The sequence below is a fragment of the Blastomonas sp. AAP25 genome (assembly GCF_001295965.1).
In the GTDB taxonomy this organism is placed as follows: domain Bacteria; phylum Pseudomonadota; class Alphaproteobacteria; order Sphingomonadales; family Sphingomonadaceae; genus Blastomonas; species Blastomonas fulva.
On sequence record NZ_LJHP01000011.1, the window covers coordinates 1 to 113,340 of the forward strand.

Genomic DNA, 113,340 nt, shown 5'->3' on the forward strand with positions numbered 1-113,340 from the left:
CGGCGGGGGCAGGGACGGGGGCGGGCGGGGTCGTGGTGGGGCTGGTCATGTGGCTATCCATAGCTGAATTGGGTTTGGACCTCAAACGCCCCATCACACCCAAGCGTTCCGCGCCGATCTAGCGTCCGGTCATATCCTCTGCGCGGACGTGCACATCGAACGTTGCCTCGTCCACCAGGCCGAGCGCGAGCCCCGCCTGTTTGAGCGTCAGCCCGTGTTCGTGCGCGTGCTTGGCGATCTTCGCGGCGCTGTCATATCCGATCACCGGGGCCAGAGCGGTGACCAGCATCAGCGAGCGATCGACCAGTTCGGCGATGCGACCCGTATTGGCCTGCAGCCCTTCGACGCAGCGCTCGGCAAAGCCTTGCATTCCAGTCGCGAGCAGATCGATCGAGCGCAGCACATTGGCGCCGATCAACGGCTTGAATACGTTGAGTTCGAGATGCCCCTGCATCCCGCCGACAGTCACCGCCTGATGGTTGCCGATCACCTGCGCCGCGACCATGGTCAGCATCTCGCACTGGGTCGGGTTGACCTTCCCGGGCATGATCGAGCTACCCGGCTCATTGGCTGGAAGATCGAGCTCGCCAAGCCCCGAGCGCGGGCCCGAGCCCAGCAGCCGGATATCGTTGGCGATCTTGGTCAGCGCTACCGCCAGCGTGTTCAACGTGCCCGAAAGGTGCACCAGCGGATCGTTGGACGCGAGTGCCTCGAAGCTGTTTTCCGCCGGATGGAACGGGTGACCGGTAATCTCGGCAATCGCCTGGCACATATCCAGCGCGAAGCCCTCGGGTGCGTTTAGCCCCGTGCCCACCGCAGTTCCGCCGATCGCCAGCCGATAGGTACCCGCAACAATCCCGGGTTCGATCCGCCGTCCGCAGCGATAGAGCTGGTTGGCATAGCCGGAAAATTCCTGCCCCAGTGTCAGCGGCGTCGCATCCTGCAGATGGGTGCGACCGATCTTGACGATATCGGCCCATTGCTCGGCCTTGTCCTCCAGCGCCACGGTCAGCCGGGCGAGTGCGGGCAGCAGCCGGGAGCGGCATTCCAGGCTGGCAGCGATATGCAGCGCGCTGGGAAAGGCATCGTTGGACGACTGGCCCATGTTGACATGATCGTTGGGGTGCACCGGCGTCTTGCCGCCGCGCGTTCCGGTGAGAAGTTCGTTGGCACGGCCCGCGATCACCTCGTTGACGTTCATGTTGCTCTGAGTGCCGCTGCCTGTCTGCCAGATGGTCAGCGGGAACTGATCGTCATGCCTGCCGGTGATCACCTCGGTCGCGGCCGCACCGATGGCGTCGGCGATCTCGGCGGGCAGGCCGTGGCGGCGGTTGACCCGTGCTGCGGCCTGCTTGACGATCGCCAGCGCGTGCACGATCGCGATCGGCATCCGCTCGTGCGGCGCAAACGGAAAGTTTTCGATGCTGCGCTGGGTCTGCGCGCCCCAATAGCAATCCGCAGGCACCGCGATGGAGCCCAGCGAATCGCTCTCCAGGCGGGTGTCGGGCTTGGTCATGATGGCTGGTCCGTCTGTTGAGCGGCCACGCCGCTATTTGCGCTTGCCGAAATCCACGCTGACAACGTTGGAACCATCGCCATCGCCGCCGGGATGGTCGTTTTCGGCGGCCTCGTGCGGCTCGGGCGGAGGCGTATCGCCGGTCACCTGGAACTGCAGCCCGAAATCGACCGCAGGGTCGACGAACGCGGTGATCGCGCTGTACGGGATGAAAAGGTGCGCAGGCACCCGGTTGAAGCTCAGCCCCACCGCAAAGCCCGTCTTTTCAACCTTCAGGTCCCAGAACTTCTGCTGGAGCACGATGGTCATCTCGTCGGGGAAACGCTCGACCAGATGCCGGGGAATATCGACACCCGGCGATTTGGTCTTGAAGGTGATATAGAAATGGTGGTTTCCGGGGAGGCCGTTGGTCTCCACCTCGCCCAGCACCCGGCCCACGACAGCGCGCAGGGCTTCCTGCACGATCTCGTCGTAGGGAATCAGGCTGTCGGCTGCATCGTCACTCATGCCTTTTTGTTGGACTGACTGCCGCGCAGGGTCAAGGCGCTATTGCCATGTCGGGGCAATGAGCTTCGACAGACGGCAAAGATGTTGCGCGTGCCCGCGAGGTGATTATAGGGCGCACCATGCGCAGCGCCCGGATAGAACGCAAGACCCATGAAACCGACATCTTCGTCGAGGTGAATCTCGACGGGACCGGTCAGTTCGACGTCTCCACCGGTATCGGGTTTCTCGATCATATGGTCGAGCAATTCTCGCGCCATTCGCTGATCGACTTGACCTGCCGGATCAAGGGCGACCTGCATGTCGACCAGCACCACACCACCGAGGATTGCGCGCTGGCCATCGGCCAGGCGATCGTCCAGGCGCTGGGCGACAAGGGCGGAATCGTCCGCTATGGCCATGCCTATTCGCCGATGGACGAGACGCTGAGCCGGGTTGCGGTGGATATATCGGGCCGCCCATTCTTCGTCTGGAAGGCGGGCTTCACGCAGCCCCGTTTGGGCGAGATGGACACCGAGCTTTTCGAACACTGGTTCCATTCGATCGCGCAGACCGCAGGGCTGACGCTGCACATCGAACTGCTCTACGGCGCCAACAACCATCACATCTGCGAAAGCATCTACAAGGGTTTTGCCCGCGCGATGCGGTCCGCAGTCGAGATCGACCCGCGCAAGCAGGGCGCCATTCCCTCGACCAAGGGTGTGCTGGGTGGCTGAGCGCGTTGCGCTGATCGATTACGGCGCGGGCAATCTGCACAGCGTCCACAACGCGCTGAAGGCGGCAGGCGCTCCCGACATCGCGGTGACGGCCGATCCCGGTATTGTGGGCAACGCCGACCGGATCGTTCTGCCCGGTGTGGGCGCCTTCGCCGCCTGCATGGGCGGGCTTGCGGCTATTCCGGGAATGATCGATGCCCTGGAAGCAAGGGTGCTGGGCGACAGGGTGCCGTTCCTTGGCATCTGCGTCGGCATGCAGCTGCTCGCAACGCAGGGTGTGGAGCATGGCGTGCATGCGGGCCTCGGATGGATTCCCGGCGAGGTTCGACTGATCGAGGCCGCACCCGGCATCAAGGTGCCGCATATGGGCTGGAACGATGTCGTGCCCGAAGCAGGTGCGCCGCTGATTGCGCATGGCGAGGCCTACTTTCTGCACAGCTATCACTTTGTCGCCGCCGATGAGGCGCATGTCGCCGCGCGCACCGATCATGGCGGACCTGTCACAGCTGCCGTGGCGCGGGACAACATTATCGGCGTTCAATTTCATCCGGAAAAGAGCCAGGCCTACGGGCTGGACCTGCTCCGGCGCTTTCTCGACTGGAGCTGGCCATGAGCATCATCGTTTTTCCGGCCATCGATCTCAAGGGTGGACAGGTGGTCCGGCTCGCCGAGGGCGATATGGACCGCGCGACCGTGTACGGCGATGATCCCGCAGCACAGGCGATGCTTTTCTCGCAGGCCGGCGCGCAGCATCTGCACGTCGTCGATCTCGACGGCGCGTTTGCCGGCGAGGCCGTCAACCGCAGCGCGGTCGAATCGATCATCGCGAGCTTTCCCGGCTATCTGCAGCTGGGTGGTGGAATCCGCACGCGCGAAGCGGTCGAGGGCTGGTTCGGCCTGGGTGTCGCCCGCGTCGTCATCGGCACCGCTGCGCTGACCGACCCCGAATTCGTCCGCGACATGGCGAAGGCCTATGAAGGCGGCATCGTCGTCGCGGTCGATGCGCGCGACGGCATGGTCGCAACGCACGGCTGGGCGGATGTCTCTGATGTCCCCGTCGCCGATATGGCGCGCCGGTTCGAGGATGCGGGCGTCGCCAGCCTGCTGTTCACCGATGTGGGCCGCGACGGCATGCTCAAGGGCTGCAACATCGAGGCGACCGTGGCGCTCGCACGCACCACGGATATCCCGGTAATCGCCAGCGGCGGGGTGAAGGGCATCGACGATATCCACATGCTCAGCCTGCATGCCGAGGACGGCATCGAGGGCGTGATCACGGGCCGCGCGCTGTATGATGGCCGGCTGGACCTGGCGACCGCGATCGCGATGGCCGCGCGCTGATGAGCGTTCGCGTCCGAGTCATTCCCTGTCTCGACGTCGCCAATGGCCGGGTGGTCAAGGGCGTGAACTTCGTCGATTTGAAGGATGCGGGCGATCCGGTCGAACAGGCGCGCGCTTATGACGCCGCCGGTGCCGACGAGCTGTGTTTCCTCGACATCTCGGCCAGCCACGAGGCGCGCGGCACGATCATCGACGTGGTCCGGCGCACGGCCGAAGTCTGCTTCATGCCGGTGACCGTCGGCGGCGGCGTGCGCAGCCCCGAAGATGCGCGCGCGCTGCTGCTGGCAGGCGCGGACAAGGTCGCGATCAACAGCGCGGCGGTTGCAAGGCCCGAGCTTGTCGGCGATATCGCCGAGCGCTTCGGCAGCCAGTGCGTCGTCGCCTCGATCGATGCGCGGCGCCGCGCGGAAGGTGAGGGCTGGGAAATCTTTACCCATGGCGGACGCAAGGCGACCGGGATCGATGCCATAGCGCACGCGCTCAACCTGACCAGGCTCGGCGCAGGCGAGCTGCTCGTGACTTCGATGGACCGCGACGGCACCCGCGATGGCTATGATCTGGAGCTCATCCGCACGATCGCCGACCAGGTGGATATCCCGGTCGTGGCGAGCGGTGGCGTCGGCCATATTGGCCATCTGGTCGACGGCGTGACCCAGGGCCATGCCAGCGCGGTGCTGGCCGCCTCGATATTCCATTTCGGCGAAGCGAGCATCGCCGATGCGCACGCAGCCTTGCGCGCGGCAGGTCTGCCTGCGCGGGGCGGTTGACTGGGTAAAATCGGCTGACCGGAATGTCGGCCCGCTTGACAAGCGGGAGATATGGGCGTGGGGCTTTAACCATTGTACTCAAGCAATTCCGCCGCTCAGGCCGATTTGGCCAGCAGCTTGCTTAACCTTTGAACATGAAGTGTCTCGGAATGAAACCCGGCAGAATCAACGGCTTTACCGCGCGCGGGATCGTGGGCGCATTGGGCGGCGCGTTGCTTTTAGGCCAGCAGGCGGTGGCCAGTCCGCTGTCGGGTGCGACGCTCGACGGTCTGACCCGCGCCGAAGGCATCCGCAGTTGGATCGAGATCGCAGAACCCGGCAATCTGGGCCTGCTGTTCATGGGAATTGCCGGACTGCTGATCGGCCGCTGGGCCGCGGGCGGCAAGCGCAAGGGCCCGCCCAAACCCTGAACGGTCGAAGCTTCGCCCTCTTGACCTTGGCCATGGCTGCGCGCAGAGCGCTGAACCATGGCAGACCCCATCATCCAGCGGCTTGAAGCCATCATCGCCGAGCGGCGCAGCGCCTCGTCCGACAGCAGCTATGTCGCGAAGCTGAGCGCCAGGGGCCGTGCCCGCATCGCCCAGAAGATCGGCGAGGAGGGAGTCGAGACCGTCATCGCCGCGATCAAGGACGACGGCCCGGGCGTGATCAGCGAAAGCGCCGATCTGATTTTCCACCTGCTGGTGCTGTTTGCCGATATGGGCCTGACCTGGGACCAGCTTCTCGCTGAACTGGATGCCCGCGAAGGCACCTCCGGGATCGCCGAGAAGGCTTCCCGTCCGAAGGCCAGCCCAAAGGAATAGCCGATCATGCCGATTGACCCCACGCTTCCCTATGACGACCAGAACATCTTCGCCAAGATTCTGCGCGGCGAGATTCCGTGCAAGAAGGTCCACGAGGACGATCATGTGCTGGCGTTTCACGACATCAACCCGCAGGCGCCGACGCATGTGCTGGTGATCCCCAAGGCACCGTTCGTCAGCTGGGACGATTTCTCGGCGCGGGGCACCGACGAGCAGATTGCGGCGTTCGTGCGCGGTGTGGGCGAGGTGGCGCGCATGCTGGGGCTGGTCGAGCCCGGCTATCGTCTGCTCGCCAATGTCGGCATGGATGCGCACCAGGAGGTGCCGCACCTCCATGTCCACCTGTTCGCTGGGCGCAAGCTGGGCCCGATGCTGATGAACGGCTGACCTTTTCGGCGGGACGGCAATGCGATAGGCTGGCGGCGCACACGGGGAAGAGTGATCATGATCAGGCTGCTGGCGATCATTTCGATTTTGCTGCTGACGATCACTCCGGCCTGGGCGGACAGCGCGGTTCCCTGCGTTCGCATGCTCGGCGATTTCTGGGGCGGGACACCGGCCCCGTCCGATATCAGAACGATTGACGGTACCGCCTACAAGCGCCCCGAGGACCTGGCGCGCGCTGTCGGCGATGGTGCGGTGATTCAGGGCGGCAATTTCTCCGAATGGGATTTCCGCAAGGTCCGGCTGACCAATGCGTGTTTCGTGGAGGCCGATCTCAAGGGAAGCGTGTGGACCGGGGCCAACGCGCCCGGGGTTGGCTTCATCAAGTCCGACCTGACAGAAGCTTCTTTGAGCTCGATCAGGGCCCCCGGCGTGCTGTTCCGCGATGCGGTGCTGACCAACACCCATGCCGACAAGGCCGACTTCAGTGGCGGGTGGTTCGAGGGGGGCTGGTTCGATGGCGGTGTCGATGGTTGGAAGCTCGATGAAGCGAACCTGACCGGTTTCACTTTCTCCTGCGGCATCACCCTCTCCGATGGCTGCCCGCTTTATGATGGCGACCGGCAGATTTCGGCGCGTGGTGCCGACTTGACCCGCGCGAAGCTCAGCAGCTTCCACCGTTATGGCCTGAGCGACATCGAACTTGACAGTGCGGTGCTCGATCGCACCGAGATCTCTCCCGGCCAGCTCGCCAGCATGAAGGGGCGCAAGATTGTCCACCCCCTGGTGCTGACAGGCGCCGACAGGACGATCGAGCTTTCCGTGGAAGAGGCGCAGGCGATCGCCGACGATGCCGCAATCGCTGCGTCCTTTGCCAGCGGACCCTCGTTCGATTGCGCACGTGCGGCGAGCGCTGTCGAAAAGATGCTGTGCCTGCCCGATGCGCCCGACCTTGGCCAGGCCGACCGTGACATGGCCGCACTGTTCGCCAGGGTCCGCAAGGTCCGCCCGCAGGCGGTTGCAGAACAGCGGCAATGGATCGGACAACGCGACGCGTGCATGCGAGGCGAATACCCGTCCGATTGCCTGCGCGCCGCGCACCGCGACCGGATCGGGGAGCTTCTCGGCCAGCTTGGCGAGCAGGAGTGGCTGGCGCGCGGGCAGGGCGCGGTGTTCATCGAGGATTCCCTTCCACTGACCGATGCGATGCGCGCCAGTGCCGTATTTGCGCGGATCGCTCCGGTGCTGGCAGGTGCATCGGACGCGCTGGTCTATGTCAGCCGCGCTGCCGACGGAAGCTATGCGGTGAGCGGCGAGGCGGTCGGTGCCAATGCGCACACCTGTTCGCTGGGTGCTTCGGGCCTGCGGCTCGATCCGCATACCGGATGGTACTCCGCGCCGATCCCGGGCAAGCGGCTCAATGCCAGGGTCATCCGCGTCCATGGCGACGTGGTGGAGGTTTTCGAGAGCGGACGCCCCTCGGGCGACCTGCCCGAGGCCGAGCTGGATTATGCCAGTTGCGGGATGCGCGCCGCGTTCTCGCCGCTGCGGTGGATCGACCTGCAGCCTGAGGATCTCAAGCGCTATGCCGATCAGGCACGTTTGCAGGAGTAAAGCCCGCGATCCTGCCGCAACTTTATGACAAGCCGGTTGCCAGCGCGTGAAAAGCCGCTAATCCTTGGGGCATAGGGGTGTAGCCCCGGGACGCAACCGGCAGGTCCGAACCTGCCATGGGTGGGAAATCGACAACATCATGAAATTTGCCCGTGTCAAACCGCTGGACGCCATATTGGCGACCGCGAAGAAAAAATCATTGCACCCGACGCTCGGGGCCTTTCAGCTGACCCTGTTCGGGATCGGCTGCGTCATCGGTACCGGCATCTTCGTGCTGACGTCTGCGGGCGCGCAAAAGGCCGGTCCCGGCCTGATGCTGGCGTTTGCGATCGCAGGCCTGATCTGCATCGTGGCCGCTTTGTGCTATGCCGAAATCGCCGCAATGATCCCGGTCGCGGGGTCTGCCTATACCTATACCTATTCGGTAATGGGCGAAATGCTCGCCTGGACCGTCGGCTGGGCGCTGGTGCTCGAATATGCCGTGGCGGCAAGCGCGGTGTCGGTCGGATGGTCCGGCTATTTCACCGGCACGATATTGAACGAATTCTTCGGGATCGTTCTGCCACCATATCTGACAGCAGGCCCTGTCGCGCTGGGAGGCGCACCGGGTGGTCTGATCAACCTGCCTGCCGTGGTCATCGCGCTGCTGGTGACGTGGTTGCTGATGATCGGCACCAACGAATCGGCCAAGGTCAACGCCGTGCTGGTGCTGATCAAGGTGACCGCGCTGACAGCGTTCATCGTGCTGACCCTGCCTGAAACCGAAATGGCCAACTTCAATCCCTTCCTGCCTGCCGGTGTGTTTGGCGGCTTTGGATCGGGCGTGGGCGCCGTGGGTGCTGCCGCGACCATCTTCTTTGCCTATGTCGGCTTCGATGCGGTCTCAACAGCTGCCGAAGAAACCAAGAACCCGCAGCGCAACGTGCCGATCGGCCTGATCGGCAGCCTCGGCATCTGCACCGTGTTCTATATCCTGGTGGCTGCAGGCGCAGTCGGATCGATCGGCGGCCAGCCGATCATGGGCCCGAACGGCGTTCCGTTCCCCGCAGGCTCTGAAGAACTCGCCCGCCAGTGCGCGCTGCCCGAATATTCCGAAATGCTGGTCTGCTCGAACGAGGCGCTGGCGCACGTGCTGCGCAAGATCGGCTTCAGCGGCGTGGGCAACATGCTGGGCATCGCGGCCTTCATCGCGCTGCCTTCGGTGATCCTGATCCTGCTGTTCGGCCAGACCCGCATCTTCTTCGTGATGGCGCGCGATGGCCTGCTGCCCGAAGGCCTGTCGAAGATCCACCCCAAGTGGAAGACGCCCTATGTCGTCACCGCGATCACGGGTGCGATCGTGGCCTTTGCCGCAGCGTTCCTGCCGGTCGGACAGCTTGCCGATATCGCCAATGCCGGAACGCTCTATGCGTTCATGATGGTGGCAATTGCGGTGATGATGCTGCGCAAGACCGATCCCGATCGCGAGCGGCTGTTCCGTACGCCGGCCCTGTGGCTGGTCGGACCGGCGACGATCGCAGGATGCATCTTCCTGTTCCTCAACCTGCCGTTCGAGGCGATGATCGTGCTGCCTGCGTGGGCTGCTGTCGGCCTGGTGATCTATTACCTCTATGGCTACAAGGCGAGCCATCTGGGCAAGGGCATCGTCGAGGTACCCGACGACGACATCCTCAACCCGCACGGTTGATCCAGAAAAACCCCGGCCTCACCCGCCGGGGTTTTTTGTGTCCAACCTACATCGGCGATTTGGGACAGGTGCCCGGGCGCGCGAACAGCTTGCCGCGCTCGGCCCAAAAGATCACCGCAAGCGCCGCGATGCCGCAGACGAGAAAGCCCAGTGCCATCGGAAGCGTGCTTCCATCGAAGGCCTGGCCGACAAAGGCGCCGATCGCAGTGCCCAGCACAGTGCGAAACGCCATCTGGAAGGACGAGGCCGCACCTGCCATCTTGGCGAACGGTTCCATCGCAATCGACCCGAAATTGGCGCCGATAAAGCCGATCATCGCCATGTTGAGAGCGACAATCGCCAGAAACAGCGCCATCGGCTCGCCCGGGATCAACGCTGCGCCGATCTGCATCGCCGACAGCACCAGGAACGCCAGCAACGCCGATTGCGACACGCGGCGTGCGCCGAAGCGCTCGACGATGCGGCTGTTGAACCAGTTGGAAAGCGCCATCGATCCTGCGACTGCGGCGAAGGCATACGGGAAAATCTCGCGCGCGCCGAACACTTCTGAAAAGATCTGCTGCGAGCTGTTGAGGAAGCCGAACATCGCCCCCATCAGCAGGCCGCCGGCGGCGACGTGGCCAAAGCCGGTGCGGTTGAACACCACTTTGAACCAGGTGCTGCCGATCGTGTCGAGCCGGATCGGGATGACGTTTTCGGGCTTCAGCGTTTCGGGAAGCCGCAGGAACACCCACACCCCCACCGCGGTGCCCATCACGGTCAGCAGGATGAAGATGAACTGCCATTCGGCGAAATACAGGATCAGCTGGCCGATGGTCGGCGCGATCACAGGCACCGCCATGAAGACGATGAAGATGATCGACATGAACCGCGCCATCCGGTCGCCGGAAAAGATGTCGCGGATCACAGAGACCACCAGCACGCCCATTGCCGCCGCAGAAAACCCTTGTGCGAAGCGCAGCAACAGCAGCGTGTCGAAATCGGGTGCAAACGCGCAGGCGAGACCGAACACGACATACATCGCAACCGAAAACAGCAGCACCGGCTTGCGACCGAACCTGTCGCCGATCGGACCGTAGAACAGCGACCCCAGACCCATGCCCATCAGGTAGCTGCTGATGATGTACTGCCGGTTGTTAGGATCGGTGACGGAGAACGCTTCGCCCAGCGCGGGGAATGCCGGAAGGATGGCATCGATCGCCAGCGCATTGAGCGCCATCAAGGCGGCCATCATCGCCACGAGCTCGCGCGGGCCCAGCGGAAACTCCGTGGTCGGCGCCAAGGCAGCTCTGGGCGCCGGTTCTGCTAACTGGTTATTGTGCATTGCATCATAATGGGCGTTGCGGCCGCGATTGCCAACCGCCTGTCGCACTTCTATTTCTCTGCCAGCATGCCAGACCCCCATGATCCGCCGCTGCGCAAGATCATCCACATCGACATGGATGCCTTCTTTGCGAGCGTCGAACAGCGCGACAACCCGGCGCTGCGCGGGCGGCCCGTCGCGGTTGGAGGCTCCTCACGGCGGGGTGTGGTGGCCGCGGCCAGCTATGAGGCGCGGACCTTCGGGGTGCGCTCGGCAATGCCATCGGTCACCGCGCTGCGGCGCTGCCCCGACCTGCTGTTCGTCAAGCCGCGTTTCGATGTCTATCAGCAGGTCTCGCGCCAGATCCGCGCCATCTTTGCCCGGCACACCGATCTGATCGAACCGCTGTCGCTCGACGAGGCGTATCTCGACGTCAGCATCAACAAGCACGCCATCGCATCGGCGACGCAGATCGCGCAGATGATCCGCGCCGATATCGCGCGCGAGACCGGACTGACCGCAAGCGCGGGCGTGTCATACAACAAGTTCATCGCCAAGCTGGCGAGTGACCAGAACAAGCCCGATGGCCTGTGCGTGATCCGCCCCGAACAGGGATCTGCCTTTGTCGCCGCACTGCCGATCAAGCGCTTTCATGGCGTCGGCCCGCGCACCGCGGAAAAGATGGCGGGCCTCGGCATCGTCACCGGCGCCGATCTGGCGGACAAGACCGAGCAATGGCTGCTTGCGCATTTCGGCAGCTGGGGAAGCTATCTGCACGGCGCCGCGCGCGGGATCGACCACCGCCCGGTACGCCCCGACCGGATCCGCAAGTCGATCGGCGGCGAACGGACCTATGGCGAGGATATCTGGACCGAATCGGGATTGCGTGACGCGCTGGAGAGCATCGCCGACATCGTGTGGGAACGCGTCGAACGCAACGAGGCGCAGGGGCGCACCGTGACCTTGAAGGCGCGCTATGCCGACTTCCAGACGATTACCCGCGCCCGTTCGCTCGGCCAGCCGGTGCCGGACCGCGCAGCCTTCGGCCAGATCGGCCAGGCGCTGGTCGATCAGATCCTGCCGCTGCAGAACGGCATCAGGCTGCTGGGGCTGACCTTGTCGGGCCTGTCGAGCGCCGAGGAAGAGGAAGAGACCGATCTGCGCCAGCCCGAGCTGCCATTCAGCTGAATGCAGCTGCTATCCTACCACTCAGCTGCTGGCGGCAGGCCGTCGCGCACCTCAATCAGGCGGCGCAGGCTGGCAGGTGCGATGTTGGCGGGCAGGAGGTCAAGCGGAACGAAAGCCGCCTCGATGATCTCGCGCCCATCGACGCAAGGTTCGCCCGAGGCCGTGCCGGTCACAACGGTGATGTGATTGCGCGCGCCCTCGGCAGCGGAGAAGAATTCCCCATGAATCCGCGCATTGCCAAGCCTGCAGCCGGTCTCCTCGCGCAATTCGCGCTCCGCCGCGGCCAGCACGGTCTCGCCGCGATGGATGCCTCCACCGGGTAGCATGAACAGGTCGCGCGACTGATAGCTGTGTCGCACGAGCATGACGGTGCCGCCATCGCCCAGTGCGACGACCTTGACGCCGTAGGTGCGCGGCTTGAACACCCGCCAATAGACCAGCCGGACCTTCTGGGCGACCCGGTAGACCGGATGCAGCGCGCTCATGCGCGCTGTCCGGACCCGCCGCATCGCCCGAAGCGCTCAGACATCCAGATTGGCGACGTTGAGCGCATTCTCCTGGATGAACTCGCGACGCGGCTCGACGATATCGCCCATCAGCTGGGTGAAAACCTCGTCGGTGATGTCGGCGTCGTCGACCTTGACCTGCAGCAGCGAGCGATGGTTGGGATCGAGCGTGGTTTCCCACAGCTGCTCGGCGTTCATCTCGCCCAGCCCCTTGTAGCGGGCGATGGCCAGCCCCTTGCGCCCAGCCGCGAGGATCGTTTCGAGCAGAACCGAAGGCCGATTGATCGTCACGCCGGTGGCCACGGTGACGGCGTCATCCGCTTCATCGCCATCGATTTCGCTCTCGGTCGGCGCAGCGGCGCCCGCTTTGACCAGTCTGCTCGGGTTCAGGTACATCGGGGCGAATTCGCCCGCCACCCTGTGCAGCTTGCGCGCCTCGGCGCTGTTGAGGAAGGGCAGGTCGACGACGTGATGGTCGGTTACCCCGCGCCACCAACGCTCGAGATGATAGCCGCCCTCGACGGACAGTTCACCCGTCCAGCGCGCCTCAGGATCGGCCCCACCCATCCAGGCCGTCGCGGTGTTGACCGCGGCGAGCCTGTCGCTGTCCGGCATATCGGGCGAAAGTGCCCCGGCAAGCGCCAGCCCCTCGATAATCAGAGGATCGTAACGGCGCGGGACGTAGGTCATCAGGCTCTTCATGCGCCGGGCGTGCTCGACCAGTTCGCGAAGATCATCGCCGCCGCGCGCGCCCTCTACCGTCTCGAGAATACGGCCCTGCAGCCCTGCATCGACCAGATACTGATCGAGCGCGTCATTGTCCTTGAGATACACCTCGCTCTTGCCCTTGGCGACCTTGTACAGCGGCGGCTGGGCGATGTACAAATGCCCGGCGCGGATGATCTCGGGCATCTGACGATGGAAGAACGTGAGCAGCAGCGTGCGGATATGCGCGCCGTCGACGTCAGCGTCGGTCATGATCACGATCTTGTGATAGCGCAGTTTCTCGATGTTGAAATCATCGCGAATGCCGGTGCCCATCGCCTGGATCAGCGTGCCGACTTCCTTCGACGAGATGATCCGGTCGAAGCGCGCACGCTCGACGTTGAGGATCTTGCCCTTCAACGGCAAAATCGCCTGATAATGGCGGTCGCGGCCCTGCTTGGCCGATCCGCCTGCCGAGTCACCCTCGACCAGGAACAGTTCGGACTTGGCAGGGTCACGCTCCTGGCAGTCGGCAAGCTTGCCGGGCAACGAAGCGATGTCCATTGCGCCCTTGCGCCGAGTGAGTTCGCGCGCTTTCTTGGCGGCCTCGCGGGCCGCTGCGGCATCGATGATCTTGGCGACGATCGACTTGGCGTGCGCGGGGTTTTCCTCGAGCCACTCGGCCATCTTGTCGGCCATCAGGCTTTCGAGCGGCTGGCGAACCTCGGAGCTGACAAGCTTGTCCTTGGTCTGCGAGCTGAACTTGGGGTCGGGAAGCTTGACCGAGACGATCGCTGTCAGGCCTTCGCGCATGTCATCGCCGGTGAGCGAGACCTTTTCCTTCTTCAGCAGCCCCGACTTTTCCGCGTAGCTGTTGAGCGTGCGGGTCAGCGCGGCACGGAAGGCCGCCAGATGCGTGCCGCCGTCGCGCTGTGGTATGTTGTTGGTGAAGCACAGCACGTTCTCGTAATAGCTGTCGTTCCACTCCAGCGAGACGTCGATGGTGACATCATCGCGCGACCCGGAAATCGCGATCGGATCGGGCATCAGCGGCTGTTTGTTTCGATCGAGCCATTTGACGAACGCGGCAATCCCGCCCTCGTAATACAGGTCGTGCTCCTTGGGCTCGGCGTGGCGCTCATCACGCAGGATGACGCGGACGCCCGAGTTGAGGAACGCGAGCTCACGATAGCGGTGCTCGAGCTTCTCGAAATCATATTCTGTGACGTTCTTGAACGTGTCCTGCGAAAACAGGAAGGTGACCTGCGTGCCCTTCTTTCCCTCGGGCGCAGGTCCCATGACCTTCAGCGGCGCTTCGGAATCGCCGTGACGAAAGCGCATCCAGTGTTCCTGGCCGTCGCGCCAGATGCGCAGCTCGAGCCATTCCGACAGCGCGTTGACGACGCTGACGCCCACGCCGTGCAGGCCGCCGGAAACCTTGTAGGCATTGTCGTCGCTGGTGTTCTCGAACTTTCCGCCCGCGTGCAGCTGTGTCATGATGACCTCGGCCGCCGAGATGCCCTCTTCGGTATGGATTCCCGTGGGGATGCCACGGCCGTTATCCTCGACCGTCACCGAATTGTCGGGGTTGAGCGTGATCAGCACGCGGTCGCAATGGCCGGCGAGCGCCTCGTCGATGGCGTTGTCCGAAACCTCGAACACCATGTGGTGCAAGCCTGATCCATCGTCGGTATCGCCAATGTACATGCCCGGGCGCTTGCGCACCGCATCCAGGCCCTTGAGGACCTTGATCGAATCTGCGCCATAGCTGTTGGTGTTGGCCGGGTTCTGGTTATTCTCGGTGGAAGTGCTGGGAGTGTCTGTCATCGTTGCGTCATAGCCGCGCGAGACCCGAAACCCAAGCGGAACTGGTCGTTTTTGCACATATTTTAGCGTGCCACAGACGCTGCGGAACGACCTGCCACGATCCCTCCGCCGCAGCTTGCTTGTATGACCCGGGCGATCACCTATAACCGGAACCATGAAAGCCAATCCGCTGCCTCTGATCGCCGTGCTGCTGCCCTTTCTGGTGCTGTCCGGATGCGCCGACCCCGAACCGGCGAGCAAGCGCGAGCCGGGCGGTCAGGCCGCTGGCGAGCGGCTGGGCGCGTCCGACGCCAGCCCGACCGCGCGCCCGGTGAGCATCGGCGAGGGCGGAACGCGCTTTGCCGCCTGCCAGGGACGCGGCCGCGTCGGCGGATTGCGCGGGGGCGAACTGCCGGTACGCGATGCTCCGTTCGATGGCGCCAAGCAGGTCGGCGCACTCACCGACGACACCCATGTCTTTGTCTGCACCCGCAGCCTCGACCAGCAATGGCTTGGGGTCGTGGTCGGACCATCGCCCAGCAGCCAGGCCGCTCCCGAAGGCGCAGCTGCGCCGCCAACGGATGAGGCAGCCCCCATCGCAGCGGTCGATTGCGGGGTGACGAGGCCCGTTCGCACCAAGCAGCCTTATGCCGGCCCGTGCCTTAGCGGCTGGGTGGAAAACACCTTTGTCGCCGCGGTGGCCAACTGATCGGCCGTCAGGCTGTCGTCCCTGCGATTGCCGCTTTCCTCGTGATGCCGCTCTGGGCATAACTTGCCTCAAGCAGGTGGCGCTCAAGCCGCCGGGAGAGGATTTGGATGGACATTACAGCAGAGCTCGAACGCGAATTCGGCAACTGGCCGGGGATTGTTGCGGCATGGGGAACGCTTCAGCCCGATGCCATCGCGCTCGATGACGGGTATCACCGCATCAGCTGGGGCGCGCTGTCGGGCCAGGTCGACCGCATCGCAGCGCAGCTGATCGCCGATGGCCTACAGCGTGGACAGGCGGTCGCGATTCTCGGCACCACCGGCATCCCTTATGCGCTAGCTTATCTGGCGGCGATCCGCGCCGGCGGCTGTGCTGCGCCACTCACCACCAGCGCAACGCCGCGCCAGCTCGCCAACATGCTCGCCGATTCCGGCGCGATCCACCTGTTCATCGATGGCGACAAGCGCGCCGAACTGCTCGCCAGCGGAGTGGATCTGGGGACGGCGCGCCATGTCATGCTCGATGCCGCGGCCGGTGAAACGCCTTCGCTGAGCGAATGGATGGCGCCGGAAGGCTCCGTGCCCGACATCGCTCCGCCGCAGCCGGGCGATGCCTTCAACATCATCTATTCCAGCGGCACCACCGGGACCCCGAAGGGCATCGTGCATTCGCACGCCATGCGCTGGCGGCAGTCGGTCGCGGGGTTCCAGGCGATCTATAGCGAACAGGCACGCGCGATCCTTTCCACCCCGCTCTATTCGAACACCACGCTCGCGGTGTTCCTGCCCACTATCGTGCATGGCGGCATGGTGCGGCTGATGGGCAAGTTCGATTCCGGACAATGGCTGAATGCCGCCCAGGCCATGCGCGCCACCCACACCATGCTGGTGCCGGTGCAGTACCAACGGCTGATGTCCGACCCGGCGTTCGATTCGCATGATCTGTCATCGATGCAGGTCAAGTTCTGCACCAGCGCCCCGTTCAGTGCAGAGCTCAAGGCAGAAGCGCTGCGCCGCTTCCCCGGCGGTCTGGTCGAAATCTACGGAATGACCGAGGGCGGGGTGGTGTGCATGCTCCAGGCGCACAACTTCCCCGACAAATTGCACACCGTCGGCCAGCCGGTGAAGGGACACGACCTCAAGGTCATCGACGAAGAGGGCAGGGAACTGCCACCGGGATCCAAAGGCGAGATGGTGGGTCGCTCGCCGACGATGATGAGCGGCTACAAGAACCAGCCCGACAAGACGCGCGACATGGAATGGCGCGATACGGACGGCAATCTGTGGTTCAAGATGGGCGATATTGGCATCGTCGACGAGGACGGCTTCGTCCAGATCGTCGGGCGCGCCAAGGACATGATCATCTCGGGCGGGTTCAACATCTACCCCAAGGACCTCGAGGAAATCCTGATGCAACAGCCTGGTGTCGCGGATGCCGCGGTCGTCGGGATGCCGTCGGAGCGCTGGGGCGAAACCCCGGTGGGCTTCGTGGTCGCGGCGCCGGACCATGCGCTCGACCTCGATCAGCTGCTCGCCACCGTCAACGCCGAACTGGGCAAGACCCAGCGCCTCTCCGCGCTCCACCCGATCGACGAACTTCCGCGCAGCCATATCGGCAAGATATTGAAGACGGACCTGCGGGCGATGCTGGCCGAGACAGCAGGGTAGACTCGCCGCGTTGCCCCAACTATCGGCAGACCATGACCATAGCCCATGACGAATCCGTTCTGATTGTCGATTTCGGCAGCCAGGTGACGCAGCTTATCGCACGCCGGGTGCGCGAGGCGGGGGTGTACAGCGAGATTGCCCCGTTCAGCAGAGCGGAAGCGGCATTTCACCGGATGAAGCCCAAGGGGATTATCCTCTCGGGTGGTCCGGCATCGGTGACCGAAGACGGCAGCCCGCGCGCTCCGGAAGCGATCCTGCAATCGGGCCTGCCGATCCTGGGGATCTGCTATGGCCAGCAGACGATGACCCAGCAATTGGGCGGCATGGTCGAAGGTGGCGGCGAGAAGGGCGGCGAATTCGGTCGCGCGTTCATCGAGATCACCGACCGCTGCCGGTTGTTCGACGGGCTGTGGAAGGAAGGCGAGGCGCATCAGGTGTGGATGAGCCATGGCGACAAGGTCACCGCGCTCGCTCCCGGCTTCCGTGCAGTCGCATCATCCCCCGGCGCGCCGTTCGCGGTGATCGCCGATGACGAGCGCTGCTTCTACGCGATGCAGTTCCACCCCGAGGTCGTGCACACCCCCGATGGCGGCAAGCTGATCGCCAACTTCGTCCGGCATGTCTGCGGCTGCCGGGGGGACTGGTCGATGGCCGAGTTCAAGGCCGCCAAGATCGCCGAGATCCGCGAGCAGGTCGGCACCTCGCGCGTGATCTGCGGTCTTTCGGGCGGAGTCGACAGCGCGGTGGCTGCGGTGCTGATCCACGAGGCGATCGGTGACCAATTGACCTGCGTGTTCGTCGATCACGGGCTGATGCGGCTGGGCGAGGCCGACCAGGTCGTCAGCCTGTTCAAGGGGCATTACAACATCCCGCTGGTGCACGTGCAGGCCGAAGCATTATTCATGGGAGGCCTCGCCGGGGTCACTGATCCTGAACTCAAGCGCAAGTTCATCGGCAAGACCTTTATCGATGTGTTCGAGTCCGAAGCCCGCAAGATCGGCGGCGCGGAGTTCCTGGCGCAGGGCACACTGTACCCCGATGTCATCGAAAGCGTCTCGTTCACCGGCGGGCCGTCTGTGACGATCAAGAGCCACCACAATGTCGGCGGCTTGCCCGAACGCATGAACATGAAGCTGGTCGAACCCTTGCGCGAGCTGTTCAAGGACGAGGTGCGCGCATTGGGCCGCGAGCTTGGCCTGCCCGACGTGTTCGTCGGTCGCCATCCGTTCCCTGGCCCCGGTCTTGCCATCCGCATCCCTGGTGAGGTCACGCGTGAGCGCTGCGACATCCTGCGCAAGGCCGATGCGGTCTATCTCGACGAGATCCGCAACGCCGGCCTGTACGACGCGATCTGGCAGGCGTTTGCCGTGCTGCTGCCGGTCAAGACCGTGGGCGTGATGGGCGATGGCCGCACCTATGACAACGTCTGCGCGCTGCGCGCCGTGACCAGTACCGACGGCATGACCGCAGACATCTATCCGTTCGACTCAAGCTTCCTGCAGCGCACCGCGACGCGGATCATCAACGAGGTCAAGGGCATCAACCGCGTGGTCTACGACTACACGTCAAAGCCGCCCGGCACGATCGAGTGGGAATGAGGCGAGGGCTCGGCCGCATTCCAGCCGGGTAACCTTCACCTTCGGCGGCGGCCGAAGTCGCGCGCGAGGTCGACAAACGCCTTGAACGCCGCAGACGGGTTGCGCCGGTTCGGGTAATAGAGGCTCAAGGGTGCGAGCGGCGGTGTCCAGTCTTCGAGCACACGGTTCACCCGCTGCTCAGCGATATCCTCGCGGACGTCGGATTCCATGAAGAACCCGAGCCCGACATCTTCCAGCACCGCGATCCGCGCAAGGCTCGCCTCGTCCAGCGCGATGCGACCGGTCACGTCGATCTGCACCGCTTCGCCCTGGCTCTCAAAATGCCAGCGATAGAACGAACCATTGGGAAGCCTCACCCGAATGCACGCATGGCCAAGCAGATCGGCAGGGACCAGCGGGGTACCATAAGCGCGCAGATAGCCCGGGGTGGCGACCACGGCGTGGCGCTGGGGCGGGCCCAGCGGGATCGCGATCATGTCGCTGGGGACAAGGTTGGCATTGCGCAGGCCGAAATCGAACCCGTCGGCGACGATGTCGACCATCCGCCCTTCGGTTACCAGATCGACATGCACCTGCGGATGTTCGCGGAGAAAGCGCAGCACAAGCGGCGCGAGGACCTCGCGCGCAGCCGTGGCGAAGGCATTGATCCGCAATGTCCCTGAAGGTGTCACCTGCTGCGAGCTGGCAATGTCCATCGCCTCGCGAATGTCCTGGAGCGCAGGGAATACCTGCTCGACAAAACCGCGGCCTGCCTGGGTGAGCGACACGCTGCGGGTGGTGCGGTTGAACAACCGGACGCCGAGCTGACGTTCGAGCTTGGCGACGGCGTTGCTCAGCGCGGTGGTCGACATGTCCAGATCAAGCGCAGCCCCGCGGAAGGAGCCGCAGCGCGCAACCGCAAGAATGCAATCGAGCTCGACGAGATTGTGCCGGATCATTGTCCTGTTTTCCGCAATGTCATGTCCAGGTTTATCCCGATTATCAGATCAAAGGTCCATCGCTAAATTGCAGACACAGCCCAGCGGCTAGAAGCCGCCTGAACATGGCTGCACGAGATGGAGACCCCATATGGCAATCGACCTGCCCGAGAGCATTTCCAGATATTTTGCCGCCGACCGCGAGCGGGACGCCGAAGCTGTCGTCCAATGCTTTGCACCGCATGCCATCGTCCGCGATGAGGGAAGAACCCATGTCGGCGGTGATGCCATCCGAACCTGGAAGCAGGATACCGCAAGCGCCTTCAGCTACACGGTCGAGCCTTTTTCGATGACCCGGGAAGGTGATCGCATCGTGGTCACCAGCCATCTTGCCGGAAACTTCCCCGGCAGTCCGGTCGATCTGCGCTACCTGTTCGCCATCAGCGGAGAGCAGATCACCGCGCTGGAGATCACGCCATGAGCGCGGGATCGCAGGGTCCGGACGCGGGCGGGGGGCGGTTCATCGACCTCACCGGTAAGCGGGCCTTGATCACCTCGGGCACACGCGGCGCGGGCGCCGCAACGGTCGCGCTGTTTTGCGAGCTTGGCGCCGAGGTGCTGACCACCGCCCGCACCCGGCCAGACTATTGGAACGATGTTCCGTTCTTTGCCAGCGACCTCAAACACGCGGACGGCTGCGCCGCGCTCGCGGCGGAAGTCCACGAACGCATGGGCGGTGCCGACATCATCGTTCACATGCTGGGTGGCTCGTCCGCGCCGACCGGTGGGTTCGAAGCGCTGAGCGATGCTATCTGGGCAAGCGAGATCGATCTCAACCTGATGCCAGCGGTGCGGCTTGATCGCGCTCTGGTCCCGGGGATGGTCAGCCGGGGGCAGGGCGTCGTGGTCCATGTGACCTCGATCCAGAGCCGGTTGCCGTTGCCCGAGGCGACGACCGCCTATGCCGCAGCCAAGGCGGCGCTCTCGACCTACAGCAAGAGCCTCTCCAGACAGGTGTCACCGCATGGGGTGCGCGTGGTGAGGGTGTCGCCGGGCTGGATCGAGACCGAAGCGTCGATCGACCTTGCAACGCGGCTTGCCGAGCAGGCCGGAGGCGACATCGAGCAAGGCCGCAGGATGATCATGGATTCGCTTGGCGGCATTCCCATCGGACGGCCGTCGACCCCAGCGGAAGTGGCAAGCCTGATCGCTTTTCTGGTATCGGACCGCGCGGGCAGCATCACCGGAACCGAACATGTCATCGACGGCGGCACCATACCGACCGTCTGAGCAAGATCAGCGCAGGCGCTTGACGAACAGCCCGCCGTTCTCGCGGCGCTCGGTGGTGAACTGCGGCGAAGCTTCGAACATGTCGAGCAGACGTGGGAAACCATGGTTGCGGACGTCGAAGCTGGACCGGTTGCCCGCGATCTTGCCGACTTCGCTGAGCGACGCAAAGCCGCGCTCGTCGCGCTTGCTGGCCTGATAGGCATCGATCAGCAGCTGGATCACGTCCTCGTCGATGCTTGCGCCGCCTGCAGCGGGCTTGGGGTCCGGCTTGGCGCTGCTCCTGGCGGCAGCGGCGTTGTCGGCTTTCTTCTCAGCCCCCTGCACCTTGATCAGCGCGTTCACATCGATAAACCGGGTGCAGGCCTGCTTGAACGCTTCGGGCGTCTTGTCGCCGCCAAAGCCATAGACGGGCAGGCCGTCCTGGCGGATGCGCTGGGCGAGCGGCATGAAATCGCTGTCCGAACTCATGATACCGAAGCCGTTGACCCGGCCCCGGAACAGCAGGTCCATCGCATCGATCGTCATCTTCATGTCGGTGGCGTTCTTGCCCTTGGTCAGGTCGAACTGCTGCTGGGGCTCGATGCCGAACTTGTGGACGATATCCGCCCAGCCCTTGAGCGCGGGCTTGCGCCAGTTGGCGTAGGCGCGGCGGATGTTCACCGTGCCCAGTTCCGCCAGCACGGTCAGCACCGGATCGATCCCGGACGGGCTGGCATTGTCTGCATCGATCAGCAGGGCGATGTTGGGGGGCGTTTCCTTGGTCATTCCCGAAAATGGCGCTTCGGCGGGTCAAAAGCAATCGTCATGGCACCAGCCACTTGCCCTGCCATTGGCCGTCAGGCGCGCGGTGAAACAGCGCGCGGCGGTGTCCGGTGTGCGCGAGATGCAGGAATTCGATCGTGTCGATTTTCGCCATCAGCAGCGCGAAATTGGCGCGCCCGGGGGCGACCTCTTCGTCATCCTCGGGCTTGCGGCCCTCGATCTCTGCGGGCAGCCCTGAAACCGGCACGTCGGATACCGTGCCCGGAGCCGGATCGGCGAGATAGCAGCGCCTCGCAAACAGCGTCGCTTCACCCCAGGCCTGATCGGCTGCGGCAGTATCGGTTTCTATCCGCGCCACGCCCGACAGGCGGAACTGGCGCTTGGCTGCGGGATCATAGCCCAGGATCGAGACCGGGCTGCCATCGCCGATCTGATCGACCTTGGCCGCGCGGGAATCGGTATGAAAGCGCAACGTCGCCGACGCCCGGTCGAAGGCGCGCAGCACCATCACCCGCTGGCTCGGAACGCCGTCCCCGGTGATCGTCGCGACGACAGGGGTATGCATCGGGGCGCGGCGGTCCTTGGCGGCGCGGCCCAGCCGCTGCCAGACATCGGCCAGCACGGCGTCGAGATCATCGGGCAGGTCGAGAAGGCTTTGAGATGTCATGGATTCCCCGCTTTGGACTGGCCGTCATCGCGCAGCCTCGGGCATAAGTGTGGGCAGGCGGGCGCTTTTACCAGTGGAAGTGCGCGGGGGCCTGCGCTAAAGCGCCAGTCATGAACGAAGTCACGCCCATCGAGAGCCCCGAAGGCCGTCCCGCCCGTGTCCGCAAGCCGGACTGGATCCGCGTTCGCGCACCCACCAGCAAGGGTTTCAACGAAACCCGCAAGCTGATGCGCGATCTCAACCTCAACACCGTGTGTGAAGAGGCGGCGTGCCCCAACATCGGCGAGTGCTGGACCAAGAAACACGCCACGGTGATGATCCTGGGAGATGTGTGCACCCGCGCCTGCGCTTTCTGCAACGTCAAGACCGGCATGCCGCGCATGGTCGACACCAAGGAACCCCAGCACGTCGCAGATGCGGCAGCGCAAATGGGGCTCGAGCATATCGTCATCACCTCGGTCGATCGCGACGACCTTGCCGATGGCGGCGCGAGCCAGTTCGTCAAGGTGATCGAGGCGCTGCGGCGGACCACGCCCAAGACGACGATCGAGATCCTGACCCCCGATTTCCGTAACAAGCACGAAGCCGCGGTCGAGGCGATCGTCACCGCCCGGCCCGATGTGTACAACCACAATCTGGAAACCGTGCCCCGGCTCTATCCCACCATCCGTCCCGGCGCGCGCTATTACGCCTCGCTCCGGCTGCTCGAGATGGTCAAAAGGCTCGATCCGTCGATCTTCACCAAGTCGGGCATCATGCTCGGCCTGGGCGAAGAACGGCTCGAGGTGCACCAGGTGATGGACGACATGCGCTCTGCCGATGTCGATTTCCTGACCATGGGCCAGTATCTGCAGCCCACGCCGCGCCACACCAAGGTCATCGATTTCGTGACCCCCAAGGCATTCGATGCCTATGCGGCGATCGCGCGTGCCAAGGGCTTTTTGCAGGTCGCATCCAGCCCGCTGACCCGGTCGAGCTATCATGCCGGCGAGGACTTTGCCCAGATGCGCGCCGCGCGCGAGGCAAAGCTGGCACGGCAGGCGGCACGGTAAGAGGCCCCGGATGCCATCGCACCGCGAGACCCGGCATCTGCCCTGGAGTCACGAGCAGATGTATCATCTGGTCGCCGACGTCGCGCGCTATGCCGAGTTTCTGCCCTGGGTGATCGCAACCCGGGTCAAATCGGACAGCGACACCGAGATGGTGGCCGACATGGTGGTCGGCTTCAAGCAATTACGCGAGAAGTTCACCTCGCTGGTGCGCAAGGTGCCCGGTGAGCGGATCGAGGTCGAGTATCTCGACGGCCCGCTCAAGAACCTCGAAAACATCTGGCAGTTCGCCAGCGACGGCAAGGGCGGGTGCACCGTCGACTTCTACGTGTCGTTCACCTTCAAGAACCGGCTGTTCGAAACGCTGGCCGGCCAGTATTTTGACCGCGCGTTCCGCAAGATGGTTAGCGCGTTCGAAACCCGCGCCGAAGAGCTTTACGGCAACAGCAGTTCGAGCGCGGCCATCGTCGCTTCCTGACGAATCTCCGCGCGACTGAGCGTGGGATCGAAATTCTTCTGCTCGGCGGTGATGTCGTTCTCGCTCTGGCCGCGCAGCGCGCAGGCGAACACCACCGTGCCCACAGGTTTGCTCTCGGTGCCGCCACCGGGCCCGGCCACGCCGGTAATCGCCACCGCAACATCCGCATCCGAATGCTTCAGCGCGCCGCGCGCCATCGCCCAGGCGACGGCGGGCGAGACCGCGCCGAAGGTGTCGATCAGCTCGGCGCTGACCCCGAGCGATTCGATCTTGGCATCGTTGGAATAGGTCACGAAGCCGCGATCGAGCACATCCGAGCTGCCGGGAATTTCAGTGATCGCCGCGCACACCAGTCCGCCGGTGCAGCTTTCCGCCAGCACGATCCGGCGGCCGGCGGTGATATTCTCGGTCACCACCCGCTCGGCAAGATCCATCAGCAGCGATGGCAGCAGGCCTTTCACTTCGCGGAATCCTTGCACAGGGTGAAGGGGTTCTTGCTGGTCTCGCCAGGCTTTTTCGAGGTCTCGTCCAGCTTCATCAGCGCGATCAACAACTTGCCCATGTTCTCGGGCGGCAGCGGCTCGAGCGCGCTGTAGAATTCCTCCACCGCGTTGCAATTTTCTGGCTTGATCTCCTGCTCGACCAGCGCGGTGATCGCCGCGGTGAGCAGCGGACGGAAGATCTGCGGATCGCTCCCCGGCGGCAAGGGCAGTTCCACCGCCGCCAGGAAGGCGCGTCCGGCCACCGGCCAGGCCCTGTCAGCGGCAGGCTGATAGACCTGGCTGATCTTGGTGGACGAGCGGGTGAGGGCAGACGCTGCTGGCAGATGCGGCAGGCAGGCCCGGCGCGCGCTCGACAGCGCATCGGGCAAAGCCGCCACCGCGAGCGACTGTGCCTGGCTGTTTGAGAGGCACGCGGCAGTTTGCGCAGCAGCGGTCTGGGCGGCCAGCGCCCCGGCCATGGCCAGCACCGCTGCGGATCGGGTCATCAGTGTCGTTCGTGTCATGTCTGTTGTCCTGTCAGGGTTGTCCGGCAACCATCACGCTGGCCGCTGCCTGCGCGGCGATGCCTTCGCCGCGACCGGTGAAGCCCAGGCGTTCGGTCGTTGTCGCCTTGACTCCCACCTGATCCGGTCGGAGCGCAAGAATGGTGGCGATGCGTTGCTGAATGGAAGCTTTGTGCGGGCCGATTTTCGGCTCCTCGCAGATTATGGTGAGGTCGATATTGGCGATCTGCCCGCCCATGGCGCGGACCAGCGATGCCGCATGCGCCAGGAACTGCGCCGAATCCGCACCGCGCCATTGCGGGTCGCTGGGCGGAAAATGCTCGCCGATATCGCCCAGTGCCATGGCACCGAGCAGCGCATCGGTGATCGCATGCAGCGCGACATCGGCATCGCTGTGGCCGGCAAGTCCCCGATCATGCTCGATTTTCAAGCCGCCCAGCCACAGTTCCTCGCCGCTCGCCAGCCGATGCACGTCATAGCCGATGCCGGTGCGGACCATCATCGCGGAAGGCGCTGGAGCAGGCTGGTGTGACACGGCAAAGTCCTCGGCAAAGGTGATCTTGGTCAACGCCTCGTCGCCTTCGACCAGCGCGACGGCAAGGTCGTGAGCTCGGGCGATCTGGCTGTCATCGGTGGCGGCGCGATCGGACGACCAAGCGAGGTGCGCGGCCAGGATCGCGTCAAAGTGGAATGCCTGGGGGGTCTGGATCCGCCACAGATGCGCGCGATCCACCGCCTGCTCCATGACGCCATCGGCGCCGCGCGCGATGCTGTCGACGACGGGCAGCACCGGCACCGCGCCGGGATTGGCGTCCAGCGCGGCATTCAACCGGTCCAGAACATCATGCGAGAGGGAAGGGCGGGCGGCGTCGTGGATGAACACCCGGTCCATCCCACCCTGCGCAGCAAGCGCCAGCAGGCCCAGCCGCACCGAGTCGCTGCGTTCGGCGCCTCCGGTGACCAGCACGATGCCGTCCAGCCCTGCCAGCGCGGCCTTGGCCGACGCAGTCTGGCCTTCACCGATCACGACAACGATGCGAGGCGCAGCGTCCCAGCTGGCAAAAGCCTCAACGCTGTGGCGGAGCAGGGGCTTGCCACGATACTCGGCAAACTGCTTGGGCACATCGCCGCCAGCGCGCAGGCCCTTGCCCGCAGCCACGATCAGCGCGGCGGTGCGGGAGGTGTCGCTCGAAAGGCTCGGTTTTGCATCGGACATCGGGCGCGGGGCATAAACCAAGTGCTGCTTGCCCGCCAGCCGCTTTGCGATTATGGGGCTGCCTAAATATTAGGCACGTATCATCATGACCCACACACCCGCCCTTAAGCCGATACAGATCGGCCCCTTGCAGATCGACGAGCCGGTGCTGCTTGCGCCGATGACCGGCGTCACCGACATGCCGTTCCGCACTTTGGTGCGGCGCTATGGCTCGGGGCTCAACGTCACCGAGATGATCGCCAGCGAGGCGATGATCCGTGAGACGCGCCAGTCGCTGCAGAAAGCGGCCTGGCATGCGGTCGAAGAACCGGTGTCGATGCAGCTCGCCGGGTGCGGTCCGAAGCAGATGGCCGAAGCTGCCAAGCTCAACGAGGACCGTGGCGCTGCGATCATCGACATCAACATGGGCTGCCCGGTGAAGAAGGTGGTCAACGGCGATGCGGGCTCGGCGCTGATGCGCGACCTGCCGCTGGCCGCCGCTCTGATCGAGGCGACGGTAAAGGCGGTCAAGGTGCCGGTGACGGTCAAGATGCGCATGGGCTGGTGCCATGACAGCCTCAACGCGCCGGAGCTTGCGCGGATTGCCGAGGATCTGGGCGCGAAGATGATCACCGTCCACGGCCGCACCCGCAACCAGATGTACAAGGGCTCGGCCGACTGGGCATTCGTTGCGAAGGTAAAGGCAGCGGTGAAGCTTCCGGTTATCGTCAACGGCGACATCTGCAGCATCGAGGATGCGCGCACCGCGCTGGAGCAGAGCGGCGCCGATGGCGTCATGATCGGACGCGGCGCCTATGGCAAGCCATGGCTGCTGGGGCAGGTGATGCATGCGCTGCGCACTGGCGAGACGTTGCCCGACCCGGATCTGGACGAGCAGTACCGCGTGATCATCGAGCATTATCACGCGATGCTTGAGCACTATGGCAGCGACACTGGCGTCAAGATGGCCCGCAAGCATCTGGGCTGGTACACCAAGGGGTTGCCGGGATCTGCCGAGCTGCGCAACAAGATGAACCAGATCGACAATCCCGATGTCGTGACAGCGATGCTGGGTGAGTTCTACCGGCCCTGGCTGCGTCAAGCCGCCGCCTGATGGTGGCCAGCGCTGCCATCGCGCCGGATGCGGCGGCCCAGCTGCAGAGCCTGCCGATGGCTGTGGTCATGCTGCACGCCGACCGCACGATCGCAGCAGCCAATGCGGCGGCGGAAAACCTGCTCGAGCAAAGCGCACGCCGGCTGATCGGTCGGCATCTGTCGGAGTTCCTGCGCTTCGACGATGCGCGGATCGGGCTCGCGCTCGACCAGCCCGACACCAATCTGGCCGCGCACGGCATGCGGGTGCAGATCGGCCGCAACAGCGTGCGCGAGGTCGATATCTCGCTCAGCCCGGTGGCCGAAGGGTGGCAGCTGCTGGTGCTCAACGAATCCGGCGCGGGATCGCCGCTGTTCGACAGCGAGCCCGCCGCCGAGGGCTTTGCGGTGCGCGGACCCGATATTCTGGCGCATGAGATCAAGAACCCGCTTGCTGCGATCAAGGGCGCTGCGCAGCTGATCGAGCGGCAGCTCGACGGGCCGGGGCGCCGCCTGTCGGGGCTGATCACCGCAGAGGTGGACCGCATCGCCCTGCTGATCGACCAGATGCAATCGCTTACCCGGCGCACTGCCGCGCCGGTGCGGCCCTGCAACATCTATGAGCCGCTGAGCCGGGTACGCGAGATCGTGGAGACCGCGCACCCCGACACCGTACGCTTCGTCGAGCAGTTCGACCCCTCGATACCGCCAGTGCTGGCCGATGCCGACAATCTGGTGCAGGTGCTGCTCAACCTCATCACCAACGCCCGCGAGGCGATGGAGGGGCAGGACGATGCCTGCATCACCCTGACCACCAAGTTCGTCAGCGGCGTGCGGCTGCGGCTCTCGCGCGGCGACGATCGCTATATCCGGCTTCCGGTCGAGGTGCGGGTCAGCGACAACGGCCCGGGGATCGATGCGGACATCGCCGAGGACATCTTCTCGCCCTTCGTCACCAGCAAGAAGACCGGGCAAGGGCTGGGCCTCGCTCTGGTTCAGAAGCTGGTGCGCGACATGAACGGGCGCATCGTGCACGAACGCGACGCGCAGCAGGGGCTCACCAATTTCCGGCTGTTCCTGCCGCTTGCCACCCTGGGGAACTGATCATTATGGCCAAATCGGTTTTGCTGGTGGAGGACGATCGCTCGATCAGCCAGGTGATCACCGCCGCGCTGGAGGCCGAAGGCTGCGCCGTCGATCATTGCACCTCGATCGCACGGCGCAACACGCTCATCGCCGACAAGCGCTATGCCGCGATCCTCACCGATGTGATGCTAGAGGACGGCGATGGCATCGCCACGCTGGGCGTGGTGCTCGAACGCCATCCAGATACGCCGGTGATCGTGCTTTCGGCGCAGAACACGCTCGATACCGCGGTACGCGCAAGCGAGGCGGGTGCTTACGAATATTTCCCCAAGCCCTTCGATCTGGATGAACTGATCCGCGCCGTGCTTCAGGCGATCGCGCGCAGCGGCGACTCCGGCGGCATCATGGACGCAGACCCTGCCGATAGCGGGCTGCCGCTCGTCGGGCGCAGCGCGCCGATGCAGACGGTCTACCGCATGATCACCCGGGTGCTGCGCAACGACCTGTCGGTGCTCATCCTTGGCGAATCCGGCACCGGCAAGGAACTGGTGGCAGAGGCGATCCATCAGCTGGGCCACCGCAAGCAGGGCCCGTTCGTTGCGGTCAACATGGCCGCGATTCCTGCCGAACTGATCGAGTCAGAGCTGTTCGGCCATGAAAAGGGCGCGTTCACCGGGGCCGTCACGCAGTCGATCGGCAAGTTCGAGCAGGCCCATGGCGGCACGCTGTTTCTCGACGAGATCGGCGACATGCCGATGCAGGCGCAGACGCGGCTGCTGCGCACGCTGCAGACCGGGAGGATCACCCGCGTCGGCGGGCATCGCGAGATCGAGCTCGACGTGCGGTTTCTGGCGGCGACCAATAAGCCGTTCGGGCCGCTGATCGAGGCCGGGCTGTTCCGCGAGGATCTGTATTACCGCATCAACGTGGTGCCGATCGAGCTTCCGCCGCTGCGTGAGCGGCTGAGCGACATCCCCGCGCTGGTGGAGCATTTCCTGGCGCTTGCGGTGCAGGAGGGCCTGCCTCGGCGGATCTTCGACGATAGCGCAATCGCCGCGATGCAGCGCCGCAACTGGCGCGGCAACGTCCGCGAGCTTCGTAATCTGGTGTTCCGCGCCGTCATCATGAGCCGCGACGACTTGATCACCGCCGAGGCATTGGGGAGCATTTTCGACGAACCGGCGCTCGGCGGCGAACCCCGGCGCGAAGAGAGCGACTTCGACCAGGCGGTCAACCGCTTCCTGCTCACCGAGCGGCCCGAACATGGCGCGGTGTATGATCGCGCGCTCGCGGCGTTCGAAATCCCGCTGCTGCAGTCGATCATGCGCCAGTGCGACGGCAACCAGGTCAAGGCGGCCGCGATGCTGGGGATCAACCGCAACACGCTGCGGAAGAAGCTGGTCGAACACCGCCTGACAAACCTCTGATAGCCCCGGCAGCGGACCCCTGCGTCGAAGCGGGTGCGTTATGCGGTGATATTCTGCAACACTTAAGTAAAATGCCTTGTATTCTGGCAACGCACCTGTTGTAAACTCACCACTATGCTTGCGTCTTCCGCACTGCCCCAGCCCAGGAAAAGCCGGTTTGCGCGCCGCTTTGCCGTCATGATGCGCAAGGGCAGCCTGTTTCCGGTGCTTGAGGTCGGCTGCGTGGTGCTGTTGATCACGATGATCGGCTTCTCGATCTGGCTGGTCGGCAGCTACCAAGGCCGCCAGGCGATGGTGCCTGCTCCGGTGACCGCCACCCTGCTGGTCGGCAATCTGGTGCCCGCCATGGCGCTGCTCGCACTTATCGGCAGGCGCGTTGCGATCAGCCGCGCGGGTGTCAGCGGCGAGCAGGGGACAGGCCGCCTGCACGTGCGGTTCGTCGCGTTGTTCTCGCTGATCTCCTCGATCCCGATGCTGCTGGTCGTGGTGATCACCTCGCTATTGTTCCAATATGGCGTCGAGTTCTGGTTCTCAGACCGCGCGCGCGGAATGCTGGAGAACGCCAATGACCTGGCGCGCGGCTATTACGAGGAGGGACGCCGCGACGTCTCTGCCGAGACTGTCGCGATGGCGAGCGATCTGCGCGAATATCTGCAGCAGACCCGGATCGACAGCCCGGAGTTCGCCGAGGCCTATATCTTCCAGGTTGTCGGCCGCAAGATGAACGAATCCGCCATTGTCGAGATCGGCGATGACGGGGTGATCCGCACCGCCGCGATCGTCGACCCCGACAACCGCACCTCGTCGGACCGGGTCACACCGGATATCGTGCGGCAGCTTGAGGCGGGCGAAACCGCGGTGGTATCCGCCGAAGCCGACCGGATCGAGGTGGTCACTCCACTCGACAAGAAGGCGAGGGTGTATCTGTATGTCGCGCGCGCCTCCAACCAGCTGGCGCTGAGCCAGTGGGAGCGGGCGCAGACGGTGCTGTCCGATTACAAGGCCCTGTTCTCCCGATCGCAGAACCTGCAGGTCCAGTTCAACATCGCGCTGTTCGTGGTTTCTCTGCTGCTGGTCGCGGTCGCCTTGTGGGCTGCGCTCAAGTTCGCCGACCGAATGGTGCGGCCGCTGACCGACATGGCCAGCGCCGCGCGCGACATCAGCACCGGCAATTTCGCAACGAGGGTGGACACCGCCAACCGCACGGACGAAGTCGGGGTGCTGGGCCGGGCATTCAACCGCATGGCGAGCCGCCTCTCCGAGCAGACATCCGCGCTGATACGCGCGAACAGCCAGCTCGACGATCGCCGCGCCTTTACCGAGGCGGTGCTCGAATCCGTCAGCGCCGGCGTGATTTCGGTCGATCCCATGGGCATGGTGCGGCTGATGAACAGCACCGCGCAGCGGCTGTTGCTGATCGACGCCGAGCAGTGCCTGGGCTGCACCCTGTCGAGCATCGCGCCGCCCTTTGCGCGGCTGGTGGGCGACGGCACCGAGAAGGCGGTGATCCAGTATTCGCGCGGAACCGATCTGCTGACATTGGCGGTGCGCACCGTGCGCGAGCCTTATGGCCTGGTGATCACCTTTGAGGATATCACCCAGCAGCTGGTCGACCAGCGACAGGCAGCGTGGTCGGACGTCGCCCGGCGGATCGCGCACGAGATCAAGAACCCGCTGACCCCGATCCAGCTTGCCGCCGAGCGGCTCAAGCGGCGCTATGGCAAGAAGGTCAGCGAGGACGACCCGACCTTCGGCCAGCTCACCGACACGATCGTGCGGCAGGTGGGCGATCTGCGCAACATGGTCGACGAATTCTCGTCCTTTGCGCGGATGCCCAAGCCGGTGTTCCGCGAGGAGAATTTCTTCGACCTCGTGCGGCAGGCAATCTTCCTGCAGGAAGTCGCGCATCCCGCCATTCGCTTTGCGGCCGAAGGCGTGCACGAGGGCAGCGACCTGCATTGCGACCGCCGCCAGATCGGCCAGGCTGTGACAAACATTCTCAAGAATGCCGTGGAAGCCATTGAGGCCAAGACACAGGCGGACGAGGTCTATCAGGGCAGCGTCACCGCCACCGTCTCGCGCCAGGCGCAGTATCTGGTGCTTACGCTGGACGACAACGGCATCGGCCTGCCCGCAGACCGCGACCGCATCGTCGAGCCCTATATGACCACGCGCGAGAAGGGGACCGGGCTTGGCCTCGCGATCGTCAAGAAGATCGTCGAGGAGCATTTCGGCGACCTTGCCTTTGAATCGAACGACGTCGGAGGGACACGCGTAATCATCCGTCTTGATACCGATCTGCTGCTCGCCAGCGCCGGACAGGATGCAGCCAACGCCGCGCCTGTCATCCGGCACAGCAGCCCAGACCGGGCATCGCGCATCGGCGCGACCGCGGACCGCCGCCACAACGAACTGAGCCGCACGGCACAGGATGAGGAAAGCAACTGATCTATGCCTTTGGAAATCCTGATTGTTGATGACGAGCGCGATATACGGGACCTGGTCTCGGGCGTGCTGGAGGACGAAGGCTATAGCTGCCGTTCGGCCGGTGGCAGCGATGCCGCGCTCGCCGCGATCGACGAACGCCGCCCGTCCCTGGTGCTGCTCGACGTCTGGCTCAAGGGCAGCAAGCTCGACGGGCTCGAACTGCTCGACGAGATCAAGTCGCGCGATGCCGATCTGCCGGTGATCATATTTTCGGGTCACGGGAACATTGACACCGCGGTTTCGGCGATCTCGCGCGGCGCGATGGACTTCATCGAAAAGCCGTTCGAGGCTGAGCGACTGATCCATATGGTCGCGCGCGGCACCGAAACCGCGCGGCTGCGGCGCGAGAATGCTCAGCTGCGCGAAAAACTTGGCATTTCCGACGAATTGACCGGCAGCTCCAGCGCGATCAACGCGGTCCGCGCGACGCTCAAGCGCGTCGCCAACAGCGGTAGCCGGCTGCTGATCACCGGACCTGCAGGCGTGGGCAAGGAGGTCGCCGCGCGGCTGCTGCACAGCTGGAGCGGCCGTTCGGGCGGGCCGTTCATCACGGTCAACTCCGCGCGGATGACCCCGGATCGGTTCGAGCAGGAGCTTTTCGGCGAGGAGGACCAGGGCAGGGTGGCGACATCCGGGCTGCTCGAACGCGCGCACGGCGGGACGCTGTTCCTCGACGAGGTCGCCGACATGCCCGAATCCACCCAGGCCAAGATCCTGCGCGTGCTGACCGACCAGAGCTTCTCGCGCGTGGGCGCAACCCGACCGATCAAGGTCGATGTCCGCTTCGTGTCGGCGACATCGCGCAATCTGGAGCACGAGATTGCCGAGGGACGCTTCCGCGAAGACCTGTTCTACCGTTTGAACGTCGTGCCGGTCGAGATCCCGGCGCTCACCGAACGCCGCGACGACATTCCCGCGTTGGTCGAGCATTATGTCGCGCGCTTCGCCAGCGAGCATGGCATCACGCCGCCGGAAACCAGCAGCGAGGCGATGGCGGCGCTGCAGAGCTACAACTGGCCGGGCAATGTCCGCCAGCTGCGCAACGTTATCGAGCGCACGATCATCCTGGCGCCGCGCGGCAGGCTCTCGCAGATCGATGTGGACATGCTCCCGCCCGAACTGGTGCAGGGCGATGGCGGGCGCGCCGCGGGCATTTCCAGCCTGATGGGGGTGCCGCTGCGCGAGGCGCGCGAGAGCTTCGAACGCGAATATCTCAAGATCCAGATCCGGCGCTTTTCGGGCAATATCTCGAAGACAGCCGAGTTCATCGGGATGGAGCGCTCGGCCTTGCACCGCAAACTCAAGCTCTTGGGGTTGCACGACCGTTGATCGGCAAGGAAAAGCGGTAAACTGGCCATTGGCGACAGGGGCTTTCGGCACTATGTATGGGGTGCGGCCTTTGGCGGCAGCCGTGCCGGATGTGACGGACAGGCTTTTCATGAACCGTGGTGCAACGTCACCACCAAGACCGGGGGTCAAAATGACCGAAAAGGCTCAAAACATTCAGGATGTGTTCCTCAACTCGTTGAGGAAATCGAAAATCCCGGTGACCATGTTTCTGGTCAAGGGCGTCAAGCTTCAGGGCATCGTGACCTGGTTCGACAATTTTTCGGTCATGCTGCGCCGCGATGGCCAGTCACAGCTTGTCTACAAGCATGCGATTTCGACAGTCATGCCTGCCCAGCCGATCGATCTCGGGATCTTCTCGGGGCTGATGGGTGCCAAGAACGCCAAGAACCGCAACCTGCAGGAAGTGTTTTTGCGTACCGTGCAGGAAACCGGGGTTCCGGTGACCATGTTCCTGATCAACGGCGTGATGCTGCAGGGCAAGGTCGCGGCTTATGACCTGTTCTGCATGCTGCTCGAACGCGAAGGCATGGCACAGCTGGCCTACAAGCACGCGGTATCCACCGTGCAACCCAATGCCCCGGTCGATCTGACCGGCGACTGGGGTGATACGGACAGCGAAGAAGATTGAACCGGCGGTTCGGGGGCCGGACAAAAGGAAAAAGCAAAGTTTGAACGACCCTCACGCTCTTGATTTCGTTCGCGGTACCCGCGCAGTCATTGCCTATCCCGATCTCGGCCGACGCGGCGCGGTGGATTCCGACGCGCGTCTGGAAGAAGCGCGGGGGCTTGCGCTGGCGATCGGCATTTCGGTGTGCGCATCGCACGCCTTCCGCATCCGCACCGCGCGCCCTGCGACTTTGTTCGGCGGAGGGCAGGTCGATATCATCGCTGCCAGCCTGGAAGACGAAAAGGCCGAGCTGCTGATCGTTGACGGCAGCCTTTCGGCGATCCAGCAGCGCAATCTGGAGGAACGGCTAAAGGTCAAGGTCATCGACCGGACCGGGCTGATCCTTGAAATCTTCGGCGAGCGCGCCGCGACCGCTGAAGGGCGGCTGCAGGTGGAGCTTGCGCATCTCGATTATCAGGCGGGCCGGCTGGTGCGCAGCTGGACCCACCTTGAGCGCCAGCGCGGCGGCTTCGGCTTCCTCGGCGGCCCGGGCGAAACCCAGATCGAGGCCGACCGCCGCATGATCCGCGATCGCATGGCCAAGCTGCGGCGCGAGCTGGAGCAGGTCAAGCGCACCCGCGGGCTGCACCGCGAGCGGCGTCAGAAGGCACCCTGGCCGGTGATCGCGCTGGTGGGCTATACCAATGCGGGCAAGTCGACGCTGTTCAACCGGCTGACCCAGGCCGGGGTGATGGCGGAGGATCTGCTGTTCGCGACGCTCGACCCGACAATGCGCGCCATCCGTCTGGACGGGGTGGAAAAGGTTATCCTCTCTGACACCGTGGGCTTCGTTTCGGATCTTCCGACGGAGCTTGTCGCCGCGTTCCGCGCGACGCTCGAAGAGGTGCTGTCGGCCGATCTTGTCATCCATGTCCGCGACATGGCGCACCCCGATGCGCAAATGCAGGCGGAGTCGGTGGAGACGATCCTAACCGATCTTGGCCTTGTCATCGATCCGGCGCTCGCCGAACAGGGGCTGGCGACGCCCTTGATCGAAGCGTGGAACAAATGGGACATACTGGACGAGGACGCGTGCGCGTTCCTCACCGAAACCATGCCCGACGATCGCACCGTTTGCCCGATCTCGGCGCTGACCGGGGAAGGGGTGTCAGACCTGTTGCGGGCAGCATCGGCTGCGCTGGTGATCAGCCACCGCATTCATGACGTCAATCTGCCCCGGCACGATGGCCAGCGGCTGGCGTGGCTGCACGCGCATGGCGAGGTGCTGACATCGGACGAGAAGGGCGATGAGCTGGCGCTTTCGGTGCGGCTGTCGGACAAGGACTGGGGCAGGTTCCAGGCGCTATAGCCCGCGCGTCGAAGCTTTCGCGCGCTGCCAGAGTTGTTCCTTCTGCTCGAGCGACAGTCCTGCGAAGGCATCGCCGGCATCGGTTTCCATCGCGCGGAAGCGGCGCTCGAACTTGGCATTGGCCGCGCGCAATGCGTCCTCTGCGCTGACGCCCATGTGGCGGACCATGTTGACCGCGGCGAACAGCAGATCGCCCGCTTCGTCGATCCGTTCGACTTCACTCTCGGCATCGAGCAATTCCTCGATTTCCTCGCCGATCTTTTCGACCGCGCCCATGACATCGGGCCAGTCGAACCCGGTGCGCGCTGCGCGCTTCTGGAGCTTCTGCGCGCGCATCAGCGCCGGCAGCGCCGATGCGACGCCATCCATGGCGCTGGATGAGCCGCCATCGCTGCGTTCTTCGGCCTTGATTGCCTCCCAATCCCATTGCTCGACCGACTGGTCCGCGAAGATGTGCGGATGGCGGCGGACCATCTTTTCGCTGATTGCGTCTATCACATCGCCGATGGCGAAATGTCCGGCTTCCTCGGCCATGCGGCTGTGGAACACAACCTGCAGCAGCAGGTCACCAAGCTCATCCTTGAGCGCGGCCATATCGTCACGCTCGATCGCGTCGGCGACCTCATAGGCTTCTTCGATGGTGTACGGCGCGATCGTCGCAAAGGTCTGCTCGATATCCCATGGACATCCGGCCTGAGGATCGCGCAGCCGCGCCATGATCGTGACCAACCGGTCGAGCGGGGTGGTTGCGGCCGGGGAAATGGCGGAAGGGTCAGTCTCGGATGTCATCTGTTTAAGTCCGATAATATATATTATGTTAAATTAATACCATGTCAGCGCAAGGTGGTTCGCGGCACCAGGATCATGCTGTCGCCCTCGACCCGCCAGCTTTCCAGCGCCGAAAGGAAATTCATCCCCAGCACATTGGTCTCGCCAAAGGCAGACGCGATCACCACTGCATGATCCTTCATGCCAAGCGATCCGACGCGAAGATCCGACACGGTAGCCCGGTCGGCCTCGACGATGCCATTGGCGGTTTCGAGCACCACCTTCATGCTGAGCGGATCCGGCTCGACACCGGCGCTGCGTGCCGCATCGACCGACAGCGCGGTAAAGCTTGCGCCGCTGTCGACCATGAACCGCACAGCTGCACCATTGACCTCGGCGTTGACCCAGAAATGTCCATCTTCACCCTTGCGCAGCGTCGTCGGCGCGCCGGTGATCGCAGGCGCGCCGCCAAGGCCGAGTTCGCCGGTGACACGCTCCCAGATCATCTTGAGTTCGGGGCGAAAGCTCACCAGCAGGAAGATCAGCGCGAAGATGCCAAGCCAGCCCAGCGCCATCTTGAGCGTCTGGCCGATCGGCAGGCTGCGCGAGACCAGGGCGCTGCCGACCAGCACCAGCAGTAACAGGCTGTAGATCAGGCTCGCGGTTTCGCTTTCGCCCATTACGCCACCTGCTCGAGGTCGATGGTCAGCCCGTCAAAGCCCGGCTCGATTGCGTCGGGCAATTGCGCGCACAAGGTCGCGTAATCGAGGCTCTTGTCCATATGGGTCAGCACCGTGTGCCGCGCGCCGGTACGGATCGCCAGATCCATCGCCATCTCCAGATTGGCATGCGTGGGATGCTTCTCGTAGCGCAGGCAATCCGTCACCAGCACATCGCAGCCGGAATACAGCGCGACCATGTCGTCGGTGACGCTGGCAAAATCCGTGGCGTAGACGATCGACATGCCATCGGCGTCGAACCTGAGACCGGTCGACAGCACCGGACCGTGCGGCTGATCGACGCAGCGCACCCGCATGCCGCAAATGATCTGGTCATCGGCCAGATCATGCGGGTCCACGATCGAAGGATACCCGTCTCCGCCTGCAAAAACATAGTCGAAACGGCTGATAAGACTTTGTAAACTATAGTCTCTGCCAAAGCCCGGTAACGGCTTGCGGCTGCGATGATATAGCGCGCGCAAATCGTCGATGCCATGGCTGTGATCGGCATGGTCGTGGGTCCAGATCACCGCGTCGAGCGCGCCGATGTCCTGCGCGAGGAGCTGGTTGCGAAGATCCGGCGATGTGTCGATCAGCACCCGCTTGCCGGCATGTTCGACGATCATCGACACCCGCGAACGGCGGTTGCGCGGATTGGTGGGGTCGCACGCGCCCCAATCGTTGCCGATCCGCGGGACCCCGCCTGAGGTGCCCGATCCCAGCAGGATCGCCTTCATGGGCGCGCCCGGTTGAACAGGCGGTAGAAGTTCTGCGACGTCGTTTCGCACAGGTGCTCGTACGGTTCGTCGCGCAAGCCCGCGACAAAGCGCGCGGTATCGGCCACGAACGCAGGCTCACCTTGCTTGCCGCGGTGCGGCACCGGCGCGAGGAACGGCGCGTCGGTTTCGACCATCAGCCGGTCCGCCGGAATATCGCGCGCCACCGCCTGCAGATCCTTGGCGTTCTTGAATGTCACAATGCCCGAGATCGAGATGTACAACCCGAGGTCCAGCACCTTGGCGGCGAAATCGGCGCTGGCGGTGAAGCAGTGGATCAGCGCGGGGAAGCCCCCCTTCCCCATTTCTTCGGCCAGGATCGCCGCAGTGTCGTCCTCGGCATCGCGGGTGTGGACGATCAGCGGCAGGCCGGTGATGCGCGACGCCGCGATGTGCGAAATGAAGCTGCGGCGCTGCTGATCGCGGTCGGAATGGTCGTAGAAGTAATCGAGCCCGGTCTCGCCGATGCCGATGACCCGCTCGTCCGCTTGGGCCCGTGCGACCAGGCGTGCGGTGTCGATATCCGCATGCGCATCGGCCTCATGCGGGTGGATGCCGATGCTTGCCCAGACATCCGCCTCGCGGTGCGCGGTGGCGGTCACAGCGTCCCATTCGCTGGCGCGGGTGGAGATGTTGAGCATCGCGGTGACGCCCGACGAACGCGCACGCTCGAGCAGGTCAGGCTGCTGCTCGGCCATGCCCTTGTAGTTCAGGTGGCAGTGCGAATCGACCAGCATCACTCGGCGTCTTCGGCAGGCAGATCGATGCGCGGGAACAAGGGCTTGGGTACGCCCACCTGATAGTCGCTCTCGGCGAGCGGCGAATACCAGTGACTGCCCATCGCAGCGAGCGAACGGACATCGTCGGGAACGCCCATATGATCGAGCAACGCCTTGGCGCTGCCCGGGATGACGGGAGAGATCGCGATCGAAAGCTGCGCGATGGCGATGTACAATGTCGCCAGTACCGTCTCCATTCGTTCGGGATCGGTCTTCTTGAGCGCCCAGGGCGCCTGTTCGTCGACATAGGCGTTGCAGGCAAACACCGCGCGCATCCACGCCTCGATCCCTTGCGACAGCGAAAGTTCCTCGAAAGCCTTGGGCATCTCGGTCTGCAGCGCATCAGTCAGAACCTCGAACAGCGCGGTATCGGCGGGCTGGTGGCCCCGGATCGCGGGCAGATAGCCATCTAGGTTCTTGGCGATGAAGCTAAGAATGCGCTGGGCGAGGTTTCCGAAGCTGTTCGACAGATCGGCATTCGACCGCATCGCAATGGCTTGCGGCGAATAGCTCCCATCCTGTCCGAAGCTGACCTCGCGCAGCAGGAAGTAACGCAACTGGTCGACGCCAAAGGCATCGGCAAGCGCAAACGGATCGACGACGTTGCCGACCGATTTGGACATCTTCTCGCCCTTGTTGAGCAGGAAGCCATGGCCGAACACCTGCTTGGGCACCGCGATGCCAGCGCTCATCAGGAAGGCGGGCCAATAGACCGCGTGGAAACGCACGATATCCTTGCCAATCAGGTGCAGATCGGCGGGCCAATGCTTGACCATCAATTCGGTTTCGTCGGGATAGCCCAGGCCCGTGAGATAATTGGTCAGCGCATCAACCCAGACGTACATCACATGCCCATCGCTTCCCGGCACCTTGACGCCCCAATCGAAGCTGGTGCGCGACACGGACAACGGACGCAGGCCCGACTTGACGAAACTGACGATCTCGTTGCGCCGTGTGTCGGGCTGCAGGAACTCGGGATGCTCCTCATACAGAGCGAGCAACTTGTCCTGATAGGCATCGAGCCTGAAGAACCAGCTCTCTTCCACCGTCCATTCAACTAGCGTTCCCTGCGGAGACTGCTTGCCCCCCTGCCCGTCGTCTACCAGCTCGTCTTCGGCATAATAGGCTTCGTCGCGGACCGAGTACCAGCCTTCGTAGCGATCAAGATACAGGTCACCATTTGCGTCCATCGCCTTCCAGATTGCCTGGCTCGCGCGATGGTGCTCGTCTTCGGATGTCTGGATGAAGCGATCATAGCTGACGTCAAGTCTGTCGCACATATCCTTGAAATATCGTGACATCTCATCGGCCAACGCGCGCGGCGTCGTGTCCAGTTCGCGCGCCTTTTGCAGCATCTTGAGGCCATGGACATCGGTTCCGGTCTGGAAACGGACATCGCGGCCGCTGAGCCGCTGGAAGCGCGCGATCACGTCGGCGGCAATCGCCTCATAGGCATGGCCGATATGCGGGCGGCCATTGGGATAGCTGATCGCGGTGGTGATGTAATAGGGTTCGCCCATGGCGGTGATGTCTGCCGTTCGTTCGGGTGGTGGCGGTAAACGCCGGTTGCGGCCTATCTAGGCGGGGCCAGCCGCGCCAGCAAGCCGCCAATTTGAAATGCGACCGCTGCAGCATCGAGGTTGAGCAGCACTGCGCGCGAGGCGAGCGCGCCAATCTCCTGCCACGCGGCGATCGCACCGGGCAGCCGGTCGTCGCGCAGATCGCGGATCCGCCGCGCGGCAAAGCGCGGCGCATAATGCAGCAGCGCCTGGAAGCGCTCGCGATTGGCCTTGTTCGCGACCATATTGCCGAGCGCGATGCGGGCCCGGTGATCGCGGTCGCCATGATCGGCGATCTCGCTGAGCAGAGCATCGATGCGGGCCATGTCCAGCCCTGCAAAGCTGAGCGCCTGGCCTGGTGCCCCCTGCCCGAGGCGTACCAACGCTGCGATCTCTGCATCGGGCAGTTCGGGGCGAACCGCACGCAGCGCGTCGGCCATGTCGGGATCGCTGAGCGCCGGAAAATCGAGCACCAGACAGCGCGAGCGGATCGTCGGCAGCAACCGCCCAGGATTGTGCGCGATCAGCATGAATATGGTATCGGCGGGCGGTTCCTCGAGACTCTTGAGCAACGCGTTGGCGGCGTTGCGTTCAAGCTGATCGGCCGCATCGAAGATGATCACCCGCCGGTCCGAAAGGCTGGGTCGCACGGTCAGACGCTTCTGCAGCGCGCGGATCTGATCGACCTTGATGTTGCGCGCAAGATCGAAGGGTTTTCCTTCCTCGGCCTTGCGGGCTTCCTTGTCGTTCTGCGGACCCAGGGTGATATAGTGGCAGTCGGGGTGCTTGCCTTCCAGCAGCAGCCGGCCCTCTGTGCCGTGCATATCGCCGTCGAAATGCCCCGCGGCAAAATCGGGCGAGCGGGTCAGCAGATGGGCCGCGGCAGCAAGCGCGAAGCTGCGCTTGCCTATCCCTTCGGGCCCCGCGAGCAGCCAGCCATGGTGAAGTCTGCGCGCCTGGAATGCCCGCAAAAGCGTGGTTTCAGGCTCGGCATGTCCCAGCCATTGTGCCTGCGACGCCATCATGACGTCATGCCATCAACGGCGCGATGGCCGCGACGATGCGAGCATGGACCACTGCGCTGTCGCCGCTCGCATCGATGGTGCGAAACCGCTGAGGCTCAGCGGCTGCGAAGTCGCGGAATGCCTGGGTTACTGCGGCATGATAGGCCGCATCGCGCCCGCCGATCCGGTCGCTGGACGCGCCATCACGCAACAGCGCACGGCGCGCAGCCTCGTCCGCCGGCAATTCGAGCAGCAAGGTGCAATCGGGAAGAAAGCCTTCGGACCCGAACCGGTGCAGGTCGAGGATCGCTGCATCACCGAGGCCGCCTGCGATCCCCTGATAGGCGCGGCTGCTGTCGAGGAACCGGTCTGACAGCACCCAGCCGCCTGCGTCAACTGCCGGACGGATCAGCCTTGCGACATGATCGGCGCGCGCTGCGGCGAACAGCAAAGCCTCGCTGCGCGCGTTCCAGCGATCGGCGCCGCCCTCGAGCAACAGCGCGCGGATCGCCTCGGCGCTGTCGGTGCCGCCCGGCTCGCGGGTGACGGTGACGGTCCGCCCCTGCGTCCTTAGCCAGTCGGCCAGCAGCCTGATCTGAGTCGATTTGCCGACCGCCTCGCCACCCTCGATCGAGATGAAGCGTCCGCGCACGGGGATGACCTCAGGCGCCGAAGAACGAGAGAATTCCCGCCCACAACCGTCCGAAGAACCCTGCCTCCTCGACCGCCTCGGCGGCCACCAGCGGCATCACCTGGCGGTCCATATCGGGCGCCGAGACAACCAGGGTCGCCACTTGCTGGCCCTTGGCGATCGGCGCCTTGAGCGGGCCCTGATACACCACCTTCAGCGTGACCTTGTCGGTATCGGCAGTACGCGGCAGCGTCAGCGCCAGATCGCGCGGGGCGATCAGCGCGAGTTCGCGCTTGCTGCCCAGCTGAACCGGAGCGGTATCGACAGTCTTGCCCTTGGTAAACAACGGCACCGATTTCCACGACCGGAAGCCCCAGTTCATGAACCGCACCGATTCATTCACGCGTCCGTTATAGCTGTCGAGCCCTGCGACCACCATGACCAGGCGGCGGCCGTTCTGTTCGGCAGAGCCGGTAAAGCCGTATCCGGCCTCTTCGGTGTGCCCGGTTTTCAGCCCATCGGCGCCGTCGACCTTGCCGAGCAGCGGATCGCGGTTGGGTTGGGTGATGCCGTTCCAGGTGAAGCTGCCCTTGGAGTAGAACCGCTTGTAAAGCTTGGGATGGTTGCGAATGGTCGCGGTCGCCAGCTGCGCCAGATCGCGCGCTGTCACCTGGGTCACGCCCTCGTCCGGCCAGCCATTGCTGTTACCGAAGCGGCTGTTGGCAAGGCCGATTTCCTTCGCCTTCTTGTTCATCATGTCGACGAATGCCTCTTCCGAGCCTGCAATGCCCTCGGCGAGCACGACACAGGCATCGTTGCCCGACAGCGTCACGATCCCGTCGAGCAGATCCGCCACGGTGACCTGGCTGCCGACGGCCAGAAACATGCTGGATCCCTGGTTGTTCCACTTGCGCCAGGTGTCGGGAGAGACGCTGATCTTCTGGTCGAGCTTGAGCTCGCCCTTCTTGATGAGGTCGAATGCCACATAGGCCGTCATCATCTTGGCCATCGATGCCGGCGGAATCTGCTTGTCCGCATCGCGCGAGAAGAGCACCGCGCCCGATGACAGGTCGGTCATATAGGCGATCGGGGCTTCCGAGACATAGCTGGGGGCAGCCGCTGCCAGCGGGGTCGCCAGCAACGAGAACATGGCAAGGCCAATAAGCGGGGTTTTCATCTGTTTCCCATGGTTTCGATCAAAGGGGGATGGGCCGTTGGATGGCCCTTGTTATCAGCGACCGGAGTCCTGCTGGATTCGAGACCCCTGATAGCCATTCCGCTTCGCCAGCGTAAGACCCTGTTCTGCCGCCTTGGCATCGGCATAGGGTCCATAGCGGACGCGAAACAGCTTGCCATCCCGGCTAACCTGCGTGATCGCGCCGATCCGCTTGGCCAGTTCATCCGCGCGCGCCCTGGACGAAAATGCGGCGACCTGAACGAAATAGGCTGAAGACGCGCCACTGGAAGCCGCCGCAACAGGCGGTTTGTCGGACCGGGGCTGATCGAGCGTCGCCCGGCTAGCAGCGCTGCTGGTCTCGGCCGCCCGGGCCCGGGCGCCCTCGCCTTCGACAATGAAGCGATCATTGCCTTGGCCAGCGGGCGCAGCCTTGGCGGGCGCAGGCTTCGCGGCGGCCTGCTTGGGCGGTTTGGCCTTTTCAGTTGGCTTGCCCGGTTTGCTGACGGGTTCGGGCGCCGTAGCTGCAACAGCAGCCGGAGCGGTCGACGCGGCAGGGATAGCAGCGGCATTGGCCGGACGCGGTAAGCCGTCCAGCTTGCGGCGCAACGGCACCAGCAGCGATTCGGGCGTATCCATGCGCAAAGCCACCGGCTTGCCCGCGCGCAGCATCGCGCGTTCGGCCTCGGGCGGGTTGACCCGGCGCACTCGCACCGCGAACGCGCCCTTGCCCAGCACCCCTAGCTGCCGGGCAGCGCCCTGCGACAGGTCGATCAACCGGTTGGAGGCAGCAGGACCACGGTCATTGAGCCGCACCAGAATGGTCTTGCCGGTGTCCAGCGAGGTCACCTCGACATAGCTCGGCAGCGGCAGAGTGCGGTGGGCGCCGGAAATGCCTTCGGGAATGAAAAGCTCGCCATTGGCGGTGTTGCGTCCGTTCAGCTCTTCGCCGTACCAACTCGCATACCCTGCTTCGTCATAGTTGAACACATCGACCGGGGTGTAGGTGATGCCATCGAGCACATAAGGCTCGCCCAGCTTGGCGGGATAATCGGATACGGATCCCGCCAGTGTGGCCGGTGCGGTCTCCAGGCTGCGGCTCACATTGCTGCCGCCCCCGCAACCCGACAGCAGTAGCGCCATCCCCAGGCTACCGATCATCGCATTCTTCATCGCCAATCCCCCTTTGCCTGCACCCGTCAGTTGCGCACGCCATCGGCCAGCAGGCCCACCGACATCGCATAATAATTGGAGCAGTTGTAATCCAGTATGGCGCGATAGTTGCGCGTCAGCAGATAGCCCTGCGCATCCAGGCCAGGTGTGATCAGCAGCGATGCCTCTACCCGGTCGTCGGCGGGCCAGACGCCACCGGCAGGATAGACGCCCAAAGCCTTCCATTCGCGCATGGTCTTCCATTCGCTGTGCCGCTCGACCGCACGGGCGCATTTGGCGACACGCTCACGGCTGGCGATGGCATTGGTGTTCAGCGTCGCGGGTACCGATACGGCAAAGCCCCAGGGCTCGCCCCGCCGCCATCCGGCCGCCAGCATGTAATTGGCGATCGAGGCAAAGGCGTCCGCCCTGCTCGACCAGATTTCGGCCTTTCCGTCGCCATCGCCGTCCTTGGCAAGCTTCAGATAGACCGAGGGCAGGAACTGCGGATAGCCGAACGCGCCAGCATAGCTGCCACGCAACACCGACCGGGGCACGCCCTTGTCGATCATCTTCAGCACCGCGATCAGTTCGCCTTCGAACAGCTCACGCCGGCGCCCTTCATACGCCAGCGTCGCCAAGGCCCGCGGCAGATCGGTGCTCCCCATGATCGTGCCATAGCTTGTCTCATGCCCAAAGATGGACACCATGATCGACGCCGGAACCCCGGTCTGCTGTTCGATCGCGACCAGCCGCGCGGCTTCGTCGGAATAGACCTGACGGCCCTGGCGGATCTTCGCAGCGTTGATGCGCTTGGCCATTTCGGGACCGAAGGAGGGGAAGGCCTGGCCCGCGGGCGTCGGCGCAAACCGCCGGTCGAGCGCGGCCACGCTCTCGTCGAACGACAGCGTCGGTAGCACGCTGTCTATGGCGCGCTGCGAAACACCCTCGCGCCGCGCGCGGGCGGCCACCGTATCAAGATAGCTGGCAAAGCCCTGTGTCTGCTGGGCATCGGCCCCGGGCAGCGGCTGGACGATTTCACGCTGTGCGGTGCTGGGCGCCCCGCATGCGAGCAGGACGATTGTCGCCCCCATCGCGGCAGCGCGCGACCCAAGCCTTTGTACAATATTGATAACCATGCGATACTCCCACAGGGCGTTGTGCCACACAAAGCATCGCGGGGGAAAGGGCGAACATCCCCCACCCATCCCGGCCCCGCCACGCTTGAACGGCCCGGGCGGGCAAAGCCTTTTACCCGGACGTCCGCTCCTGCGCCCGGCCCGTCCAAGTTTCGCTTTTCAGATTACCCCGCCTTCGCTAGGAAACCGCCCGCACCGCCGGGGAGACACATGCTCTCCTTTCGGCAAAGGGTGCCGCGGGAAGAGTGTCCGAGTGGTTTAAGGAACCGGTCTTGAAAACCGGCGAGGGTGCAAGCTCTCCGTGGGTTCGAATCCCACCTCTTCCGCCATCCCCCTATATTTTTCAATGCTTTAGATGCCTTTTTGGGGCTTGACATAGCATTTGCCATAACCGGAATATTCCTGGAACCAGGCACGAAAAAGCCGCAAGGATTGGCGTCCCTGCGGCTTTTCGGCAGATAGCGGCAACTGGCTTGTGTCAGGCTGCCGCCTTCAGTCCAATCACCGACGGGTCGGAAGGGCCCATAAGCCTGTCCATGTCGAGCATCATCTGCGCAAGGTATTCTGGCGTGTATGTGGCATCAGACGTGCGATCAAGCTTCCAGCGCAGGGCGGCTAGGTCAGGTGCGGGAGCCGCCATCAGAGCATCCTCTGCATCGCTAAACAGAGCACAGAGGGTTTCCGAGTTGTCGTAAACCTGTTGAGGCACCTCATAGATCGAGTTCGCGGCGAGCAATTCCTGCTCGAGCCGGTAAAGTGGCTTGCCAGGCGCCACCTTTGCTTGGAGATTATGCTTGGCAATGAACGCACGCTGCAGCTCGCACAAAGGATCCATCGCGGCCCAGTATTCCTCATAGGCACGCTTTGTTTCGATCATCTGGGCAAAGGCAGCATCCCATTTGGCGCGCATGGATTCGGTGCTATTGGCTTCAGTAGTCATGGCTGATTTCCTCGTAATCGGTTGTGATGAGAGCCGATGCATGGGGACGAACCTTGCATCGGCTCGCCTTTTCCAATATCGGTAATTCATGAATGACGCAATAAACAATATTGGAAAATCGGTCAGGGGTCGCCCGCGCACCGATAGCACGCCGGTTATGGTGCGCCTGCAGCCGGACCATATCGCGGCCCTCGACCAATGGATTTCCGCGCAGCCTGATGCGCCGTCACGGCCTGAAGCAGTGCGGCGCATTCTGGCAACATACCTCGTCGCCTAGCCCAGCGACCGACCATTGGCCCGGGTGATCTGCCGGATCGCACCCTGCGCGCCCATGGCAGCGATGCCCGGCGCCGCCGACGTCACCACGCGCCCGCTGATCTGCTCCACGATGACGTCGAACATATCGCCCTTCACCACCTTAACCTGCATGCCGCCACCGCCGCCAAGCTGGTCGTTGGGGATGATGCGGCCCGCGCGTTGCGAAGTGAAAAGCTCAGGCCCACGCTCGCCCACCATGTAGGTTTCGGCTGACCGGACAGGCCCGCCTAGCGCGCGAAAGCCTGCCAGCCGGAATTGATCGCCTATGCCCGGTGTGGTCGGCGATGGTGATGGCGTGCGAAATCCGCCCTTGATGCCAGCAATGGCCCCGCTGACGCTGCCGATAATATTCGCGATGCCACCGATGATGCCGACAATATCACCGCGCTTCAGGCTATCGGCAAAGCCCTTCAGGGACGATTCCATTGCGCCCAGGCTGTTCGCCAGGTTGGCAGCCATGTCCTGAAACACCCGCTCGAAAGGCTCGGCCATCTCCTTCTTCGCAACCTCGGGGATCTCGAGAAGCTCACCATAGACGCGCGGGATCGCGTCAGGATCGATCGGCAGAACCTCGATCGTGTCCGGGTCGTTCGCCTGGATCTGCGACATTGTCTGCGCATGCTCTCGCCGCAGCCTGCGCATCGCCTCGGCATAGGCTTCTGCTGATATCTTGCCCTGCCGCGCAGCTTCGGCCAGCGCGTCGCTATCGCGCTGGAAATCCAGCGTCGCGCGGCTTTCGGGAAATAGCCGGTCAAGCACTCCCTGCACCCGACTGGCCATGCTCTCAAAGGCTTGCGCCGCGCGATCGGTGGCGGTCGCCGCAGGCTTGACCATCGCGTTCTCGAGCCGCGCCATGTGGATCGCAATGCCGTCGACCATGTCAGGAATATAGCTGTTGCCGACCACGGCATCATAGAGGCCGTAGAAATAGCCCTTCACCGCGTCGATACGCTTTTTGACACCATCCCAGATGGCATTGAGCTTATCCACCACCCAGGTTTTTACCGCGGTGTAGAGCCCGCGCAGAAACGGCTCGATCTTGTCCCAATGCTGATACGCCGCATAGACCAGCGCAGCGGCGCCAGCCAGCGCGGCCAGGATCGGCAAGAGCGGCAGGATGACAGGCGAGAATGCCACCAGCAGCGCCGGGACAGCCTGCAGGCCCACCGCCAGCTTGGCGAACACCGGAATCAGCGCGCCGACGCCCGACACCATGCCGCCCAGGCCCAGGATGACCGGGCCCAGCGCGACACCGATGCCACCGATCGCGACGCCCCATTTCAGCAAGTCGGGATTCGTCTTGGACAGCGACGATGCGAGTCCGGCGATGTTCTGCGTGATCGACACCACCGCGTCGAGCAAGCCGCTGTTGACGATCGCCACAGTCAGTTGCTGCAGCGCCTGGTCCATCTCGGCACTGGCGCGGGTGTAATCCTTGAAGCCCTTCATGTCGGATTCGGAAAGGACATTGGCCTTCTTGCCCAGCTCGTCGAATGCCGCGCCGTTGCGCTGCAGAAGCGGGACCAGCGCCGTCGCGTCGTTCGCAATGGCCTCGAGGTAGAACGTCATCTCGGCTTGGCTGACACCGGCCTTCTCGAGCGAATTGTAATAGAGCTGCAGCGCCTGCGGTCCCGACAGGTTGCGGAAAGCATCGGCAGTGATCCCGACCTTCGGCGCGATGTTCTCAAAAAAGTCTTTCATCTCGCCGCCGCCGGTCGCCATGAAGTCGCCGACCTTGTCGTTCACGTCCTTGTAGATGTCGCCCAGCTTGCCGGATTCGAACCCGACCGACTTTGCGGCGAACGCCAGGCGCTGGAAATCCTGCGCGCTGACATTGGCCATCTTGGACAGCTTCTCGAGCTCGGGGACAGATGCCGCGATATCCTTGGCAGACGACAGGATTGCACCACCCATGGCTGCGAGCGGCGCGCTGATCCCGATCGTGATGCCCTTGCCGATCTTGGCCATCTTGTCGGCGACGCCCTGCAGGCTTTTCGCCATGCCCGCCATGCGTCGCTCGGCCAGGCCCAGCCCCTTTTCAAAGGCTGCACTGTTCAGCCCCAAATCGATTCTCAGCGCGCCTATCTTTGCACTAGCCAAGGTGAATTCCCTTCAGTTCAGGATTACAACGCTGGCCCACCTTTTCGGGCCAGCGGATAACGGGTTCGCGATCGATGCCATCGGCTGTCACAGTCCACAGTTCGCCCTCGCCGCCGACCATGCACCCGATGCCTTTGACGAATGCCGCGGCGCCGTGCCGCTGCGCCTCGAGGATCTGCGCCGCCATCTGGTCGGCGCTGCCGGACCAGTGGGGCGGGATGACGGCAGCCAGGTCGACAGCCGGGGCAATAAGCCCGTCATGCTCGAGCTGCTGGTATGGCGCCAAGTCGGGCAGCGACGGCACCGGGCAGCTTGAAATGGTGTAGAATCGCGGCCTGCGCTCGGTCTGGCAAAACACGGCGAGCCACAGCTGCGCATCGTTCAAGCCACCGGCCTGTCGCTCGGGTGCGATCACCGCCGCCTTGGTGCGGGCTGCCCGCAGCGCATCCGGCATTGCCTCGAGCAACGTGCGCTGGTTCGCCAGCTTGCCCAGCCTCGCCAGAAACGCCGCAATGTCCGCCTGCAGATCGGTCGAGCCCTGCAGCGCCATCACAACGCGCTGCCGTTGCCAGATCAGCACCTTCCGCCCGAACGAGTGAATCGTCCCGTCCAGATTGAAGCGCGCGGAATCGGTCGCCAGATATGCCGCCGACGCGCTCTTGAAGGTTACGATTGCCGTCATGGAAAACCCCTATGGCTGAAACTTGCGCCGCGATCGGCACGTGCGGGCCGGGGATCAATGTCGCCACGCTGGCGATCGCCCCGACAATTCGTAGAACCTTGCTCAGACAACCCTCCTATGGCTGCATAGGGTGGCCGCGCTGCCGGGGGCGACAGCGCGGCCTGGGCTGGGCGGGCCCCGAAAATGACACCGCCCAGCCTATTCTTATGCTTCGGTCGCTGCGGTCAGGCCGGTCGTGAAATCGCCGGTCACGAGCGCCTGGGGAAGTTTGGCGGCAAAGCCAATGCGTTCTTCACAGAGCACCGCGATAAGGTTACGAGTAAAGAAATCCGCATGCTCGCTGCTGATCTCAACCCTCGCTTCCCAGCGATCATACAGGGTCTGCGCACCGAATCCGCCGACCAGGAAGTTGTCGACCGTCATTGCCTGCGTCGGCACCACAGGGATCCCGAACAGGTTGGGCGGGACATTGGCCGCGGGGTCGCCCAGGATATACCGGCCGTCGGCGTCCTTGGTCGTGCGCATCTTCCACCAATCGGTAGGGTGAACGACGATCCCGGTCGGGGAAACCTCGCTCAGCGCGGCCTGGTGGATTGCAGCGGCGATAACGTCGATGAAAGTCGGCTCGGCGAACAGCAGGACAGGATCGAATTCCGTCGCCTGCGGGACCATGCCCTCGAGGTTCTGGCCAGTGCCGTCGCCGAACAGCAACTGCTGCTCTTCCTTGATCGCCAGCCCGTAGAGCATTTCAACATCGATGATGCCCTGCAGCTGCGGCGCATCGTCCAGCACCTGCCGCGATGCGGGGATGAAATGCGCGATGGTGCGGATCGGCGCGGTCGCCAGTTCCATCACCATCGCCGATTCAGGCTTCAGCGCTCCCTCGGCAACCGGCGCGGCCGCGGTCGGGCGCGCGGTCATCTTGGGATATTCCACGCTGCCGCTGGTGACGCGCACCACGTTCAACAGATCGCGGATGGTCAGCCGGCGCTGGGGCATGCCCACCGCCATGTCGCGCGCGGGGACGATCAGGCTGCCGCCGCTATCGGCTGCGCTGGTGATCGTGGTTTTCATCTGCATCGAAATGCGGCCCCGCTCGCTGGCGATCAGCGCCAGGTCGGCAGCCTTGGTGTCGATGAAGTTGTGACCCCAGCTGCCGCGCTGTTCGTCAGCCCAGCCACCGCCGCCGCGTCCCATGGTCGCCATCTTCTGCTCGAGCTCGTTCAGGCGCGCGATTGCTTCCTGGGCGGTCATATCGGACTTTTCCAGGCGCTGCTCGACAGCGTCGGTGAAGTCTTTGGTCAGCATATTCATATTCAGAGTCCTTTCAAAATGCGTGCGGCAGATTCCCTCAGCAGAGCCGCCGCGTGCGCTTCTGCTTCGTCTTCGTCGTTGCTCTCGTTGATGTTGCGCCATGCCCCGGCGGCGCCTGCCTTGGCCTTGCGACTGGACAGCCCAGCCTCGCGGAAAAGGTGTTCGATATCGCGCGGCCCGACGATCGACTTGATCGCCGACACCCGCGCGTTGTCGTTCATGGGGACAGTGACCAGCGACGCCTCGAACAGTTCGGCTGCGTCGATGACGCGCGCGCCCTTGTCGTATTTGGGTGAGCCGGTAGGTTTCCAGCCGATGCTGATACCGGTCAGCGCGCCGGACTTGGCCAGCGCGTGCGCTTCCTGCGCGTCGCGGGTTTCCAGTGTCAGATTGCCCTTAACCCAGAGCCCCTCGGGCCGCTCCTGCCATTCCTTCCACGCGCCAACGGGCCGCGTAAGATCGTGGTGCAGCAGCATCGGCAACGGACGGCTGCCGCGCTGCGCCAAAGTCTTTGCCAGGCTGCCGAACAGCATCTTGTCGCCGCCGTGGTCGACATTGCCATAGCCCGCCGCAATGCCTTCAATCTGGCCTGCGTCGTTCAACTGTTTGATTTCAAATGGGGAAGCCGCGTATTCCATGGGCGCACCTTAGCTGTTGTGGGAATTGATCCCGTTTCAGCCATCGGCGCGCATCTCACGCGGGGTGATGGGTGTTTCCCGCGCATCGCGCGCGTTCAACGGGACGTTGGTATCAGATATTTCAATGGGTTGCAATCATCCCGCGCCGCCAAACTCGCGATTGACCAGAATTGCCTGCTTGGCGAACCAAGGGGCAGCAGCCTGCTTGCCGAACCTGGTGGCGATCAGGTCGGCAGCCGCTGCGCTTATGCCAGCCAGGATGACGCGGCTGTCCATGCCCTCCATGATCAGCCGGTTCGTCACCTCGACAAACTCGTGATGCGCCAGCGTGGCGTGGGCTTCTTGCTCGGGAGTCGGGTTGTTCATGGTCAGATCCTTTCTTGCGAGCCTCGCGCGCGCGCGCGGGGGAAAAACTTTGAGTTACGGTTTGAACGAAGTCCCACACCGGTCCGCAGGCATGGCAGGCTGTATGGTTTCGATCCCCGCCCGGCCCTGAAGTCTGAAGTGTGGACGCGGCTCGATCAGGTCACACCGGTCCGCCGGACGCGTTGCCAGATGGTTTTGACTGCGCCCCGTCATTCGACCGGCCAACCATCCAGCCCGATCGTCGGCTTGCGCTTGATCGGCTTGCCGCGGTCCTTCGCATCCTTCTCGGCAGCACAGTCTCGGCAAAGCAGCTGGTAATTGCTGCGATCGCCAGTGCCGCCCTTGGCCAATGGCACGATGTGGTCCGCCACCTGCCCAGCTGTGACGCGGGGTGGGCTCTTGCGCCGGCATTCCTCGCATAGGATGACCGTGCGCATCAGGTGCACACGCATCCGATCATGGTCCCGACCATAGCCGCGCTGCTGCCTGGTCTTGCCGCCGTGGTCCCAGCCGCTCACGACTGCACCTCGCGATAATCACCCTGATCTATATCTGCTGTCCCAAGTGTCCCAATGTCCCAAGCGTTAGCGGTGAAGGGGTCATCTGGGACGATGGGACCGATGGGACAGGTATATAGACCACGGCCCGATTTCTCGACTTCGCCCGCGTGTGCCATGCGTGCCAGGGTCTTGCGGATCGCATCATAAGGCTTGCCGATCAGGTCTGAAATATCTCGTGCATTCATGGGGTTGGCTGCGTTCTTAAGGCAATCCAGGATGGTCTGCCGTTCGCAGGTGCGGGCAACCTCGTGCGCCGCGCCGACCACGCGCCATGTCCCATTGTCCCGATTGAACTCGAGGGCTGTCTCAATTTCTTCAATGTCTCGGCCGCGGCCATACAATGTGACACGTCCGCCCGGACCTGTCCCAATGTCCCGTTTGAGCACCAGCACGCTATCTGCGGCGCCGGTGAGCCCGCGCGTTCCTGATACGCTATCGAACGGGTCGTCGGCTTCCATCTTGCGGGTGTGGTGTACGATGACCACTGCCAGGCCGTGACGCCCTGCCAGCCCCTGCAGGCCGGTCAGTGCGCGATAGTCAGCCTCATAGGCGGATTCACCGTTCTTGGCCGCGCCGCGCACCTTGGTCAGAACGTCGACCACGATCAGCATGGGGCGCTCGGCGCTTGCCACCCATGCCTCGAGCTGATCGATCGCGCCTTCGTCCATGGTTGGCCAATCGGTCATGAACGTCAGCCGCTCGGGATTGCCCTGGTTCATGTGCAGCAGGCGCTTTTTCAGGCGCCGCTCGTTATCCTCGAGCGCCAGGTAAAGGACGTCACCGTATTCGCTGGCGATCGAACCAAATGCCGGACGCCCACCAGCGACGGCCAAGGCGATGCCCAGCGCCATCCAGCTCTTGCCGATCTTCGGCGCGCCGGCGAGCAGGCTTGCGCCTTCTGCGATATACCCGGGGACGATGTAGCGGATCGGGTTGAAACGCTTGGCGACCAGTGCCGCCGCGCTCACTCCATTCAGGTACAGCGGGGGCTTTTCCGCCTTTGGTGCGGTGCGACCGGTCATAGCGGCGTCACCGGGTCATTCAGAGCCGCAGCGCGCATCGCTGCCGACACAAGGTTACGGCTCAGGCGGGTTGCTTCCTCGAGCCGGTCGACGCTCTCATCGCGGCGAAAGACGAACATGCTGGCGACGTCGTGCGCAAGCTTCGCACACTCGGCAGCCAGCCAGCTATCGGTGCTGCCGCGCAAGGCTGCCGCGTGGTCGATTGCGCGCAACAGGGTGACACGGTGCGCAAGTTCTGCGCCCTCGGCATCGGGGAAATGGGCGCGGACGCGTTCTGCCAGGCCGTGATCGTTGGGGGTGTGCATGTTCATGCCGCACCGCCAAACGCCAGCGCGGCCAAGGTCATCGCCAATTCGGGGCGGACATTGCGGTTCGCAATCAGGTGCAGGGCGCGAAGCTGGTTCACGCTGGCCGGTTGCGCAGTCGGGGTGGATTTGGTAGATGGGGCGCGTTCATTGCCTGCCAGCAGAACAGCGCCACCCTCGCCCGGGTGGCGTTTCTGCATCAGGCTGCCTCCCGCCCCCGATCGGCAATTCGCGCAGCGATCCAGGCGTTCACTTCATCGCGGACGAAGGCGACCCGCTTTTCGCTCAGCGTGACGGCACGCGGGAATTCGCCACGCGAACGCAGCTTGAAGATCGATGTGCGCGACAGGCTGGTAACCTGCGCGGCTTCGTTCAGGCTCATCAGTTGGGGACTATTGGACATGGGACACTCCGTCTTTGGTGTTGTCCCGGTCCTTGTCGTTTATTGCGGACTCCGTTTCGCAGGGAACATTTGCTTTAGATTTTCCCCCCGTCCTTCTCGATGGTCACGCCATATCGAGCCGCCTTCATCCTGAGGAACATCACCACGTTGTCGGCGATGCCGTCGATGAAATATCGGCGGTATCGCTTGTCAGCTTCGTGCACGATATCTTCTGTGACGCCCGGAAGCTTCATTGCCTCGGCCTTCCCGCGCTGAACAGAACCCTTCTGTTTGGTCATACGATGCTGGTGCACCAAGGCGGCAATCTCCCAATCCCGATCGAAGTCCCGGACCGTCCGCGGCCAATTCTGCCGCGCCGTAGCTGTTGCGGCAAATCGGGCCGATTTGCCCTCGAGCGCGGCTGCCAGTTCCTCAAGGTCGGCGAAGTATGCCGGGCGCGATAATTTTTCGCCTCGCTCCTTCTGATCGCGAAGGTCGCGCGCCTCCCACTTCTTCACAGCTTCAGCAATGTTTCGCAGTCTCGTCGCCCACATGATGCTGATATCGGTCATTTTCCGGTACTCCCCGCCAAATAGCTGCCCCAAGCGGCCATCAACTCGCGGCGCTTGTCGAACGCTGTCCCGCGTCGATATGCCGCCTCGGTTTTGTCGCTGACAGTGTGCGCCAGCGCCGCCTCGGCGACGTCGCGCGGGAATGTTGTCTGGTCGCCGCACCAGTCACGGAACGTCGAGCGCATGCCGTGCAACGTGGCAGCCTTGTCGGGGCTCGCCAATCGCAGCGCCTTGGTCATTGCGGTGTCGGATATCGGCCGGTTGTTCACGGCGCCAGCGAACACCAGCGCGCTGGTCGACCGCTGCCGCATCGCCTGAAGGATATCGATTGCGCGATCGGTCAGCGGGACGACGTGTTCCCGGTCAGCCTTCATGCGATCGGCCGGCACAGTCCATGTGCGCGCCTCAAAGTCGATTTCATCGAACGTCGCAAAGCGCGCTTCGCCGGATCTTGCCGCTGTCAGCATCAGGAATTCCACCGCGCGCGCAGCCGTGCCGACTGATTTGCGCAGCGCCTTGGCCATGGCGGGGGCATCGCGATAAGCCAGCGCCGCGTGATGGCCTCTCGAGGTTTTGCGCCGGGGCGGCATCACCTTATCGAGCAACCCTTGCCAGCGGGCCGGATTATGGGCGGTGCGCCAGCCGTGCGCGATGCCGTAGTCGATCACCGCCTGCACCCTTCCCCGGACCCTGTCAGCCGTGACGGGGCGGTCCTGCCAATGGGGCATCAGGCAAGCTTTCACGTCGCCGATAGCGATCTGGTCGATCGCCAGGTCGTGCAGCGGCTTGGCATAGTCCCGCAGGGTCATCAGCCATTGCGCGCGGTGCTTGTCGTTTTTCCAGCTGCCTTCTTTCGACGCTAGCAATTCGTCCATGCAGTGCTTGAACGTGATGACGCGCGCGGGCTTCTTGTCGCCTTGGGGATCGAACCCACGCGCCAGCTTGTCGCGGATGGCATCAGCCTTTTCGCGCGCCAGTGCCAGCGATACCGGCGCGGTCCCTTGCCCGTATCCGCCCAGCCCGATCTCGGTGCGACGCTTGTCGCGCCGGTAGATGAAAAACCATTGGCGGGAACCACCCTTGCGAACCCGCAGGAAAAGGCCGTCGCCATCGGAGTAAATCCCGGCCTGGTCGAGCCGCTTGATACCCGCCTCAGTTAGCTTGTGACGTGCCATTTCAATCCCCGTTGCCATAACCGCAATACGGGGATTGCTGTTTTTACGGGCAATTGCAAGGGGTTGGTTTCCCGAAAAACCCGCATAACCGGCGGACAGGCGGGCACCTCTTCCGCCAGGCACCGTTTGCCTCATGATAGCCGCCGGGCCGGTAATCCGGCTGGCGTCACCCCGTTCGCAAAATGCAACCATCCGCCTTGCTGCGTTCAAACGTCTGGAGGGCTTTTTCGGGCCTCGATATACTGCTTGCGACGGCACCGATCGCCGTGTTTATGGTTAACGCGGAGGGGCCCATCGTCTTGGCGCTCTGAAATCGGCATCCGCTGTGACAGCAACATGACAAAAGCTGTGTGTTTTCTGTGTCATATCCGGACAGAATGTAAAATCGGAGCCCCAACCGGGGCGGCTGGGCACTCCACTCGTCTGATCCAGAAACTCGGCTCATCGCCCCAGCCGGACAAGAAAATGGGAGAAATGCTGGGGCGGATGCCGGTCGGCTTGTTCGACCGTTGAGGGGGTCGGAGATATTCCCCTCAATTTGAATGATTTATATAGTGCGTTTGCACTATTTTACGTCCCCTTAAACCTCCTTAAGGTTGTCTTAACAAAATCGAGTCGCAAAAAAAAGATGATGCCAGCTGATGGGCGCAAAGCTCACGGGGCAAGCTGCAGGAGATTAATTGTGCACTCGGCTATAAGTGCGACCAGGGCCGCAGCAGCGGCCTTGTTGGGGGTGGTTTGGGCTTTTGTTCCGTTGGGCAGCACCGCGCATGCCCAGGACATTGTCTACCAGCCCATCAATCCAAGTTTCGGCGGCAATCCCTTCAACTCCAATCATCTGCTCGGCATTGCCAACGCACAGAATGATTTCACCAACCCTGCATCGAGCAGCAGCTCGTCGCAGGCGGATATCTTCGCCCGCCAGCTCCAGTCCCGGTTGCTCTCTGCGCTTTCCTCGCAGATCGTCACCGCCATCTTTGGTGACAACCCTCAGGAAAGCGGCACCATCAGCTTCGGTGGACAGACGGTCAATTTCATCCGTTCGCTGACCGAGGTTACGATCACCATCATCAATGACGATACCGGCGAAGAAACTGTCATCGTCGTGCCCACTTTCCTGGATGTTGACTGATCATGATGGGGCACAAGAGCACATGTCTGGCGGCACTGGCGATGACCGCCCTGGTTGCGGGATGCACCACGGTGGGTGGCAGTGGCAAGGCCGCCATCCCTGAAACGACCAGCTATGCTTATCTTCCCAACGCCACCCAGACCCAGCAGCTGCTGCGCGGCATTCCCGCGCCTTCGCGCCAGGTTGCCGTGGCGGTCTACAACTTCACCGACCAGACCGGCCAGTTCAAGCCCAGCGCCACCGGACAGACGCTTTCGCGTGCGGTGAGCCAGGGCGGCGCATCGGTGCTGGTCAAGGCGCTGCAGGACGTGGGCGATCGTTCGTGGTTCACCATCGTCGAGCGTGAGAACCTCAAGAACCTGCTCAACGAACGGCAGATCATCCGCGAAATGCGCGAGCGCTATCTTGGCGAGCGCGCGGTCAACCCCGATGCCCTGCCCGCGCTGCTGTTTGCAGGCGTGCTGCTCGAAGGCGGGGTGATCGGCTACGACACCAACACGCTGACCGGCGGCGCCGGCGCGGCGTTCCTGGGGATCGGCGCTCGCACCGAATATCGGCAGGACACCGTAACGGTTTATCTGCGTGCTGTGTCCGTGCGCACAGGCGAAGTCCTCACGACGGTTACTGCTTCGAAAACCATCGCCTCTCAATCGATGGGCGCAAGTGCCTTCAAATTTGTCGCGTTCCGCGAGTTGCTGGAAGCCGAAGCCGGTTTCACCACCAACGAGCCAGATCAGCTTGCGTTGCAGCAGGCCATCGAAAAGGCGGTCTATGCGCTGGTGATGGAAGGCGTCGAGCTGCGGCTGTGGGACTTTGCTGACCGCAATGCGGGCATGGCCAAGCTGCTGCAATATCAGCAGGAGCGCGACGGAAAGTTTACGCCGGGTCAGGTTCAGCGTGCCGAAGAGAAGGCGCGCAAGCTGACCCCCATGAAGGTAAAGGAAACCAGGAAAAACGGGGAAACGAACAAGGGGAATTCGGAGACGAATTAACGGTTTTTTCCTGATCGGACGGGCCAAAGGGACCGACGGTCGAAATTGCAAGGGTGCAAGGCCGATCTGATCGTTCAGACCGGTTCAAAACCCGAGGATCGCGGAAGAGAGCCGAAGCCGGTCAGGCGGTATTCGGCGATGCAACAAAAGCCTGACAAAACTCACGCACCGGAGGTGCAACTCCGGTGCGTGAGCGTGACAACAATGAGTGCGTGTGAAACAATCATGCTGACCCTGGAAGCAGTCTGCTTCCGGAGCAGCATGGTTATGACCCTTCGAAAGAGGATTATCAACCATGAAGACCTCCATTTACACCTCGGTCTCGGCGCTTGCGCTGATGATCGCAGCTCCCGCGGTAGCGCAGGACAACACCTCCACCGTCGACCAGCTCGGCACCGCGGCGAAGGCCACGGTCGTACAGTCGGGTTCGGGCAACAACTCGGATGTGGACCAGAACGGCAATGGCGCAGCGACCTTCGCTTCGGGCCCCAACGCCGGGCGCACGCTCGTCGCTGATGTCGATCAGACCGGCACCAACGGCGTCTCGACCGTCAACCAGCAGGGCAACCGCAGCAGCGCGACGCTCGACCAGGGCGGCAATGGCATGCGCTCGTCGATCATCCAGGGCAACTCCGCGACCGACAAGGGCAACACCGCCACTGTCATCCAGAACGGCACGGGCGGCGGCGTTGGCACCGGATCGTTCGTCACGCAGACCGGCAACGACGGCCAGGCCTATGTGAACCAGGGCGCAGCCACAAATGGCGCAGTGAGTACTGTCACCCAGATGGGCACCAACCAGCGTGCAAGCGTGTTCCAGCTCAGCGGCGCTGCGGACTCCAATGTCAGCCAGGCTGGCGGCGCAGCCAATGTGTTTGTATCGCAGGACGGCAGCAGCGAATCCGACATCATCCAGTCGGGCGGCAACAGCGAAGCGTCGGTCCGCCAGATTGGCGACGGCAACTCCTCGCTCGTCACGCAGACCGGCAACAATGCCGATGCTGGCGATCCGGACAACAACCTCACCAACTTCGACACCAATATCGGTGTGTCGCAGACCGGTGACGACAACACCTCGACCGTAACCCAGACCGGAAACGATCAGGTTGCTGACGTGATCCAGACCGGCAATCTCAACACCGCGTCGATCACCCAGGACGGCAATTTTGCCGACGCCAGCGTCACGCAGACCGGCAACAACAACATCGGCACTGTTATCCGTCAGGACGGCGATGGAACCGGCGACAACAATCCGCTAACCTCGCCTGTTACCCCGGCGGACAACGCCACGGCCGACATCACCCAGACCGGTGATTTCAACGATGCCTCGATCAGCCAGGCTGCCGTGCCTGTGGATGCGACGATCGTCCAGACCGGCGATGACAACGTGTCGACGATCACCCAGACTTCGACGTCGGCTGGCGCTCTTGCCACCAGCACTCAGACCAGCGACGACAACCTGTCGACGATCGTCCAGGCTTCGGATGCAACTGCTCTGGTTAGCCAGGGCGGCAACCAGTCGAACCCGGGACCGTTTGCCGGCCGTGCCAACAACGTGTCGGACGTGCAGCAGCAGGCCCTTGCCGGCGGTTCGTCGGCAACGGTTGACCAGGATGGCGTTCTGAACAAGTCCACGGTTACGCAGAACGCTGTGGACAGCACTGCGATCGTCGAACAGGACAACATCTTCAACACCTCGACGATCACCCAGACGGGTACCGGCGGCGCAGTTGCAGATGTCAGCCAGGGCGGCGGCTACGGGGACAACGTGTCCACCGTGACGCAGACCGTGGGTGCAACGGCAACCGTGATCCAGACCGGCCAGCCTTCGGTTGGCCCGGCATTCACCAACGTTTCCGACATCACGCAGTCGGGCGAAGGCGGTGAGGCTTCGGTCACGCAGAACGGTTCGAACAACGAATCCACCGTCGATCAGGCCGCTATCGATGGCCAGGCGACCGTCAATCAGGACGGCACGTTCCTGACGTCCTCGATCACGCAGGGAACGCCTGCAGCTGACGCCCGCGCCAACGTGACGCAGACCGGAACCGACAACGACTCGATCGTCTCGCAGCTGGCAGGTGCTTCGGGCGCCGAAGCTGACGTCACCCAGGGTGGTTCGGGCAACGACTCGACTGTCACCCAGTCGGCATCGACCAGCGCGTTTGTCGAGCAGATCGGCGATGGCAATGACTCGACTGTCACGCAGATGGGTGCGTCGGCAGCAGGCCTTCGGGCAGCTGCGGATGTCCAGCAGCTGGGCGATCTTGGCATCTCGCTGGTCGAACAGAATGGCGCAGGCAACTCTGCCACGTTGATCCAGACGTCTGCGTCTTCGGGCGAAGAGTCGGAAATCCTGCAGAGCGGCGATGCCAACACGGCGCTCGTCACCCAGGCAGGCACCGGCAACTTCTCGCTGGTCGACCAGACCGGCGACAACAACGCCGCAACCGTCAGCCAGTCGTCGAGCGACAACATCTCGAACGTGTTCCAGTCGGGCAACGGCAACTCTGCGGTCGTCACGCAGGGCGGTGGCGTGAACTGATTGTCTAACACGACCGGCGCCCCCGATCGTGGGGGCGCCGGTTTTTCCGGAAAAAAGGAATTTGTCATGAAGAAGTTACTGATGATCGGCGTTTCGTCGATCGCACTCTTCGCCGCACCGGCGATCGCGCAGAATAACACCTCTACCATCGATCAGGCTGGCAACAGCAACAGCGCGACGGTAGACCAGTCAGCGTCGAGCACGAGCTCTTCGTTGATCGAGCAGAATCTGCTCGATGGCGGCGCAGGCGGCACCAACGAGGCCACTGTCACTCAGACGGCTGCAGGCAACGAGTCGGAAGTGGCGCAGGACGGTGAAGACAACACCGCAACTGTGACGCAGGCCAATGGCGCAACCTCATCTGTCGGTCAGGACAGCTCCGGCGGTAGCAATCCGATCGTCGGAAATACTGCAACTGTCACGCAGGACGGCGAGAGCGAATCGACGGTCGCCCAGCTGGGTGAAAACAATGAGATGCTGGTCAACCAGACCGGTGACGGCAACACGTCTTACGCCGACCAGGGTGGTCCCCCTCCCGCAGCTGCCAACAAGACTGGCGACAGCGACGGCTTTGTGAGCGTGACCCAGACGGGTGAAGGAAACATTTCTGACCTTCGTCAGCGCGCCGACAATGCCAGCGCGACTGTTCTTCAGGACGGCAACGGCAACGACTCCGTGGTTTTCCAGGGCGCCACGACGAACAACCAGTTCGATGAAAACGGCGACAATGCCATTCTCGACGTCTCGCAGACCGGTGATTCCAACCAGTCCAACGTGCTGCAGGCAAATGACGATGTCACCGCAACTGTCACTCAAGACAGCTCGGGCGAATCCTCGGTTCTCGGCGTGTTCTCGAACACGTCCGATGTCCAGCAGCGGGCTCGCTTCGGCAACGCCGATGTCAGCCAGACCGGCCAGAGCAACGATTCGATCGTCCGTCAGTCCACCTCGGCGCGCAGCTCCGATGCCAATGTTGACCAGACCAACACCACCGGTTCGGGCTTGGTCAACAATTCCACAGTGCTGCAGAACGGCCTGCGTGGAGATGCTGACCTTACCCAGAATGGCGCAGGCAACACCTCGCTGATTACTCAGAACGGGGATGATGCGACGGCAGACGTCACCCAACTCGGCACGTCGAACTCCTCGACCGTGCTGCAGAATGCCGGTGGTGAAGCAACCGTTTTCCAGGACGGCAGCAACAACCAGTCATTTGTCACCCAAAATGCTGGTGCCACCGGTGCGGAAGCCGACGTTACCCAGACCGGAGCCGAGAACCTTTCGACGATTACCCAGTCAGCAGCTGCCAAGGCAACCGTGACTCAGGACGGAACCGAAGTTGGCTACAACCTGGCACCGCCGAACAACAATTCGACGGTTACTCAGACTGCCAATGGCGCCGAAGCCATTGTCGGCCAGACCGGCGAGCTTAATCTGTCGACGGTAACCCAGAATGCTGACGCACTCGCCGATGTTGAGCAGACTGGCGTTTACAACCGATCGACTGTGACTCAGAACGCAGGTGCCAATGGCGCTTCTGCAACTGTCATGCAGACCGGCGTACCCGCATTCGGAGGTCCCGGCCAGGGCCAGGGCGACAACCTTTCGACGATCGTGCAGAGTGGCGCGTCGTCTTCGGTCGCAGTGAACCAGACGGCCAACGTGCCCACCAACGGGTTCCCGTCGAATGACTCGTTCGTGTCGCAGAGCGGCGCGGACGCCTCTACGGAAGTGACGCAGACCGGCGACGGCAACGTTTCCGACGTTGTGCAGTCGGCAAACAATGCATCGGTGGACGTCACTCAGAGTGGACTGAACAACGTCTCGGACGTGACGCAGACCGGCTTCGGCGGCGGCTCTGTAGGCACGTTCGTGAATGTGACGCAGACCGGAACGGGCAACAATGCTCTGGTGGAGCAGGACAGCTCTGACCCGAGCCCGATTGCCAACACCGGCCAGCGCACCACGATCGTGCAGAATGGTACCGGCAACGACTCTGACGTTTTCCAGACTGGTGCAAACAGCATCGCTGTGAACAACCAGACTGGAACCGGCAACAACTCGGTGATCGACCAGAATGCCCGTACCAACCGTGCTGAAGTCGACCAGATCGGCAACAGCAATACCTCGAGCATCACGCAGAACGCCCTGGGCAACAACGCATTTGTCGATCAGCTGGGTACCTCCGGGACCTCGACGATCGTGCAGAATGGCACCAGCAACGTTGTGAATGATCAGGCTCAGGCTCCGACCGATCAGGGCGGTGCAGGCGTGCGGCAGCGCGTCGGCAGCCTGCGTGCTGCATCGACGATCACTCAGGACGGTCGCCAGGGCTTTGCCGAGGTGGATCAGGGAGGAACGGACAACACCTCGTTCATCACCCAGGGATCGAGCGGACTGAACGGTCAGTTCTTTGCCAACATCACTCAGATCGGCGACGAGAACACCTCCACGGTCAATCAGGGCATCACTGACGCCGACAATACCAACGACACGCTGACTGCAGTCGTTGATCAGACCGGCGACAACAATGACTCGCTGATCAACCAGTCCGGTGATCTCAACACTGCCAACGTCTTGCAGGCTGGGAACTTCAATGAGTCGACTGTGACCCAGGGTGGCTCCGGCAACACTGCGTCGGTGTTCCAGTACTCCGACTCGAACATCTCGACGGTCACGCAGAGCGGCACCAACAATGCTGCGACCGTGACCCAGGGTTCCGCACTGCCGCTGCCCAACTAAAACAATAGCAAAGACTGGCGTCCACCGCGTGGACGCCAGTCCAGCGACTACTCAATCAAGGATCAAGTCCATGAAAAAGCTTCTTCTCCTCAGCGCATCGTCGCTGGCACTCCTCACCGCGGTTCCCGCGATGGCCCAGAACAACACCTCGACCGTCACCCAGACCGGCCAGGACGGCGGCGCAACCGTCGGCCAGAGCGGCAGCAACGGCAAGTCGACCATCACCCAGGGTGGTGACACCAACAACGCCACGCTGACCCAGTCAGGCGATTTCAATGAATCGGAAATCGTTCAGGACAACGGTACCGGCAGCAGCGATGACAACAACACCGCCGAAGTCACCCAGTCGGGCGTCGACAACTTCTCGCGCGTCGTCCAGACCAACGACTTCTCGACCGCGACCGTTACGCAGTCGACCGGTGGCAACGACTCGCTGGTCACCCAGAGCGGCGATCTTGACGATGCCGACGTGAACCAGAGCGGCCTGGACAATGAGTCCACCGTCACCCAGTCGGGCAACCTGAACACCGCCGATGTCGACCAGAGCGGCGACAACAACGAATCGATCCTGACGCAGAGCAGCGGCCTGAACCAGGCCGTCGTCACGCAGACCGGCGAATTCAATGACTCGACGCTGGTCCAGACCGGTCTTGGCGCCAACGTCGCCAATGTCCTGCAGGAAGGCGACGACAACGATTCCGACATCATCCAGGGTGGTGCAGGCAATGGCGTGGGCAGCAGCACTGCAGCTGGCGTAGTCCAGCTGAGCACCGGCAACGATGCCACCGTGCGTCAGGCTGGCGGTCTGCATGAAGCGTTCATCGAGCAGAAGGGCGGCAACAACAACATCGCCTCGATCGATCAAGGCGCCAATGCCAGCTCCGACCACACCGCCGATGTTCGTCAGGACGGCTTCCAGAACACCGGAACCATCGTGCAGCGCGGCTTCAACGAAAACGCCGACATCATCCAGACCGGCGACGTGAACACCGCGACCGTCGATCAGGGTGGCGGCGTTGGTCGCAACCACAACGCTCTCGTCACTCAGGCAGGCAGCGACAACTCGGCCGTCATCGCACAGCGCGGTGAAGACCAGACTGCAACGATCACCCAGCCCGGCAGCGGCAACTCCGCCGAAGTCGATCAGGGTCGTGACCGCGGCGGCTTCCTCGGTGGACTGTTCGATACCGGCTTCGGTGAAAACCAGGTGGCAAGCATCACGCAGGGCGGCAACGACAACACCGCTCAGACCCTGCAGCGCGGTGAAAACCAGAGCGCGACGATCTCTCAGGTCGGATCGCTCAACGTTGGTGGCGGCGCCTTCGCTTTCGGCGCCCAGATCATCCAGGGTGGCGACACCGGCAGCGATAACGCCGCGTCGATCACTCAGATCTCCAACGCCAACCGCGCGCTGACCAACCAGCAGGGCACCAGCCTCTCGGCCAATGTCTCGCAGGGCGGCAATGGCTTCAACACCAGCACCGTGACGCAGACCGGCAATGGCGGCGCAGTGCTGCTCAACGCCAACGTCATCCAGAACGGTTCGGAAAACACTTCCAGCATCAACCAGGGTGGCAGCGACCAGACGGCCAACGTGACCCAGCTGGGCGAAGACAACCTGTCGCAGATCATCCAGACCGGATCGGGTCATGCGGCAAGCGTCACGCAGAACTCCAACTCGAACGAATCGTTTATCAACCAGGGCGGTACCAACCACATCGCCGTGGTTACCCAGGGTCTTTAAGACCTGACTAGCGGTCGTGATCCTGCTTCCGGTCTCCCGGGAGCAGGATCGCACCGACACTTTTCAAGGACAGGTTTCATGCGGACATCCATTTCAAAGCTGACACTGACCGCAGTGGCCTTTGTCATGTGCTCGCAAGTCGCATGGGCACAGGATCCCGCCGCCAACCCTTGCGCCGGCATCGTGACCGGCACCTGCAGCGCCAGCGCAGACCTGCAGCCTATCGAAATTGCCCGTCCCAATCCCGTCCGCACCAGCGCGTTCGTTACGCAGGTGGGCGATGAAAACCAGGCCAGCATCAGCCAGAGCTCGAGCAACCAGCTTGCCGATATCGCGCAGGACGGCGAGGCCAACATGGCCCGCGTCAATCAGACCGGCTCTGGCCTTGCCTATCTTGAACTCGACCAGACCGGCCTCCTCAACAGCGCTGTTATCGTGCAGGACGCCGAAGTCGGTGGCAGTAATATTGCGCTGATCGAACAGAACGGCGAAAACAATGCCATCCTTCTCGACCAATCTGCTACTTCAAGTGGCATGAACGGAACAATTCTTGCCCAGCACGGTTCGGGTAACCAGATGCAGCTACAGCAGACAGGGTCTGAAAACCGCGCCGAGTTGATCCAGACGGGTGACAACAACGCCATGACCGCAACCCAGAACGGAGCAGCCAACCAGTTGCGCTGGGTTCAGGACGGCACCGGCCTTTCCGATCTGCAGATCGTGCAGAGTGGCAACCAGGCAATCTCCATCGTGCAATCCAACGGGGGCAGTTGATGGCACAGCAGCTTTCAACCCGGATCGTGGATCGGTATGTTCCGAGCTTGCGGCAGTTGAAGCGCTTTACACTCTTGGTGCTGCTGGTGCTGTTTGCGGTCTGGTCGACTCAGTGGCTGCCTGGTGCTTCGGCGCAGGAGTCCGACGCGCCAGCATCTGCGCCCAAAGAAGACAAGGATCGCCGCATGGCGGTATCCAGTGATCAGGCGATGCCGTCCGATCGATCGCTTCAGGTCCCCGCGATTGGGGGCGTGCGCCCCGACAATGACGGCCTGACCGGAGCCATTCAGGTTCCCAGCCGCTCCACCCGCCCCTCCCCGCCCCCGCAGCTGAGCGCTCCAGGGCAGGATGCTGGCCAGCTTTCGCTGCAGAGGCTCGAGGGATCGGATGCGTGCGACGAAGAGCAAGGTTTGCAGAGCCCCGATATCTGCTCCAAGACGCTCGAAAGCCGCGCAGGAGAGTTTCCGGGAAGGACCCGGCCGCAGCTTTCGGCCGAACAGCGCCTGCTCGCGCAGCAATACACGGTGCCGACCTCGGTCGATGCCACCGATGGCGCGGCGCGGCGGCTAGCCGCAGGACGCAATGCAGAGCTGACCAATGACGATCTCGCGATCGCGGCGGTGGCGAGCGCGGGGCAAGGCGCAAGCCTGCCGCCGCAGGACGATGCCGAATCCCAGATTCCTGCCGAGGCGACCGACGCCATCGATGCTATCCTTGGAGTGGTCAATGCCCAGCCTCCCCGATAACTGGCCCTGGCTTGCTGCCATGACCGCTGCAGCGATGCACCCCGGCGCTGCCGGGGCCTCCCCCTCGATCGATGAGAGTGCCCCAGCCATGAGCAGCCTGCCGGATCAGCCGATCTCCCTCATCGTGGAAAAGGATGGACCGCTGGTCAGTGCCAGGGTGGTCGCCGCCGGGGCTTGCGCCTGTTCGGGGCACTTCCGGATCGAGTCTGAATCAGGCACATCTAACCGCACTGCGAACACAAGCTCGTTCAGCAATCTGAGCGATGCCGGCAGGGTGCTCAGCAACATCCGCTTTGGCGGATCCGACGATTGGCGCGTCAAGCTCATCGTCTCGATCGAGGGCCGCGACGAATACACAGTGGTTCGATCCTCGACGGACGGATGACGACGACCCGATGATTGTCATTTCCAACCAGTTCGACAAGCTGGACGAATATATTGCCGAAGCGGCCCTGGGGAATATCAGCTGGTCACAGTCGCTCAAGTCGATGAGCGAGATCGTCGGCGCCGAAGCCATGACCATGGATCTGATCCTGGGGGACGGCCAGTCGATCACATCCCTTGGAGCCTATGGCTTCGACCAGACGGTCGTCGATGCCTATGCCGAACACTATGCCCAGGTCGATCCGCGACTGGAATATGTCCAGGCCTATGGCAAGAACGGCGTCATCTTCGACGACGAAATCCAGCAATCGAGCCTGCAGGGTCACAACAGCGAATTCTGGTCGTGGCTGGAAACCGCCAATGCGCCACGCAATGCCGCGGTGCTGGTCCTGCCCTGTGTCGACAATGCCCGGATCGTCATGGCTGTGCACCGTGACAAGTCGAGCAGCAGCCAGAATGGACTGATGGGATTTTTCACGGAATTCTACCACAAGTTCAACATGGTGAACTCCATGCTGCGCATGGACATCCGCAACGGTGGCGCGACCGACCGGCCGTTTACGCCTTTGCGCAACATTGACTCGTTCCAGCTGTGCGTGGACGAAAACCTGATGGTGGTCGATGCCGGTGGCATGACGCGGTACCTGTTGGCGATGACGGGGCTGGCCAGGCTGGGCGACGAGGGCCAGTTGGGCGCACTGCCGGCCGACTTCCAGGCGGCGCTGATGAATGTCCTGCACAATCTGCCGCCGCACGATTCGACGCCCTTGGCACACAAGGGGGATCTGACCGATTCCGTTGTGCACATTTCGGCGGTGGTGGGAGAGGACTCGACCCGTTTGGCGAGCATCACCGTCACCTATGTCCGGCACCCTGCAGAACCCGAAAAGGTGTTCATGGGGGCATTCGGGCTGACCCGGCGCCAGGCCGAACTGCTCAAGTTCCTGCGGCACGTCTATTCGCTCGATGACGCAGCCAACCTGATGTCCATCAGCAAGAACACCGCGCGTGTGTTTCTGGCGCAGATCTTCGACCGAACCAAGATCCGCAACCGGATAGACCTGCTGCGGCTGGCCGACAGGTTCTCCTGACCCCAAGCCCGCAAGCGTGCAACCGCGGGAATGTGGTCGCCCGTCCTCCACGTTCAATGCAAGCCCCCGCGCAGACCCATTGTCCGCCCGCCAATCATATGTCATATGATATGCCATAACTTGGCGCGAATGCGGGAGATGACATGCGCGTTTTGAGAACGCCCGACAGCAGGTTTGCGGGGATCACCGATTTTCCGTTCGCGCCGCATTACGCGGAGATCGCCGACGCCGCCGATGGCACGCGCCTGCGAATCCACTATGTCGACGAAGGCCCGCGCGATGCGCCGGTGGTGCTGATGATGCATGGCGAGCCGAGCTGGAGCTATCTCTACCGCTTCATGATCGGCCCGGTGGCAGAAGCGGGGTTGCGCGTAGTTGCGCCCGACCTCATCGGTTTTGGCAAATCGGACAAGCCCGCGCTCAAGAGTGACTACAGCTATGCGCGGCATGTCGCCTGGATGCGGCGGTGGATCGAGAAGCTCGATCTCACCAACATCACTCTGGCATGCCAGGACTGGGGATCGCTGATCGGTCTTCGTCTGGTCGCCGAAATGCCCGGACGCTTCAACGGCGTGGTGCTGTCCAATGGCGGCCTGCCCGCAGGCCAGGATGCGCCGCGTGCCTTTGCGATCTGGCGCGCGTTTTCCAAATGGAGCCCGGTGTTTCCGATCGGCAAGATCATCGCCAAGGGCACCGCACGCACGCTGTCAGACGCCGAGATCGCAGCCTACGACGCCCCCTTCCCCGATGGCAGCTTCAAGGCAGGCGCGCGCATCTTCCCCAGCTTCGTGCCGCTGGGCCCCAATGTCGCAGTACCCGACCAGCTCAAGGCCTGGGAGATTCTCGACCGGTGGGAAAAGCCGTTCCTGTGCTGTTTCAGCGATCGCGATCCCATCACCCGTGGCGGCGACGCGCTGTTCGTCGGGCGCGTGCCGGGGACCGCCGGACAGAAGCATCGCCCGCTGAGCGGCGGTCACTTCATCCAGGAGGATGATCCGCAAGGGTTTGCCGACTGCATTCTCGAGGTCGCGCGCCAGGCCTGACCGGGCGCCGCTTACTCCTCGATCAGGTCGAGATAGGCGACGACGTCGTTATCTGTGGCGATGTACAGGCCTTCCTGAACCTCAGCGCTTTGCTGCGCGGCGATGTGCAGCGCCTCTGCAAGCGGGCCGTAAAACAGGCTGCTGGTTGCCCCGCCCTCGACGTCACCATCGAGCAGGTACAGCCGCACGCTGACGGAATCGGAGGTCGAGCGCATCAGTCCTTCTCCAGCCGCGCGCCGTCGAGTAGCCGTGCCGCGCGGTCGCTCTCGGCCGCGTTCGTGGTGCGCTCCGCCTTGGTCTGGCCAAACCTCGCGCGGTTTGCTGCGGCGGTGGTTTCGGCCTGCTTGCGCTTGTGCGCCTTGCGCGCCTGGCGTAGGTTGATAATCTCGGCCATGTTCAGGGTTTCTCCCCTGCCCGTTCCGACATTTGGATGAAGTCCCGCGCGAGATCGCGCTCCGAGCGGTCGGCAAAGGTCGCGTCGATGTCCGGGGCCTGGCTGAACATGAACAGCATGCACCAGATGGCGAAGCGCTCGCCCGGAACTGTCGACAGGCCCAGGTCGACCTGCATCCGCTCGATCGCCGCATCCACCGCCTGCGGGGCGATGGCGGCAGGATCGCGCGTCCCGAAATAGCGTTCCAGTTGATCTTCAAAGGTCATGACGCAGACCCTTAGGCCGCATCGGGATCCTTGTGCAACCAGTCGGCATGCCGCGGAGCCTTTTTGGTGCGGCTCCACTCGTCGAGCATCAACGGGGCCACGCGCTTGAGCTCGGCATAATGCTCGGGCTTGCCGATATTACAGGCGAGCTCGACGCGGTGGCCATTGGGATCGAAGAAATAGATCGAGCGGAAAATGCCGTGGAAGGTCGGCCCCAGCACGTCGATGCCCAACCCCTCGATATGCGCCTTGGCGGCGTTCAGCGCGGCGAGATCGGCGACCTCGAACGCGATATGCTGTACCCATTCGGGGGTGTTCGCGTCGCGGCCCATTTCGGGCTGCTCGGGCAGTTCGAAGAACGCCAGCACGTTGCCGCCGCCGCAATCGAGGAAGACGTGCATGTACGGATCATAGGCACCGGTGGACGGCACATGATCTTCCGAGAACGCGCTGGTGTAGGTCATGCCCAGCACCTTCTCGTACCATTCCACCGTCTGCTTGGCGTCCTTGCAGCGATAAGCGACGTGGTGGATGCGCGAGAGTGAGAACGGTGCGGTCATTCCGCCGGTTCCTGAACCTTGAGCACGCCGCGGCGCAGTTGGTCCTCTTCCATCGACTTGAACAGAGCGGTGAAGTTGCCGTTGCCGAAGCCTTCGTCCTTCTTGCGCTGGATGAACTCGAAGAACACCGGGCCGATCACCGGCTGGCCGAATATCTGCAGCAGCAGCCGCGGATCGTTGTTCTCGGTCGATCCATCAAGCAGGATGCCGCGCATCTGCAGTTCTTCCACAGGCTCGCCATGGCCCGGCAAGCGCTCTTCAAGCGCTTCGTAATAGGTGCCCGGCGGCGGCGTCATCAGCGGCGCGCCCATCGCCTTGATGCGGTCGAGGCAGCCTATCAGGTCGTCGCAGATGAACGCTATGTGCTGGATGCCCTCCCCATTGTAGGCGCGCAGGAACTCGTCGATCTGGCCGCCGCCTTTCGCGCCTTCCTCGTTCAGCGGAATGCGGATCTTGCCATCGGGCGCGGTCATCGCGCGGCTGGTGAGCCCGGTATATTCGCCCTTGATGTCGAAGAAGCGGATTTCACGGAAGTTGAAGACGCGCTCGTAGAATTTCGCCCAATGGTCCATGCGGCCGCCATAGACATTGTGCGTGAGGTGATCGATCATCTTGAAGCCCGCGCCCACCGGATGGCGATCGACGCCGGGCAGATATTCGAAATCGATGTCGTAGATCGATAGCGCTTCGGGGTTTTCGAGGCTGGCATAGCGATCGACCAGATAGATCATCGCGCCACCGATGCCGCGGATCGCGGGCAGCCGCAGTTCCATCGGCCCCGTCCGGGTCTCGACCGGCTCTGCACCGCGATCCAGCGCCTCGCGATAGGCGATGCGCGCGTTCTGTACGCGAAAGCCCATGCCGCAGGCCGACGGGCCGTGTTCGGCAGCGAAATACGCAGCCGGGCTTGCCGGCTCATAGTTGGCAATCAGGTTGATATCACCCTGGCGCCACAAATGGACGTCCTTGGAGCGATGCTGCGCGATGCGGGTGAAGCCCATGGCGGTGAACACCGGCTCGAGCAGACCTTTTTGCGGTGCGCAGAACTCGATGAACTCGAACCCGTCCAGGCCCAGGGGGTTTTCGAAAAGGTCGGCCATGAGATCATCCTCCATGCGCGGTTGCTGTGCGCACAGGAATACCCTGCAGACAAAATGGTGTCAAATGAAACTATATTGACCCATCAGGACGACCATGTGCCCAAACAGAAAAAGGCGGGCAAGCTGCCCGCCTTTTCAGTCCACTTTCCCCTTCTTGGGGGGAATGGTGCGCCCGGAACGATTCGAACGTCCGACCCTCAGATTCGTAGTCTGATGCTCTATCCAGCTGAGCTACGGGCGCGTTGGAGTTGGCGACATAGTCAGCGGCCTGCGGGATGGCAACACCTTTTTGGGCCGCAGGTCGCTTTATTGCTCGCCACCCCGATGGCGCAGGGATTGTTCGATCGCGCCGAGCAGCGGAAGATCGGCCGGCGGCATATCCAGCGCCCGCAAATCGTCGGCGGTGACCCAGCGAATCGCGCTGGCATGCAGCGGCTCCGGCTCGCCTATCCAGCTATCGCAACGGTACAGCAGCAGGATAAGATGGCGCGTGCCCAGCGCATCGCTCGCAAAGGTCAGCGGTGTCAGGTCGACTACTGCTACCTGGATGCCCAGCTCCTCGCCCAGTTCGCGCGCCAACGCCGCCTCTGGCGTCTCTCCCGGCTCGATCTTGCCACCGGGAAACTCCCACAGCCCTGCCATCATCTTGCCGGGCGGGCGCTGCTGCACCAGCAGCCTGCCAGCTCCATCCACCAGCAATGCCGCCACCACGGGGAAGAGTGTCGGATTAATTTCCATCTCGCATGCCTGTTTTAACCTTTTGGAAACGGGATTTTGCAAATCTGCGGTTGGGGCAAGCGGGTCCCCGGCTAGTTTCGGAACCACCATGCGCCATTTCTTTGCTCAATTGGCCAAATCAAAACGCGGTGCAACCGCCATTGAATACGGCTTGATCGTGGCTCTGGTGGCTATCGCCTGCATGACCGCCATCAACTCCGTAGCCGGCAACACCATCAGCATGTGGGGCTACGTCAAAACCAATATCGTCCCCAAGGAAGAGTAAGGTGTCGGAATTTCAGACACCCCGATCAATCTTAGGAATATCGTAAGCATTTAGTTTTACTCCCGGTCTTGTCCAATCGGCATGCGTGAAGATGGGACGGGGAAGTGAAGACCTCGAACAGGAGACCTGACATGAAGACCATTCGCAACATTCTCGGCAACAAGAAGGGCGCCACCGCCATCGAATACGGCCTGATCGCCGCCCTGATCGCCGTTGCAGCCATCACCGCGATGAGCTCGCTGGGCACCAACCTTTCCAGCACCTTCAACACCGTCAGCACCAAGCTGACCACCGGCTAAGCCTTACGGCCACAGCCAAACGGAAAAGGGCGGCAGTGATGCCGCCCTTTTTTGTATGTTCGCCGCGCTCAATAGCTGACGATCTTGACCTTCTGCCCGGGGGTAAGGGTGGCGCCGGATGCCAGCCCGTTGAGCGCGATGAAGCGCTCAGCCCGCAGATCGTCATAGGCCATGCGCGCAGCCACGGACTGCACGGTGTCGCCACGCTGGACGGTCACCACCCGCAGCCGCCGCGGCCTGATGGCCGAGGCTTCGGCGCCGGAAAGCCGCTTCACCGACTGATACATCGGCGTGAACAGGTTGCTCTGCCCGGCAGGCGTGATCGCAACGAAATGATAGGCCCGGTTGTTGCTGAAGCTGTACGCGAAGATGGTCACATCGAGCGTCTGGCGATTGGCGGCGACGCGCGCGGTGGCATAGGCCGCGGGCAGGCCGTTGACCGAGGTCCGCTGGATCTGCCCGTAATTCAGCTGCTGTTCGCCACCCACTGCACGAAATGCCTGATCGACATAGCGCGTGAGGTCGCCCGAGAACTGGCCCATGGTGAACTGTGCCTGCGCCGACTGGCCGCTGATCGACACGGCGCTGGTGCCGTTCTGCATGGCGTAGCCTTGCGGGACAGAGAATTTCAGCCCCAGCTCGGGATGCAGGAACTCCCTGCCCTGCACCATGCCCTGCTTGGGATCATCACCATAGAGCAGCCCATCGAGCCGCGAGAGGAACACGTCGCGGTTGCGCTGGGTTCCGCTGAACCGGCTGGCGACAGTCGCTGCGCGCGTCACGCGGCGGGCGGGATCGGGGTGGGTGCTCGCCCATTCGGGCACAGAGCGGGCGTTGCCGCCCTGTGCGCGGGCATCGATCGCCTGCTGCGCCGCAAGCGAGCCCAGCATCGAGGAGAGCGCCCTGGGGTCATAGCCTGCGCTGCTGAGATAGCGCACGCCCAGATCGTCGGCCTCTTCTTCCTGCTTGCGCGAGTATTTCAGCGTCAGCAGCTGTGTCCCGGTGCCGAACACCTGCTGGCCAAGCTGGCCTGCCGCGCCATCGCCCAGCAGCACGGCCGCGCCGATCTGGCCGAGCAGGCCGATGATGCTGTTGCGCTGCGCCGCCTTTTGCCGCTTTTCGGAATGACGTGCGGCGACATGGCCGACTTCATGCCCCAGAACGCCGGCCAGCTCGGCCTCGTCGTTCATCAGCGCCAGCAGCTGCCGGGTGACATAGACATAGCCGCCGGGAATCGCGAAAGCGTTGTTGACCGGCGAGTTGAGCAGCGTGACGGTAAAGTCGTCGCGCGCGTTGCCAAGGCCCGATTGCACCGCGATGCCCTTGCCGACCTGAACGACATAGGAGGTCTGCGCCACCTGGTACGCACCGCCAAATTCTTCGAGCAGCTTGGGATGCACCTCTTCGCCCTGACGCTTTTCCGAAGCGGTGATCGACTGGGCCTGCGCAACCAGCGCCTCTGCCTTGGGCGCCAGTACGCCCGGTAGCAGCGCGGTCGTCCCCATAGCCACTGCAACCGTGAACGCAAAAACCTTCATCCGCCGTGCCATCGCACCCTCCTTGTCGGTCGTTTTGTCTGTGCCGATCGATCGCATGATGCCCTGTGCGGGCACCATGATCAAACGGGCTTGTCGCCACAACGACGCAGACCGCGTGCGGTTGCGCGAATTTACATCGAGATCAAAGTGCGCCGATTGCCAGGAAGCGGGCTTCGCGCGCCGCGCGCAGCTCGAGCGGGCTCAGCTTCTTGAGCGTTTCCAGTTCCTCGCGGACTGCCTTGGCCAGTTCCTGGATCGCCTGCGCCGAATCACGATGCGCGCCACCCACGGGTTCCTTGACGATCCGGTCGATGACGTTGAGCCGCTTGAGATCGGCTGCGGTGACCTGCATCGCTTCGGCAGCATCTGCCGCACGGTCTGCGGTCCGCCACAGGATAGAGGCGCAGCCTTCGGGCGAGATCACCGAATAGACCGCATGTTCGAACATCAGCACGCGCTCGGCCGAAGCAAGCGCCACCGCGCCGCCCGATCCGCCCTCGCCGACGATCGCAGAGACCATCGGCACGCCCAGCGAAAGGCAGCGCTCGGTCGAGCGGGCAATCGCCTCGGCCTGACCGCGCTCCTCGGCCTGCACGCCGGGAAACGCGCCCGAGGTGTCGACCAAGGTAACCACGGGAAGCCCGAACCGGTCTGCCAGGTCCATCAGGCGGATCGCCTTGCGATAGCCTTCGGGTTTGCCCATGCCGAAATTGTGGCGGATGCGGCTTTCGGTGGTGTCGCCCTTTTCGTGCCCGATGACCACCAGGCGTTGTTCGCCCATGCGCGCAAAGCCGCCCATGATTGCCTTGTCGTCGCCAAAGGCTCGGTCGCCTGCCAGCGGCAGGAACTCGTCGAACATCCCTGCGACATAATGCTTGAAATGCGGGCGCGCGGGATGCCGGGCAACGAGCGTCTTCTGCCAGGGGGTAAGCCCGGCATAAGTCGAGGCCAGCAGCTTGCGCGACTTGGCCGCGAGCCGCTCGATCTCGCTGTCGATATCGATCTCGCCGGTGTCGGCGGTTTCGCGCAATTCGGCGATGCGCGCATCAAGCGCGGCGATCGGCTTTTCGAATTCCAGATAGCTTGTCATGGTCATAGTCCTGCCCTGCTAGCCACGCCGCTGCCTGTCGGCAAGGTTCATCTGCGCAAGCGGGTGGCGACGATTGACCAGCTCGACCAGCCTTTTGCTGTCGACATGGGTGTAAATCTGGGTGGTCGCGATATCGGCATGGCCCAGAAAGGTCTGCAAGGTGCGCAGATCCGCGCCGCCTTCGAGCAGATGCGTGGCAAAGGCGTGGCGCAGCACATGCGGGCTCACCCGTGCCGGATCGATCCCCGCGCTGGCGGCGAAGTCCTTGATCAGCTGGAACAAGCGGATGCGGCTGATATGCCCGGTGCGCGAGGGGAACAGCCAGCGCGTCTCGACCGTGCTCACTGCCAGCCAGCACGCAAGCGCATCGCGCGCGCGGCCCGAGATCGGCACCAGCCGCTGCTTGTCGCCCTTGCCGGTGATTGCCAGCAACGGTCGCCCGATGCTGGCCGCCGCACGCGGCAGGCTGACCAACTCGCTGGCGCGCAAACCCGATCCATAGAGCAGCTCGATCAGCGCGAGCAGCCGCAGGTCCGATGGCCTTGCCTCTGGCGCCGCCGCGCGCTCTTCTGCCAGCGTGAACAGCCGGGCAATATCGTCGTGACTCAGGATCTTGGGCAGCGGTCTTTGCACTTTCGGGCGAGCAATCGCCGTGGATGCGTTGCCCGCACTGGCCTCCGCCAGCCCCTCATCCTGCAGAAAGGCGAAAAAGCCACGCAGCGCAGAGGATTTGCGCGCGACGGTGCTCGAGGCAAGATCGCGCCAGTGATGGTCCAGACGGGCCAACCCCGCCTCCCCCGCCTCCCCCGCCTGCACCAGCGCACCTGCCAGCACATCGGACGCCTGTTCGAGGTCGCGGCGATACGCGGCGAGCGTATTCGCGGCCGCGCCGCGCTCTGCGGCCATCATTTCCAGAAAGCGGTCGATCAGACGGGCGTCGTCGCCTGCCATCGGTCAGGCGCGGCTGACAGCTTCTGCAGCGATCATCCGGGCCTCTGCCTGACGCCCGGCGATGCGGAGCGCCGAAACGACGTGGAACAGCTGGCGCGGGGTCATCGCCGACCAGTCGTCGCCCTGCATGCCCATCGCGACCAGCAGCGTCACCAGCCCGTCATTGCCTTGCGATGCGGCGGCGCGGATCGCCCGGGTCCAGCGGGTTTCGCCGCCCAGCCGGATGCCCAGGTCCTCGGCCAGCGAATCGCGATCGGTGGTGCTGATCCGGTTGAGCCCAGCCAGGCCCGCAACCAGAAACGCGCTCTTGCGCGCGTTCGCGCTCTCGTCATTGTCGAAGAAGCTGCTGACTTCCGATGATCCCAGCGGCGAGCGCCCCGGCGAGGCGAGCGCGAGCACGGCCCAGCCCAGACTGCCTTCGGACACGATACCGGTCCAGCGCGCCGCACTGGTATCGAAGCCCGCCGACACCATCGAGACGATAAGGTCATCGGCAGCATCACCGACGTCTTCCGACGGAGCGACGCGCGCTGCCGCGTGGGCGGTCAGGACATGCGCAGAATAGCGTACGAACGCGTTTTCGGACCGGTTCCACAGCGCCTGCATCGCGCGCACCCGGTCATCGGGATCGGCAGCGACATAGGCGGTGCGCAGCAGCGCCATGCGATCGCGCAGCGCATCATCGGTGCCCGGATCATCAAATGTCGCGCCGTACAGATCGATCATGTCGCGGCTGGAAAGCACGCCCATCGCAGCGGCCATGTCTGCCGCCTGCACGCGAGAGGCCAGCGGCGCCATCGGCGCGCGCGCGCGCCACGCCTGATAGTTGCGGTCGGCACTGGCATACAGCGCCTCGGGAGGCTCGATCCCAGCGGTCAGCGCCAGCCCGAAACGCCAGCGGGTGAGCTGGTTCACGTCATCCCACTGCACCGTCACTGCGCGCCTGCCGTTGAGGCTTGCTCCGACGATCTTTTCTGCCAGCACCACATCGATCCGGTCCATGCCGCTCTGGCGGCGGGCGCGATCGATCTGTTCGCGCGCCGAGCTGCCCTCTCCGGAGAAGCCCGAGCAGATCGCGCGGATCAGCTGCCATTCCTTGCCCTTTGCGGTGTCACGGGCGAAGGGCAGCAGCGGGCACATGCCCAGCGGATCGGCGGCGGAAACATAGCTGGTCAGCGCCACATCGAGCAGGCGCGGGGTCGCGGCGGGCGGATCGATCGCCTGCACCATGCGCACCGCGCCATCGGCCGATCCGATGCGCAGCAGCAATGCCGCCCGTTCAGCAGCCCAGTTTGCGCCGTTGATCCCCTGCGGAGTGTTGAGTTCGCTCAGCAGCAGCTTCTGCAGGCCCAGCGAGGCCCAGCGCGACACGATACGCCCACCGGTGCGGCGCACCAGCGTCTGGGCATAGCGTCCGCCGATATTGCCGAGCGAGGACGCGGCAAAACCGCCATTGGCCTGGCTCAAGGGGCCGATGAGGTCCAGCGAACGGCGCGCGCTGGGTGGCAGCGCCTGGGTGAGCGCGAGCTGTTCTGCAAGCTGCTCCTGCAACGCAGCGAGTTCCTCGCTCAGCGCCTCGTCGCTTTCTTCCTGACCTGCCAGCGAAGGCAGGGGGACCAGCGGGGGCGGCGTGCCGGGGACGACGGGAGCTTGGGGTCCGGTGCGGCCGGGCTCGGGCAAGGGCGGCGGTTCGGACTGCGACGGCGCAGGCGCGGGATCGTTGAACCCGGGGGGCAGCAGCGACTCCGGTGCTTCGTTCTGTCCGATCACGGGAGCAGATACAAACGCCACCGCCATCAGGCTGGCACAGGCCAGCAGCATTCCCCGGCGCATCGCGATCAGCCCTCGGGCTGCGCCGTGGCGGCGTTGGACGCCGCTGCCGTTGGCAAGGCGATCTGCTTTTCGACGCGTGCGGTGGGAACCTCGCCACCGCGCGAATAGGCGAACGCCAGGAACGCGACAACCAGAACAGCCAGTGCAACCAGGATGAGCGGTCCCTTGGGCCGCCTGCGCTGCCGGTAATTCTGTCCCAAAATGGCCATGGCCGACATATGCTCCGTGAAGTGTCTAGAAAACTTGCGCCACCGCCTAGCCTATTTATAGGCTGCGCGGCAATGCTGCAGAACCGAAAATCAGACCCCGCGAAGCTTGCAGGCGCCATCATGCAATGGCTGGACCGGCCGTTGGTGCTGGTCGGGCTGATGGGTGTCGGCAAGTCCACCGTCGGCAAGAGGCTAGCCACCGATCTGGGTATCGACTTCGTCGATGCCGATGAGGAGATCGAAACCGCGGCGCAGATGACGATATCGGAAATCTTCGAGCGTTTCGGTGAGCCCTATTTCCGTGACGGCGAGCGCCGGGTGATCTCGCGGCTGATCGATGGCGTGCCGCGCGTTATCGCCACCGGGGGCGGCGCGTTCATGAACGACCAGACCCGCGCGCTGATCCTGCAGGGCGCGATCGCGATCTGGCTGGATGCCGACCTTGCTACGCTGGTCGAGCGCGTCAGCCGCCGCAACACCCGTCCGCTGCTCAAGAACGGCAATCCGGGCGAAGTCCTGGCCAAGCTCGCCGAGGTCCGCAACCCGGTCTATGCGCAGGCGCAGATCCATGTGCGGAGCAAGGATGGCCCGCACCACCGCACCGTTCTCACTATTCTGGAGGCACTTGCCCGATGGCACGGCTGAATATCGCGCTGGGCCAGCGCAGCTACGATATCGCCGTTGAGGCAGGGGCGCTGGACGACGTGGCAACGCATATCGCTCCCTGGGCAAAGCGCGGCCGCAGCCTGTGGGTCACCGACAGCACGGTGGCCCGGCACCACTGGCCCCGCATCGCCGCGCAGCTCGAGGCCGCAGGCATCGGAGCGGAACTGCATGTCGTACCCGCTGGCGAGGCAAGCAAGAGCTGGGCCGAGCTGGCGCGGCTGACCGACTGGCTGCTCGGCGCAGGGATCGAGCGAAGCGATACCATCTTCGCGCTGGGCGGCGGGATGATCGGCGATCTCACCGGCTTTGCCGCATCGATCGCCAAGCGCGGCTGCGACTTCGTGCAGGTGCCGACCACCCTGCTGGCACAGGTCGACAGCTCGGTCGGCGGCAAGACCGCGATCAACACCGCAGCGGGCAAGAACCTCGTCGGCGCGTTCCACCAGCCGCGATTCGTGCTGATCGATCCGCAGGTGCTCGCCACGCTGCCCCCGCGCGAAATGCGCGCAGGCTATGCCGAAGTAGTCAAATACGGCCTGATCGACGATGCGCCCTTCTTCGACTGGTGCGAGGCGCACGGCGCCGATGTGCTGGCAGGTGAACCGCAGGCGCTCGATCACGCCATCGTCACCAGCGTCGCCGCCAAGGCGCGGATCGTGGGCGAGGACGAGCGCGAGACGAAGGACCGCCGCGCGCTGCTCAATCTCGGGCACACCTTCGGCCATGCGCTGGAAGCCGATACCGGCTTTGGCGAGAGGCTGTTGCACGGCGAGGCGGTGGGTGTCGGAATGGTGCTGGCGCTGCGCTATTCGGCACGGCGCGGGCTGTGCGACCTTGCGGACGCAGAACGCGTCGCCGCGCATTTCGGCGCCTGCGCGATGCCCGTCACGCTGCACGATGCCGGCGTCACCGCCGATGGCGCGGCGCTGGTCGATCATATGCGGCATGACAAGAAGATGGCGGGCGGCACACTGCCCTTCCTGCTCGCGCGCGGGATCGGGCAGACGTTCGTGTGCCATGATGTCGATCTGGCCGATGTCGCGCAGTTTCTCGACGAACAGCATCGCCAGGCGCGATAAACCTGCGCCTGCGTAAACTTTCTCTTTAGGACGATACGCTAGGGTGCCGGTGTGGAGGCAGGTGCGACCCGCTTGCCTGCCACACCAATTGTGTCGCCGGACCTTCGGGCGGGGCAGATTGGGCCAAGCACTTTAGGGAAGCCGCCACGTGTCGTTTGTTCAGCCCGGAGCCTTTGACCGCGCCCAACCGGATGCCGCGCCACCGCGCTCGCTGGATGCGGCGCTGGCGCAGGGCACCAGCGCTGCGCACGGCTTTGTCGGCGTTTTGCTCGACAAGGCCAGCCCGGTGCGCGCAATCGACCTTGCCGATGCTGCGCATTATCTATGCCTGCTGCATGGCCGCTATCCCGGTCTGATCGACTATGCCGCGACCCGCACCGCAGACCCGCATATCGGCAAATGGCTGGCCCATGCATGCGAGGCATTCGTCGGCGAGCGCGCGCTGCTCACCCGGCTGACTGTTGCCGCAGGGCCGATCACAAGCACTCCCGGCCAGGACCGGTGCACCCCAGCGATCATCAACCTGCGCGGGGCGCTCAACGCGCTGTCGCAGTCCGACCGCCAGGGCTGTGCGATCGGCGCCGCCTTTGCGCTGGTGCTGGACTGGATCACTGTGCGCGAGGTGCTCGATCTCATCGGCGCGCGCACCGGGCTCGATGTCCGCCCCTCCTCGCTCCCTTCATCTGCCGACACACGCCAGCTCGCGGCCGAACTGAGCACCGACAGAATGATTGGACGCGCGATCGGCTTCGGCGCGTCGCAGATGCTCCAGCAGCACCGCCAGTTCTGGGATATGCTGGGCGAACGCGCAGAGCTTCGCCGCGCGCAGGACGGCATCTAGGCTTCCAAAACGCATGGCCTTACGGAAACGTAAAGCAGCAGCGCTCTGACCGCTTGCCAAGCTGGCTTCAGCCCCCTATCGCTTAACCAACCAGTTAACAGCGGCAGGAAGGCCATCCCATGCGCTTTGAAGGCACCAGCGAATATGTTGCAACCGACGATTTGAAGGTGGCGGTCAATGCCGCCGTCGCACTGCGTCGGCCCCTGCTGGTGAAGGGCGAGCCGGGCACCGGCAAGACCGTGCTGGCGCACCAGATCGCGCAGGCCGCCAAGGCGCCGCTGATCGAATGGAACATCAAGTCGACCACGAAGGCGCAGCAGGGCCTGTACGAATATGACGCCGTGGCGCGTCTGCGCGACGGCCAACTCGGCGACGAGCGCGTCCACGACATCGGCAACTACATCAAGAAGGGCAAGTTGTGGGAAGCGTTCACCGCACCCGAACTGCCCGTGCTGCTGATCGACGAGATCGACAAGGCCGATATCGAATTCCCCAACGATCTGTTGCAGGAACTCGATCGCATGGAATTCTACGTCTACGAAACCAAGGAGCTGGTGAAGGCCAAGGATCGCCCGATCGTGGTCATCACCTCGAACAACGAGAAGGAACTGCCCGACGCTTTCCTGCGCCGCTGCTTCTTCCACTATATCAAGTTCCCCGATCGCGAGACGATGCAGGCGATCATCGACGTCCACTTCCCCGGCATCCAGAAGATCCTGGTCCAGAAGGCGCTCGAAATCTTCTACGACGTGCGCGAAGTCCCCGGGCTCAAGAAGAAGCCTTCGACCAGCGAACTGCTCGACTGGCTGAAGCTGCTGCTGCACGAGGACATGCCGCTCGAAGTGCTTCAGTCGCGCGACCCCAGCAAGGCAATCCCGCCGCTGCACGGTGCGCTGCTCAAGAACGAGCAGGACGTGATGCTGTTCGAACGCCTCGCCTTCATGTCGCGCCGCAACAGCTGAGGGGGTGCGCCAGGCGGGTGATCCCGGCCTGGCCAGCAACGTACGCGTCAGGATCAGAGGCAGGCGGGCCCGCCCGCCAATAGGCTATTTCTTCAGTTGCATGCGGCAGCTGTCCTGCTGGTCCTCGCACTGCTGCGCAAAGCCCGCCAGCACCGCGCCGGGTACCCGCGATCGCAGGGCCCCGGCTTCCAGCGTGTATATGCCCTTAAGATACGCCTTGTCGAATTGGGTGAGTTCTGCAGGGGCGGCCTCGGGCCCCTGCGTGAACAGGCTGAGCACCGATGGAACTGCGACGCTGGCGAAGTCGATGTGCCGCCTGGGTGAGCCAAGCAGATGAACCGCTGCATAATCGGCCAACTGGCCGAGCGTCACGTTCTTGATCTGGGTGGAGTCATACAGCACGATCGACAAAGATTTGGGTCGGTAGAAATTTGAATCAATGCGGCTAGCCTTGATCGATGTCGCGATCACATAGCCTTCACCGTCGAGCGTGGCGCCATTGTTGTTGGACAGGGTGGAGAGGTTCCAGGCCACCGCAGGCTTGCGGGCGCGCAACTCGTCGCGCAAGTTCCGGGTCTGCACATCGCGCATTTCAGCTATTCCGACGATACCGCGCCTGCGCGTCAGCATCTTTTCGAACAGGCCGCGAGGATCGTCGACCACCACGACCAGCGCGTTGGCCCTGCAGTTCGGCTTGGCCGGGTCGAGCCCGACATCCAGAGCGGTTCGATTGATGCGGTCCGTTATAGTCACGCTGGCATCCGGAGCCATTCCGACCACCTTGACGCACAGCGGCTCGAAGAAGCGCGGGATCACATCGAACATCGGAATGGGCGCTATCAACTCGCGCAGATTTTCCTTGAGGACTTTCTTCGCGACCTCGCGCTGGCCGATCACCTCGATGCCGTCCCGGAAGAGATCGGGCGTCTCTTCCCCAGTCTGCTGCGCTGCGCCTGCTGCAGGCAAGCTTAAAAGGCTAAAAGCTGCAATAGCAGACCGGAATGTTCGACCACGCATGACTGTCTCTCGCCATCTTCGCCGTGTTGCTGAAGTATAGTGGCTCAAGAGGCAGGCATCACGCAAGTTGAATCGAGTGTGGCTGCTGTCGCCCTGACTGCTGGCAGCGCACTGCTGCAGCTCCCGCTTTTGCGCCCCCCCGGGCAGCTACCCAGCAACGTCAGCGAATATAGGCGAGCTCGAAATTGCCCCAGTAGCGGCCCCGGATCCACAACGGCACGAAGATGTTGCGCAGGATCCTGACCTCGCCCGGATGCGGCTCGAAGCGATAGACGGCGGCATAATAGGCATCGTTCTTGTGCTCGATCGCCTCGCTCGTGGTGCGGTCGAGCACGATCATCCGGTTGCGGCAGTGCGCGGCATCGTGCGTCCTGTCGCCGGTGGGCGCGTGCGAGCGCTCAGAAATGTGCGTCGGCAGATAGCCGTCCACATTCGACATCACCGCCCCGAAGGTGGTCTTGCCCGCGCCCCAGAAGCGATCGAGGATCGGGCGGATGTGCCTGTCGGCGAAGTCGTTGAAGTCGTTGTCATAGCGCACCAGCCCCAGCTCGCCGCGTGGTCGGTAGGTCCGGTCGAACAGCTGGGCTTCGGTCAACGTTCCGCTCACAAGCGCGGATTCGATGATGCTGCATATCTCGATTCCGGTGTCGGTTGCGGTCTCGACATAAGGATTGTCGCGATGCGACAGCCCGGTGTGGACGAGCTGGTTGAACATGACGTTGGAAATCGTCTCGAGCTCGGTGGTCTGGTGCAGCGCGTCTTCCAGCTGGTCGCCGCAGCCGGCAACATCGCCCATGAACACGAACAGGTTGTCGCAAAGCTCGCCGGTGTCCGAGCGGACGCCATTGCTCGATTCGGCGATGGCATCGGCCTTGCTCGCGACATCACGCACCATCTCGCCCGCCTGCTGGATGGCGGCATCGATCGTTTCGAAATGGCGTTGCGCGCTGCGGCTCTGCGCGACCCCGCGCTCGACCTGCGCCATGAAATGTCCCGCCTCGATGCCCAGGGAATGCATCGTGCCGGAAATCTTGTCGGTGGCCTGGCGCGTATCCTGTGCCAGCTTCTTCACCTCGGCAGCCACTACCGCAAAGGTCGCCCCGGCAGCGCCGGCGCGCTCGGCCTCGATCGCGGCATTGAGCGCGAGCATGTTGGTGGACCGGGCAATGGAATCGATGGTCTGGCTGGCGGTCACGACATCCGCCATCGCATTGGCGAAGCGCTTGACGTCCTCGCCCAGTCCCTGGATCAGCGCGATCAGATCGTGCAACTCCATCGCAGAGACCTGCATGGTCTGCGAGCTTTCCGCCAGATTGCTGTAGGCGGCCTGGCTTGTCCGGCGCGCGCTGGCTGTGGCGAGCACAACCTGCTCCTGCTCCTGCGCAAGGTTGCGCGCGATCTGCTCGAGATACGACCGCTTCTCGCCCAGCAGCGCCATGCGCTGGCGCACGGTTTCAACAATTCCGCCGACCTGGCTCGAGCAGATCACGGAATCGCCGCAGCTTTCGGCCATCTGCTGAATGGCATCGCTTTCAGGCTCGATGATGCGATGCTCCTGCATGACTGCCCCTTTGTCACGACAATCCGCAAACCCTAGCTGGCCGTGGTTAACGCCGGGTAAATCGCACGGCCCTGCCCTGTTGCCACTTGCCAGATTAAGCGGGTGTCGCCATCGTGAAGGGTGACGCAAACGGAAAGCGCCGGATAAGGGTTGAGGATCGATGTTCTTCTCGTTCATGGATGAATTGCGCAGCGCCGGGATATCGGTGTCGCTGAAGGAACATCTGGTCCTGCTCGAGGCGCTGCACAGCGAGGTGATCGGTCGCACCCCCGAGGAGTTCTATTACCTCTCGCGCGCCACGCTGGTGAAGGACGAAGGGCTGCTCGACCGGTTCGATCAGGTGTTCACCAAGGTGTTCAAGGGCCTGGAAATGACCTTCCAGGGCAACGACACCGCCGAGATTCCCGAAGACTGGCTGAAGGCGGTCGCCGAGAAGTTCCTCTCCGAAGAGGAGATGGAGAAGATCAAGGCGCTGGGGTCGTGGGAAGAGATCATGGAGACGCTCAAGAAGCGGCTCGAGGAACAGGAAAAGCGCCACCAGGGCGGCAACAAGTGGATCGGCACTGGCGGCACCAGCCCGTTCGGCAACTCCGGCTTCAACCCTGAAGGCGTGCGCATCGGCGGCGAGAGCAAGCACAAGCGCGCGATCAAGGTGTGGGAAAAGCGCGAGTTCCAGAATCTCGACGACACCCGGCAGCTGGGCACGCGCAACATCAAGGTCGCGCTGCGCCGCCTGCGCCGGTTCGCGCGTGAAGGCAACGCCGACGAGCTCGACATCGACGGCACCATCGATGGCACCGCGCGGCAGGGCTGGCTCGATATCCGCATGCGGCCCGAGCGGCACAATGCGGTCAAGCTGCTGCTGTTCCTCGATGTCGGCGGATCGATGGACCCGTTCATCAAGCTGTGCGAGGAACTGTTCTCGGCGGCCAAGACCGAATTCAAGAACCTCGAATTCTTCTATTTCCACAACTGCCTGTACGAAGGCGTGTGGAAGGACAACCGCCGTCGCTTCACCGAGCGCACCAACACCTGGGACATCCTGCACAAGTTTGGGCACGACTATAAGGTGATCTTCGTCGGCGATGCCTCGATGAGCCCTTACGAGATCAGCCATCCCGGCGGCTCAGTCGAGCACTTCAACGACGAGGCGGGCGCGGTGTGGATGAACCGTGTGGTCAACACCTATCCTGCTGCGGCCTGGCTCAATCCGATGCCCGAGAACCAGTGGGGCTATTCGCAATCGGTGCGGATGATCAAGGATTTGATGAAGGATCGGATGTATTCGCTGACGCTCGAGGGTCTGGACGATGCGATGCGCGAACTGGTGCGCAAGCACGGGAACTGATCGGCGGCGCGATCGGCCTCAGGCCTTGCCCGCGTAACGATCGGTCGCCTCGACCAGCCGGCTCAGGATGCCGGGCTCCGAATAGGCATGCCCTGCCCCTTCCACCAGATGGAAGTCCATGTGCGGCAGCTTTTTGTGCAGCGCCCACGCATAATGCGCGGGGCACGGCATGTCGTACCGGCCATGTACGATGGTGCCGGGAACGGCGGCCAGCCTGGACGCGTTGCGCAGCAATTGCTCGGGCTCCAGCCAGCAGGCGTTGACGAAATAGTGCGTCTCGATCCGCGCGAAAGCGAGCGCGTAATGACCGTCGTCGTGCTGCTCTGTCAGCCTGGGGTCGGGCAGCAACGTCACCGTCTCGCCCTCGTACAGGCTCCAGGCACGAGCCGCGGCAACCTGCAGTTCCGGATCATCCCCGGTCAGCCGACGATGATAAGCGCCCAGCATGTCGCCGCGCTCGTCCTCGGGGATCATGGCGACGAACCGCTCCCATTTGTCCGGAAACATCTGCGACACGCCGAACTGGTAGAACCAGTCGAGTTCGGGCTTGGTGCACATGTAGATGCCGCGCAGCACCAGCTCGGAGACACGCGCAGGGTGCGTCTGCGCATAGGCCAGCGCCAGCGTCGATCCCCAGGAACCGCCGAACACCAGCCATTGATCGACACCCACGATCGTCCGCAGCCGCTCGATATCGGCGACCAGATGCCAGGTGGTGTTGGCGTTCAACGCCGCATGCGGAGCAGAGCGCCCGCAGCCGCGCTGATCGAACAGCATCACGTCATACAGCGCAGGATCGAACAGCCGCCGATGATCGGGCGAGCAGCCGCCACCGGGACCGCCGTGCAGGAACACCGCGGGCTTGGCCCCCGGTGTCCCCACGCGTTCGTAATAGACCTGATGCCCGTCGCCGGTATCCAGCGTGCCCGTGGCGTAGGGCTCTATCGGCGGATACAGCCCGCGCACAGCCCCGCCCCGCGGCTCAGTTTCCGTGGCGGATGTTGCTCGACAGATAGTCGCCATAGCTGCCGACATAGCTGTCGATGATCATCTGGGTTTCCTCGGTCGCATAGCTTTCCGCGTCCGCCTTCTTCCCGCCATACTGCATTTCGGACTTGATCATCGCGTCCATCAGCGTGGTCTTTTCGGCCGCGCAGGCGCTGCTCGCCTCCTTGGTGAAATCGGCCGGCGTCTTCTTGGCCTCGAGCGCCGCGTTGGTGAACGTGGTCAGGCAGGCGTTGAAGCTTTTGCGCGCAGAATCAACAGGATCGCCCTGCGCCATGGACATGGCAAGCGCCACCATCAAAGTGAGACTCATCTTACTCTCCCCAAAGTAGATCGGATGCGCCGATTAGCACAATCTGCCGCGCCACGGGAAGCGGATTCCCGCCGATGTTGCGGCAGTTTACCGCGCAGCATTTCAGCGGACTCGCACGCCCCCCTGCACCACCGCATCCACGCTCTCCAGCTCGCGCACATCGGCCAGCGGATCGCCGTCGACCGCGATGATGTCGGCATAGCGTCCCACCGCGATGGCGCCTACATCCTGCGTCTTGCCCAGCGCCTCGGCGGCGTTCATCGTCGCCGCGCGGATCGCCTCGATCGGGGTCATGCCGTATTCGACCATCACCTTGAACTGTCCGCCGGCAGTGGCATGCGGCATCACGCCAGCATCGCTGCCGAACACCATCCGCACCCCTGCCTTGTGCGCCTTGCGGAAGTTGTCGCGCTGGATCTGCGCGACTTCGCGGTCCTTGCGCAGATTGTCCTCCATCACGCCGTTCTTGGCGCCTTCGGCCTGGGTGTAATCGGTGTTGAAGATGTCCATCGAGAACCACACCGGCTGCTTGCGCTCGGCCGCGAGGCGGATCCCCTCGTCATCGACCAGGCTGGCATGCTCGATGGTGTCGATCCCGGCGCGGATCGCGGCCTTGATGCCAGCGCCGCCATGCGCGTGTGCCGCGACCTTGAGGCCCCATTGATGCGCCTCATCGGCAATCGCGCGCAGTTCCTCTTCGGAGAGCTGCTGCTGGCCCGGCTCGGTGTTGCGCGAGAACACCCCGCCGGTGGCGCAGACCTTGATCACCTCTGCGCCGTACTTGCGCTGCTCGCGCACCTTCTGGCGCAGCTCGACCGGGCCATCGCCGACCGCAGGCGATTTCGCCGCGAACGAGGGCGGAAGATAGGTCTGGTCGCAATGGCCACCGGTCGCGCCAATCGAATAGGCGGCGGGAACAATGCGCGGACCTGTCGCCCAGCCCTCGGCTATCGCCTGCTTCAGCGCGACATCGTTATAGCCTTCCGAGCCGACATTGCGCACCGTGGTGAACCCGGCATCGAGCATTGCGCGCGCGTTCGAGGCGGCAACGAAGCTCCAGAAGCGGTCGGTGAACTGCAGGCTGTTGTACCCGCCATAAGTGGGTGAACTATCGAGATGGACGTGCATGTCGATCAGCCCGGGGAGCAATGTCTTGCCCGACAGGTCGATATGCGTGACGTCCGAGCCCCAGCGTACCGTGCGCGCATCGGCGATCGACGTGATGCGGCCGTTCTCGGTGAAGATCGCGGGAAACTCGGTCGTCCTGCCGGTGGCCACGTCGATCATCCTTGCAGCGGTGATCACCGTGCGGTTGGGTGCCTGCTCAGGTGTCTCTTGGGCCGAGGCGGTTACCGTGAGCGCGGACGCGGCGAGCGCCGCCGAGATCAAACGTGCAAGACTTTTCATGATGTTCCCCTGACCGGCTACCCCGGATGATTGTCGCCCAACGATTACAGCGACTTGGGGTTCAGGCAAGCAAAACCGCCAGCCAGCCCGAACGTATGCGCACAGATACAAAATATTGGGGGTGGCTGCCGCGCCGGGGGCGGCCTAGCATCGGCGCATCATGGCAACGCAGATCACCGACAACCCCTGGTCGCTGACCGAGAAGGAAAAGCAGACGCTGCGCCTGATCGTGTGCGGGCACGACGCCAAGTCGATCGCGCGCACGCTCGACCTTTCGGTGCACACGATCAACGAGCGGCTGCGCGATGCGCGGCGCAAGATGGCGGTCTCGAGCAGCCGCGAGGCGGCGCGGATGCTGCTCGAGGCGGAAGGCGGAAGTGTTACCCCCCAATCTCTCGGGGACAGCCCAATCGGGGATGATCTGCGCGCGCCAACCGCCGATCAGGTGGGGGCGCCGACCCCCGGCGCGGAGCGAAACCGCTCCCTGATCCTGACAGGAGTTCTTATGACCCTCGCCCTCGGCCTGCTGGCCCTCACCACTCTGCCGTTCACCAATACGGCCCCAACCACGGTCACCCCTGCCCCGACGCAGGTCGCGATGCAAGGAGACGCGACCGACGCGGTGAACCCCGAAGTCGTCACCGCCGCCCGCGCCTTCCTGACGCTGATCGAACAGAAACGCTGGGAAGACAGCTACGCCGCCACCGGCACCGCCTTCCGCAAGCTCAACACGCTGCAGATCTGGGCGCAAGTCTCCGAAGAGGTCCACGCCCGCTACGGCAGCGCCGTCTCGCGCACCCTGCTCAGCCAGCAGAACCTCCCCGCCCCGCCCGCAGGCTACGAAGTCGTCAAGTTCCGCACGGTCTATGCGAACAAGCAGCAAGCGGTGGAAACGGTGACGCTCGACCGCGAGGATGGCAAGTGGGTCGTGGTGGGGGTTACGGTGGGGTGAACCATCAGAATGCGAGCACAGCGATTGAACATTCAGTCAAAGTTTGGCATTTATGTATTCCGCGACGCCAGATGAGTAACGTACGTTTGGACTATTTAAAAAGAAGATTCGGCAGCCCGATTTGCAGTTTGCAGCAAAGGGTTATTTGCAAATTGCAATCACTCGGAAGCACCTTCCAAACATCGATCTTCATCGGATTGAACTGGGTTACGCAGAGCAGCTTTTGGATGCTGGATGTTCTGCGGAACAAGCATTTTCGACTCGCTGGGGCGGCGTAAGGGCCATTCAGGATGAGCCCGAAAGTTTCGAGGATGCAATAGAAGCAATGAGACAGGCTCGTCGGGAATGCGGAATGCCAGCTGAGTTTGAAGACAAAGCAGAGGCCGAAATTATGTATCTTGCGGCTGCCCTGAGCATCGTGACACTAGCGAATTTTATTGATCCCAAAGACTATGAAACGTTTTGCAATTACGTTGGTGTTTGAATTATTTACTTGCTGAATCGAATATCAGATTACCTGATAGCAATATTTTCATTGCTGGAAAATTCATCTACACCTGGAGGTAACCTAGTGATAATTGCATGTAATATTGAATGTTTATTGCAAGTCGTGCACCCAAATCCCTCTTGGAGCAAACCGAAATTGTCACTGCATGACTGTCGTTAGAATAATTCTAGTGGCACTTATTTTAAGCCCACTTGTACTATGTCCGCTGATTTATTTTATTGCTCCAGAAATTTTTACTGGAGGTGAGCCAGTATCAATCTCTATGATATGGTCTTTTATTGGCCTGTCCATGAGCTATTATGGGCTGATATTTTCTCTTTTTGCTGCACTTGAAGTGGAGCGTATTTCAAGAAAATATATATTTAAAATACTTTCACCTGAACTCAGTCGATCTGTCACATCTATCGCAAAGCACATCAGCAAATTTGCTAACGAGCCGCCACATGAAATTAGCGCGCAAACCTTCATGCATGAAGCACCTGTAGCATTGCGAGCAGCAAGCCGCATTCAAAATATCGAAGTTCGTCGTGTAGCGAAAGAAGCTCAGGTTGAATTACTTAAATTCAAATCACAAATAACGAAATCTAGTCCAAACTGTACAACGTCAGGGCAGATTCCAGGATATTGGGAAATGTATCAAAAAATTAGTGAACTAGCGGATGAATTAAAAACACAAATCGAAGAATTGAGGAGCATGTAGTGGCTTACTCGATTGAACAGTGGCGTAAGGCCATAACAAAGCTTCTGGAGCTAACTTCGGAAGACAAACTGATTTGGCAATCAAGTGACGATTATGAGCCCGAAGCTTCCGAGGCAATTGACGGGTCATTTTCAGCAAAACTAAAGGATAAAATGTATGTGGTATCAAAAGTAAGACGGCGACACTATTTGGATGAAAACGATTTTGTTTGGGTATACAGGTTCAACCTGGCTATATTCGAACGTAATCTATTTAGTGGATTTGAAGCTATCGCCAATTCCCCGGATATCAGTTCTATAGCTGCGCTTTACGAAGCGGCAGAAAGCAACTTTGCTTATAACAAAAATGCCTTGGGCGACCTGCTTGATTGAGTTCCCGCTTACGACTTTACAGAACCTTCATCTCAAAAATGCACCGCCCGCCCATACGCTGACAACACACCCTCGTGCATCATCTCGCTCAGCGTCGGGTGTGCGAAAACCGTGTGCATCAGCTCCTCCTCGGTGGTCTCGAGCTGGCGGGCGATGACATAGCCCTGGATGAGTTCGGTCACTTCCGCGCCGATCATGTGCGCGCCGAGCAGCTCGCCGGTCTTGGCGTCGAACACGGTCTTGATGAAGCCTTCGGCCTCGCCCAGCGCGATCGCCTTGCCGTTGCCTATGAAGGGGAAGTTGCCGACCTTGACCTCGTGCCCGGCCTCTTTCGCCTTGGCCTCGGTGAGCCCGACGCTGGCGACCTGGGGGCGCGAATAGGTGCAGCCGGGGATGTTCCAGGTTTCGAACGGGTGCGGGTTCTTGCCTGCGATATGTTCGACCGCGATGATGCCCTCGTGGCTCGCCTTGTGCGCCAACCAGGGCGGGCCGGTGACATCGCCGATCGCGCGGATGCCGGGAACGTTGGTCTGGCCGAAGCCGTCGACGACGATATGGCCGCGGTCGGTCTTCACGCCCAGCGCCTCGAGCCCGATATCCTCGGTATTGGGCACGATGCCGATCGCGACGATGGCGTGGCTGAACTGGTGCTCCTCGCTCTTGCCGTCCCTGGTCTTGATCTTGGCGGTCACGCCCTTGCCGGTGTCGGTCAGCGCCTCGACGCCCGCGCCGGTGAGGATCGTCATCTTCTGCTTCTTGAGCGCCTTTTCCATGAACGCGCTGACATCGGCGTCTTCCACCGGCAGCACGCGGTCGAGCATCTCGACGATGGTCACGTCCGCCCCCATGTCGCTGTAGAAGCTGGCGAACTCGACGCCGATCGCGCCCGATCCGATGACCAGCAGCTTGCTCGGCATTTCGGTGGGGGTCATCGCGTGGCGATAGGTCCAGATGTGCTTGCCATCGGCCTTGGCGAACGGCAGGTCGCGCGCGCGCGCGCCGGTGGCGACGATGATCTCCTTCGCCTCGAGCTCGCGGGTCTGGTCGCCCTGGGTGACGACAAGCTTGCCCTTGCCGGTGAGCTTGCCGGTGCCTTCGACCACCGCGACCTTGTTCTTCTTCATCAGCCCCTTGACGCCGGCGTTGAGCTGGCCCGAGACCTGACGGCTGCGCGCGACGATCTTGTCGAGCTCATAGCCCACCTTGTCGGCGGTGAGGCCGTAATTGCCCGCATGGGTCATGTAATGGAAGATTTCCGAGGTGCGCAGCAGCGCCTTGGTGGGGATGCAGCCCCAGTTGAGGCAGATGCCGCCCAGCTTTTCCCGCTCGACGATCGCGACCTTGAGGCCCAACTGCGCGGCCCGGATCGCCGAGACATAGCCGCCGGGGCCGGAACCCAGCACGATCAGGTCAAATGTTTCAGCCATGGTTCTCAGCCCTTCTTAGCGCGTTTCATCAGATCAAGATTGCAGAGCATCCACACGATGCAGCATGCCACCGCAGGGGCATAGACAAGCTCTGCATAAGCGACAACTTCGGTCAGATACAGCACCAGCGCAAACCCGCTGCCCGCTGCGGTGGCGAGCAGGACGGGGATGCGGATCAGCGGGTGCGCGTTCAGCCTTGCGAGCCCCAGCGCGACAAGCGCGGTCGCGAGCAGGATCACGAACACCATCACCACGGTGTAGAACGCGTCGGCGGTATCGACGAACGTCTCGGAAATGTTGAGCGCCCCGGTCTGCGCGAGGTTGAACGCGAAACGCCCGACGAGCGTCGCGATCGCGGTGGGGAGCAAAAGGCGGCGGAGGATGAAGAGGAGGATGGTCATGCGTTTAGCCCCTCTCCCCTTGCGGGAGAGGGGTTGGGGAGAGGGGGCGCGACGCACAGGCCTCGATGGCCTGTTCATCGCCGTGCAACACCCTCAGGATCATTTCGCCCACCCCTTCGTCGTTCGTCAAAATATCGTAATTCGAAAACCGCAGCACAGTGAAACCCTCTCGGCGCAGATAGGCATCGCGCGCCGCGTCATAAGCGTTCTCGACATGTTGCGCCCCATCCGCCTCGACGATCACCCGCTGCGCGAAACATACGAAGTCGGCGATGTAGCGATCGATCGGCACCTGCCGTTTGAACTTGAAACCTTCGAGGCGCTTGCCGCGCAGGATTTGCCAGAGCTTGAGTTCGGCTTCGGTAGGCTCGCTGCGCATTGCCCTGGCGCGGGTCCGTAAGGTGGCAGGTGATGGAGCGGTCGGCGCAGAAGCGTCGCTGTCGCGCCGCCCCCCTCTCCCCAACCCCTCTCCCGCGAGGGGAGAGGGGCTTTGAAGATCGCGGGACATCAGCCTGAACGCCTCAGGCCAGCATCCCCAGCGGGTTTTCGCACAGTTCCTTGAACGCCTGCATCAGCTGCGCGCCATCGGCGCCGTCGATGGCGCGGTGGTCGAAGCTGCCGGTGGCGCTCATCACCGTCGCGATGCCGAGCGCGTCGTCGACGATGTACGGGCGCTTCTCGCCTGCGCCGATCGCCATGATCATCGCCTGGGGCGGGTTGATCACCGCTTCGAAGTGCTTGATGCCAAACATGCCCATGTTCGAAAGGCTCGCGGTGCCGCCCTGGTATTCGTGCGGCTGCAGCTTGCCTTCCTTGGCGCGTCCGGCGAGCTCCTTCATCTCGGTCGAGATCGCGCCGACGGCCTTGGTTTCGGCACCGACGATGATCGGGGTGATCAGGCCTGCAGGCGTGCTCACCGCGACCGAAATATCCGCGCGGCTGTAGCTGATCAGCGTGTTGCCGGCGAAGCTGACGTTGCACTTGGGCACCTGGATCAGCGCCTTGGCGAGCGCCTTGATCAGCAGATCGTTGACCGAGAGCTTGACGCCCTGCGCCTCGAGCGCCTTGTTGAGCTCGCCGCGCAGCTTGAGCAGTTTGTCGAGCTGGATATCGAGGGTCAGGTAGATGTGCGGGATCGTCTGCTTGGCCTCGGTCAGGCGGCGCGCGATCGTCTTGCGCATGTTGGAGAGCTTGGCCTCTTCGTGCGGGATATCGGTGGTGAACGGTGCAGGCGCGGCGGCGGCAGGTGCAGCGGCTGCTTGCGGCGCGGCTGCGGGCGCAGGTGCAGGGGCTGCAGCCTTGGATTCGCCGGGCTGCGCATCCTCGACATCGGCCTTGACGATACGGCCGCCGGGGCCGGTACCCTTGATCATCGCCAGATCGATGCCCTTGGCGGCGGCAATGCGCTTGGCGAGCGGGCTCGCCTTGATCCTGTCGTCGTCGGACGAGGCTGTGGGCGCCGGTGCAGGAGCGGATGCAGGCGTAGGTTCCGGAGCAGCCCTGGCCTCTTCCTTCGGAGCAGGCGCAGGCGCCGGTGCGGGCGCTGCAGCGGCGGGCGCGTCGCTCGCATCCTCGCCCTCTGCGGTGATGATCGCGATGATCTCACCCACCTTCACATTGTCGGTCCCTGCCGGAATGACAATCTTTGCGATCACGCCCTCGTCGACCGCCTCGAATTCCATCGTCGCCTTGTCGGTTTCGATCTCGGCGAGCAGGTCCCCGGAGGCGACGGTGTCGCCTTCCTTGACCAGCCACTTGGCGAGCGTGCCCTCCTCCATAGTGGGCGAGAGGGCCGGCATTTTCAGATTGATAGGCATTGGGTGTTTTCCCCCGATTCAGGTGCGCCAATTCGATAACGGGGGCCGTTCTCGACGCTTAGGTCCGTAGGGTCAAGGGGGCATACCCTTGCCACACCTATCATTTTGGCGCAGTCTTAAGGCCAGCAAACGGGGCAGCGATTTTATGCGGGTATATCTGGTCATCATGGATGAAACCAGCGAGGCGCTGACCGCGCTGCGCTTCGCCTCGCGGAGGGCGCAGCACACCGGTGGTCAGGTACATATCCTGGCGCTGGTGCCCAAGCAGGACTTCGTTGCCTGGGGTGGGGTGCAGGCGACGATCGAGGACGAGGCGCGGAGCCGGGCCGAGGCGCTGGTCGCCAATGCCGCAGGGACCCTGTTCGATGAAATGGGCCAGCGTCCGGTGATCACCGTGCGGATGGGCGATGCGACCAAGGAAATCCGCCGCTACATGCTCGAATGTCCCGATCTTGCCATGCTGGTGCTGGGCGCGGCGGCAAGCGGAGCGCCCGGGCCGCTGATCACGCATTTTGCCGGCCCCGATGCAGGCGCGCTGCCCTGCCCGCTCACCATCGTGCCGGGCGGGCTGACCGATGCCGACATCGACCGGATGTCGTGACCGCCGCTAGCGGTCAGCGGCTCTGGTGGCGGATGTTGCCGGGGCGACCGCGGCGCTTGATCGGCGGACGCTTGGTCTTGCCATCGTTGCGCCCGCGATAAGGCTCGCGCATGAAGTTGCCGCCTTCGGGCAGCTCGAACTTTATCGCCCCGGTGATGGGATCTGCCTCGACCAGCCTGAGCTCTAGCTGCTGGCCCACGGCATATTGCTCGCCGGTGGTCTCGCCGGTCAGCGTCTGCGCCTTTTCGTCGTACCAAAAGCGCTCTGCGCCCAGCGTCGAGACCGGCACCAGACCGTCGCCGCCGAATTCCTCGATCGTCGCGAAAAAGCCGAAATTCTGCACCCCGGTGATCCGCACCTTGTGCACCTCGCCGATGCGGGTGGCGAGGAAGGCTGCGACATAGCGATCGACGGTCTCGCGCTCGGCCTCCATCGCGCGCCGCTCGTAGCTGCTGATCAGCTGGCAGATGCGGTCGAGCGAGGCGGCGTCCTGCTCGCTGAGCCCGGTAGCAGGCGGCAGATCGCTTTTGGGCGCGGGCTGCTCGAGCTTGTAGGCATCGACCAGCGCGCGGTGCAGCAGCAGATCGGCATAGCGGCGGATCGGGCTGGTGAAATGGCCATAGGATCCAAGCGAAAGCCCGAAATGGCCCATGTTGCGCGGGCCATAATAGGCCTGGGTCTGGCTGCGCAGCACCTGCTCCATCACCATCGGCTTGACCGTCTCGTCGGTCACCCGCGCAAGGATGGAATTGAAGGTGCTGGGCCGCACCACCTGCCCCAGCGCGAACGAGATCTCGAAGGTTTCGAGATAGTCCTTGAGCGCGACCAATTTCTCGCGCGAGGGCGGCTCGTGGACGCGATAGACCACGGGCGCCTTCTTGCCCTCGAGCGCCTTGGCGGCAGCGACATTGGCGGCGATCATGAAATCCTCGACCAGCCGGTGCGCATCGAGCCGCTCGCGGGTTGCGACGCTGACGATGCGGCCCGCCTCGTCGAGAACGATCCGCCGCTCTAGCAGATCGAGGTCGAGCGGCTCACGGGCACCGCGCGCCTTGTAGAGCAACTTCCAGCACGCCCAGAGCGGGCGAAGCGCGGTTTCGGTCAGCTCGTGCGGCTTGGTGCCGTCGATCGCCGCCTGTGCATCCTCATAGGCGATGTTCGCCGCCAGCCGCACCAGCGCGCGGGTGAAGCGCCAGTCCTTGAGCTTACCGTGCGCATCGATCACCAGATGGCACGCCATCGCCGCGCGGTCCTGCCCGGCCTTCAGCGAACACATGTCCGCAGACAGCACCTCGGGGAGCATCGGAACGACGCGGTCGGGGAAATACACGCTGTTGCCACGCTTGCGCGCCGACCGGTCGATCGCGCCGCCGGGGCGGACATAATAGGAAACATCGGCAATCGCGACGATCGCCGTGAACCCGCCGGGATTCGCGGGATCGTCATCGGGCGTCGCCCAGATCGCGTCATCATGATCGCGCGCATCGACTGGATCGATCGCGACGATCGGCAGGTGGCGCAGGTCCTCGCGTGCCTCGGTGGTCAGCGGCAGCTTGGATGCGAGCTCAGCTTCGGTGATCGCCTCGGCAGCGAATTCCATCGGGATGCCGAATTTGTGGATCGCGATCATGCTGAACGAGCGCGGCGCAAAGGGTTCGCCCAGCACTTCGGTGACCTTGGCAGACACGCGGTCGCGCAATCCGCTCTGTTCGGCCATCACCAACTGGCCGACCTCGGCCTTGCCGGGATCGGAGATCGGGACCAGACGCCGGATGCGCTTGTCGACCGGCTTGAGCCAGAGTTTGCCGCCGCCTTCGTCACGCTGCACTACGCCGAGCAATTGCTCGCCCGCGCGCTGCAGCTTCTTCATCACGAACGCGCGATGACCGCCACCCGCCTCTTCGGTGCGCGCGAGCACGCGGTCGCCCACCGCCAGCGCGCCCGAGCGACCGCGTTCGGAAATCCGCACCTTGGGCGCCGGAACGCCTTCGGCCTGCCAGTTGTCGGGAACCCCGATCAGCTCGCGGCCATCGACCTCGATGATCTTGAGTACGGTGACCTTGGGCAACCCTCCCATCTTGTGGAACGCGCGGCCCGGGGCACTGTCGATCAGGCCTTCATCGGCCATGTCCTTGAGGAGCGCCTTGAGCGCGATCTTCTCTGCGCCGCGCAGCTTGAAGTGCTTGGCGATCTCGCGCTTGCCCGCAGGCTCGTAGGATTCGGTGATGAACTTCAGGATCGCCGCACGATTGGGCATCCCGCCATCGTATGAGCGAGGTGCCTTGGCCTTGCCGGGACGATCCTGCGCCACCTTCTGTTCAATAAGCCCGGGCGAGCAGCACGCGCTCGACCGCGGGCCCGCCGGTGAAGAAGCAGCTTGCACCTGCAGGCGCCGAATTTTCCGGCGTGTTGCGGATGGTGAGCTTGAGCGCCTTCAGTTGCTCGACGACCTTGTCCAGCGCCTCGCCGCTCGGGCGGCACCAATCCACCGCGACCCAGCCTGGATATTTGCTGCCATCGAAATGCGCCTTGAGGCCAGCCATGTCGGTGACATCGGTGCGCACCTGTCCATCGAGCCGTGCCTTGGCCGAGCAGAACATCAGCGTCTGGATCTGGTCGAGCAGCGCAGGCGCCTGGCCGACGAACGACTCCCAGTGCATCGCCTGATTGTCGAGCTTGCCATCCTCGGAATAGAGTGCGTCGCGGCGCAGCATCGTCACCTGTTCGCCAGCGGCATCGCGCCCGCCGATTTCCAGGATGATCGGCGCACCCTTCTTGACCCAGCCCCAGCGCTTGGGACCGGGCTTGCCCGCCTTCTTGTCGATCAGCACGCGCAGCGGTTCGCCGAACGCGCTGGAATCGATCAACGCGGTGCGGATCTTCGCACAATAGGCAAGCAGCGCTTCGTCCTCTGGGCTTTCGCGCAGCATCGGCACGATGACGATCTGGTGCGGCGCGATCTGCGGCGGCACCTTGAGGCCATCATCGTCGCCATGGGTCATGATGACGCCGCCGACCAAACGCGTCGAAACGCCCCAGCTGGTGGTGTGCGCGAACTGGAACTGGCCCTCGCGGTCCTGGAAGCGGATGTTCTGCGCGTGCGCGAAATTCTGCCCCAGATAATGCGACGTCCCGGCCTGCAACGCCTTGCCGTCCTGCATCATCGCCTCGATCGAATAGGTCGCGACCGCCCCCGGGAAGCGCTCGTTCTCGGGCTTTTCACCCGCAATCACCGGCATGGCGAGCGGGCCCTGCGCGAAGTCACGATACATCGCCAGGATCGTCAGCGTCTCCGTCATCGCATCGGCTTCGTTCTCGTGCGCCGTATGACCTTCCTGCCAGAGGAATTCGGATGTGCGCAGGAACATGCGGGTGCGCATTTCCCAGCGTACGACGTTGGCCCATTGGTTGACCATGATCGGCAGGTCACGCCAGCTCTGCAGCCAGCGCGAGAACGCGGTGCCGATCACCGTTTCGGATGTCGGACGGACAACCAGAGGCTCTTCAAGCTTGGCTTCGGGATCGACGACCAACTGGCCGTCCTCCATCTTCAGCCGGTGATGCGTGACCACAGCCATTTCCTTGGCGAAGCCCTCGACGTGCTCGGCTTCCTTCGCGAAATAGCTCAGGGGAATGAACAGCGGGAAATAGCAGTTCTCGTGCCCGGTTTCCTTGATCTGCCGGTCGAGCAGCATCTGGATGCGCTCCCAGATGCCATAGCCCCAGGGGCGCATGATCATGCAGCCGCGCACGCCCGATTCCTCGGCAAGGTCCGCTTCCTGGATGACCGCCTGGTACCATGCGGCAAAATCTTCCTGCCGTGTGACGGGCAGCGCGTTCTTCTTGGTCACTGTAAGCTCGATCCTGATGCACTCAAACAAGGCCCGCGTGCCTAGGCGAGCGCGCACGTTCGCGCAATCACCCGTTTGGCACCGGCGCTGTCGTGCCTATTTCTTGTCGACCAGATCGTCGATCTTGCGCTGCATGGCCGAAAGCTGGGCCTTGAGCGCGGCGATTTCATCGTCCGAGGACGAGGATGGCGCAGGCGCCGTTTGCGGCACGCCGGGAGCGCCGGCCTTGTCCTTGCGCGGGTTGAAGGCGCTCGATGCCGCTTCGAACATCGCCAGATTCTGGCGTGCCAGCTGCGCAAACGGGCTGTTCTTGATGCTGCCTTCCATCGCGCTCTGGAATTTTTCCTGGTTCTTGCGGAAGGCATCCATCGAGGCTTCGAGATATTGCGGTATCATCGATTGCATCGAATTGCCGTACATCGAGATCAGCTCGCGCAGGAAACCGACGGGCAGCATCTGCTGGCCGCTCGATTCCTCTTCCATGATGATCTGGGTCAGGATGTTGTGGGTGATATCATCGCCGGTCTTGGCATCGACAACCTGGAAATCCTTGCCTTCGCGCGTCAGCTTGGCCAAGAAGTCGAGCGTGATATAGCTCGACGACCGGGTGTTATACAGACGGCGGTTGGCGTATTTTTTGATGATGATGACATCATCCGAATCCGAGGTGCCAGTCTTGGCCATGCGCGCATCTCCCGATAAAAGCTGCGACACTGTAGCACCGCATCATAGTGCACTGCAACATGCGCCCCGCCCCTTGCCGCTTTTCCTTGCGCTTGCCCGCCAGCAGCTTGCGGACAACCCGGCCCGTCTGCTTCAGCTTTTGCAGGCGCTTGACCGTTATGCACGCGCCGATCGCGGCTTCATGCGACCACCCGGGAAGGTTTTGCTGCAGCACGGAAAGACGATGCTGCGCAGCGCCGCAGGATCTCCAACGGCCGCGTCCGCCTCGAATGAGCATCCGCGAATCATCTTCGTCCCTTCGCCGATCAACGCGCCGCATGTGCTCGACATGGACGCCGAATGTTCGCTGATGGGCTGGCTGGGGGATCAGGGGTTGAGCTCAGCTTTGGTCGATTGGGGGGTGACCACGCCATGCGATCGGGGCGACACGCTCGATACCCTAGCCATGGATCGGTTGCTGCCGCTGCTGTCCCAGCTGCCTGGCCCTGTTCATCTTGTGGGCTATTGCCTTGGCGGGCTGATCGCGCTGGCGTCGGCATGCCATGCCGATGTCCGCAGCCTGACGCTGATCGCCACGCCCTGGCACTTCAGCGGCTATGATCCGCAGCGCCGCACCGAGCTTGGCCGGATGTGGGCGCATCACCGGCCCGCCTGCGAGGCTATGGGCCTGGTGCCGATGGAGGTGATGCAGCATGGCTTCTGGACGCTTTCGCCCGACAAGCTGATCGAGAAATATATGAACTTCGGCGCGATGGAGCCCGACAGCGGGCCGGCTCGGCGTTTCGTGGCGGTGGAGGACTGGGCCAATGGCGGCGAGCCCCTGCCCTTCGCGCTGGGCGAGCAACTGTTCGAGCAGCTTTATGGCGCCGACATCACGGGGCAAGGCGCATGGACGGTGAGCGGCGTGCCCATCAATGCGACGAACGTGCGCGGTCCGGTGCTCGAGCTGGCCTCGGCCAGCGATGCCATCGTCCCGCTTGCCTGTTCGCCCGATCTGCCCGGGCGGCAGGTGCTGGCATCGGGGCATGTCGGCATGGTGGTGGGCAGCAGCGCGCCGCACAGGCTGTGGCCGATGCTGAAAGATTGGATTCTGTCACACGAAGCGCCTAACTAGGGGGCAAAGCCTTCCTCCCCAAACAATCCCGCCAGATGGAGACCATCACCATGTCCAGCATCGTCATCACCGCCGCCAAGCGGACCCCCGTGGGCAGCTTTCTGGGCGCCTATGCCGCAACCCCCGCGCACGAACTCGGCCGCATCGCGATCGAGGCGGCGCTTGCGCAGTCGGGAATCACCGGCGAGGACGTGTCAGAGGTGATCCTCGGCCAGGTGCTCACCGCAGGCCAGGGCCAGAACCCTGCGCGCCAGGCCTCGATCAACGCTGGCATCCCCAAGGAGGTGCCGGCCTATGGCGTCAACCAGGTCTGCGGATCGGGTCTGCGCGCGGTTGCGCTGGGCTTCCAGTCGATCGCCAATGGCGATGCCGATATCATCGTCGCGGGTGGCCAGGAAAACATGTCGATGTCGCCGCACGCCCAGATGCTGCGCGCCGGACAGAAGATGGGCGACATGAAGCTCGTCGACACGATGGTTTATGACGGCCTGACCGATGTGTTCAACCAGTATCACATGGGCATCACCGCCGAGAACCTGGCCGAGAAGTATCAGATCACCCGCGAGGCGCAGGATCGATTTGCCGTGCGCTCGCAGAACCTTGCCGAAAAGGCGCGCGCCGATGGCCGCTTCATGGACGAGATCGCACCCGTCACGATCAAGGGCCGCAAGGGCGATGTCACGGTCACCGACGACGAGTATATCCGCGCCGGCGCGACCTATGAAAGCGTCGCAGGCCTCAGGCCCGCGTTCAAGAAGGACGGGACCGTCACCGCCGCCAATGCCAGCGGCCTCAACGATGGCGCTGCAGCTCTGGTGCTGATGCGCGAGGAAGACGCCGCCAAGCGCGGACTTGCCCCACTGGGCCGCATCGCCAGCTGGGCCTCGATGGGCGTCGATCCTTCGATCATGGGGATCGGCCCAGTATCGGCCAGCCGGCGCGCACTCGCCAAAGCGGGCTGGAGCGTCGAGGATCTCGACCTGATCGAATCGAACGAGGCCTTCGCCGCGCAGGCGCTGTCGGTGACGCAGGAAATGGGCTGGGACCCCGAGAAGGTGAACGTCAATGGCGGCGCGATCGCCATCGGCCATCCGATCGGCGCCAGCGGCGCGCGCGTGCTCACCACCCTGCTCTACGAAATGGCGCGCCGCGACGCGACAAAGGGCCTAGCAACTTTGTGCATCGGCGGCGGCATGGGCATCGCGGTCTGCATCGAGCGCTGAACAACCACCTCGCCCGATAGTCCTCGTCATTCCCGCGAAGGCGGAAATCCCGATGCCTTCGCTGACCGCAGCACTGAAGCGGGACCCCTGCTTTCGCGGGGGTGACGATCAAGGTCGGGATTGGGTTCGAATTCAGTCCACCCACACCCGGTCAAACCGCCGTCCGATCTGGGTCAGCCATTCATACTGGCTGATCCCGGTCGCGGCTTCGGCCTGAGGCAACACCAGATCGGCGGCGATCCAGTCGCCTTCGCCCAGATCGGGCGCGGCGCTGATATCGATGCAGGTGAGATCCATCGACACGCGCCCGAGCAGCGGTAACCTCGTGGCACCATGCATGAAGCTACCGATCGCCGACAGCGCGCGCTTGAAGCCGTCGGCATAGCCCAGGGACAGCGTGGCAGTCCGCATCTCGTCCGACGCGGTGAAGGTCGCGCCATAGCCAACGCTGTCGCCTGCCTGCACCTTGCGCACCTGAAGAACCCGGGTCTCTATCCGCATCACCGGCTGGATCACATCGGCAAGCGCCGCAACCGGCACTCCGCCATACAGCGCCAGCCCGGGCCGGGTGCAGTCGAAGTGATAGCCGTGGCCCAGAGATATCCCAGCGCTGTTCGCAAGGCTGTAGCGGCGGGCGGTCACTCCGGTGCGCACCTGATCGAACCGCAGCCGCTGCGCCCCGTTCTGCGCGCTGTCCTCATCGGCAGAGGCGAGGTGGCTGAGACACAGATCGATATCCAGCCCTGCGCAATGCCCTGCGACATCGTCGCGCCAATCGAGCCCCAGCCGCGACATCCCGGAGTCGATCATGACGTGGCAGGTGCCGCCGCCCATCGCCCGCCAGCGCGCGATCTGCTGGGCGCTGTTGAGCACCGGGACCGCGCCGGCTGCCAGCGCAACCGCCTCTTCCCCCGGCGCGATGCCATGCAGCACTGCGATGCGCGCCGGGTCGACCAGCCCCGTCAGAGCCTGTGCCTCGGACCAGTGCGCGACAAAAAAGTCGCGGCAGCCGGCAGACGCAAGCCGCGCAACGACCTCACGCGCGCCAAGGCCATAGCCGTCGGCCTTGACCGCAGCGCCTGCCGCAGCCCGTCCGCTCAGCGCATCGAGCGCGCGCCAGTTGGCTGCCAGCGCGCCGCCGTCCAGCACCAGCCGCATGTTCGCACCGATATCTGCGATGTCAGAGATGTTCCGGCTCCACTCCCGGCCTGTGCGTTTCCTGCAGCCAGATCATGCTGACCACGAACGCCATCAGCACCACGCCCCAGGTGTACCACAGCCCCGAATAGGGATTGCCCGTCTTGGCGATGATGAAACTGGCGATGAACGGCAGGAAGCCGCCGAAATAGCCGGTACCGAAATGATAGGGGATCGACATCGAACTGTAGCGGATGCGCGGCGGAAACATTTCGGACAGCAACGCTGCCACCGGACCATAAGTCGCAGCCGACAGCGCGCCCAGCCCCGCCAGCGCCATCACGATCACGAGAATGCTGAGCGCAGGCGGCACCCGCGGGGTGAAGTCATAGCCCGCCGCTGCCAGCGCGGCATCGACGCCCGCGCTGCTGGTATCGCTCACCACCGTATCGCCGATCTTGACCGCGACGCGCGGGCCCTGCGTCAGCGTATAGCCGACACCCTTGGCGGTGAACTGCGCGAGCAGCTTGCCGCAATCGGTCTCCTGCTCCTTGGCGAACGGCGAATAGCTGCATTCGGGGCCCGAGATCACCACCGGCGCGCGTTCCATCGCGGCGTTGAGCGCAGGGTTGGCGACGCTGCCGATCAGCCAGAACAGCGGAAAGACCAGCACCAGAGTCAGCGCATAGCCCCAGACGATCGGCTTCTTGCGCCCGAGCTTGTCCGAGAGCGACCCGAAATAGATGTAGAACAGCATCGAGATGCAGGCCGCGCCGCCGACGATGATCTCGGCCGCGGTATCATCGACCCGCATCGGACCCTTGAGGAACGACAAAGCGGAGAACATCGCGGTATACCAGATCACGGTGAGGCCCGCGGCGATGCCGAACAGCGCGACGAACAGCCGCTTCTTGTTGCCGGGATAGGTAAAGCTTTCGACGAACGGATTGCCGGCAAGCTCGCCACCCGCCTTCATCGCCTTGAATACCGGGCTTTCCGACAGCTTGAGCCGCATCCAGAGCGATACCGCGAGCAGCAACAGGGACAGCAGGAACGGCACGCGCCAGCCCCAGTCGTTCCACAGTTCCTCGCTCATGATCGCCTTGCAGCCCAGCACCACGATGAGGCTCAGCACGAAGCCGCCGACAACGCTCGCCTGGATGAAGCTCGTGTAGAACCCGCGCTTTTCAGGTGGGGCATGTTCGGAGACATAGATAGCCGCGCCACCATATTCGCCGCCCAGCGCCAGCCCCTGCAAAATGCGCAGCAGGATGATGATGATCGGCGCGGCAATGCCGATGGTGTCGGCCGACGGGATCAGGCCGACGCCTGCGGTGGCGATCCCCATCAGCGTCACCGTCACCAGAAAGGTGTATTTGCGCCCCAGCCGGTCGCCCAGGAAGCCGAACAGGATCGCGCCCAGTGGACGGAATCCGAAGCCCACCGCAAAGCCCGCCCAGACCAGCAGCGTCTCGAGTGTCACGTTTCCGCTGGGGAAGAACGTGCGCCCGATGATCGCGGCCAGCGTGCCGTAGATGAAAAAGTCATACCATTCGAAAATGGTGCCAAGCGATGATGCGCCGATCACCAGCCGGATTTCCGACTTGCTCGGCGTCATGATGTCCCCGTCCGCTGCGACCGTTGCGGTCATCCAGCATCTCCCCAAATGCGTCCCTTATTCGAGTTCGAGTATCACCGCATCGACGGCAAGGCTATCCCCTTCGGCAGCGCTGATCGTCTTGACCGTGGCCGCCTTTTCGGCGCGCAGGATGTTCTCCATCTTCATCGCCTCGACAATCGCCAGCGGCTGGCCCGGCTGCACCTTGTCGCCCTCGGCAACGTGCAGCTTCACCAGCAGGCCGGGCATCGGGCACAGCAGGAAGCGCGACAGATCGGGCGGGACCTTCTCGATCATGTGGCGGGCATGCTGCGCAACATGCGCGGGCAGCACCTCGAAGCGGTGCGTCGCGCCGCGCGCGGTCAGCGCCAAACCGGTGCGGGTGCGCTGCACCTTGACCGCGAGCTCGTCAGACACATCCTCGTCACCGAAATCGGCAATCGCCATCCGGTCACCGGGGGTATAGCCCATCGCCATGTCGACGACCTCGCCATCGACCACGATCGCATCCTCGCTGACCGAAACCTCCATCGCGACATCGCCCTGGCGCACGCGCCATTCGGACGGCGGGGTCAGCCGGTTGCCCAGCTGGCCGCTGACCCGCAGCGCGCGATCGGCTTCGGCGGTGGCGATGAATGCGGCGATCGCGGCGAGCCGCTGCAGCAGCTCGGGCGACGCAGGGGCACCCATAAAGCCGTCAGGATATTCCTCGGCGATGAAGCCGGTGGTGATGTTGCCCGAGCGGAAGCGCGGATGCTGCATCAGCGCCGAGACGAAATCGAGATTGTGCCCGGGGCCTTCGAGCTCGAACCGGTCGATCGCCTTGATCTGACGGTCGATCGCCTCGATGCGCGTATCGCCATAAGTGATCAGCTTGGCGATCATCGGATCGTAGTGGATCGAGACCTCCCCGCCCTCCTCCACGCCGTCATCGACGCGCACGCCCTTCTTCTGCTTGGGCGGATTGTAGCGCACCAGACGCCCGATCGAAGGCAGGAAGCCGCGATAGGGGTCCTCGGCATACACCCGGTTTTCGACCGCCCAGCCGGTCAGCGTCACCTCTTCCTGCGTGAAAGCCAGCGGCTCGCCATTGGCGACGCGGATCATCTGCTCGACCAGATCGAGCCCGGTGACCAGCTCGGTCACGGGGTGCTCGACCTGAAGCCGGGTGTTCATTTCGAGGAAGTAGAAGCCGTCGCCGGTGGTGTCCGCGCCCGATACGATCAGCTCGACCGTGCCTGCGCTGTAATACCCCACCGCGCGTGCCAGCGCGACCGCCTGCTCGCCCATCTTCTTGCGCATTTCCGGCGTGACGAAGGGCGATGGTGCTTCTTCGACCACCTTCTGGTGGCGGCGCTGGATCGAGCATTCGCGTTCGCCCAGATAGACGATGTTGCCGTGCTGGTCGCCCAGCACCTGAATCTCGATATGCCGCGGCTGGAGGATGAACTTCTCGATGAACACTCGGTCGTCGCCGAAGCTGGCAAGGCCCTCGCGCTTCGTCGCCTCGAAGCCCTCGCGCACGTCCTGCTCGTTATAGGCGAGCCGCATGCCCTTGCCGCCACCACCCGCCGAAGCCTTCATCATCACCGGATAGCCGATCTCGCCTGCGATCCGCACAGCATGCTCGGTATCGTCGATCTCGCCGACAAAGCCGGGGACGACGTTCACGCCAGCCTGCAATGCCAGCTTCTTCGATTCGATTTTGTCACCCATTGCGGCAATCGCGCCGGGAGGGGGGCCGATGAAGGTGATGCCCGCGGCCTTCAGCGCCTCGGCAAAGCTGGTGCGTTCGGACAAGAATCCGTAGCCCGGATGCACCGCATCGGCGCCGGTCTGCTTGCACACCTCGATGATCTTGTCCGCGAGCAGGTAAGACTGCGCGGCAGGCGAAGGGCCGATGTGCACGGCTTCATCCGCCATCTCGACATGCGGCGAGCGCGCATCGGCATCCGAATAGACGGCCACGGTCTTGATGCCCATCTTCTTGGCGGTGCGGATAACCCGGCAGGCGATCTCGCCGCGGTTGGCAATCAGGATTTTGGTGATTGGCATGATAGATCGAATCCACTTTTTGGGTCTTGCTCGACCGCGGTTGGGAAGAGGTATTGAAGCGCCTCAGGCGAGACGGTGTGGTAAATGGTGGCGTGGGTCAGATCGGGACGCGGCGCATAGCACCAGCTCTGGCCGCTGCGGCTGCTGGCACCCAGCGCCGCGGTGAGCCGGTCGAGACCCGTCTGCATCTCGCGGCCTTCGTTGGCGATTGTCAGATACAGCCGGTGCGGCTTGGCCGAGGGTTTGACCAACAGCGCGGCAGAAGCCTTGGCGAGCCGCTCGTCATCCCACCACAGGCTGGGGCTGATCGCGGCGTAATGATCGAACAAGTCGGGTTCGTTGAGATAGGTTTCGACGATGAACAGCCCGGCGAGCGATTCCCCGATGACGCCGGTTTCGCCCGATGTGCGATAGCTTTTGGCCACCATCGGCATGACCTCGTCGCGGATGAACGCGCGGAAGGCTGCCGAGCCGCCAGCGGTCGGAAATTCCTTGATCAGCGCAGCATCCTGCGTCGGCCCGGTCAGCTCGCGCCTGCGGTCCTTGGTGGCGATGCCGACCACGATCACATCCTGCGACCGTGCCCAGAGTGCACCCAGCGCGCTGGTTCCGGCGATATGCAGGAAGTCCTGATCCAGCCCGCCGTCGATCAGATACAGCACCGGGTAGGTCTTGGCCGATGTTGCGTAATCGGCGGGCAGATAGACGTTGACCACCCGCTCCTGCGCCAGCGGCTTCGACGCGAGCGTGTGCGTCTCGCCAACGGTGATCGGCACCGGCTGCGCGGCGGCGGATGCAGCGCAGGTGAGTGCCATCAGAAGCAGGCATAGCAGGCGAGAAATCACTCCGCCGCCTCCAGAGCCCCAAGCGGCTGCGCGGCCATCGCCTTCATGCCCAGCTTGGAGAGCAGCGCGCCGTCCTTGTCGTCGCCGGCATTGGGCGCGGTGAGCAATTTGTCGCCGGTGAAGATGCTGTTTGCGCCTGCCATGAAGCACAGGGCCTGGCAGCTTTCGGACATGCTCTCGCGCCCTGCGCTCAGCCGCACCATCGATTGCGGCATGGTGATGCGCGCGACGGCGACCGTGCGTACGAACTCGATCTCGTCGATCTTCGCGAGCGGCGTATCGGCGAGCATGTCGCCCAGCACCGTCCCCTTGACCGGCACCAGCGCGTTGATCGGCACGCTTTCGGGGTGCGGCATGGTGGCGAGCGCGTGGATGAAGCCGATGCGGTCCGACCGTGTCTCGCCCATCCCGACGATGCCGCCGCAGCACACGTTGATGCCCGCCGAGCGGACGTTGTCCAGCGTTTCCATCCGGTCCTCGAAGGTGCGGGTGGTGATGACGTTGGCGTAGTTTTCCGGCGCGGTGTCGATGTTGTGGTTGTAGTAGTCGAGACCCGCATCGGCGAGCTGCTTGGCCTGGCTCGCGGTGAGCATGCCCAGGGTCATGCAGGTTTCCATGCCCATTTCGCGCACTCCCTTGACCATCGCGGCGAGCTTGGGGATGTCCTTGTCCTTGGGGTTGCGCCACGCAGCGCCCATGCAGAACCGGCCCGAGCCGTGATCCTTGGCCTGCGCCGCAGCCTGCAGCACCGCCTGCACGTCCATCAACTTGGTCGCCTTGACGCCGCTGTCGGCATCCTTGGACTGGCTGCAATAGCCGCAATCCTCCGGGCAGCCGCCGGTCTTGATCGACAACAGGGTCGAGAGCTGCACCTCGTTACGCGGGAAGCCCGCACGGTGAACGGTCTGCGCCTCGAACATCAGGTCGTTGAACGGCAGGTCGAACAGCGCGGTGATCTCTTCGCGGGTCCAGTTACACCGGCTCTGGCCGGTGTACCCCTGCGCAGGCAGGGGCCCATCTCCAGAGCGTCCGACAGGTGCTGCACTAAGGGGTGAGTTCAGGTGATGGGCCCCTGCCTTCGCAGGGGACCGGGTTGTAAGATCATTCATTCTGCAGCTTCCTGAAGGGGTGGCATGTTGTGCCCCAGCAGACGCAGCACGTCCGCTGCGCATTCGACGACGTTCGATCCGGGACCGTAGATGCCCTGCACGCCCGCATCGCGCAGGAAATCGTAGTCCTGCGGCGGGATCACGCCGCCAACGATCACCTTGATGTCGTTGCGCCCGGCCTCTTTGAGGCCAGCGATCAGTGACGGGATCAGGGTCTTGTGCCCGGCAGCAAGCGAGGAGGCTCCGACGACATCGACATTGCTTTCGAGCGCCAGCACGACGGTCTCTTCGGGGGTCTGGAACAGTGGCCCCGAGACAATCTCGAAGCCGAGGTCGCCGAACGCTGAGGCGATCACGTTCGCACCGCGATCGTGCCCATCCTGCCCCATTTTGGCGACGAGCAGCTTGGGCTTGCGGCCCAGTCGGCGTTCGACCGCTTTCACGCCCTCGACCACCTGCGCCCAGCGGCCGTCATCGACATAGGGCGCGCTGTAGACGCCCTTTACCGGGGTCGGCACGGTGGCATAGCGGCCGAACACGTCCTCCATCGCCTGGCTGATCTCGCCCAAAGTCGCGCGCGCACGCGCCGCATCCACCGCAAGCGCCAGCAGGTTGCCATCGCCCTTGGCGCCTTCGCGCAGGGCATCGAGCGCCGCCTGGCACGCCGCCGCATCACGCGATGCCTTGACCGACACAATCCGTGCGACCTGGCCTTCGCGGACCTTGGCGTTATCAACGTCCAGCGTATCCAACTGGTCCTCGCTCGGCAGCCGGTACTTGTTCACGCCGACCACAACATCCTCGGCGCGATCGACCCGCGCCTGGCGTCCGGCGGCGGCTTCCTCGATCATCGCCTTGGGCCAGCCCGCCGCCACGGCCTTGGCCATGCCGCCTTCGCTCTCGACGCGTTCGATGATCTCCCACGCCTTGTCGACCAGTTCCTGCGTGAGGCTTTCGATATAGTAACTGCCGCCCAGCGGATCGACCACGTTGGTCATCCCGGTTTCTTCCTGGATGACGATCTGCGTGTTGCGGGCGATGCGCGCGGAGAAATCGGTGGGCAGCGCGATGGCTTCATCGAGCGCATTGGTGTGCAGCGACTGCGTGCCGCCCAGCATCGCGGCCATCGCCTCGATCGTGGTGCGGATGACGTTGTTGTAAGGGTCCTGCTCGGTCAGCGACACGCCCGATGTCTGGCAATGGGTGCGCAGCATCTTGGAACGCTCGTCCTGCGCGCCCAGCCTGGTCATCACCCGGTGCCACAGTACACGCGCGGCACGCAGCTTGGCTATCTCCATGAAGAAGTTCATGCCGATGGCGAAGAAGAAGCTCAGCCGTCCGGCGAACTTGTCTATGTCGAGGCCAGAGGCAACGCCGTATTTCACATATTCCATGCCATCGGCGATGGTGAAAGCGAGCTCCTGCACCTGCGTCGCGCCGGCTTCCTGCATGTGATAGCCCGAGATCGAGATGCTATTGAACTTGGGCATCTCGCGGCTGGTATAGCCGAAAATGTCAGAGATGATCCGCATCGAAGGCTCGGGCGGGTAGATATACGTGTTGCGGACCATGAACTCCTTGAGGATGTCGTTCTGGATGGTGCCGTCGAGCAATTTGCGGTCCACGCCCTGCTCTTCGCCCGCAACGATGAAGAACGCGAGGATCGGGATCACCGCGCCGTTCATCGTCATCGAGACAGACATCTTGTCGAGCGGGATGCCGTCGAACAGGATCTTCATGTCCTCGACGCTGTCGATCGCAACGCCCGCCTTGCCGACATCGCCGGTGACGCGCGGATGATCGCTGTCATAGCCGCGGTGCGTCGCCAGATCGAACGCGACCGAAAGCCCCTTCTGTCCGGCGGCGAGGTTGCGGCGATAGAAGGCGTTCGATTCCTCGGCGGTGGAGAACCCGGCGTACTGCCGGATCGTCCAGGGGCGGCCGGCATACATGCTTGCGCGCACCCCCCGGGTGAAGGGGGCAAAGCCAGGCAGGCCGGGATCGACCGATACATCGTCCGCCGTGTAGAGCGGCTTGACCGCGATCCCCTCGGGCGTGTGCCAGGTGAGATCGCGTCCCTTGACCTCCTTTTCGGCCAGAGCCTGCCAGTCGGCGATGTTGGGTGTGTCGGTCATTCTATCGGTCCCGTGTGTCTGATCAGCTGCCGGTGAAATTGGGCTTGCGCTTCTGCAGGAAGGATATCGCGCCTTCGCGTGCATCGTTGGTGTCGCCTGCAATCTTCTGTCCTTCGGCCTCGCGGGTCAGCGCGGTGGCAAAGTCGCATTCGAGCGCCTCGACAAGGTTCTTGCGCATGATGCCGAGCGCGACGGTAGGCAGCGACGCCAGACGTTTGGCCAGCGCCATCGCCTCGTCCATCAGGCTGTCATGCTCGACCACCTTGTAGACCATCCCCCAGTCATGCGCCTTGGCGGCGGGGATCTTCTCGCCCAGCATCATCATCTCGGTGGCGCGCGCCTTGCCGATCAGCCGGGTGAGCATCCAGCTCGCGCCGCCATCGGGCACCAGGCCAATGTTGACGAACGCCTGCAGGAAATACGCCTTTTCGCTCGCCACGACAAAATCGGGCGCGAGGCCGATCGAGCAGCCGACGCCTGCGGCCGGTCCGTTGACCGCGCTGATCGTCGGGATGTGCAGCCGGTGCAGCTTGAGCAGCATCGGGTTGTAATGCTGGGTCAGCGCCTTGTAGCTGCCCTGCCCGCCCGAGATCGAGCTGTCGCGCCCGCCCGACAAATCAGCGCCCGAGCAGAAACCCTTGCCTGCTCCGGTGATCACCAAGGCGCGCGCATCGCCGAGGTGATCGAGCGCATCGTTGATCTCGCCCGCCATCGGCAGCGAACAGGCATTGAGGCGCTCGGGCACGTTCAGCGTGATTGTGGCGATCTGGTCGGCGATATCGAGCTTTATGGTTTCGTAGGTCATGGTCGCAACTCTCTCCTGTAATTCCCCCCTCTCCCTTGACGGGAGAGGGTTGCGCAGACTTGGCGCTGAAAGCGCCTAGTCGAAGCTGGGAGAGGGTGTAGCAACCGCAAGGCGCTCACCGCCCCTCTCTCCAAGGTCGGTTCGCCGACACATCGGCAACCTTCCCTATCCTCCCCCTCAAGGGAGGAGGAGCAAGTATTAATGCCCCTCGCCCGGCTTCGGCGTCTCCATAATCTCGGTCAGCACCCCGCCCATATCCTTGGGGTGCACGAAGAAGATCAAAGTGCCATGCGCGCCGATCCGTGGCTCGCCCAGCACGCGCTTGCCCAGCGCCTCAAACTCCACTTTCGCCGCGTGGATATCGGGCACCTCATAGCAGACATGATGCTGCCCGCCGTTCGGGTTCTTCTCCAGAAACGCCGCGATCGAAGCATTGCCCGGCAGCGGCTCGATCAGCTCGATCTGCGTGCCGTTCATCGCGCCATCCGCGCCCGGCGTATCGACAAAGCACACCTTCACCCCCTGTTCGGGCAGGTCGAACGGCTCGTGAATCTTGGTCGCGCCCATGACATCGCGGTAGAACACGATGCTGTCCGCGATCGAGGGCGTAGCGACGCCGATATGGTTGAGACGGCCTAGTTTCATGCAATGATCCTCACGAATATCTGGCCCAAAACGATAAGCCCGAAAACCACCAATATGCAGGCTAGCCCCGTCCAAATTCCAATGGCGATCTGCTCAACCTTAAATGCTATCGGACGCTCAGCTTCTCGTACAATGTACATCCCGAAAAACTTCTCAAACTCCCGAGTTCGAAAACCTCGCTGAAGACGCCTTACTCCCCAGAACGCGAACGATGCGGCGATAGCCGTCCAAACGGCGGCAGATAACAATTGCCCAACGGCAGACTCAAGAAATTCACCGATCACAGCGGAATGTTGTCATGCTTCTTCCACGGGTTCTCCAGCTGCTTGTTCCGCAGCTTCCGCAAGCCGAGCGCGATCCTCCGCCGGGTCGAATGCGGCATGATCACCTCGTCGATGAAGCCCTTGGATGCGGCCACGAACGGGTTGGCGAAACGTGCTTCATATTCCTTGGTGCGCTCGGCAATTTCCTCGGGCGTCTTGCCCCGGAAGATGATCTCGACCGCGCCCTTAGCCCCCATCACAGCGATTTCGGCGGTGGGCCAGGCGTAGTTGAGGTCGCCGCGCAGGTGCTTTGAGGCCATCACGTCATACGCGCCGCCATAGGCCTTGCGGGTGATGACGGTGATCTTAGGGACGGTCGCCTCGGCATAAGCGAACAGCAGTTTCGCGCCGTGCTTGATGATGCCGCTGTGTTCCTGCGCCACGCCGGGTAGGAAACCGGGGACATCGACGAAGGTGATGATCGGGATCTCGAAACAATCGCAGAAGCGCACGAAGCGCGCGGCTTTCTTCGACGAGTTGATGTCGAGGCAGCCTGCCAGCACCATCGGCTGGTTGGCGACGACACCCACAGTGCGGCCTTCGATGCGGCCAAAGCCGGTGATGATGTTGCCCGCATGCGCTGGCTGGATCTCGAAGAACTCGCCCTCGTCGAGCGTCTTTTTGATCAGCTCGTGCATGTCATAGGGCATGTTCGGATTGGCTGGGATCAGCGTGTCGAGGCTGTTCTCGATCCGGTCGAACGGGTCAGCGGT

114 protein-coding genes and 2 tRNA genes (1 of these 116 only partly in view) are annotated in these 113,340 nt (G+C 63.3%); 49 read left to right on the forward strand and 67 right to left on the reverse strand.

From position 1 onward, the window contains the following. Positions 1-118: 118 nt before the first annotated feature. Both fumC and IP68_RS10170 read right to left on the reverse strand, forming a co-directional pair. Positions 119-1,516 carry a class II fumarate hydratase gene (fumC, locus tag IP68_RS10165; protein ID WP_054134880.1) on the reverse strand — a complete coding sequence of 466 codons (1,398 nt, stop codon included), beginning with the start codon at positions 1,514-1,516 and terminating at the stop codon, positions 119-121. 33 nt (positions 1,517-1,549) lie between these two features. Then, positions 1,550-2,023 (reverse strand): SspB family protein, encoded by a 474-nt coding sequence (locus tag IP68_RS10170; RefSeq protein ID WP_054134881.1) that lies wholly within the window; start codon positions 2,021-2,023, stop codon positions 1,550-1,552. Between the two features lie 119 nt (positions 2,024-2,142). Between IP68_RS10170 and hisB the strand changes: the two genes are divergently transcribed. The 9 genes from hisB to IP68_RS10215 all read left to right on the forward strand — a co-directional run bounded on the left by hisB (position 2,143) and on the right by IP68_RS10215 (position 9,332). Beyond that, complete coding sequence (gene hisB, locus IP68_RS10175) at positions 2,143-2,736, forward strand: imidazoleglycerol-phosphate dehydratase HisB (RefSeq protein WP_054134882.1); 594 nt, start codon at positions 2,143-2,145, stop codon at positions 2,734-2,736. Then, entirely contained in the window at positions 2,729-3,349 is a 621-nt protein-coding gene (hisH, locus tag IP68_RS10180; RefSeq protein WP_054134883.1) for an imidazole glycerol phosphate synthase subunit HisH, read from the forward strand. The genes hisB and hisH overlap by 8 nt, the downstream gene beginning before the upstream one ends. 2 nt (positions 3,350-3,351) lie before the next feature. After that, positions 3,352-4,077 (forward strand): 1-(5-phosphoribosyl)-5-[(5-phosphoribosylamino)methylideneamino]imidazole-4-carboxamide isomerase, encoded by a 726-nt coding sequence (hisA, locus tag IP68_RS10185; protein WP_054134992.1) that lies wholly within the window; start codon positions 3,352-3,354, stop codon positions 4,075-4,077. Next, positions 4,077-4,844 (forward strand): imidazole glycerol phosphate synthase subunit HisF, encoded by a 768-nt coding sequence (gene hisF, locus IP68_RS10190; protein WP_054134884.1) that lies wholly within the window; start codon positions 4,077-4,079, stop codon positions 4,842-4,844. The genes hisA and hisF overlap by 1 nt, the downstream gene beginning before the upstream one ends. 149 nt (positions 4,845-4,993) lie before the next feature. Then, a complete protein-coding gene (locus IP68_RS10195; protein WP_054134885.1) occupies positions 4,994-5,254 on the forward strand; it encodes a hypothetical protein in 261 nt (86 codons plus the stop codon). 57 nt (positions 5,255-5,311) lie between these two features. Further along, positions 5,312-5,647, forward strand: coding sequence for a phosphoribosyl-ATP diphosphatase (locus IP68_RS10200; RefSeq protein WP_054134886.1), 336 nt, complete (start codon positions 5,312-5,314; stop codon positions 5,645-5,647). A gap of 6 nt (positions 5,648-5,653) precedes the next feature. Further along, positions 5,654-6,034, forward strand: coding sequence for a histidine triad nucleotide-binding protein (locus IP68_RS10205; protein ID WP_054134887.1), 381 nt, complete (start codon positions 5,654-5,656; stop codon positions 6,032-6,034). Between the two features lie 57 nt (positions 6,035-6,091). Then, positions 6,092-7,645 (forward strand): pentapeptide repeat-containing protein, encoded by a 1,554-nt coding sequence (locus IP68_RS10210; protein ID WP_054134888.1) that lies wholly within the window; start codon positions 6,092-6,094, stop codon positions 7,643-7,645. Between the two features lie 139 nt (positions 7,646-7,784). Beyond that, entirely contained in the window at positions 7,785-9,332 is a 1,548-nt protein-coding gene (locus tag IP68_RS10215; protein ID WP_054134889.1) for an amino acid permease, read from the forward strand. A gap of 46 nt (positions 9,333-9,378) precedes the next feature. Here the strand turns inward: IP68_RS10215 and IP68_RS10220 are convergent, their stop codons facing one another. Then, the gene (locus tag IP68_RS10220; RefSeq protein ID WP_082382277.1) at positions 9,379-10,614 is read right to left on the reverse strand and encodes a multidrug effflux MFS transporter; all 1,236 of its coding nucleotides are present in this window, start codon (positions 10,612-10,614) and stop codon (positions 9,379-9,381) included. Between the two features lie 108 nt (positions 10,615-10,722). On the opposite strand from IP68_RS10220, the gene dinB reads away from it, so the two are divergent. Next, complete coding sequence (gene dinB, locus IP68_RS10225) at positions 10,723-11,823, forward strand: DNA polymerase IV (protein WP_054134993.1); 1,101 nt, start codon at positions 10,723-10,725, stop codon at positions 11,821-11,823. 14 nt (positions 11,824-11,837) lie between these two features. Here dinB and IP68_RS10230 read toward each other — a convergent pair whose 3' ends face one another. Next, the gene (locus IP68_RS10230; RefSeq protein WP_054134891.1) at positions 11,838-12,308 is read right to left on the reverse strand and encodes an NUDIX domain-containing protein; all 471 of its coding nucleotides are present in this window, start codon (positions 12,306-12,308) and stop codon (positions 11,838-11,840) included. Positions 12,309-12,344: 36 nt separating this feature from the next. Continuing rightward, the gene (gyrB, locus tag IP68_RS10235; RefSeq protein WP_054134892.1) at positions 12,345-14,861 is read right to left on the reverse strand and encodes a DNA topoisomerase (ATP-hydrolyzing) subunit B; all 2,517 of its coding nucleotides are present in this window, start codon (positions 14,859-14,861) and stop codon (positions 12,345-12,347) included. 154 nt (positions 14,862-15,015) lie between these two features. On the opposite strand from gyrB, the gene IP68_RS10240 reads away from it, so the two are divergent. From IP68_RS10240 to guaA, 3 genes are all read left to right on the forward strand, one after another. Beyond that, positions 15,016-15,549 carry a hypothetical protein gene (locus IP68_RS10240; RefSeq protein WP_054134893.1) on the forward strand — a complete coding sequence of 178 codons (534 nt, stop codon included), beginning with the start codon at positions 15,016-15,018 and terminating at the stop codon, positions 15,547-15,549. Between the two features lie 107 nt (positions 15,550-15,656). Beyond that, positions 15,657-17,216, forward strand: coding sequence for a class I adenylate-forming enzyme family protein (locus IP68_RS10245; protein ID WP_054134894.1), 1,560 nt, complete (start codon positions 15,657-15,659; stop codon positions 17,214-17,216). A 32-nt stretch (positions 17,217-17,248) separates the two neighbouring features. Then, the gene (guaA, locus tag IP68_RS10250) at positions 17,249-18,814 is read left to right on the forward strand and encodes a glutamine-hydrolyzing GMP synthase (RefSeq protein ID WP_054134895.1); all 1,566 of its coding nucleotides are present in this window, start codon (positions 17,249-17,251) and stop codon (positions 18,812-18,814) included. A gap of 35 nt (positions 18,815-18,849) precedes the next feature. Here guaA and IP68_RS10255 read toward each other — a convergent pair whose 3' ends face one another. Beyond that, positions 18,850-19,752 carry a LysR family transcriptional regulator gene (locus IP68_RS10255; RefSeq protein WP_054134896.1) on the reverse strand — a complete coding sequence of 301 codons (903 nt, stop codon included), beginning with the start codon at positions 19,750-19,752 and terminating at the stop codon, positions 18,850-18,852. Positions 19,753-19,882: 130 nt separating this feature from the next. Here IP68_RS10255 and IP68_RS10260 point away from each other — a divergent pair, with 130 nt between their 5' ends. Together IP68_RS10260 and IP68_RS10265 are read left to right on the forward strand one after the other, a co-directional pair. Further along, positions 19,883-20,212, forward strand: coding sequence for a nuclear transport factor 2 family protein (locus tag IP68_RS10260; protein ID WP_054134897.1), 330 nt, complete (start codon positions 19,883-19,885; stop codon positions 20,210-20,212). Continuing rightward, positions 20,209-21,021, forward strand: a complete 813-nt coding sequence (locus IP68_RS10265; protein WP_054134898.1) for an SDR family oxidoreductase — start codon at positions 20,209-20,211, stop codon at positions 21,019-21,021. The genes IP68_RS10260 and IP68_RS10265 overlap by 4 nt, the downstream gene beginning before the upstream one ends. A gap of 6 nt (positions 21,022-21,027) precedes the next feature. Here IP68_RS10265 and IP68_RS10270 read toward each other — a convergent pair whose 3' ends face one another. Continuing rightward, positions 21,028-21,786 (reverse strand): NYN domain-containing protein, encoded by a 759-nt coding sequence (locus IP68_RS10270; protein ID WP_054134899.1) that lies wholly within the window; start codon positions 21,784-21,786, stop codon positions 21,028-21,030. A gap of 37 nt (positions 21,787-21,823) precedes the next feature. After that, positions 21,824-22,450 (reverse strand): pyridoxamine 5'-phosphate oxidase family protein, encoded by a 627-nt coding sequence (locus IP68_RS10275; protein ID WP_054134900.1) that lies wholly within the window; start codon positions 22,448-22,450, stop codon positions 21,824-21,826. Between the two features lie 110 nt (positions 22,451-22,560). Between IP68_RS10275 and lipA the strand changes: the two genes are divergently transcribed. After that, a complete protein-coding gene (gene lipA / locus IP68_RS10280; RefSeq protein ID WP_054134901.1) occupies positions 22,561-23,502 on the forward strand; it encodes a lipoyl synthase in 942 nt (313 codons plus the stop codon). Positions 23,503-23,512: 10 nt separating this feature from the next. Then, positions 23,513-23,977, forward strand: a complete 465-nt coding sequence (locus IP68_RS10285; protein ID WP_054134902.1) for a type II toxin-antitoxin system RatA family toxin — start codon at positions 23,513-23,515, stop codon at positions 23,975-23,977. On the opposite strand, the gene IP68_RS10290 is transcribed toward IP68_RS10285, so the two are convergent. From IP68_RS10290 to IP68_RS10300, 3 genes are read right to left on the reverse strand one after another with little or no spacing between them, the layout of a single operon-like run. Further along, positions 23,935-24,438 carry a CinA family protein gene (locus tag IP68_RS10290; RefSeq protein WP_231683905.1) on the reverse strand — a complete coding sequence of 168 codons (504 nt, stop codon included), beginning with the start codon at positions 24,436-24,438 and terminating at the stop codon, positions 23,935-23,937. The genes IP68_RS10285 and IP68_RS10290 overlap by 43 nt on opposite strands. Next, positions 24,435-24,983, reverse strand: a complete 549-nt coding sequence (locus tag IP68_RS10295; protein WP_150126221.1) for a hypothetical protein — start codon at positions 24,981-24,983, stop codon at positions 24,435-24,437. Before IP68_RS10295 ends, IP68_RS10290 begins: the two co-directional genes overlap by 4 nt. 13 nt (positions 24,984-24,996) lie before the next feature. Beyond that, on the reverse strand, positions 24,997-26,199 hold the full coding sequence (locus IP68_RS10300) for a bifunctional 2-C-methyl-D-erythritol 4-phosphate cytidylyltransferase/2-C-methyl-D-erythritol 2,4-cyclodiphosphate synthase (RefSeq protein WP_054134904.1): 1,203 nt from the start codon (positions 26,197-26,199) through the stop codon (positions 24,997-24,999). Positions 26,200-26,284: 85 nt separating this feature from the next. Here IP68_RS10300 and dusB point away from each other — a divergent pair, with 85 nt between their 5' ends. From dusB to hflX, 7 genes are all read left to right on the forward strand, one after another. Continuing rightward, on the forward strand, positions 26,285-27,292 hold the full coding sequence (gene dusB / locus IP68_RS10305; protein WP_054134905.1) for a tRNA dihydrouridine synthase DusB: 1,008 nt from the start codon (positions 26,285-26,287) through the stop codon (positions 27,290-27,292). Beyond that, entirely contained in the window at positions 27,292-28,374 is a 1,083-nt protein-coding gene (locus IP68_RS10310) for a nitrogen regulation protein NR(II) (RefSeq protein ID WP_054134906.1), read from the forward strand. The genes dusB and IP68_RS10310 overlap by 1 nt, the downstream gene beginning before the upstream one ends. A 5-nt stretch (positions 28,375-28,379) precedes the next feature. Further along, on the forward strand, positions 28,380-29,783 hold the full coding sequence (locus IP68_RS10315; protein WP_054134907.1) for a sigma-54 dependent transcriptional regulator: 1,404 nt from the start codon (positions 28,380-28,382) through the stop codon (positions 29,781-29,783). A gap of 114 nt (positions 29,784-29,897) precedes the next feature. After that, on the forward strand, positions 29,898-32,231 hold the full coding sequence (locus tag IP68_RS10320) for an ATP-binding protein (RefSeq protein WP_054134908.1): 2,334 nt from the start codon (positions 29,898-29,900) through the stop codon (positions 32,229-32,231). Positions 32,232-32,234: 3 nt separating this feature from the next. Then, a complete protein-coding gene (locus tag IP68_RS10325) occupies positions 32,235-33,599 on the forward strand; it encodes a sigma-54 dependent transcriptional regulator (protein ID WP_054134909.1) in 1,365 nt (454 codons plus the stop codon). A 151-nt stretch (positions 33,600-33,750) separates the two neighbouring features. Then, a complete protein-coding gene (gene hfq, locus IP68_RS10330) occupies positions 33,751-34,248 on the forward strand; it encodes an RNA chaperone Hfq (RefSeq protein ID WP_082382278.1) in 498 nt (165 codons plus the stop codon). A 40-nt stretch (positions 34,249-34,288) separates the two neighbouring features. Then, positions 34,289-35,596, forward strand: coding sequence for a GTPase HflX (hflX, locus tag IP68_RS10335; protein WP_054134911.1), 1,308 nt, complete (start codon positions 34,289-34,291; stop codon positions 35,594-35,596). Here hflX and mazG read toward each other — a convergent pair. Genes mazG through IP68_RS10385 form a run of 10 tightly spaced genes read right to left on the reverse strand, consistent with a single transcriptional unit; the run spans position 35,591 to position 45,297 of the window. Further along, complete coding sequence (gene mazG, locus IP68_RS10340) at positions 35,591-36,385, reverse strand: nucleoside triphosphate pyrophosphohydrolase (protein WP_082382279.1); 795 nt, start codon at positions 36,383-36,385, stop codon at positions 35,591-35,593. The genes hflX and mazG overlap by 6 nt on opposite strands. A 44-nt stretch (positions 36,386-36,429) precedes the next feature. Beyond that, positions 36,430-37,044 (reverse strand): TIGR02281 family clan AA aspartic protease, encoded by a 615-nt coding sequence (locus tag IP68_RS10345; RefSeq protein ID WP_054134912.1) that lies wholly within the window; start codon positions 37,042-37,044, stop codon positions 36,430-36,432. Continuing rightward, the gene (locus IP68_RS10350; RefSeq protein ID WP_054134913.1) at positions 37,044-37,820 is read right to left on the reverse strand and encodes an MBL fold metallo-hydrolase; all 777 of its coding nucleotides are present in this window, start codon (positions 37,818-37,820) and stop codon (positions 37,044-37,046) included. The genes IP68_RS10345 and IP68_RS10350 overlap by 1 nt, the downstream gene beginning before the upstream one ends. Further along, positions 37,817-38,596, reverse strand: a complete 780-nt coding sequence (locus tag IP68_RS10355) for a TatD family hydrolase (protein ID WP_054134914.1) — start codon at positions 38,594-38,596, stop codon at positions 37,817-37,819. Before IP68_RS10355 ends, IP68_RS10350 begins: the two co-directional genes overlap by 4 nt. Then, complete coding sequence (metG, locus tag IP68_RS10360) at positions 38,596-40,158, reverse strand: methionine--tRNA ligase (protein WP_054134915.1); 1,563 nt, start codon at positions 40,156-40,158, stop codon at positions 38,596-38,598. Before metG ends, IP68_RS10355 begins: the two co-directional genes overlap by 1 nt. Before the next feature lie 53 nt (positions 40,159-40,211). After that, positions 40,212-41,222 carry a hypothetical protein gene (locus IP68_RS10365; RefSeq protein ID WP_082382280.1) on the reverse strand — a complete coding sequence of 337 codons (1,011 nt, stop codon included), beginning with the start codon at positions 41,220-41,222 and terminating at the stop codon, positions 40,212-40,214. A 4-nt stretch (positions 41,223-41,226) separates the two neighbouring features. Then, positions 41,227-41,853, reverse strand: coding sequence for a dTMP kinase (gene tmk, locus IP68_RS10370; protein ID WP_054134916.1), 627 nt, complete (start codon positions 41,851-41,853; stop codon positions 41,227-41,229). A 10-nt stretch (positions 41,854-41,863) separates the two neighbouring features. Then, positions 41,864-43,009 carry a D-alanyl-D-alanine carboxypeptidase family protein gene (locus tag IP68_RS10375; protein ID WP_054134917.1) on the reverse strand — a complete coding sequence of 382 codons (1,146 nt, stop codon included), beginning with the start codon at positions 43,007-43,009 and terminating at the stop codon, positions 41,864-41,866. 54 nt (positions 43,010-43,063) lie between these two features. Next, the gene (locus IP68_RS10380; RefSeq protein WP_054134918.1) at positions 43,064-44,179 is read right to left on the reverse strand and encodes a septal ring lytic transglycosylase RlpA family protein; all 1,116 of its coding nucleotides are present in this window, start codon (positions 44,177-44,179) and stop codon (positions 43,064-43,066) included. Positions 44,180-44,205: 26 nt separating this feature from the next. After that, positions 44,206-45,297 (reverse strand): lytic transglycosylase domain-containing protein, encoded by a 1,092-nt coding sequence (locus tag IP68_RS10385; protein WP_082382281.1) that lies wholly within the window; start codon positions 45,295-45,297, stop codon positions 44,206-44,208. Between the two features lie 239 nt (positions 45,298-45,536). Between IP68_RS10385 and IP68_RS10390 the strand changes: the two genes are divergently transcribed. Then, positions 45,537-45,626, forward strand: a tRNA-Ser gene (locus IP68_RS10390). A gap of 149 nt (positions 45,627-45,775) precedes the next feature. Here IP68_RS10390 and IP68_RS10395 read toward each other — a convergent pair. The 13 genes from IP68_RS10395 to IP68_RS10455 form a co-directional block, all read right to left on the reverse strand. Beyond that, on the reverse strand, positions 45,776-46,237 hold the full coding sequence (locus IP68_RS10395) for a hypothetical protein (protein ID WP_054134920.1): 462 nt from the start codon (positions 46,235-46,237) through the stop codon (positions 45,776-45,778). Between the two features lie 273 nt (positions 46,238-46,510). Next, positions 46,511-48,655: a hypothetical protein gene (locus IP68_RS10400; RefSeq protein ID WP_156318038.1), complete on the reverse strand. Its 2,145-nt coding sequence runs from the start codon at positions 48,653-48,655 to the stop codon at positions 46,511-46,513. Then, a complete protein-coding gene (locus IP68_RS10405) occupies positions 48,648-49,337 on the reverse strand; it encodes a hypothetical protein (RefSeq protein WP_054134922.1) in 690 nt (229 codons plus the stop codon). Before IP68_RS10405 ends, IP68_RS10400 begins: the two co-directional genes overlap by 8 nt. A 204-nt stretch (positions 49,338-49,541) precedes the next feature. Next, on the reverse strand, positions 49,542-50,651 hold the full coding sequence (locus IP68_RS10410) for a phage major capsid protein (RefSeq protein ID WP_054134923.1): 1,110 nt from the start codon (positions 50,649-50,651) through the stop codon (positions 49,542-49,544). 2 nt (positions 50,652-50,653) lie between these two features. Next, positions 50,654-51,253, reverse strand: a complete 600-nt coding sequence (locus IP68_RS10415; protein WP_197275776.1) for an HK97 family phage prohead protease — start codon at positions 51,251-51,253, stop codon at positions 50,654-50,656. A gap of 171 nt (positions 51,254-51,424) precedes the next feature. Then, positions 51,425-51,655: a hypothetical protein gene (locus IP68_RS10420; protein WP_054134925.1), complete on the reverse strand. Its 231-nt coding sequence runs from the start codon at positions 51,653-51,655 to the stop codon at positions 51,425-51,427. Positions 51,656-51,864: 209 nt separating this feature from the next. Beyond that, on the reverse strand, positions 51,865-52,173 hold the full coding sequence (locus IP68_RS10425) for an HNH endonuclease (RefSeq protein ID WP_054134926.1): 309 nt from the start codon (positions 52,171-52,173) through the stop codon (positions 51,865-51,867). Beyond that, positions 52,170-53,237, reverse strand: a complete 1,068-nt coding sequence (locus IP68_RS10430) for an AAA family ATPase (protein ID WP_054134927.1) — start codon at positions 53,235-53,237, stop codon at positions 52,170-52,172. The genes IP68_RS10425 and IP68_RS10430 overlap by 4 nt, the downstream gene beginning before the upstream one ends. Continuing rightward, positions 53,234-53,548 (reverse strand): hypothetical protein, encoded by a 315-nt coding sequence (locus IP68_RS10435; RefSeq protein ID WP_054134928.1) that lies wholly within the window; start codon positions 53,546-53,548, stop codon positions 53,234-53,236. The genes IP68_RS10430 and IP68_RS10435 overlap by 4 nt, the downstream gene beginning before the upstream one ends. Beyond that, positions 53,545-53,742: a hypothetical protein gene (locus IP68_RS10440; RefSeq protein WP_054134929.1), complete on the reverse strand. Its 198-nt coding sequence runs from the start codon at positions 53,740-53,742 to the stop codon at positions 53,545-53,547. Before IP68_RS10440 ends, IP68_RS10435 begins: the two co-directional genes overlap by 4 nt. Beyond that, positions 53,742-53,945 carry an AlpA family transcriptional regulator gene (locus IP68_RS10445; RefSeq protein WP_054134930.1) on the reverse strand — a complete coding sequence of 68 codons (204 nt, stop codon included), beginning with the start codon at positions 53,943-53,945 and terminating at the stop codon, positions 53,742-53,744. The genes IP68_RS10440 and IP68_RS10445 overlap by 1 nt, the downstream gene beginning before the upstream one ends. A gap of 74 nt (positions 53,946-54,019) precedes the next feature. Then, on the reverse strand, positions 54,020-54,496 hold the full coding sequence (locus IP68_RS10450; RefSeq protein WP_054134931.1) for a hypothetical protein: 477 nt from the start codon (positions 54,494-54,496) through the stop codon (positions 54,020-54,022). Next, positions 54,493-55,671: a site-specific integrase gene (locus IP68_RS10455; RefSeq protein ID WP_054134932.1), complete on the reverse strand. Its 1,179-nt coding sequence runs from the start codon at positions 55,669-55,671 to the stop codon at positions 54,493-54,495. Before IP68_RS10455 ends, IP68_RS10450 begins: the two co-directional genes overlap by 4 nt. Before the next feature lie 733 nt (positions 55,672-56,404). Here IP68_RS10455 and IP68_RS10460 point away from each other — a divergent pair. The 10 genes from IP68_RS10460 (at position 56,405) to IP68_RS10505 (ending at position 68,864) form a co-directional block, all read left to right on the forward strand. Beyond that, on the forward strand, positions 56,405-56,803 hold the full coding sequence (locus tag IP68_RS10460) for a curli assembly protein CsgF (RefSeq protein ID WP_231683915.1): 399 nt from the start codon (positions 56,405-56,407) through the stop codon (positions 56,801-56,803). A 41-nt stretch (positions 56,804-56,844) separates the two neighbouring features. After that, on the forward strand, positions 56,845-57,795 hold the full coding sequence (locus IP68_RS10465; protein ID WP_054134997.1) for a CsgG/HfaB family protein: 951 nt from the start codon (positions 56,845-56,847) through the stop codon (positions 57,793-57,795). Positions 57,796-58,090: 295 nt separating this feature from the next. Further along, the gene (locus IP68_RS10470; RefSeq protein WP_054134934.1) at positions 58,091-60,340 is read left to right on the forward strand and encodes a hypothetical protein; all 2,250 of its coding nucleotides are present in this window, start codon (positions 58,091-58,093) and stop codon (positions 60,338-60,340) included. 66 nt (positions 60,341-60,406) lie between these two features. Beyond that, the gene (locus IP68_RS10475) at positions 60,407-63,082 is read left to right on the forward strand and encodes a hypothetical protein (protein ID WP_054134935.1); all 2,676 of its coding nucleotides are present in this window, start codon (positions 60,407-60,409) and stop codon (positions 63,080-63,082) included. Between the two features lie 70 nt (positions 63,083-63,152). Beyond that, on the forward strand, positions 63,153-64,826 hold the full coding sequence (locus IP68_RS10480) for a hypothetical protein (protein WP_054134936.1): 1,674 nt from the start codon (positions 63,153-63,155) through the stop codon (positions 64,824-64,826). Positions 64,827-64,904: 78 nt separating this feature from the next. Next, the gene (locus IP68_RS10485) at positions 64,905-65,600 is read left to right on the forward strand and encodes a hypothetical protein (protein ID WP_082382285.1); all 696 of its coding nucleotides are present in this window, start codon (positions 64,905-64,907) and stop codon (positions 65,598-65,600) included. Between the two features lie 185 nt (positions 65,601-65,785). Beyond that, positions 65,786-66,346 (forward strand): hypothetical protein, encoded by a 561-nt coding sequence (locus IP68_RS10490; RefSeq protein ID WP_156318040.1) that lies wholly within the window; start codon positions 65,786-65,788, stop codon positions 66,344-66,346. Positions 66,347-66,365: 19 nt separating this feature from the next. Beyond that, the gene (locus IP68_RS10495; RefSeq protein ID WP_156318042.1) at positions 66,366-66,731 is read left to right on the forward strand and encodes a hypothetical protein; all 366 of its coding nucleotides are present in this window, start codon (positions 66,366-66,368) and stop codon (positions 66,729-66,731) included. Between the two features lie 10 nt (positions 66,732-66,741). After that, entirely contained in the window at positions 66,742-67,821 is a 1,080-nt protein-coding gene (locus tag IP68_RS10500) for a hypothetical protein (protein ID WP_054134940.1), read from the forward strand. 143 nt (positions 67,822-67,964) lie between these two features. Next, positions 67,965-68,864: a haloalkane dehalogenase gene (locus IP68_RS10505; RefSeq protein ID WP_054134941.1), complete on the forward strand. Its 900-nt coding sequence runs from the start codon at positions 67,965-67,967 to the stop codon at positions 68,862-68,864. 11 nt (positions 68,865-68,875) lie between these two features. Here IP68_RS10505 and IP68_RS10510 read toward each other — a convergent pair whose 3' ends face one another. From IP68_RS10510 to IP68_RS10540, 7 genes are all read right to left on the reverse strand, one after another. Beyond that, positions 68,876-69,079 (reverse strand): hypothetical protein, encoded by a 204-nt coding sequence (locus IP68_RS10510; protein WP_054134942.1) that lies wholly within the window; start codon positions 69,077-69,079, stop codon positions 68,876-68,878. Further along, positions 69,079-69,258 carry a DUF4169 family protein gene (locus IP68_RS10515; protein WP_054134943.1) on the reverse strand — a complete coding sequence of 60 codons (180 nt, stop codon included), beginning with the start codon at positions 69,256-69,258 and terminating at the stop codon, positions 69,079-69,081. Before IP68_RS10515 ends, IP68_RS10510 begins: the two co-directional genes overlap by 1 nt. A 2-nt stretch (positions 69,259-69,260) precedes the next feature. Further along, positions 69,261-69,524, reverse strand: coding sequence for a hypothetical protein (locus IP68_RS10520; protein WP_054134944.1), 264 nt, complete (start codon positions 69,522-69,524; stop codon positions 69,261-69,263). Positions 69,525-69,535: 11 nt separating this feature from the next. Continuing rightward, positions 69,536-70,084: a VOC family protein gene (locus tag IP68_RS10525; protein WP_054134945.1), complete on the reverse strand. Its 549-nt coding sequence runs from the start codon at positions 70,082-70,084 to the stop codon at positions 69,536-69,538. After that, complete coding sequence (gene hppD / locus IP68_RS10530) at positions 70,081-71,184, reverse strand: 4-hydroxyphenylpyruvate dioxygenase (RefSeq protein WP_054134998.1); 1,104 nt, start codon at positions 71,182-71,184, stop codon at positions 70,081-70,083. The genes IP68_RS10525 and hppD overlap by 4 nt, the downstream gene beginning before the upstream one ends. Before the next feature lie 164 nt (positions 71,185-71,348). Beyond that, a tRNA-Arg gene (locus IP68_RS10535) sits at positions 71,349-71,425 on the reverse strand. 65 nt (positions 71,426-71,490) lie between these two features. Then, positions 71,491-71,922 (reverse strand): (deoxy)nucleoside triphosphate pyrophosphohydrolase, encoded by a 432-nt coding sequence (locus IP68_RS10540; protein ID WP_054134946.1) that lies wholly within the window; start codon positions 71,920-71,922, stop codon positions 71,491-71,493. Positions 71,923-72,010: 88 nt separating this feature from the next. Here IP68_RS10540 and IP68_RS19750 point away from each other — a divergent pair, with 88 nt between their 5' ends. Next, complete coding sequence (locus tag IP68_RS19750) at positions 72,011-72,187, forward strand: Flp family type IVb pilin (RefSeq protein ID WP_082382286.1); 177 nt, start codon at positions 72,011-72,013, stop codon at positions 72,185-72,187. Between the two features lie 131 nt (positions 72,188-72,318). Then, entirely contained in the window at positions 72,319-72,486 is a 168-nt protein-coding gene (locus tag IP68_RS10545) for a Flp family type IVb pilin (RefSeq protein WP_054134947.1), read from the forward strand. Positions 72,487-72,554: 68 nt separating this feature from the next. Here the strand turns inward: IP68_RS10545 and IP68_RS10550 are convergent, their stop codons facing one another. From IP68_RS10550 to IP68_RS10570, 5 genes are all read right to left on the reverse strand, one after another. Further along, the gene (locus IP68_RS10550; protein WP_231683907.1) at positions 72,555-74,036 is read right to left on the reverse strand and encodes a M48 family metalloprotease; all 1,482 of its coding nucleotides are present in this window, start codon (positions 74,034-74,036) and stop codon (positions 72,555-72,557) included. A 130-nt stretch (positions 74,037-74,166) separates the two neighbouring features. Further along, the gene (locus IP68_RS10555; protein ID WP_054135000.1) at positions 74,167-75,114 is read right to left on the reverse strand and encodes an acetyl-CoA carboxylase carboxyltransferase subunit alpha; all 948 of its coding nucleotides are present in this window, start codon (positions 75,112-75,114) and stop codon (positions 74,167-74,169) included. An 18-nt stretch (positions 75,115-75,132) separates the two neighbouring features. Next, positions 75,133-76,065 carry a tyrosine recombinase gene (locus IP68_RS10560; RefSeq protein WP_054134948.1) on the reverse strand — a complete coding sequence of 311 codons (933 nt, stop codon included), beginning with the start codon at positions 76,063-76,065 and terminating at the stop codon, positions 75,133-75,135. A 3-nt stretch (positions 76,066-76,068) separates the two neighbouring features. Then, positions 76,069-77,898, reverse strand: coding sequence for a hypothetical protein (locus IP68_RS10565; protein WP_156318044.1), 1,830 nt, complete (start codon positions 77,896-77,898; stop codon positions 76,069-76,071). A gap of 5 nt (positions 77,899-77,903) precedes the next feature. Then, positions 77,904-78,107 carry a hypothetical protein gene (locus IP68_RS10570; protein WP_231683908.1) on the reverse strand — a complete coding sequence of 68 codons (204 nt, stop codon included), beginning with the start codon at positions 78,105-78,107 and terminating at the stop codon, positions 77,904-77,906. Between the two features lie 120 nt (positions 78,108-78,227). Between IP68_RS10570 and IP68_RS10575 the strand changes: the two genes are divergently transcribed. The 4 genes from IP68_RS10575 (at position 78,228) to IP68_RS10590 (ending at position 81,655) form a co-directional block, all read left to right on the forward strand. Next, entirely contained in the window at positions 78,228-78,752 is a 525-nt protein-coding gene (locus IP68_RS10575; protein WP_054135001.1) for a shikimate kinase, read from the forward strand. Continuing rightward, complete coding sequence (aroB, locus tag IP68_RS10580) at positions 78,740-79,852, forward strand: 3-dehydroquinate synthase (protein ID WP_054134951.1); 1,113 nt, start codon at positions 78,740-78,742, stop codon at positions 79,850-79,852. Before IP68_RS10575 ends, aroB begins: the two co-directional genes overlap by 13 nt. Before the next feature lie 148 nt (positions 79,853-80,000). Further along, the gene (locus IP68_RS10585) at positions 80,001-80,693 is read left to right on the forward strand and encodes a hypothetical protein (RefSeq protein ID WP_054134952.1); all 693 of its coding nucleotides are present in this window, start codon (positions 80,001-80,003) and stop codon (positions 80,691-80,693) included. Between the two features lie 119 nt (positions 80,694-80,812). Beyond that, positions 80,813-81,655, forward strand: coding sequence for a MoxR family ATPase (locus IP68_RS10590; protein WP_054134953.1), 843 nt, complete (start codon positions 80,813-80,815; stop codon positions 81,653-81,655). Between the two features lie 84 nt (positions 81,656-81,739). Here IP68_RS10590 and IP68_RS10595 read toward each other — a convergent pair whose 3' ends face one another. Continuing rightward, complete coding sequence (locus IP68_RS10595) at positions 81,740-82,720, reverse strand: hypothetical protein (RefSeq protein WP_156318046.1); 981 nt, start codon at positions 82,718-82,720, stop codon at positions 81,740-81,742. Between the two features lie 112 nt (positions 82,721-82,832). Further along, entirely contained in the window at positions 82,833-84,233 is a 1,401-nt protein-coding gene (locus tag IP68_RS10600) for a methyl-accepting chemotaxis protein (protein WP_054134955.1), read from the reverse strand. 160 nt (positions 84,234-84,393) lie between these two features. Between IP68_RS10600 and IP68_RS10605 the strand changes: the two genes are divergently transcribed. Further along, complete coding sequence (locus tag IP68_RS10605; protein ID WP_054134956.1) at positions 84,394-85,581, forward strand: VWA domain-containing protein; 1,188 nt, start codon at positions 84,394-84,396, stop codon at positions 85,579-85,581. A gap of 18 nt (positions 85,582-85,599) precedes the next feature. On the opposite strand, the gene pip is transcribed toward IP68_RS10605, so the two are convergent. The 3 genes from pip to IP68_RS10620 all read right to left on the reverse strand — a co-directional run bounded on the left by pip (position 85,600) and on the right by IP68_RS10620 (position 88,306). Then, positions 85,600-86,547, reverse strand: coding sequence for a prolyl aminopeptidase (gene pip / locus IP68_RS10610; RefSeq protein WP_054134957.1), 948 nt, complete (start codon positions 86,545-86,547; stop codon positions 85,600-85,602). Positions 86,548-86,563: 16 nt separating this feature from the next. Then, positions 86,564-86,899, reverse strand: coding sequence for a hypothetical protein (locus IP68_RS10615; RefSeq protein WP_150126218.1), 336 nt, complete (start codon positions 86,897-86,899; stop codon positions 86,564-86,566). A 102-nt stretch (positions 86,900-87,001) separates the two neighbouring features. Beyond that, positions 87,002-88,306, reverse strand: a complete 1,305-nt coding sequence (locus tag IP68_RS10620) for an amidohydrolase family protein (protein WP_054134959.1) — start codon at positions 88,304-88,306, stop codon at positions 87,002-87,004. Positions 88,307-88,466: 160 nt separating this feature from the next. Here IP68_RS10620 and IP68_RS10625 point away from each other — a divergent pair, with 160 nt between their 5' ends. From IP68_RS10625 to IP68_RS20210, 4 genes are all read left to right on the forward strand, one after another. Beyond that, positions 88,467-89,258: a DUF4019 domain-containing protein gene (locus tag IP68_RS10625; protein WP_054134960.1), complete on the forward strand. Its 792-nt coding sequence runs from the start codon at positions 88,467-88,469 to the stop codon at positions 89,256-89,258. Between the two features lie 121 nt (positions 89,259-89,379). Then, positions 89,380-89,742 (forward strand): hypothetical protein, encoded by a 363-nt coding sequence (locus tag IP68_RS20200; protein WP_156318050.1) that lies wholly within the window; start codon positions 89,380-89,382, stop codon positions 89,740-89,742. A gap of 193 nt (positions 89,743-89,935) precedes the next feature. Continuing rightward, positions 89,936-90,466 (forward strand): hypothetical protein, encoded by a 531-nt coding sequence (locus tag IP68_RS20205; RefSeq protein ID WP_197275777.1) that lies wholly within the window; start codon positions 89,936-89,938, stop codon positions 90,464-90,466. Then, the gene (locus IP68_RS20210) at positions 90,466-90,837 is read left to right on the forward strand and encodes a hypothetical protein (protein ID WP_156318054.1); all 372 of its coding nucleotides are present in this window, start codon (positions 90,466-90,468) and stop codon (positions 90,835-90,837) included. Before IP68_RS20205 ends, IP68_RS20210 begins: the two co-directional genes overlap by 1 nt. A gap of 32 nt (positions 90,838-90,869) precedes the next feature. Here IP68_RS20210 and lpdA read toward each other — a convergent pair whose 3' ends face one another. The 4 genes from lpdA to IP68_RS10645 form a co-directional block, all read right to left on the reverse strand. Continuing rightward, on the reverse strand, positions 90,870-92,264 hold the full coding sequence (gene lpdA / locus IP68_RS10630) for a dihydrolipoyl dehydrogenase (RefSeq protein ID WP_054134961.1): 1,395 nt from the start codon (positions 92,262-92,264) through the stop codon (positions 90,870-90,872). A gap of 5 nt (positions 92,265-92,269) precedes the next feature. Then, a complete protein-coding gene (locus IP68_RS10635) occupies positions 92,270-92,665 on the reverse strand; it encodes a hypothetical protein (protein ID WP_054134962.1) in 396 nt (131 codons plus the stop codon). A gap of 4 nt (positions 92,666-92,669) precedes the next feature. Beyond that, positions 92,670-93,044 carry an endonuclease domain-containing protein gene (locus IP68_RS10640; protein WP_054134963.1) on the reverse strand — a complete coding sequence of 125 codons (375 nt, stop codon included), beginning with the start codon at positions 93,042-93,044 and terminating at the stop codon, positions 92,670-92,672. Between the two features lie 142 nt (positions 93,045-93,186). Beyond that, positions 93,187-94,482, reverse strand: a complete 1,296-nt coding sequence (locus IP68_RS10645) for a pyruvate dehydrogenase complex dihydrolipoamide acetyltransferase (protein WP_054134964.1) — start codon at positions 94,480-94,482, stop codon at positions 93,187-93,189. Between the two features lie 145 nt (positions 94,483-94,627). On the opposite strand from IP68_RS10645, the gene IP68_RS10650 reads away from it, so the two are divergent. Further along, positions 94,628-95,083 carry a universal stress protein gene (locus tag IP68_RS10650; protein ID WP_054134965.1) on the forward strand — a complete coding sequence of 152 codons (456 nt, stop codon included), beginning with the start codon at positions 94,628-94,630 and terminating at the stop codon, positions 95,081-95,083. A gap of 13 nt (positions 95,084-95,096) precedes the next feature. On the opposite strand, the gene rnr is transcribed toward IP68_RS10650, so the two are convergent. The 3 genes from rnr to phaR form a co-directional block, all read right to left on the reverse strand. After that, positions 95,097-97,340, reverse strand: coding sequence for a ribonuclease R (gene rnr, locus IP68_RS10655; RefSeq protein WP_197275779.1), 2,244 nt, complete (start codon positions 97,338-97,340; stop codon positions 95,097-95,099). Positions 97,341-97,401: 61 nt separating this feature from the next. Beyond that, complete coding sequence (proS, locus tag IP68_RS10660) at positions 97,402-98,934, reverse strand: proline--tRNA ligase (RefSeq protein ID WP_082382293.1); 1,533 nt, start codon at positions 98,932-98,934, stop codon at positions 97,402-97,404. A 96-nt stretch (positions 98,935-99,030) separates the two neighbouring features. Then, positions 99,031-99,618 (reverse strand): polyhydroxyalkanoate synthesis repressor PhaR, encoded by a 588-nt coding sequence (phaR, locus tag IP68_RS10665; protein WP_054134966.1) that lies wholly within the window; start codon positions 99,616-99,618, stop codon positions 99,031-99,033. 223 nt (positions 99,619-99,841) lie between these two features. Here phaR and IP68_RS10670 point away from each other — a divergent pair, with 223 nt between their 5' ends. Both IP68_RS10670 and IP68_RS10675 read left to right on the forward strand, forming a co-directional pair. Further along, on the forward strand, positions 99,842-100,732 hold the full coding sequence (locus tag IP68_RS10670) for an alpha/beta fold hydrolase (RefSeq protein ID WP_197275778.1): 891 nt from the start codon (positions 99,842-99,844) through the stop codon (positions 100,730-100,732). A 50-nt stretch (positions 100,733-100,782) separates the two neighbouring features. Further along, entirely contained in the window at positions 100,783-101,955 is a 1,173-nt protein-coding gene (locus IP68_RS10675) for an acetyl-CoA C-acetyltransferase (RefSeq protein ID WP_054135004.1), read from the forward strand. Positions 101,956-102,087: 132 nt separating this feature from the next. Here the strand turns inward: IP68_RS10675 and alr are convergent, their stop codons facing one another. The 9 genes from alr to IP68_RS10725 all read right to left on the reverse strand — a co-directional run. Then, complete coding sequence (gene alr, locus IP68_RS10680) at positions 102,088-103,113, reverse strand: alanine racemase (RefSeq protein WP_054134968.1); 1,026 nt, start codon at positions 103,111-103,113, stop codon at positions 102,088-102,090. A gap of 22 nt (positions 103,114-103,135) precedes the next feature. After that, on the reverse strand, positions 103,136-104,743 hold the full coding sequence (locus tag IP68_RS10685) for an MFS transporter (protein ID WP_054134969.1): 1,608 nt from the start codon (positions 104,741-104,743) through the stop codon (positions 103,136-103,138). Positions 104,744-104,767: 24 nt separating this feature from the next. Further along, complete coding sequence (locus IP68_RS10690; protein ID WP_054134970.1) at positions 104,768-106,765, reverse strand: acetyl/propionyl/methylcrotonyl-CoA carboxylase subunit alpha; 1,998 nt, start codon at positions 106,763-106,765, stop codon at positions 104,768-104,770. Next, the gene (locus IP68_RS10695) at positions 106,744-107,580 is read right to left on the reverse strand and encodes an alpha/beta hydrolase (RefSeq protein ID WP_054134971.1); all 837 of its coding nucleotides are present in this window, start codon (positions 107,578-107,580) and stop codon (positions 106,744-106,746) included. Before IP68_RS10695 ends, IP68_RS10690 begins: the two co-directional genes overlap by 22 nt. A 26-nt stretch (positions 107,581-107,606) precedes the next feature. After that, positions 107,607-108,719, reverse strand: coding sequence for a biotin synthase BioB (bioB, locus tag IP68_RS10700; protein WP_231683909.1), 1,113 nt, complete (start codon positions 108,717-108,719; stop codon positions 107,607-107,609). Beyond that, on the reverse strand, positions 108,716-110,854 hold the full coding sequence (gene scpA, locus IP68_RS10705; RefSeq protein ID WP_054134972.1) for a methylmalonyl-CoA mutase: 2,139 nt from the start codon (positions 110,852-110,854) through the stop codon (positions 108,716-108,718). Before scpA ends, bioB begins: the two co-directional genes overlap by 4 nt. Before the next feature lie 22 nt (positions 110,855-110,876). Next, on the reverse strand, positions 110,877-111,659 hold the full coding sequence (locus IP68_RS10710; RefSeq protein WP_054134973.1) for an enoyl-CoA hydratase-related protein: 783 nt from the start codon (positions 111,657-111,659) through the stop codon (positions 110,877-110,879). Between the two features lie 198 nt (positions 111,660-111,857). Further along, the gene (gene mce, locus IP68_RS10715; protein ID WP_054134974.1) at positions 111,858-112,304 is read right to left on the reverse strand and encodes a methylmalonyl-CoA epimerase; all 447 of its coding nucleotides are present in this window, start codon (positions 112,302-112,304) and stop codon (positions 111,858-111,860) included. Between the two features lie 280 nt (positions 112,305-112,584). After that, a protein-coding gene (locus tag IP68_RS10725; protein WP_054134976.1) for an acyl-CoA carboxylase subunit beta crosses the window boundary here: on the reverse strand, positions 112,585-113,340 show its final stretch. Its footprint extends 771 nt past the window's final position; only the last 756 of its 1,527 coding nucleotides appear in the window; its start codon lies beyond the right edge, outside the window; it ends in the stop codon at positions 112,585-112,587.

Coding starts and splice junctions, on each gene's coding strand:
- IP68_RS10565 (WP_156318044.1), bottom strand. CDS start 77,898: ATGCGCCGGGGAATGCTGCTGGCCTGTGCCAGCCTGATGGCGGTGGCG.
- IP68_RS10320 (WP_054134908.1), top strand. CDS start 29,898: ATGCTTGCGTCTTCCGCACTGCCCCAGCCCAGGAAAAGCCGGTTTGCG.
- IP68_RS10540 (WP_054134946.1), bottom strand. CDS start 71,922: ATGGAAATTAATCCGACACTCTTCCCCGTGGTGGCGGCATTGCTGGTG.
- gyrB (WP_054134892.1), bottom strand. CDS start 14,861: ATGACAGACACTCCCAGCACTTCCACCGAGAATAACCAGAACCCGGCC.
- IP68_RS10690 (WP_054134970.1), bottom strand. CDS start 106,765: ATGCCAATCACCAAAATCCTGATTGCCAACCGCGGCGAGATCGCCTGC.
- IP68_RS10670 (WP_197275778.1), top strand. CDS start 99,842: ATGCTGCGCAGCGCCGCAGGATCTCCAACGGCCGCGTCCGCCTCGAAT.
- IP68_RS10325 (WP_054134909.1), top strand. CDS start 32,235: ATGCCTTTGGAAATCCTGATTGTTGATGACGAGCGCGATATACGGGAC.
- IP68_RS10450 (WP_054134931.1), bottom strand. CDS start 54,496: ATGACCGATATCAGCATCATGTGGGCGACGAGACTGCGAAACATTGCT.
- IP68_RS10590 (WP_054134953.1), top strand. CDS start 80,813: ATGCGCTTTGAAGGCACCAGCGAATATGTTGCAACCGACGATTTGAAG.
- IP68_RS10440 (WP_054134929.1), bottom strand. CDS start 53,742: ATGCAGAAACGCCACCCGGGCGAGGGTGGCGCTGTTCTGCTGGCAGGC.
- IP68_RS10345 (WP_054134912.1), bottom strand. CDS start 37,044: ATGGGCGAAAGCGAAACCGCGAGCCTGATCTACAGCCTGTTACTGCTG.
- IP68_RS10260 (WP_054134897.1), top strand. CDS start 19,883: ATGGCAATCGACCTGCCCGAGAGCATTTCCAGATATTTTGCCGCCGAC.
- rnr (WP_197275779.1), bottom strand. CDS start 97,340: ATGCCCAATCGTGCGGCGATCCTGAAGTTCATCACCGAATCCTACGAG.
- phaR (WP_054134966.1), bottom strand. CDS start 99,618: ATGGCCAAGACTGGCACCTCGGATTCGGATGATGTCATCATCATCAAA.
- IP68_RS10685 (WP_054134969.1), bottom strand. CDS start 104,743: ATGACCGCAACGGTCGCAGCGGACGGGGACATCATGACGCCGAGCAAG.
- IP68_RS10435 (WP_054134928.1), bottom strand. CDS start 53,548: ATGAACATGCACACCCCCAACGATCACGGCCTGGCAGAACGCGTCCGC.
- lipA (WP_054134901.1), top strand. CDS start 22,561: ATGAACGAAGTCACGCCCATCGAGAGCCCCGAAGGCCGTCCCGCCCGT.
- IP68_RS10570 (WP_231683908.1), bottom strand. CDS start 78,107: ATGGCCATTTTGGGACAGAATTACCGGCAGCGCAGGCGGCCCAAGGGA.
- IP68_RS10515 (WP_054134943.1), bottom strand. CDS start 69,258: ATGGCCGAGATTATCAACCTACGCCAGGCGCGCAAGGCGCACAAGCGC.
- IP68_RS10650 (WP_054134965.1), top strand. CDS start 94,628: ATGCGGGTATATCTGGTCATCATGGATGAAACCAGCGAGGCGCTGACC.
- IP68_RS10385 (WP_082382281.1), bottom strand. CDS start 45,297: ATGGTTATCAATATTGTACAAAGGCTTGGGTCGCGCGCTGCCGCGATG.
- IP68_RS10430 (WP_054134927.1), bottom strand. CDS start 53,237: ATGACCGGTCGCACCGCACCAAAGGCGGAAAAGCCCCCGCTGTACCTG.
- IP68_RS10285 (WP_054134902.1), top strand. CDS start 23,513: ATGCCATCGCACCGCGAGACCCGGCATCTGCCCTGGAGTCACGAGCAG.
- IP68_RS10605 (WP_054134956.1), top strand. CDS start 84,394: ATGTTCTTCTCGTTCATGGATGAATTGCGCAGCGCCGGGATATCGGTG.
- IP68_RS10410 (WP_054134923.1), bottom strand. CDS start 50,651: ATGAATATGCTGACCAAAGACTTCACCGACGCTGTCGAGCAGCGCCTG.
- IP68_RS10485 (WP_082382285.1), top strand. CDS start 64,905: ATGCGGACATCCATTTCAAAGCTGACACTGACCGCAGTGGCCTTTGTC.
- IP68_RS10405 (WP_054134922.1), bottom strand. CDS start 49,337: ATGACGGCAATCGTAACCTTCAAGAGCGCGTCGGCGGCATATCTGGCG.
- aroB (WP_054134951.1), top strand. CDS start 78,740: ATGGCACGGCTGAATATCGCGCTGGGCCAGCGCAGCTACGATATCGCC.
- IP68_RS10560 (WP_054134948.1), bottom strand. CDS start 76,065: ATGGCAGGCGACGACGCCCGTCTGATCGACCGCTTTCTGGAAATGATG.
- IP68_RS10550 (WP_231683907.1), bottom strand. CDS start 74,036: ATGGCACGGCGGATGAAGGTTTTTGCGTTCACGGTTGCAGTGGCTATG.
- IP68_RS10480 (WP_054134936.1), top strand. CDS start 63,153: ATGAAAAAGCTTCTTCTCCTCAGCGCATCGTCGCTGGCACTCCTCACC.
- dusB (WP_054134905.1), top strand. CDS start 26,285: ATGACCCACACACCCGCCCTTAAGCCGATACAGATCGGCCCCTTGCAG.
- IP68_RS10395 (WP_054134920.1), bottom strand. CDS start 46,237: ATGACTACTGAAGCCAATAGCACCGAATCCATGCGCGCCAAATGGGAT.
- IP68_RS10420 (WP_054134925.1), bottom strand. CDS start 51,655: ATGAACAACCCGACTCCCGAGCAAGAAGCCCACGCCACGCTGGCGCAT.
- IP68_RS10240 (WP_054134893.1), top strand. CDS start 15,016: ATGAAAGCCAATCCGCTGCCTCTGATCGCCGTGCTGCTGCCCTTTCTG.
- IP68_RS10270 (WP_054134899.1), bottom strand. CDS start 21,786: ATGACCAAGGAAACGCCCCCCAACATCGCCCTGCTGATCGATGCAGAC.
- mazG (WP_082382279.1), bottom strand. CDS start 36,385: ATGACATCCGAGACTGACCCTTCCGCCATTTCCCCGGCCGCAACCACC.
- IP68_RS10465 (WP_054134997.1), top strand. CDS start 56,845: ATGACCGCCCTGGTTGCGGGATGCACCACGGTGGGTGGCAGTGGCAAG.
- bioB (WP_231683909.1), bottom strand. CDS start 108,719: ATGAATGATCTTACAACCCGGTCCCCTGCGAAGGCAGGGGCCCATCAC.
- IP68_RS10625 (WP_054134960.1), top strand. CDS start 88,467: ATGGCAACGCAGATCACCGACAACCCCTGGTCGCTGACCGAGAAGGAA.
- IP68_RS10210 (WP_054134888.1), top strand. CDS start 6,092: ATGATCAGGCTGCTGGCGATCATTTCGATTTTGCTGCTGACGATCACT.
- metG (WP_054134915.1), bottom strand. CDS start 40,158: ATGGGCGAACCCTATTACATCACCACCGCGATCAGCTATCCCAATGGC.
- IP68_RS10350 (WP_054134913.1), bottom strand. CDS start 37,820: ATGAAGGCGATCCTGCTGGGATCGGGCACCTCAGGCGGGGTCCCGCGG.
- IP68_RS10230 (WP_054134891.1), bottom strand. CDS start 12,308: ATGAGCGCGCTGCATCCGGTCTACCGGGTCGCCCAGAAGGTCCGGCTG.
- IP68_RS10675 (WP_054135004.1), top strand. CDS start 100,783: ATGTCCAGCATCGTCATCACCGCCGCCAAGCGGACCCCCGTGGGCAGC.
- hisF (WP_054134884.1), top strand. CDS start 4,077: ATGAGCGTTCGCGTCCGAGTCATTCCCTGTCTCGACGTCGCCAATGGC.
- IP68_RS10615 (WP_150126218.1), bottom strand. CDS start 86,899: ATGAGTCTCACTTTGATGGTGGCGCTTGCCATGTCCATGGCGCAGGGC.
- IP68_RS10695 (WP_054134971.1), bottom strand. CDS start 107,580: ATGGCACTCACCTGCGCTGCATCCGCCGCCGCGCAGCCGGTGCCGATC.
- scpA (WP_054134972.1), bottom strand. CDS start 110,854: ATGACCGACACACCCAACATCGCCGACTGGCAGGCTCTGGCCGAAAAG.
- IP68_RS10445 (WP_054134930.1), bottom strand. CDS start 53,945: ATGTCCAATAGTCCCCAACTGATGAGCCTGAACGAAGCCGCGCAGGTT.
- IP68_RS10645 (WP_054134964.1), bottom strand. CDS start 94,482: ATGCCTATCAATCTGAAAATGCCGGCCCTCTCGCCCACTATGGAGGAG.
- IP68_RS10600 (WP_054134955.1), bottom strand. CDS start 84,233: ATGCAGGAGCATCGCATCATCGAGCCTGAAAGCGATGCCATTCAGCAG.
- hppD (WP_054134998.1), bottom strand. CDS start 71,184: ATGGCCGACCTTTTCGAAAACCCCCTGGGCCTGGACGGGTTCGAGTTC.
- IP68_RS10470 (WP_054134934.1), top strand. CDS start 58,091: ATGAAGACCTCCATTTACACCTCGGTCTCGGCGCTTGCGCTGATGATC.
- IP68_RS10575 (WP_054135001.1), top strand. CDS start 78,228: ATGCAATGGCTGGACCGGCCGTTGGTGCTGGTCGGGCTGATGGGTGTC.
- alr (WP_054134968.1), bottom strand. CDS start 103,113: ATGCGGCTGGTGCTGGACGGCGGCGCGCTGGCAGCCAACTGGCGCGCG.
- IP68_RS10205 (WP_054134887.1), top strand. CDS start 5,654: ATGCCGATTGACCCCACGCTTCCCTATGACGACCAGAACATCTTCGCC.
- IP68_RS10545 (WP_054134947.1), top strand. CDS start 72,319: ATGAAGACCATTCGCAACATTCTCGGCAACAAGAAGGGCGCCACCGCC.
- IP68_RS10200 (WP_054134886.1), top strand. CDS start 5,312: ATGGCAGACCCCATCATCCAGCGGCTTGAAGCCATCATCGCCGAGCGG.
- IP68_RS10510 (WP_054134942.1), bottom strand. CDS start 69,079: ATGCGCTCGACCTCCGATTCCGTCAGCGTGCGGCTGTACCTGCTCGAT.
- IP68_RS10620 (WP_054134959.1), bottom strand. CDS start 88,306: ATGAAAAGTCTTGCACGTTTGATCTCGGCGGCGCTCGCCGCGTCCGCG.
- IP68_RS10245 (WP_054134894.1), top strand. CDS start 15,657: ATGGACATTACAGCAGAGCTCGAACGCGAATTCGGCAACTGGCCGGGG.
- IP68_RS10475 (WP_054134935.1), top strand. CDS start 60,407: ATGAAGAAGTTACTGATGATCGGCGTTTCGTCGATCGCACTCTTCGCC.
- mce (WP_054134974.1), bottom strand. CDS start 112,304: ATGAAACTAGGCCGTCTCAACCATATCGGCGTCGCTACGCCCTCGATC.
- IP68_RS10275 (WP_054134900.1), bottom strand. CDS start 22,450: ATGACATCTCAAAGCCTTCTCGACCTGCCCGATGATCTCGACGCCGTG.
- IP68_RS10255 (WP_054134896.1), bottom strand. CDS start 19,752: ATGATCCGGCACAATCTCGTCGAGCTCGATTGCATTCTTGCGGTTGCG.
- IP68_RS10635 (WP_054134962.1), bottom strand. CDS start 92,665: ATGACCATCCTCCTCTTCATCCTCCGCCGCCTTTTGCTCCCCACCGCG.
- hisB (WP_054134882.1), top strand. CDS start 2,143: ATGCGCAGCGCCCGGATAGAACGCAAGACCCATGAAACCGACATCTTC.
- IP68_RS10520 (WP_054134944.1), bottom strand. CDS start 69,524: ATGACCTTTGAAGATCAACTGGAACGCTATTTCGGGACGCGCGATCCT.
- IP68_RS10315 (WP_054134907.1), top strand. CDS start 28,380: ATGGCCAAATCGGTTTTGCTGGTGGAGGACGATCGCTCGATCAGCCAG.
- IP68_RS10310 (WP_054134906.1), top strand. CDS start 27,292: ATGGTGGCCAGCGCTGCCATCGCGCCGGATGCGGCGGCCCAGCTGCAG.
- IP68_RS10375 (WP_054134917.1), bottom strand. CDS start 43,009: ATGAAAACCCCGCTTATTGGCCTTGCCATGTTCTCGTTGCTGGCGACC.
- guaA (WP_054134895.1), top strand. CDS start 17,249: ATGACCATAGCCCATGACGAATCCGTTCTGATTGTCGATTTCGGCAGC.
- IP68_RS10640 (WP_054134963.1), bottom strand. CDS start 93,044: ATGCGCAGCGAGCCTACCGAAGCCGAACTCAAGCTCTGGCAAATCCTG.
- IP68_RS10710 (WP_054134973.1), bottom strand. CDS start 111,659: ATGACCTACGAAACCATAAAGCTCGATATCGCCGACCAGATCGCCACA.
- IP68_RS10455 (WP_054134932.1), bottom strand. CDS start 55,671: ATGGCACGTCACAAGCTAACTGAGGCGGGTATCAAGCGGCTCGACCAG.
- IP68_RS10555 (WP_054135000.1), bottom strand. CDS start 75,114: ATGACAAGCTATCTGGAATTCGAAAAGCCGATCGCCGCGCTTGATGCG.
- hfq (WP_082382278.1), top strand. CDS start 33,751: ATGACCGAAAAGGCTCAAAACATTCAGGATGTGTTCCTCAACTCGTTG.
- dinB (WP_054134993.1), top strand. CDS start 10,723: ATGCCAGACCCCCATGATCCGCCGCTGCGCAAGATCATCCACATCGAC.
- IP68_RS10170 (WP_054134881.1), bottom strand. CDS start 2,023: ATGAGTGACGATGCAGCCGACAGCCTGATTCCCTACGACGAGATCGTG.
- IP68_RS10215 (WP_054134889.1), top strand. CDS start 7,785: ATGAAATTTGCCCGTGTCAAACCGCTGGACGCCATATTGGCGACCGCG.
- IP68_RS10295 (WP_150126221.1), bottom strand. CDS start 24,983: ATGACACGAACGACACTGATGACCCGATCCGCAGCGGTGCTGGCCATG.
- IP68_RS10505 (WP_054134941.1), top strand. CDS start 67,965: ATGCGCGTTTTGAGAACGCCCGACAGCAGGTTTGCGGGGATCACCGAT.
- IP68_RS10380 (WP_054134918.1), bottom strand. CDS start 44,179: ATGAAGAATGCGATGATCGGTAGCCTGGGGATGGCGCTACTGCTGTCG.
- IP68_RS10500 (WP_054134940.1), top strand. CDS start 66,742: ATGATTGTCATTTCCAACCAGTTCGACAAGCTGGACGAATATATTGCC.
- IP68_RS10355 (WP_054134914.1), bottom strand. CDS start 38,596: ATGCTGGTCGATTCGCACTGCCACCTGAACTACAAGGGCATGGCCGAG.
- IP68_RS10525 (WP_054134945.1), bottom strand. CDS start 70,084: ATGACCGCACCGTTCTCACTCTCGCGCATCCACCACGTCGCTTATCGC.
- IP68_RS10265 (WP_054134898.1), top strand. CDS start 20,209: ATGAGCGCGGGATCGCAGGGTCCGGACGCGGGCGGGGGGCGGTTCATC.
- IP68_RS10495 (WP_156318042.1), top strand. CDS start 66,366: ATGACCGCTGCAGCGATGCACCCCGGCGCTGCCGGGGCCTCCCCCTCG.
- IP68_RS10300 (WP_054134904.1), bottom strand. CDS start 26,199: ATGTCCGATGCAAAACCGAGCCTTTCGAGCGACACCTCCCGCACCGCC.
- IP68_RS19750 (WP_082382286.1), top strand. CDS start 72,011: ATGCGCCATTTCTTTGCTCAATTGGCCAAATCAAAACGCGGTGCAACC.
- IP68_RS10195 (WP_054134885.1), top strand. CDS start 4,994: ATGAAACCCGGCAGAATCAACGGCTTTACCGCGCGCGGGATCGTGGGC.
- lpdA (WP_054134961.1), bottom strand. CDS start 92,264: ATGGCTGAAACATTTGACCTGATCGTGCTGGGTTCCGGCCCCGGCGGC.
- IP68_RS10490 (WP_156318040.1), top strand. CDS start 65,786: ATGGCGGTATCCAGTGATCAGGCGATGCCGTCCGATCGATCGCTTCAG.
- fumC (WP_054134880.1), bottom strand. CDS start 1,516: ATGACCAAGCCCGACACCCGCCTGGAGAGCGATTCGCTGGGCTCCATC.
- IP68_RS10365 (WP_082382280.1), bottom strand. CDS start 41,222: ATGATGGCGTCGCAGGCACAATGGCTGGGACATGCCGAGCCTGAAACC.